Source organism: Streptomyces sp. NPDC014882 (genome assembly GCF_043081325.1).
Taxonomy (GTDB): domain Bacteria; phylum Actinomycetota; class Actinomycetes; order Streptomycetales; family Streptomycetaceae; genus Streptomyces.
In genome coordinates this window covers 1-114874 of record NZ_JBIBWL010000015.1, presented here as the reverse complement: position 1 = coordinate 114874, position 114874 = coordinate 1, and the positions used below count along the sequence as shown (strand labels likewise).

Annotated in this window: 102 protein-coding genes, 3 tRNA genes and 1 riboswitch (1 of these 106 cut by a window edge); of the genes, 56 read left to right on the top strand and 49 right to left on the bottom strand. The window is 72.9% G+C overall.

Annotated elements, in window-relative coordinates; translation table 11 throughout:
• From ACF09K_RS28405 to recQ, 12 genes are all read left to right on the top strand, one after another.
• On the top strand, positions 1 to 617 hold the end of the coding sequence (locus tag ACF09K_RS28405; RefSeq protein ID WP_392247981.1) for an NADH-quinone oxidoreductase subunit D. Its footprint begins 715 nt before the window's first position; 617 of the gene's 1332 nt are visible here — the last part of the coding sequence; its start codon lies beyond the left edge, outside the window; its stop codon occupies positions 615 to 617.
• Positions 614 to 1486 carry an NADH-quinone oxidoreductase subunit NuoE gene (nuoE, locus tag ACF09K_RS28400; protein WP_392247980.1) on the top strand — a complete coding sequence of 291 codons (873 nt, stop codon included), beginning with the start codon at positions 614 to 616 and terminating at the stop codon, positions 1484 to 1486. Before ACF09K_RS28405 ends, nuoE begins: the two co-directional genes overlap by 4 nt.
• Complete coding sequence (gene nuoF, locus ACF09K_RS28395) at positions 1486 to 2832, top strand: NADH-quinone oxidoreductase subunit NuoF (RefSeq protein ID WP_392247979.1); 1347 nt, start codon at positions 1486 to 1488, stop codon at positions 2830 to 2832. The genes nuoE and nuoF overlap by 1 nt, the downstream gene beginning before the upstream one ends.
• Positions 2829 to 5336 (top strand): NADH-quinone oxidoreductase subunit G, encoded by a 2508-nt coding sequence (locus tag ACF09K_RS28390; protein ID WP_392247978.1) that lies wholly within the window; start codon positions 2829 to 2831, stop codon positions 5334 to 5336. The genes nuoF and ACF09K_RS28390 overlap by 4 nt, the downstream gene beginning before the upstream one ends.
• On the top strand, positions 5333 to 6694 hold the full coding sequence (gene nuoH, locus ACF09K_RS28385; RefSeq protein ID WP_392247977.1) for an NADH-quinone oxidoreductase subunit NuoH: 1362 nt from the start codon (positions 5333 to 5335) through the stop codon (positions 6692 to 6694). Before ACF09K_RS28390 ends, nuoH begins: the two co-directional genes overlap by 4 nt.
• Positions 6687 to 7337, top strand: coding sequence for an NADH-quinone oxidoreductase subunit NuoI (nuoI, locus tag ACF09K_RS28380; protein WP_392247976.1), 651 nt, complete (start codon positions 6687 to 6689; stop codon positions 7335 to 7337). The genes nuoH and nuoI overlap by 8 nt, the downstream gene beginning before the upstream one ends.
• On the top strand, positions 7334 to 8176 hold the full coding sequence (locus tag ACF09K_RS28375) for an NADH-quinone oxidoreductase subunit J (RefSeq protein WP_392247975.1): 843 nt from the start codon (positions 7334 to 7336) through the stop codon (positions 8174 to 8176). The genes nuoI and ACF09K_RS28375 overlap by 4 nt, the downstream gene beginning before the upstream one ends.
• Entirely contained in the window at positions 8173 to 8472 is a 300-nt protein-coding gene (gene nuoK / locus ACF09K_RS28370) for an NADH-quinone oxidoreductase subunit NuoK (RefSeq protein ID WP_003974374.1), read from the top strand. Before ACF09K_RS28375 ends, nuoK (ACF09K_RS28370) begins: the two co-directional genes overlap by 4 nt.
• A gap of 15 nt (positions 8473 to 8487) precedes the next feature.
• Positions 8488 to 10476 (top strand): NADH-quinone oxidoreductase subunit L, encoded by a 1989-nt coding sequence (gene nuoL / locus ACF09K_RS28365; RefSeq protein WP_392247974.1) that lies wholly within the window; start codon positions 8488 to 8490, stop codon positions 10474 to 10476.
• Between the two features lie 5 nt (positions 10477 to 10481).
• On the top strand, positions 10482 to 12053 hold the full coding sequence (locus ACF09K_RS28360) for an NADH-quinone oxidoreductase subunit M (RefSeq protein ID WP_392247972.1): 1572 nt from the start codon (positions 10482 to 10484) through the stop codon (positions 12051 to 12053).
• Positions 12050 to 13699 (top strand): NADH-quinone oxidoreductase subunit NuoN, encoded by a 1650-nt coding sequence (gene nuoN / locus ACF09K_RS28355; protein ID WP_392247971.1) that lies wholly within the window; start codon positions 12050 to 12052, stop codon positions 13697 to 13699. Before ACF09K_RS28360 ends, nuoN begins: the two co-directional genes overlap by 4 nt.
• A 280-nt stretch (positions 13700 to 13979) precedes the next feature.
• Positions 13980 to 16034, top strand: a complete 2055-nt coding sequence (gene recQ / locus ACF09K_RS28350) for a DNA helicase RecQ (protein ID WP_392248172.1) — start codon at positions 13980 to 13982, stop codon at positions 16032 to 16034.
• A 133-nt stretch (positions 16035 to 16167) separates the two neighbouring features.
• Here the strand turns inward: recQ and ACF09K_RS28345 are convergent, their stop codons facing one another.
• Both ACF09K_RS28345 and fahA read right to left on the bottom strand, forming a co-directional pair.
• A complete protein-coding gene (locus tag ACF09K_RS28345; RefSeq protein WP_392247969.1) occupies positions 16168 to 17106 on the bottom strand; it encodes a M56 family metallopeptidase in 939 nt (312 codons plus the stop codon).
• A gap of 145 nt (positions 17107 to 17251) precedes the next feature.
• The gene (fahA, locus tag ACF09K_RS28340) at positions 17252 to 18577 is read right to left on the bottom strand and encodes a fumarylacetoacetase (RefSeq protein WP_392248170.1); all 1326 of its coding nucleotides are present in this window, start codon (positions 18575 to 18577) and stop codon (positions 17252 to 17254) included.
• Positions 18578 to 18932: 355 nt separating this feature from the next.
• Here fahA and ACF09K_RS28335 point away from each other — a divergent pair, with 355 nt between their 5' ends.
• From ACF09K_RS28335 to ACF09K_RS28315, 5 genes are all read left to right on the top strand, one after another.
• A complete protein-coding gene (locus tag ACF09K_RS28335) occupies positions 18933 to 20159 on the top strand; it encodes a DegT/DnrJ/EryC1/StrS family aminotransferase (protein ID WP_392247967.1) in 1227 nt (408 codons plus the stop codon).
• 355 nt (positions 20160 to 20514) lie between these two features.
• Positions 20515 to 22914 (top strand): lipopolysaccharide biosynthesis protein, encoded by a 2400-nt coding sequence (locus ACF09K_RS28330; RefSeq protein ID WP_392248168.1) that lies wholly within the window; start codon positions 20515 to 20517, stop codon positions 22912 to 22914.
• A gap of 177 nt (positions 22915 to 23091) precedes the next feature.
• Positions 23092 to 24903, top strand: a complete 1812-nt coding sequence (locus ACF09K_RS28325) for a glycosyltransferase (protein WP_392247965.1) — start codon at positions 23092 to 23094, stop codon at positions 24901 to 24903.
• Positions 24900 to 25325, top strand: coding sequence for a hypothetical protein (locus ACF09K_RS28320; RefSeq protein ID WP_392247963.1), 426 nt, complete (start codon positions 24900 to 24902; stop codon positions 25323 to 25325). Before ACF09K_RS28325 ends, ACF09K_RS28320 begins: the two co-directional genes overlap by 4 nt.
• Positions 25322 to 26596 carry a glycoside hydrolase family 26 protein gene (locus ACF09K_RS28315; protein ID WP_392247961.1) on the top strand — a complete coding sequence of 425 codons (1275 nt, stop codon included), beginning with the start codon at positions 25322 to 25324 and terminating at the stop codon, positions 26594 to 26596. Before ACF09K_RS28320 ends, ACF09K_RS28315 begins: the two co-directional genes overlap by 4 nt.
• Positions 26597 to 26704: 108 nt before the next feature.
• Here the strand turns inward: ACF09K_RS28315 and ACF09K_RS28310 are convergent, their stop codons facing one another.
• The 3 genes from ACF09K_RS28310 to ACF09K_RS28300 form a co-directional block, all read right to left on the bottom strand.
• On the bottom strand, positions 26705 to 27460 hold the full coding sequence (locus tag ACF09K_RS28310) for a polysaccharide deacetylase family protein (RefSeq protein WP_392248166.1): 756 nt from the start codon (positions 27458 to 27460) through the stop codon (positions 26705 to 26707).
• 47 nt (positions 27461 to 27507) lie between these two features.
• Positions 27508 to 28980: a glycosyltransferase gene (locus ACF09K_RS28305; protein ID WP_392247959.1), complete on the bottom strand. Its 1473-nt coding sequence runs from the start codon at positions 28978 to 28980 to the stop codon at positions 27508 to 27510.
• Positions 28981 to 29093: 113 nt separating this feature from the next.
• Positions 29094 to 30167, bottom strand: coding sequence for a GNAT family N-acetyltransferase (locus tag ACF09K_RS28300; RefSeq protein ID WP_392248164.1), 1074 nt, complete (start codon positions 30165 to 30167; stop codon positions 29094 to 29096).
• Between the two features lie 358 nt (positions 30168 to 30525).
• Here ACF09K_RS28300 and ACF09K_RS28295 point away from each other — a divergent pair, with 358 nt between their 5' ends.
• Positions 30526 to 31353 carry an HAD family hydrolase gene (locus tag ACF09K_RS28295; protein WP_392247957.1) on the top strand — a complete coding sequence of 276 codons (828 nt, stop codon included), beginning with the start codon at positions 30526 to 30528 and terminating at the stop codon, positions 31351 to 31353.
• A gap of 75 nt (positions 31354 to 31428) precedes the next feature.
• On the opposite strand, the gene ACF09K_RS28290 is transcribed toward ACF09K_RS28295, so the two are convergent.
• On the bottom strand, positions 31429 to 31911 hold the full coding sequence (locus ACF09K_RS28290) for a transglycosylase SLT domain-containing protein (RefSeq protein ID WP_392247956.1): 483 nt from the start codon (positions 31909 to 31911) through the stop codon (positions 31429 to 31431).
• 5 nt (positions 31912 to 31916) lie between these two features.
• A riboswitch (cyclic di-AMP (ydaO/yuaA leader) is annotated at positions 31917 to 32097 on the bottom strand.
• Positions 32098 to 32908: 811 nt separating this feature from the next.
• Here ACF09K_RS28290 and ACF09K_RS28285 point away from each other — a divergent pair.
• The 4 genes from ACF09K_RS28285 (at position 32909) to ACF09K_RS28270 (ending at position 37686) form a co-directional block, all read left to right on the top strand.
• Entirely contained in the window at positions 32909 to 33919 is a 1011-nt protein-coding gene (locus ACF09K_RS28285) for a polyprenyl synthetase family protein (RefSeq protein ID WP_392247954.1), read from the top strand.
• A gap of 420 nt (positions 33920 to 34339) precedes the next feature.
• Positions 34340 to 35548 (top strand): outer membrane lipoprotein carrier protein LolA, encoded by a 1209-nt coding sequence (locus ACF09K_RS28280; protein ID WP_392247952.1) that lies wholly within the window; start codon positions 34340 to 34342, stop codon positions 35546 to 35548.
• 61 nt (positions 35549 to 35609) lie between these two features.
• Complete coding sequence (locus ACF09K_RS28275) at positions 35610 to 36695, top strand: ABC transporter ATP-binding protein (protein ID WP_392248162.1); 1086 nt, start codon at positions 35610 to 35612, stop codon at positions 36693 to 36695.
• The gene (locus tag ACF09K_RS28270) at positions 36682 to 37686 is read left to right on the top strand and encodes an ABC transporter permease (protein WP_392247950.1); all 1005 of its coding nucleotides are present in this window, start codon (positions 36682 to 36684) and stop codon (positions 37684 to 37686) included. The genes ACF09K_RS28275 and ACF09K_RS28270 overlap by 14 nt, the downstream gene beginning before the upstream one ends.
• 49 nt (positions 37687 to 37735) lie before the next feature.
• Here ACF09K_RS28270 and ACF09K_RS28265 read toward each other — a convergent pair whose 3' ends face one another.
• From ACF09K_RS28265 to ACF09K_RS28255, 3 genes are all read right to left on the bottom strand, one after another.
• On the bottom strand, positions 37736 to 38323 hold the full coding sequence (locus tag ACF09K_RS28265) for a flavodoxin family protein (protein ID WP_392247948.1): 588 nt from the start codon (positions 38321 to 38323) through the stop codon (positions 37736 to 37738).
• 44 nt (positions 38324 to 38367) lie between these two features.
• A complete protein-coding gene (locus ACF09K_RS28260; RefSeq protein ID WP_392248160.1) occupies positions 38368 to 39489 on the bottom strand; it encodes an amidase family protein in 1122 nt (373 codons plus the stop codon).
• Positions 39490 to 39653: 164 nt separating this feature from the next.
• The gene (locus ACF09K_RS28255) at positions 39654 to 40175 is read right to left on the bottom strand and encodes a hypothetical protein (RefSeq protein WP_392247946.1); all 522 of its coding nucleotides are present in this window, start codon (positions 40173 to 40175) and stop codon (positions 39654 to 39656) included.
• Positions 40176 to 40383: 208 nt separating this feature from the next.
• Here ACF09K_RS28255 and ACF09K_RS28250 point away from each other — a divergent pair, with 208 nt between their 5' ends.
• A complete protein-coding gene (locus ACF09K_RS28250; RefSeq protein ID WP_392247944.1) occupies positions 40384 to 41787 on the top strand; it encodes a tetratricopeptide repeat protein in 1404 nt (467 codons plus the stop codon).
• Positions 41788 to 41898: 111 nt separating this feature from the next.
• Here ACF09K_RS28250 and ACF09K_RS28245 read toward each other — a convergent pair whose 3' ends face one another.
• Both ACF09K_RS28245 and ACF09K_RS28240 read right to left on the bottom strand, forming a co-directional pair.
• Positions 41899 to 42852, bottom strand: a complete 954-nt coding sequence (locus tag ACF09K_RS28245) for a M28 family metallopeptidase (RefSeq protein ID WP_392247942.1) — start codon at positions 42850 to 42852, stop codon at positions 41899 to 41901.
• Positions 42853 to 43190: 338 nt separating this feature from the next.
• Positions 43191 to 43667, bottom strand: coding sequence for a VOC family protein (locus tag ACF09K_RS28240; protein ID WP_392247940.1), 477 nt, complete (start codon positions 43665 to 43667; stop codon positions 43191 to 43193).
• A 21-nt stretch (positions 43668 to 43688) separates the two neighbouring features.
• Between ACF09K_RS28240 and ACF09K_RS28235 the strand changes: the two genes are divergently transcribed.
• Positions 43689 to 44429, top strand: a complete 741-nt coding sequence (locus tag ACF09K_RS28235; RefSeq protein ID WP_392247938.1) for a CGNR zinc finger domain-containing protein — start codon at positions 43689 to 43691, stop codon at positions 44427 to 44429.
• Between the two features lie 24 nt (positions 44430 to 44453).
• Here the strand turns inward: ACF09K_RS28235 and rarD are convergent, their stop codons facing one another.
• The 7 genes from rarD to ACF09K_RS28200 all read right to left on the bottom strand — a co-directional run bounded on the left by rarD (position 44454) and on the right by ACF09K_RS28200 (position 53964).
• The gene (rarD, locus tag ACF09K_RS28230) at positions 44454 to 45545 is read right to left on the bottom strand and encodes an EamA family transporter RarD (protein ID WP_392247936.1); all 1092 of its coding nucleotides are present in this window, start codon (positions 45543 to 45545) and stop codon (positions 44454 to 44456) included.
• A gap of 171 nt (positions 45546 to 45716) precedes the next feature.
• Positions 45717 to 46571: an NAD(P)H-binding protein gene (locus tag ACF09K_RS28225; protein ID WP_392247934.1), complete on the bottom strand. Its 855-nt coding sequence runs from the start codon at positions 46569 to 46571 to the stop codon at positions 45717 to 45719.
• A 320-nt stretch (positions 46572 to 46891) separates the two neighbouring features.
• Complete coding sequence (locus ACF09K_RS28220; RefSeq protein WP_392247932.1) at positions 46892 to 47971, bottom strand: 2-oxoacid:ferredoxin oxidoreductase subunit beta; 1080 nt, start codon at positions 47969 to 47971, stop codon at positions 46892 to 46894.
• On the bottom strand, positions 47964 to 49910 hold the full coding sequence (locus tag ACF09K_RS28215) for a 2-oxoacid:acceptor oxidoreductase subunit alpha (protein WP_392247930.1): 1947 nt from the start codon (positions 49908 to 49910) through the stop codon (positions 47964 to 47966). Before ACF09K_RS28215 ends, ACF09K_RS28220 begins: the two co-directional genes overlap by 8 nt.
• A 213-nt stretch (positions 49911 to 50123) precedes the next feature.
• A complete protein-coding gene (locus ACF09K_RS28210; protein ID WP_392248158.1) occupies positions 50124 to 50783 on the bottom strand; it encodes a LuxR C-terminal-related transcriptional regulator in 660 nt (219 codons plus the stop codon).
• 282 nt (positions 50784 to 51065) lie between these two features.
• Positions 51066 to 52496 carry a sensor histidine kinase gene (locus tag ACF09K_RS28205; RefSeq protein WP_392247928.1) on the bottom strand — a complete coding sequence of 477 codons (1431 nt, stop codon included), beginning with the start codon at positions 52494 to 52496 and terminating at the stop codon, positions 51066 to 51068.
• 229 nt (positions 52497 to 52725) lie between these two features.
• Positions 52726 to 53964, bottom strand: a complete 1239-nt coding sequence (locus ACF09K_RS28200) for a sensor histidine kinase (RefSeq protein ID WP_392247926.1) — start codon at positions 53962 to 53964, stop codon at positions 52726 to 52728.
• Positions 53965 to 54176: 212 nt separating this feature from the next.
• Between ACF09K_RS28200 and ACF09K_RS28195 the strand changes: the two genes are divergently transcribed.
• The 12 genes from ACF09K_RS28195 (at position 54177) to ACF09K_RS28140 (ending at position 66008) form a co-directional block, all read left to right on the top strand.
• A complete protein-coding gene (locus tag ACF09K_RS28195; RefSeq protein WP_392248156.1) occupies positions 54177 to 54572 on the top strand; it encodes an NADH-quinone oxidoreductase subunit A in 396 nt (131 codons plus the stop codon).
• On the top strand, positions 54563 to 55276 hold the full coding sequence (locus tag ACF09K_RS28190) for an NADH-quinone oxidoreductase subunit B (RefSeq protein ID WP_392247924.1): 714 nt from the start codon (positions 54563 to 54565) through the stop codon (positions 55274 to 55276). The genes ACF09K_RS28195 and ACF09K_RS28190 overlap by 10 nt, the downstream gene beginning before the upstream one ends.
• Complete coding sequence (locus tag ACF09K_RS28185) at positions 55273 to 56802, top strand: NADH-quinone oxidoreductase subunit C (protein ID WP_392247922.1); 1530 nt, start codon at positions 55273 to 55275, stop codon at positions 56800 to 56802. The genes ACF09K_RS28190 and ACF09K_RS28185 overlap by 4 nt, the downstream gene beginning before the upstream one ends.
• On the top strand, positions 56799 to 57767 hold the full coding sequence (locus ACF09K_RS28180) for an NADH-quinone oxidoreductase subunit H (protein ID WP_392247920.1): 969 nt from the start codon (positions 56799 to 56801) through the stop codon (positions 57765 to 57767). Before ACF09K_RS28185 ends, ACF09K_RS28180 begins: the two co-directional genes overlap by 4 nt.
• A 110-nt stretch (positions 57768 to 57877) precedes the next feature.
• On the top strand, positions 57878 to 58462 hold the full coding sequence (locus ACF09K_RS28175; RefSeq protein WP_392248154.1) for a 4Fe-4S binding protein: 585 nt from the start codon (positions 57878 to 57880) through the stop codon (positions 58460 to 58462).
• Positions 58459 to 59097: an NADH-quinone oxidoreductase subunit J gene (locus tag ACF09K_RS28170; RefSeq protein ID WP_392247918.1), complete on the top strand. Its 639-nt coding sequence runs from the start codon at positions 58459 to 58461 to the stop codon at positions 59095 to 59097. The genes ACF09K_RS28175 and ACF09K_RS28170 overlap by 4 nt, the downstream gene beginning before the upstream one ends.
• On the top strand, positions 59097 to 59489 hold the full coding sequence (nuoK, locus tag ACF09K_RS28165) for an NADH-quinone oxidoreductase subunit NuoK (RefSeq protein WP_392247916.1): 393 nt from the start codon (positions 59097 to 59099) through the stop codon (positions 59487 to 59489). Before ACF09K_RS28170 ends, nuoK (ACF09K_RS28165) begins: the two co-directional genes overlap by 1 nt.
• Positions 59486 to 61480 (top strand): NADH-quinone oxidoreductase subunit L, encoded by a 1995-nt coding sequence (locus ACF09K_RS28160; RefSeq protein ID WP_392247914.1) that lies wholly within the window; start codon positions 59486 to 59488, stop codon positions 61478 to 61480. Before nuoK (ACF09K_RS28165) ends, ACF09K_RS28160 begins: the two co-directional genes overlap by 4 nt.
• A 6-nt stretch (positions 61481 to 61486) precedes the next feature.
• Positions 61487 to 63061, top strand: a complete 1575-nt coding sequence (locus tag ACF09K_RS28155) for a NuoM family protein (protein ID WP_392247912.1) — start codon at positions 61487 to 61489, stop codon at positions 63059 to 63061.
• Complete coding sequence (locus ACF09K_RS28150; RefSeq protein WP_392247910.1) at positions 63058 to 64575, top strand: NADH-quinone oxidoreductase subunit N; 1518 nt, start codon at positions 63058 to 63060, stop codon at positions 64573 to 64575. Before ACF09K_RS28155 ends, ACF09K_RS28150 begins: the two co-directional genes overlap by 4 nt.
• A gap of 183 nt (positions 64576 to 64758) precedes the next feature.
• Positions 64759 to 65619, top strand: a complete 861-nt coding sequence (gene htpX, locus ACF09K_RS28145) for a zinc metalloprotease HtpX (RefSeq protein ID WP_392247908.1) — start codon at positions 64759 to 64761, stop codon at positions 65617 to 65619.
• Positions 65616 to 66008 carry a YccF domain-containing protein gene (locus ACF09K_RS28140; RefSeq protein ID WP_392247906.1) on the top strand — a complete coding sequence of 131 codons (393 nt, stop codon included), beginning with the start codon at positions 65616 to 65618 and terminating at the stop codon, positions 66006 to 66008. The genes htpX and ACF09K_RS28140 overlap by 4 nt, the downstream gene beginning before the upstream one ends.
• Positions 66009 to 66342: 334 nt before the next feature.
• Here the strand turns inward: ACF09K_RS28140 and ACF09K_RS28135 are convergent, their stop codons facing one another.
• Positions 66343 to 67605: an APC family permease gene (locus ACF09K_RS28135; protein WP_392247904.1), complete on the bottom strand. Its 1263-nt coding sequence runs from the start codon at positions 67603 to 67605 to the stop codon at positions 66343 to 66345.
• 166 nt (positions 67606 to 67771) lie between these two features.
• Between ACF09K_RS28135 and ACF09K_RS28130 the strand changes: the two genes are divergently transcribed.
• Positions 67772 to 68038 carry a GlsB/YeaQ/YmgE family stress response membrane protein gene (locus ACF09K_RS28130; RefSeq protein WP_382782497.1) on the top strand — a complete coding sequence of 89 codons (267 nt, stop codon included), beginning with the start codon at positions 67772 to 67774 and terminating at the stop codon, positions 68036 to 68038.
• Between the two features lie 247 nt (positions 68039 to 68285).
• On the opposite strand, the gene ACF09K_RS28125 is transcribed toward ACF09K_RS28130, so the two are convergent.
• A complete protein-coding gene (locus ACF09K_RS28125) occupies positions 68286 to 68774 on the bottom strand; it encodes a YajQ family cyclic di-GMP-binding protein (RefSeq protein ID WP_382782494.1) in 489 nt (162 codons plus the stop codon).
• A gap of 226 nt (positions 68775 to 69000) precedes the next feature.
• Between ACF09K_RS28125 and ACF09K_RS28120 the strand changes: the two genes are divergently transcribed.
• Positions 69001 to 69082 (top strand) — tRNA-Tyr (locus tag ACF09K_RS28120).
• Positions 69083 to 69235: 153 nt separating this feature from the next.
• Here the strand turns inward: ACF09K_RS28120 and ACF09K_RS28115 are convergent.
• From ACF09K_RS28115 to ACF09K_RS28090, 6 genes are all read right to left on the bottom strand, one after another.
• Entirely contained in the window at positions 69236 to 70600 is a 1365-nt protein-coding gene (locus tag ACF09K_RS28115; RefSeq protein ID WP_392247901.1) for a tyrosine-type recombinase/integrase, read from the bottom strand.
• Positions 70597 to 70806, bottom strand: a complete 210-nt coding sequence (locus ACF09K_RS28110) for an AlpA family transcriptional regulator (RefSeq protein ID WP_030671993.1) — start codon at positions 70804 to 70806, stop codon at positions 70597 to 70599. Before ACF09K_RS28110 ends, ACF09K_RS28115 begins: the two co-directional genes overlap by 4 nt.
• A gap of 450 nt (positions 70807 to 71256) precedes the next feature.
• Entirely contained in the window at positions 71257 to 72732 is a 1476-nt protein-coding gene (locus tag ACF09K_RS28105) for an ATP-binding protein (protein WP_392248152.1), read from the bottom strand.
• Positions 72733 to 72734: 2 nt separating this feature from the next.
• Entirely contained in the window at positions 72735 to 73583 is an 849-nt protein-coding gene (locus ACF09K_RS28100; protein ID WP_392247899.1) for a bifunctional DNA primase/polymerase, read from the bottom strand.
• Positions 73580 to 74230 carry a DNA cytosine methyltransferase gene (locus tag ACF09K_RS28095; protein ID WP_392247897.1) on the bottom strand — a complete coding sequence of 217 codons (651 nt, stop codon included), beginning with the start codon at positions 74228 to 74230 and terminating at the stop codon, positions 73580 to 73582. The genes ACF09K_RS28100 and ACF09K_RS28095 overlap by 4 nt, the downstream gene beginning before the upstream one ends.
• Positions 74227 to 74928, bottom strand: coding sequence for an SAM-dependent methyltransferase (locus ACF09K_RS28090; RefSeq protein ID WP_392247895.1), 702 nt, complete (start codon positions 74926 to 74928; stop codon positions 74227 to 74229). Before ACF09K_RS28090 ends, ACF09K_RS28095 begins: the two co-directional genes overlap by 4 nt.
• 106 nt (positions 74929 to 75034) lie before the next feature.
• Here ACF09K_RS28090 and ACF09K_RS28085 point away from each other — a divergent pair, with 106 nt between their 5' ends.
• Positions 75035 to 76021 carry an HNH endonuclease gene (locus ACF09K_RS28085; protein ID WP_392247893.1) on the top strand — a complete coding sequence of 329 codons (987 nt, stop codon included), beginning with the start codon at positions 75035 to 75037 and terminating at the stop codon, positions 76019 to 76021.
• Here ACF09K_RS28085 and ACF09K_RS28080 read toward each other — a convergent pair.
• From ACF09K_RS28080 to ACF09K_RS28020, 13 genes are all read right to left on the bottom strand, one after another.
• On the bottom strand, positions 76018 to 76206 hold the full coding sequence (locus tag ACF09K_RS28080) for a hypothetical protein (protein ID WP_392247891.1): 189 nt from the start codon (positions 76204 to 76206) through the stop codon (positions 76018 to 76020). The genes ACF09K_RS28085 and ACF09K_RS28080 overlap by 4 nt on opposite strands.
• A complete protein-coding gene (locus ACF09K_RS28075; RefSeq protein ID WP_392247889.1) occupies positions 76197 to 76412 on the bottom strand; it encodes a hypothetical protein in 216 nt (71 codons plus the stop codon). Before ACF09K_RS28075 ends, ACF09K_RS28080 begins: the two co-directional genes overlap by 10 nt.
• A gap of 198 nt (positions 76413 to 76610) precedes the next feature.
• Positions 76611 to 78692, bottom strand: a complete 2082-nt coding sequence (locus tag ACF09K_RS28070) for a cell division protein FtsK (protein ID WP_392247887.1) — start codon at positions 78690 to 78692, stop codon at positions 76611 to 76613.
• Between the two features lie 92 nt (positions 78693 to 78784).
• Positions 78785 to 78982, bottom strand: coding sequence for a DUF6257 family protein (locus ACF09K_RS28065; protein ID WP_392247885.1), 198 nt, complete (start codon positions 78980 to 78982; stop codon positions 78785 to 78787).
• A gap of 76 nt (positions 78983 to 79058) precedes the next feature.
• Positions 79059 to 79433 carry a DUF6251 family protein gene (locus ACF09K_RS28060; protein WP_392247883.1) on the bottom strand — a complete coding sequence of 125 codons (375 nt, stop codon included), beginning with the start codon at positions 79431 to 79433 and terminating at the stop codon, positions 79059 to 79061.
• Positions 79417 to 79764: an RRQRL motif-containing zinc-binding protein gene (locus ACF09K_RS28055; protein WP_392247881.1), complete on the bottom strand. Its 348-nt coding sequence runs from the start codon at positions 79762 to 79764 to the stop codon at positions 79417 to 79419. The genes ACF09K_RS28060 and ACF09K_RS28055 overlap by 17 nt, the downstream gene beginning before the upstream one ends.
• On the bottom strand, positions 79761 to 80372 hold the full coding sequence (locus ACF09K_RS28050) for a GGDEF domain-containing protein (protein ID WP_392247879.1): 612 nt from the start codon (positions 80370 to 80372) through the stop codon (positions 79761 to 79763). The genes ACF09K_RS28055 and ACF09K_RS28050 overlap by 4 nt, the downstream gene beginning before the upstream one ends.
• The gene (locus ACF09K_RS28045; protein WP_392247877.1) at positions 80369 to 81481 is read right to left on the bottom strand and encodes a conjugal transfer protein; all 1113 of its coding nucleotides are present in this window, start codon (positions 81479 to 81481) and stop codon (positions 80369 to 80371) included. Before ACF09K_RS28045 ends, ACF09K_RS28050 begins: the two co-directional genes overlap by 4 nt.
• Positions 81478 to 81924, bottom strand: coding sequence for a Pycsar system effector family protein (locus ACF09K_RS28040; RefSeq protein ID WP_392247875.1), 447 nt, complete (start codon positions 81922 to 81924; stop codon positions 81478 to 81480). Before ACF09K_RS28040 ends, ACF09K_RS28045 begins: the two co-directional genes overlap by 4 nt.
• Entirely contained in the window at positions 81921 to 82193 is a 273-nt protein-coding gene (locus ACF09K_RS28035) for a DUF6303 family protein (protein WP_392247873.1), read from the bottom strand. The genes ACF09K_RS28040 and ACF09K_RS28035 overlap by 4 nt, the downstream gene beginning before the upstream one ends.
• Positions 82190 to 82453 (bottom strand): DUF6284 family protein, encoded by a 264-nt coding sequence (locus tag ACF09K_RS28030; protein ID WP_392247871.1) that lies wholly within the window; start codon positions 82451 to 82453, stop codon positions 82190 to 82192. The genes ACF09K_RS28035 and ACF09K_RS28030 overlap by 4 nt, the downstream gene beginning before the upstream one ends.
• A 196-nt stretch (positions 82454 to 82649) precedes the next feature.
• Positions 82650 to 83030 (bottom strand): ATPase, encoded by a 381-nt coding sequence (locus ACF09K_RS28025; RefSeq protein ID WP_392247869.1) that lies wholly within the window; start codon positions 83028 to 83030, stop codon positions 82650 to 82652.
• A gap of 37 nt (positions 83031 to 83067) precedes the next feature.
• Positions 83068 to 83235, bottom strand: a complete 168-nt coding sequence (locus tag ACF09K_RS28020) for a hypothetical protein (protein ID WP_392247867.1) — start codon at positions 83233 to 83235, stop codon at positions 83068 to 83070.
• A 941-nt stretch (positions 83236 to 84176) separates the two neighbouring features.
• Between ACF09K_RS28020 and ACF09K_RS28015 the strand changes: the two genes are divergently transcribed.
• Positions 84177 to 84902, top strand: coding sequence for an XRE family transcriptional regulator (locus ACF09K_RS28015; RefSeq protein WP_392247865.1), 726 nt, complete (start codon positions 84177 to 84179; stop codon positions 84900 to 84902).
• A gap of 2 nt (positions 84903 to 84904) precedes the next feature.
• Positions 84905 to 85378 (top strand): NUDIX domain-containing protein, encoded by a 474-nt coding sequence (locus tag ACF09K_RS28010; RefSeq protein WP_392247863.1) that lies wholly within the window; start codon positions 84905 to 84907, stop codon positions 85376 to 85378.
• Here the strand turns inward: ACF09K_RS28010 and ACF09K_RS28005 are convergent.
• A complete protein-coding gene (locus tag ACF09K_RS28005) occupies positions 85366 to 85932 on the bottom strand; it encodes an HD domain-containing protein (protein WP_392247861.1) in 567 nt (188 codons plus the stop codon). The genes ACF09K_RS28010 and ACF09K_RS28005 overlap by 13 nt on opposite strands.
• A 1-nt stretch (position 85933) precedes the next feature.
• Entirely contained in the window at positions 85934 to 86395 is a 462-nt protein-coding gene (locus tag ACF09K_RS28000; RefSeq protein WP_392247859.1) for a GntR family transcriptional regulator, read from the bottom strand.
• Positions 86396 to 87013: 618 nt separating this feature from the next.
• Between ACF09K_RS28000 and ACF09K_RS27995 the strand changes: the two genes are divergently transcribed.
• Positions 87014 to 90115, top strand: a complete 3102-nt coding sequence (locus ACF09K_RS27995) for an NACHT domain-containing protein (RefSeq protein ID WP_392247857.1) — start codon at positions 87014 to 87016, stop codon at positions 90113 to 90115.
• 432 nt (positions 90116 to 90547) lie between these two features.
• Here the strand turns inward: ACF09K_RS27995 and ACF09K_RS27990 are convergent, their stop codons facing one another.
• Positions 90548 to 90877, bottom strand: a complete 330-nt coding sequence (locus tag ACF09K_RS27990; RefSeq protein ID WP_392247855.1) for a hypothetical protein — start codon at positions 90875 to 90877, stop codon at positions 90548 to 90550.
• A 98-nt stretch (positions 90878 to 90975) separates the two neighbouring features.
• Here ACF09K_RS27990 and ACF09K_RS27985 point away from each other — a divergent pair, with 98 nt between their 5' ends.
• Positions 90976 to 91188 carry a hypothetical protein gene (locus ACF09K_RS27985; RefSeq protein WP_392247853.1) on the top strand — a complete coding sequence of 71 codons (213 nt, stop codon included), beginning with the start codon at positions 90976 to 90978 and terminating at the stop codon, positions 91186 to 91188.
• A gap of 44 nt (positions 91189 to 91232) precedes the next feature.
• Here ACF09K_RS27985 and ACF09K_RS27980 read toward each other — a convergent pair whose 3' ends face one another.
• Entirely contained in the window at positions 91233 to 91889 is a 657-nt protein-coding gene (locus ACF09K_RS27980; protein WP_392247850.1) for an SDR family oxidoreductase, read from the bottom strand.
• Positions 91890 to 92012: 123 nt separating this feature from the next.
• Positions 92013 to 93272 carry an amidohydrolase family protein gene (locus tag ACF09K_RS27975; protein WP_392247848.1) on the bottom strand — a complete coding sequence of 420 codons (1260 nt, stop codon included), beginning with the start codon at positions 93270 to 93272 and terminating at the stop codon, positions 92013 to 92015.
• Positions 93273 to 93520: 248 nt separating this feature from the next.
• Here ACF09K_RS27975 and ACF09K_RS27970 point away from each other — a divergent pair.
• From ACF09K_RS27970 to ACF09K_RS27930, 9 genes are all read left to right on the top strand, one after another.
• A tRNA-Thr gene (locus tag ACF09K_RS27970) sits at positions 93521 to 93593 on the top strand.
• A 46-nt stretch (positions 93594 to 93639) separates the two neighbouring features.
• Positions 93640 to 93712 (top strand) — tRNA-Met (locus ACF09K_RS27965).
• 89 nt (positions 93713 to 93801) lie between these two features.
• Positions 93802 to 93966, top strand: a complete 165-nt coding sequence (gene rpmG, locus ACF09K_RS27960; protein WP_003948671.1) for a 50S ribosomal protein L33 — start codon at positions 93802 to 93804, stop codon at positions 93964 to 93966.
• 111 nt (positions 93967 to 94077) lie between these two features.
• On the top strand, positions 94078 to 94530 hold the full coding sequence (locus tag ACF09K_RS27955) for a MaoC family dehydratase N-terminal domain-containing protein (protein ID WP_392247846.1): 453 nt from the start codon (positions 94078 to 94080) through the stop codon (positions 94528 to 94530).
• A gap of 1 nt (position 94531) precedes the next feature.
• Positions 94532 to 94960, top strand: coding sequence for a MaoC family dehydratase (locus ACF09K_RS27950; protein ID WP_392247844.1), 429 nt, complete (start codon positions 94532 to 94534; stop codon positions 94958 to 94960).
• 252 nt (positions 94961 to 95212) lie between these two features.
• Positions 95213 to 96268, top strand: coding sequence for a UDP-N-acetylmuramate dehydrogenase (locus tag ACF09K_RS27945; protein ID WP_392247842.1), 1056 nt, complete (start codon positions 95213 to 95215; stop codon positions 96266 to 96268).
• Positions 96269 to 96507: 239 nt separating this feature from the next.
• Positions 96508 to 100134, top strand: a complete 3627-nt coding sequence (locus ACF09K_RS27940; protein WP_392247840.1) for a CHAT domain-containing protein — start codon at positions 96508 to 96510, stop codon at positions 100132 to 100134.
• Positions 100121 to 100957, top strand: a complete 837-nt coding sequence (locus tag ACF09K_RS27935; protein ID WP_392247838.1) for a hypothetical protein — start codon at positions 100121 to 100123, stop codon at positions 100955 to 100957. The genes ACF09K_RS27940 and ACF09K_RS27935 overlap by 14 nt, the downstream gene beginning before the upstream one ends.
• Positions 100954 to 101616, top strand: coding sequence for an RES family NAD+ phosphorylase (locus tag ACF09K_RS27930; protein ID WP_392247836.1), 663 nt, complete (start codon positions 100954 to 100956; stop codon positions 101614 to 101616). The genes ACF09K_RS27935 and ACF09K_RS27930 overlap by 4 nt, the downstream gene beginning before the upstream one ends.
• Before the next feature lie 118 nt (positions 101617 to 101734).
• Here the strand turns inward: ACF09K_RS27930 and ACF09K_RS27925 are convergent, their stop codons facing one another.
• From ACF09K_RS27925 to ACF09K_RS27910, 4 genes are read right to left on the bottom strand one after another with little or no spacing between them, the layout of a single operon-like run.
• Positions 101735 to 102367 (bottom strand): FHA domain-containing protein, encoded by a 633-nt coding sequence (locus tag ACF09K_RS27925; RefSeq protein WP_392247834.1) that lies wholly within the window; start codon positions 102365 to 102367, stop codon positions 101735 to 101737.
• A complete protein-coding gene (locus tag ACF09K_RS27920; protein WP_392247832.1) occupies positions 102361 to 104430 on the bottom strand; it encodes an AAA family ATPase in 2070 nt (689 codons plus the stop codon). Before ACF09K_RS27920 ends, ACF09K_RS27925 begins: the two co-directional genes overlap by 7 nt.
• A gap of 35 nt (positions 104431 to 104465) precedes the next feature.
• Entirely contained in the window at positions 104466 to 106181 is a 1716-nt protein-coding gene (locus tag ACF09K_RS27915) for a hypothetical protein (RefSeq protein WP_392247830.1), read from the bottom strand.
• Entirely contained in the window at positions 106178 to 108838 is a 2661-nt protein-coding gene (locus ACF09K_RS27910; protein ID WP_392247828.1) for a serine/threonine protein kinase, read from the bottom strand. The genes ACF09K_RS27915 and ACF09K_RS27910 overlap by 4 nt, the downstream gene beginning before the upstream one ends.
• Positions 108839 to 109161: 323 nt before the next feature.
• Here ACF09K_RS27910 and ACF09K_RS27905 point away from each other — a divergent pair, with 323 nt between their 5' ends.
• Complete coding sequence (locus ACF09K_RS27905) at positions 109162 to 110268, top strand: macro domain-containing protein (protein WP_392247826.1); 1107 nt, start codon at positions 109162 to 109164, stop codon at positions 110266 to 110268.
• 371 nt (positions 110269 to 110639) lie between these two features.
• Here the strand turns inward: ACF09K_RS27905 and ACF09K_RS27900 are convergent, their stop codons facing one another.
• Positions 110640 to 111323, bottom strand: coding sequence for a 4Fe-4S single cluster domain-containing protein (locus ACF09K_RS27900; protein ID WP_392247824.1), 684 nt, complete (start codon positions 111321 to 111323; stop codon positions 110640 to 110642).
• A 380-nt stretch (positions 111324 to 111703) separates the two neighbouring features.
• On the opposite strand from ACF09K_RS27900, the gene ACF09K_RS27895 reads away from it, so the two are divergent.
• The 3 genes from ACF09K_RS27895 (at position 111704) to ACF09K_RS27885 (ending at position 114685) form a co-directional block, all read left to right on the top strand.
• Entirely contained in the window at positions 111704 to 112384 is a 681-nt protein-coding gene (locus ACF09K_RS27895) for a hypothetical protein (protein ID WP_392247822.1), read from the top strand.
• 119 nt (positions 112385 to 112503) lie between these two features.
• Positions 112504 to 113220, top strand: coding sequence for a hypothetical protein (locus tag ACF09K_RS27890; protein ID WP_392247820.1), 717 nt, complete (start codon positions 112504 to 112506; stop codon positions 113218 to 113220).
• Positions 113195 to 114685: a hypothetical protein gene (locus ACF09K_RS27885; protein WP_392247818.1), complete on the top strand. Its 1491-nt coding sequence runs from the start codon at positions 113195 to 113197 to the stop codon at positions 114683 to 114685. Before ACF09K_RS27890 ends, ACF09K_RS27885 begins: the two co-directional genes overlap by 26 nt.
• Positions 114686 to 114874 lie beyond the last annotated feature (189 nt).

Genomic DNA, 114874 nt, shown 5'->3' with positions numbered 1-114874 from the left:
TCGGCTACCTCGACCTGGCCGGCTGCACGGCCCTCGGCGCCACCGGCCCGATCCTGCGCGCCACCGGCCTGCCGCACGACCTGCGCAAGAGCCAGCCCTACTGCGACTACGAGACGTACGACTTCGACGTCCCGACCGCCGACTCCTGCGACGCCTACGGCCGCTTCCTGATCCGCCTGGAGGAGATGCGCCAGTCGCTCAGGATCGTCGAGCAGTGCCTGGACCGGCTCCAGCCCGGCCCGGTCATGGTCCCCGACAAGAAGATCGCCTGGCCCGCCCAGCTCGCCCTGGGCCCGGACGGCCTCGGCAACTCCCTCGACCACATCAAGAAGATCATGGGCACCTCCATGGAGGCCCTGATCCACCACTTCAAGCTGGTCACCGAGGGCTTCCGCGTCCCGCCGGGACAGGCGTACGCGGCCGTCGAGTCGCCCAAGGGCGAACTCGGGGTGCACGCCGTGTCCGACGGCGGCACCCGCCCCTACCGGGTCCACTTCCGCGACCCGTCCTTCACCAATCTCCAGGCCATGGCGGCGATGTGCGAGGGCGGCCAGGTCGCCGACGTGATCGTCGCCGTGGCGTCCATCGACCCCGTGATGGGAGGCGTCGACCGGTGACCACCTCTTCTTCGGAGCGGGGCGTCAGCCTGGGCATGCCCGAGCTGCCCGCGCCCGCCTACCCGGACGACGTCCGCGCCCGGCTGGAGGCCGACGCGCGCGAGATCGTCGCCCGCTACCCCGACTCCCGCTCCGCGCTCCTGCCCCTGCTGCACCTCGTGCAGTCGGAGGAGGGACACGTCACGCGCACCGGGATGCGGTTCTGCGCCGACGTCCTCGGCCTGACCACCGCCGAGGTCACCGCGGTCGCGACCTTCTACACCATGTACCGGCGCCGGCCGAGCGGTGACTACCAGGTGGGCGTGTGCACCAACACCCTCTGCGCGGTGATGGGCGGGGACGCCATCTACGAGGCGCTCCAGGACCACCTCGGCGTCGGCAACGGCGAGACCACCGACGACGGCAAGGTCACCCTGGAGCACATCGAGTGCAACGCGGCCTGCGACTACGCGCCGGTCGTGATGGTCAACTGGGAGTTCTTCGACAACCAGACCGTGCAGAGCGCGAAGCGGCTGGTGGACGACCTGCGCGGCGGCCGTACCGTCTCGCCCACGCGCGGGGCGCCGCTGTGCACCTTCAAGGAGACCGCCCGGATCCTGGCGGGATTCCCCGACGAGCGCGAGGGCGCCGTCGAGGCGAGCGGCGGCGCGGGGCCCGCGTCGCTGGTGGGTCTCCGCCTGGCGAAGGGGGAGACCGCACCCGCGCGCGTGGTCCACCCGCGCGACGGCGGACCGCACGACGCGCCGCAGGACGGGGCCGTGCACGACCCGTCGCCGACGCGGCACCTCAGCTCGCACGACGCGCCGCAGGACACGTCGGCCTCCGACCCCGCCCACCCGGCAGGGCCCACCGCCGAGGAGGGGGAGTGATGACCTTGGCACCCGAACTGAAGGACACCGGCCCCGAGAAGCTGCTGGCACCCGTGCTGTCGGCCTTCTGGGACGAGGACCGGTCCTGGACGCTGGACGTGTACCGACGGCACGAGGGGTACGAGGGACTCCGCAAGGCGCTCGCCATGTCGCCGGACGACCTGATCGCGTACGTCAAGGAATCCGGTCTGCGCGGCCGCGGCGGCGCGGGATTCCCCACGGGAATGAAATGGCAGTTCATCCCCCAGGGGGACGGGAAACCGCACTACCTGGTCGTCAACGCCGACGAGTCGGAGCCCGGCACCTGCAAGGACATCCCGCTCCTCTTCGCGAACCCGCACAGCCTCATCGAGGGCATCGTGATCGCGTGCTACGCCATCAGGTCGTCCCACGCCTTCGTCTACCTGCGGGGCGAGGTCGTCCCCGTGCTGCGGCGGCTGCACGAGGCCGTGCGCGAGGCCTACGCGGCGGGCTACCTCGGCGAGAACATCCTGGGCAGCGGACTCGACCTCGAACTCACCGTGCACGCCGGCGCCGGCGCGTACATCTGCGGTGAGGAGACCGCGCTGCTGGACTCGCTCGAAGGCCGCCGCGGACAACCGCGGCTGCGTCCTCCCTTCCCCGCCGTCGCGGGCCTCTACGCGTGCCCGACCGTGGTGAACAACGTCGAGTCGATCGCGTCGGTCCCCGCGATCCTGCAGAACGGCAAGGAATGGTTCCGGTCGATGGGCAGCGAGAAGTCCCCGGGCTTCACGCTCTACTCGCTCAGCGGCCACGTCGCCAGCCCCGGCCAGTACGAGGCACCCCTCGGCATCACCCTCCGTCAGCTCCTCGAGATGAGCGGCGGCATGCGACCGGGCCACCGCCTCAAGTTCTGGACGCCGGGCGGCTCCTCCACGCCGATGTTCACCGACGAGCACCTCGACGTCCCCCTCGACTACGAAGGAGTGGGCGCCGCGGGTTCCATGCTCGGCACGAAGGCGCTCCAGTGCTTCGACGAGACGACCTGCGTGGTGCGGGCCGTGACCCGCTGGACCGAGTTCTACGCCCACGAGTCCTGCGGCAAGTGCACTCCCTGCCGGGAGGGCACCTACTGGCTGGTGCAGCTGATGCGGGACATCGAGGCCGGCAAGGGCGCCATGTCCGACCTCGACAAGCTCAACGACATCGCCGACAACATCAACGGCAAGTCCTTCTGCGCCCTCGGCGACGGTGCCGCCTCGCCGATCTTCTCCTCGCTCAAGTACTTCCGCGAGGAGTACGAGCAGCACATCACGGGCCGCGGCTGCCCCTTCGACCCGGCCAAGTCGACGGCCTGGGCCGACCGTACGGAGGTGAACGCATGACGGTGACCACCAGCGCTCCCTCCGGGGGCGGAGAGGCGGCTCCCCCGCCGGAGGACCTCGTGACGCTGACCATCGACGGCGCGGAGATCAGCGTGCCCAAGGGCACCCTGGTCATCCGGGCCGCCGAACAGCTCGGCGTCGAGATCCCGCGCTTCTGCGACCACCCGCTCCTCGACCCGGTCGGCGCCTGCCGACAGTGCATCGTCGAGGTCGAGGGCCAGCGCAAGCCGATGGCGTCCTGCACGATCACGTGCACGGACGGGATGGTGGTGAAGACCCAGCTCACCTCCCCGGTGGCCGAGAAGGCGCAGCACGGCGTGATGGAGCTGCTCCTCATCAACCACCCGCTGGACTGCCCGGTCTGCGACAAGGGCGGCGAGTGCCCCCTGCAGAACCAGGCCATGTCGCACGGCAACGCCGAGTCCCGCTTCGAGGGCCGCAAGCGGACCTACGAGAAGCCCGTCCCGATCTCCACGCAGGTGCTGCTCGACCGCGAGCGCTGCGTGCTGTGCGCCCGCTGCACCCGGTTCTCGAAGCAGGTCGCGGGCGACCCGATGATCGAACTGATCGAGCGGGGCGCGCTCCAGCAGGTCGGTACCGGCGAGGGCGACCCCTTCGAGTCGTACTTCTCCGGCAACACCATCCAGATCTGCCCGGTGGGCGCGCTCACCTCGGCGGCCTACCGGTTCCGCTCGCGGCCCTTCGACCTGATCTCCACGCCGTCCGTCTGCGAGCACTGCTCGGGCGGCTGCGCGACGCGCACCGACCACCGGCGCGGCAAGGTCATGCGACGGCTCGCCGCCGACGACCCCGAGGTCAACGAGGAGTGGATCTGCGACAAGGGGCGGTTCGGGTTCCGGTACGCCCAGCAGCGCGACCGGCTCGCCACCCCGCTCGTGCGCAACGCCGAGGGCGACCTCCAGCCGGCCTCCTGGCCGGAGGCGCTGCAGATCGCGGCCCAGGGGCTGCTCGCCTCGCGCGGCCGGACCGGCGTCCTGACCGGCGGCCGGCTGACCGTCGAGGACGCCTACGCGTACAGCAAGTTCGCGCGCGTGGCGCTCGACACCAACGACATCGACTTCCGCGCGCGCGTGCACAGCGGTGAGGAGGCCGACTTCCTGGCGTCCAGGGTGGCGGGCCGCGGCCGTGACCTCGACGGCAGCGGCATCACGTACACGACGCTGGAGAAGGCGCCCGCCGTCCTGCTCGTCGGATTCGAGTCCGAGGAGGAGGCGCCCGGCGTCTTCCTGCGACTGCGCAAGGCCTGGCGCAAGCACGGGCAGAAGGTGTTCTCGCTGGCCACCCACGCCACCCGCGGCCTGGAGAAGGCCGGCGGCACCCTGCTGCCGGCCGCTCCGGGCACCGAGACCGAGTGGCTGGACGCGCTGGCCGGCGGCGTCGGCCTGGAGGACGAGCCGGGGAGCCGGGCCGCCGAGGCGCTGCGCGCCGGCGGCGCGGTGATCGTCGTCGGTGAGCGGCTCGCCGCCGTCGCGGGCGGCCTCACCGCCGTCGTCCGCGCGGCCGCCGCGACCGGGGCGGACCTGGTGTGGATCCCGCGCCGGGCCGGGGAGCGGGGCGCCGTCGAGGCGGGCGCGCTGCCGTCGCTGCTGCCGGGCGGACGCCCGGCCACCGACCCGCGCGCGCGGGAGGAGGTCGCCGCCGCCTGGGGCGTCGCCGAACTCCCGGCGCGCTACGGCCGCGACACCGGGCAGATCATCGAGGCCGCCGCGCGCGGCGAGCTGCAGGCGCTGCTCGTCGCCGGGGTGGAGGTGGCCGACCTGCCCGACCCGGCACGCGCGCGCGAGGCGCTCGCCGAGGCCGGCTTCGTGGTGTCGCTGGAGCTGCGCCCCGGCGAGGTCACCGACCGTGCCGACGTGGTCCTGCCCGTCGCCGCGGTCGCCGAGAAGGCGGGCGCCTTCCTCAACTGGGAGGGCCGGGTGCGCTTCTTCGAGGCCGCGCTCAAGCCCGACCAGATGACGCGCCGTCCGGCACCGACCGACGCGCGCGTGCTGCAGATGCTCGCCGACGCCATGGACGTCCACCTGGGCCTGCCGGACCTGCGCACCACGCGCGCGGAGCTGGACCGGCTCGGCGCCTGGGACGGGCCGCGGGCCACCGCGCCGCTGGACACCGCCGGCGTCCTGCCGCGGCCCGCCGCCGGCGAGGCCGTCCTCGCCGGGCACCGGCTGCTGCTCGACCGGGGCCTCCTCCAGCAGGGCGACGAGGCGCTCGCCGGCACCCGGCACGCCGCCCGCGCGCGCGTGTCCGCCGCCACGGCCGCCGAGGCCGGCGTCGGGGACGGCGACACGCTCGCCGTGACCGGCACCGCCGGAACGGTCGAACTCCCGCTGGAGATCACGGAGATGCCCGACCGGGTGGTGTGGCTCCCGCTGAACTCCACGGGCGGGGGAGTCGCCTCCGACACCGGCGCCCGACCCGGCTCCCTCGTCCGCATCGGCCCGGCGGCGTCCGCCGCCGAGGCCCCCCAGGAGGTGGAGGCATGAGCCCGTACCTCGCCGCTGAAGACCTCTCGATGTTCGGCCACGACCCCTGGTGGCTGGTCGTGATCAAGGCGGTGTTCTGCTTCGCCTTCCTGATGCTGACCGTGCTGTTCTCCATCGTCTGGGAGCGCAAGGTCGTCGCCTGGATGCAGCTGCGCATCGGCCCCAACCGGCACGGCCCCTGGGGCATGCTCCAGTCGCTCGCCGACGGCATCAAGCTGATGCTCAAGGAAGACCTGATCGTCAAGCGCGCCGACAAGGTGGTGTACGTCCTCGCGCCGGTCGTCGCGGCCGTCCCGGCCTTCATGGCGATCGCGGTGATCCCCTTCGGCCCGGCCGGCAACGAGATCTCGATCTTCGGGCAGCGCACCACGATGCAGCTCACCGACCTGCCGATCGCGATGCTCTACATCCTCGCGGTCGCCTCGATCGGCATCTACGGCATCGTCCTCGCCGGCTGGAGCTCCGGATCCACCTACCCGCTCCTGGGCGGCCTGCGCTCCTGCGCGCAGATGATCTCGTACGAGATCGCGATGGGCGCCGCGTTCGCCTCGGTGTTCCTCTACTCCGGGTCGATGTCGACGTCGACCATCGTCGAGCAGCAGCAGGACCGCTGGTACATCCTCCTGCTGCCGGTCTCCTTCATCCTCTACATCGTCACGATGGTCGGCGAGACCAACCGCGCCCCGTTCGACATGCCGGAGTCCGAGGGCGACCTGGTCGGCGGCTTCAACACCGAGTACTCGTCGATCAAGTTCGCGATGTTCATGCTCGCCGAGTACGTGAACATGGTGACGGTCTCGGCCGTGGCGACCACGCTCTTCCTCGGCGGCTGGCGGGCCCCCTGGCCGGTCAGCACCTTCTGGGAGGGCGCGAACCACGGCTGGTGGCCGATGCTCTGGTTCGTCGTCAAGGTCCAGCTGCTGCTGTTCTTCTTCATCTGGCTGCGCGGCACGCTGCCCCGGGTCCGCTACGACCAGCTCATGAAGCTCGGCTGGAAGGTCCTCATCCCGGTCTCGGTGGTCTGGCTGATGCTCGTCGCGACCGTGCGGACCCTGCGCAACGAGAACTACGACTTCGCCGACATCGCCCTCTACGTCGGCGGCGGCGTCCTGGTCCTGCTGCTGCTCTCCTTCATCGCGGACATGTTCCGCGGCGGGGACAAGGAGGAGCCGGCCCCGGCCGAGCCCGCCGCCTTCGACCCGATGGCGGGCGGGTTCCCCGTACCGCCGCTGCCGGGACAGGAGCTGCCACCGGTGCCCAGGCGCCGTCCGCGCCGGGAGCGGGAGCTGATTGTCAGTGGTGGGCCCGATACTCACAGTGACGGACCGCTGGAGGAAAAGGAGGCGTCCGATGGCTGAGGAGCCCAAGGAGGCCGGGCAGCCGAAGCCCGGCTTCCAGAACCCGGTGGCCGGTTTCGGCGTGACCTTCAAGGCCATGTTCAAGAAGCGGCTCACCGAGCAGTACCCCGAGCAGGAGAAGACCACCGCTCCCCGGTTCCACGGACGGCACCAGCTCAACCGCCATCCGGACGGTCTGGAGAAGTGCGTCGGCTGCGAGCTGTGCGCCTGGGCCTGCCCCGCCGACGCCATCTACGTCGAGGGTGCCGACAACACCGAGGAGGAGCGCTACTCCCCGGGCGAGCGGTACGGGCGCGTCTACCAGATCAACTACGCCCGCTGCATCCTGTGCGGCCTGTGCATCGAGGCGTGTCCCACCCGCGCGCTGACGATGACCAACGAGTTCGAACTGGCCGACAGCAGCCGCGCCAACCTGATCTACACCAAGGAGCAGCTGCTGGCCGGCCTGGACGAGGGCATGGTCGACAGCCCGCACGCCATCTACCCCGGCATGGACGAGAAGGACTACTACCTGGGCCTGGTGACGGAGGCCGCGCCCGGCACCGAGCGGCAGGCCGCGCTCTCCCAGGGCGAGGTCCCGCAGGAGGCCGCCGCCACGTCCGGCGAGAACGAGCCCGCCTCCGGGGAGGTGATCGGCCGATGAGCGCACAGCTCGCCGCCTACTCCACCTCCACCGGCGAGGCGGTCCAGTTCTGGGTGCTGGGCACCGTCGCCGTGATCGGCGCCCTGTGCACCGTCTTCATGCGCAGGGCCGTGCACAGCGCGCTCTGCCTCGCCGGAACCATGATCGTCCTGGCGGTGTTCTACCTCGCCAACGGCGCCTACTTCCTGGGCGTCGTGCAGATCGTCGTCTACACCGGCGCGATCATGATGCTGTTCCTGTTCGTGGTGATGCTCGTCGGCGTCACCGCCGCGGACTCCCTGAAGGAGACCATCAAGGGCCAGCGCTGGCTGGCCCTCGTCTGCGGCCTCGGCTTCGGCATCCTGCTGGTCGCCGGCATCGGCAACGCCTCCCTGACGGAGTTCGGCGGCCTCACGGAGGCCAACGCGGGCGGCAACGTGGAGGGCCTCGCGGCCCTGATCTTCACCAAGTACGTCTTCGCCTTCGAGATCACCGGCGCCCTGCTCATCACGGCCGCCGTCGGCGCCATGGTGCTCACCCACCGCGAGCGCACCGAGCGGGCGAAGACCCAGCGCGAGCTGTCCGAACAGCGCGTCCGCGAGGGCGTCCACCTGCCGCCGCTGCCCGCGCCCGGTGTGTACGCGCGGCACAACGCCGTGGACATCGCCGGCCTGCTGCCCGACGGCACCCCGTCGGACCTCACCGTCAGCAAGACGCTGCGGGAGCGCGGCCAGGTCCGGGACGTGTCCGCGGAGGCGCTCAACAGCCTCAAGGCGATCGAGCAGCGCGCCGCGGAGCGTCTGGAACGCACCCCGATCGAGCCGCCGACCTTCAAGCGGGCCGAGGAGGCGTCGAAGTGAACCCCGTCAACTATCTGTACCTCGCCGCCCTGTTGTTCACGATCGGCGCGACGGGCGTCCTGATCAGGCGCAACGCGATCGTCGTGTTCATGTGCATCGAGCTGATGCTCAACGCCTGCAACCTCGCGTTCGTCGCCTTCTCCCGCATGCACGGCAACCTCGACGGCCAGATCATCGCCTTCTTCACGATGGTCGTCGCCGCGGCGGAGGTCGTGGTGGGACTCGCGATCATCGTGTCGCTGTTCCGTTCCCGCCACTCGGCCTCGGTCGACGACGCCAGCCTGATGAAGCTGTAAGGGGTCGGAAGAATCGTGGAGAACCTGATTGCGCTGCTGATCGCGGCGCCCCTGCTCGGAGCGGCCGTCCTCCTGGTCGGCGGCCGGCGGCTCGACGCCGTCGGCCACTGGCTCGGCACACTGCTGGCGGCCGTCTCCTTCGTGATCGGCCTCGTCCTCTTCGCCGACCTGCTCGGCAGGGACGCCGAGGACCGGACGCTCACGCAACACCTGTTCAGCTGGATCCCGGTCGAGGGCTTCCAGGCGGACGCCGCCTTCCGCGTCGACCAGCTGTCGATGACGTTCGTCCTGCTGATCACGGGCGTCGGCTCGCTGATCCACCTGTACTCGATCGGGTACATGGAGCACGACGAGCGCCGCCGCCGCTTCTTCGGCTACCTGAACCTGTTCCTGGCGGCGATGCTCCTCCTCGTCCTCGCCGACAACTACCTGCTGCTGTACGTCGGCTGGGAGGGCGTCGGCCTCGCCTCCTACCTGCTGATCGGCTTCTGGCAGCACAAGCCCAGCGCCGCCACCGCGGCGAAGAAGGCCTTCCTGGTCAACCGCGTCGGTGACGTGGGCCTGTCGATCGCCGTCATGCTGATGTTCACCACCTTCGGCACCTTCGCCTTCGGCCCCCTGCTCGGCACGCCCGAGGAGGCCGGCCTCGCCGGCGGGGCGAGCGAGGGCACGCTCACCGCGATCGCCCTGATGCTGCTGCTCGCGGCCTGCGGCAAGTCCGCCCAGGTGCCGCTGCAGTCCTGGCTCGGGGACGCCATGGAGGGCCCGACGCCCGTCTCGGCCCTCATCCACGCGGCCACGATGGTGACCGCCGGCGTCTACCTGATCGTCCGCTCCGCGGCGATCTTCAACCTGGCGCCCGACGCACAGCTCGTCGTCACGATCGTCGGCGCCGTCACGCTCCTGTTCGGTGCGATCGTCGGTTGCGCGAAGGACGACATCAAGAAGGCCCTGGCCGGCTCGACCATGTCGCAGATCGGCTACATGGTGCTGGCGGCCGGCCTCGGCCCCATCGGCTACGTCTTCGCGATCATGCACCTCGTGACGCACGGCTTCTTCAAGGCCGGCCTGTTCCTCGGCGCCGGTTCGGTCATGCACGGCATGAACGACGAGGTCGACATGCGCAAGTACGGCGGCCTGCGGAAGTACATGCCGGTCACCTTCATCACGTTCGGCCTGGGCTACCTCGCCATCATCGGCTTCCCGGGGCTGTCCGGCTTCTTCTCCAAGGACAAGATCATCGAGGCCGCCTTCGCCAAGGGCGGCACCGAGGGCTGGATCCTCGGCGGCTGCGCGCTGCTGGGCGCGGCCATCACGGCGTACTACATGACGCGCGTGATGCTGATGACGTTCTTCGGCGAGGAGCGCTGGAAGAACCGGCCCACGCGTTCACCCGAGGCGCCGAGCGCCGAGCCCGCCGCCGCGCACGGCGGTGAGGCCGCGTCCGGTCACGCCGCCGCGACGGCGGAGCCGCACCCGCACGAGTCCCCGAGGTCCATGACGGTCCCGATGATCGTGCTGGCCTTCGGATCGGTGTTCGCCGGCGCCTTCTTCAGCATCGGCGACCGCTTCCTGCACTGGCTGGAGCCCGTCACGGGCCACAGCCACGGCGACGCGCCGGTCAGCGCCCTCACGGTCACCCTCGCCACCATGGTGGTGCTGGTGATCGGCGTCGCGGTCGCCTACCTCCAGTACGGCCGCCGCCCCGTCCCGGTCGTCGCCCCGCGCGGCTCCCTGCTCACCCGGGCCGCCCGGCGCGACCTCCTCCAGGACGACTTCAACCACGTCGTCCTGGTCCGCGGCGGCGAACACCTCACCCGGTCCCTGGTGTACGTCGACCACACCCTGGTCGACGGCGTCGTCAACGGCACGGCGGCCTCGGTCGGCGGCCTCTCCGGACGCCTGCGCAAGCTCCAGAACGGCTTCGCGCGGTCGTACGCGGTCTCGATGTTCGGCGGTGCGGCGGTCCTCATCGCCGCCACCCTGCTGATGAGGGCGGTCTGATACCGATGTCCTTTCCCCTGCTGACAGCGACGGCGGCGCTCCCCGCGATCGGGGCGGTCGCCACGGCCGCCGTCCCGGCCGCGCGGCGCAACGCCGCCAAGACGCTGGCGCTGCTGTTCTCCCTCGCCACGCTCGTCCTCGCGATCGTCGTCCTGGTCCGCTTCGACCCGGACGGCGACCGCTACCAGCTCACCGAGTCCCACTCCTGGATCGCCGAGTTCGGCGTCCGGTACGAACTCGGCGTGGACGGCATCGCGGTGGCGCTCATCGCGCTCACGGCGCTGCTGATCCCGTTCATCATCCTCGCGAGCTGGCACGACGCAGACCCGATGGAGACCGGCAGCCGGCGGTGGCGGCCGACGCAGGGCTTCTTCGCCCTGGTCCTCGCCGTCGAGGCGATGGTGATCATCTCCTTCGAGGCCACCGACGTCTTCCTGTTCTACATCTTCTTCGAAGCCATGCTGATCCCGATGTACTTCCTCATCGGCGGCTTCGGGGACCGGGCCCACGAGCACGGCGAGGAGGTGGCGTCCACCCAGCGGTCGTACGCGGCCGTGAAGTTCCTCCTCTACAACCTGGCCGGCGGACTGATCATGCTGGCCGCGGTGATCGGGCTGTACGTGGCCGCCGGGAACTTCTCGCTGACGGAGATCGCCGAGGCCCGGGCCGACGGCTCGCTCGACATGGCGACGAACACCGAACGCTGGCTGTTCCTCGGCTTCTTCTTCGCCTTCGCCGTGAAGGCACCCCTGTGGCCGCTCCACACCTGGCTGCCCAACGCCATGGGGGAGGCCACCACCCCGGTCGCCGTCCTCATCACGGCGGTCGTCGACAAGGTCGGCACCTTCGCGATGCTGCGCTTCTGCCTCCAGCTCTTCCCGGAGGCCAGCAAGTGGGCCACGCCCGTGGTCCTCGTCCTCGCCGTGATCAGCATCATCTACGGCGCGCTGCTCGCCGTCGGGCAGCGGGACATCAAGCGGCTGGTGGCGTACGCGTCGATCTCGCACTTCGGCTTCATCATCCTGGGCATCTTCGCGATGACCAGCCAGGGCCAGTCGGGCGCGACGCTCTACATGGTCAACCACGGCATCTCGACGGCCGCCCTGATGCTGGTCGCCGGCTTCCTCATCTCGCGGCGCGGCTCGCGGCTCATCGCCGACTACGGCGGCGTGCAGAAGGTCGCCCCCGTGCTGGCCGGCACCTTCCTGATCGGCGGCCTCGCGACCCTGTCGCTGCCGGGACTGGCACCGTTCGTGAGCGAGTTCCTGGTCCTGGTGGGGACGTTCTCGCGCTATCCGGTGATCGGCATCGTCGCCACGTTCGGCATCGTCCTCGCCGCGCTCTACACCCTCGTCCTCTACCAGAGGACGATGACCGGTCCCGTCAGGCCCGAGGTCGCCGCGATGCCGGACCTCCGCCCGCGTGAGCTGATGGTCGTCGCCCCGCTGATCGTCCTGCTGATCTTCCTGGGCGTCTACCCGAAGCCCGTCACGGACATCGTCGACCCGGCGGTCAGGCAGACGCTGTCCGACGTACACAAGAAGGACCCCCGGCCCGAGGTGGAGGCGGCCAAGTGAGCACAGCAGCCGTCCACAGTCTGTGGACAACCGCGGCCGACCCGATCTCGAAGATCGACGCGCCGAAGATCGAATACGCACAGCTGTCGCCCACCCTGATCGTCGTGGGCGCGGCCGTCGTCGGGATCCTGGTCGAGGCGTTCGTGCCGCGCCGGTCCCGCTACCACGCCCAACTGTTCCTCTCCGTGCTCGCGTTGATCGCCGCGTTCGCCGCGGTGGTGGCGCTGGCCGCGGACGGATACGGCACCACCAGGGCGCACATCGCGGCGATGGGCGCGATCGCGGTCGACGGACCGGCCCTGTTCCTCCAGGGCACGATCCTGCTGGCCGCCCTGGTGGGACTGTTCACCTTCGCCGAACGGCGGCTCGACCCCGAGGCGCACGGCAGCCGCGTCGACTCCTTCGCCGCCCAGGCCGCCTCCGTGCCGGGCAGCGACAGCGAGAAGGCGGCGGTCAGGGCGGGCTTCACCACCACCGAGGTCTTCCCGCTGCTGCTGTTCGCCGTCGCGGGCATGCTGGTCTTCCCGGCGGCCAACGACCTGCTGACCCTCTTCATCGCCCTGGAGGTCTTCTCGCTGCCGCTGTACCTGCTGTGCGCGCTGGCCCGCCGCAAGCGGCTGCTGTCCCAGGAGGCGGCGGTCAAGTACTTCCTGCTCGGCTCCTTCGCCTCCGCGTTCACCCTGTTCGGCATCGCCCTGCTGTACGGGTACGCCGGCTCGGTGTCGTACGCGACGATCGCGCAGGTCGTCGACGGCACGGTCGCGAACGTCAGCCCGGCCCTCGCCGACACCATGGGCAACGACGTGCTGCTGCTCATCGGCGCCGCGATGATCGTCATGGGGCTGCTGTTCAAGGTGGGCGCCGTGCCGTTCCACATGTGGACGCCGGACGTCTACCAGGGCGCGCCGACCCCCGTCACCGGCTTCATGGCCGCCGCCACCAAGGTGGCCGCCTTCGGCGCGCTGCTGCGGATCCTCTACGTGGTGCTGCCGGGCCTGCGCTGGGACTGGCGGCCGGTCATGTGGGGCGTCGCCGTCGTCACCATGCTGGGCGGCGCGATCGTCGCGATCACCCAGACCGACATCAAGCGGCTGCTGGCGTACTCGTCGATCGCGCACGCCGGGTTCATCCTCGCGGGTGTCATCGCGACCACGCCGGACGGCGTCTCGTCGGTCCTGTTCTACCTGGCCGCGTACTCGTTCGTGACGATCGGCGCGTTCGCCGTGGTGACGCTGGTGCGGGACGCCGGCGGCGAGGCGACGCACCTGTCCAAGTGGGCCGGGCTGGGCCGTCGGTCGCCGCTGGTGGCGGCCGTGTTCGCGGTGTTCCTGCTGGCCTTCGCCGGCATCCCGCTGACCTCCGGGTTCGCGGGCAAGTTCGCCGTGTTCAAGGCGGCGGCGGAGGGCGGTGCGGCGCCGCTCGTCGTGGTCGGTGTGATCTCGTCGGCGATCGCCGCGTTCTTCTACATCCGCGTCATCGTCCTGATGTTCTTCAGCGAGCCGCGGCCCGAGGGCCCCACCGTCGCCGTGCCGTCACCCCTGACGATGACGACGATCGGGGTGGGCGTGGCGGTCACCCTGGTGCTCGGCGTGGCGCCGCAGTACTTCCTGGACCTGGCGAGCCAGGCGGGGGTGTTCGTGCGCTGACCCGCGGAGCGTGTGCGACGGGCCCCGGCTCCCCGCGGAGGGAGCCGGGGCCCGTCCGTGCCGGGGCCCTCGCCCGTGCCGGGGCCGTCCGGACCGGAGCGCGTCCGGTGGGGTTCCGGCCGGTGGGCGTCCGGCGGGGTTCCGGCCGGTCCGTGCGGTCGGGGCACCGGCACCGCGAGGCCGGCGGATCACCGCGGGCCTGTGGACAACTCCGACGGTGTCGGTCCCGCCCCCTATCGTGGACGCAGTGGTCGAGGGACGACGTACGGGGGACGGGACGATGCGAGGAACGGGCGGGATCAGGGAGATGCCAGGAACCACCGAGATGCCGGGCACGGAGAGCGAGGCGCTGGCCACGCTCCACCGGGTCTTCGGGTACGAAGCCTTCCGGGGCGAGCAGGGCGAGGTCATCGAACACGTGGTGGCCGGCGGGGACGCGGTCGTCCTCATGCCGACCGGCGGCGGCAAGTCGCTGTGCTACCAGATCCCCTCCCTGGTCCGGCCGGGCACGGGCGTCGTCGTCTCCCCGCTGATCGCGCTGATGCAGGACCAGGTCGACGCGCTGCGGGCCCTGGGCGTGCGGGCCGGGTTCATGAACTCCACGCAGGACTTCGACGAGCGGCGCACGGTCGAGGCCGAGTTCCTGGCCGGCGAGCTGGACCTGCTCTACCTGGCACCGGAGCGGCTGCGCCTGGACGCCACGCTGAACCTGCTGTCGCGCGGCAAGATCGCCGTCTTCGCCATCGACGAGGCCCACTGCGTCTCCCAGTGGGGGCACGACTTCCGCCCCGACTACCTCACCCTCTCCCTGCTGGGCGAGCGCTGGCCCGACGTCCCGCGGATCGCGCTCACCGCCACGGCCACCGACGCGACGCACCAGGAGATCACGCAGAGGCTGCGCATGCCGGCGGCCCGCCACTTCGTCGCGAGCTTCGACCGGCCCAACATCCAGTACCGGATCGTGCCGAAGGCCGACCCCAGGAAGCAGCTGCTGAGCTTCCTCCGCGAGGAGCACGCGGGCGACGCGGGCATCGTCTACTGCCTGTCGCGCAACTCCGTGGAGAAGACCGCCGAGTTCCTCTCCCGCAACGGCATCGAGGCCGTGCCGTACCACGCCGGCCTGGACGCGGGCACCCGCGCGGCGCACCAGTCGCGGTTCCTGCGGGAGGAAGGCCTGGTCGTGTGCGCGACCATCGCCTTCGGCATGGGCATCGACAAGCCGGACGTGCGGTTCGTCGCCCACGTCGACCTGCCCAAGTCGATCGAGGGCTACTACCAGGAGACGGGCCGCGCGGGCCGGGACGGACTGCCCTCGACGGCCTGGATGGCCTACGGCCTCAACGACGTCATACAGCAGCGCAAGATGATCCAGTCGAGCGAGGGCGACGAGGCGTTCCGGCGCCGGGCCGCCGCCCACCTCGACTCGATGCTGGCACTGTGCGAGACCGTCCGGTGCCGCCGCGGACAGCTCCTGGCCTACTTCGGCCAGGAACCGGACCCGAAGGGCTGCGGCAACTGCGACACCTGCCTCACGCCACCGGAGACCTGGGACGGCACGGTCGCGGCACAGAAGGTGCTGTCGACGGTGGTGCGGTTGCAGCGGGAGCGCGGCCAGAAGTTCGGGGCGGTGCAGATCGTCGACATCCTCATGGGCAGGCGCACGGCCAAGGTGATCCAGTTCGACCACGACCAGCTGTCGGTGTTCGGCATCGGCGAGGAGCTGTCCGAGGCCGAATGGCGCGGTGTCGTACGGCAGTTGCTGGCACAGGGGCTGCTCGCCGTCGAGGGGGACTACGGCACGCTGGTGCTCACGGAATCCAGCGGTGAGGTACTGCGCCGCGAGCGCGAGGTGCCGCTGCGCAAGGAGCCGAAGAAGCCGGTCACGGCGAAGGCGTCGGCGGGTTCCTCCACGGGCAGGGGCAAGGCGAAGGCCGCCGCGGTCGAACTGCCCGAGGCCCTGCTCCCCGCCTTCGAGGCCCTGCGCGCCTGGCGCGCGGAACAGGCCCGCGAGCAGGGCGTGCCGGCGTACGTCATCTTCCACGACGCCACGCTGCGGGAGATCGCCACGGCCTGGCCGACGTCGGTGCGGGAGCTGGGCGGGATCAGCGGGGTCGGCGAGAAGAAGCTGGCGACGTACGGGGAGGGAGTCGTCGGCGTGCTGAGCTCCCTGGGCGAGGCCCCGGGCCCGGCGTCCGACGCCGCCCCGGACCAGGGCTTTGGGAGGGCTTCCGTCGCCGGGTCCGCCGCGGGCGGGGCGCCCTCCGCCGACGGGGCCGACGACCACTGGCCCGAGATGGACGAGGAACCGGAACCCGAGGACGAGGACTGGAGATAGACGACCGGAGACCGTGTGCGGGAGAACGGGGAGCGGGCCGCGTGCCGCGGACCGTGTGGGGGAGAACGGGCACGGGACCGCGGGCCGGGATGCCGGACCGGGATGCCGGGCCGCGGTCGTCCCCGGTCAGGGCTCAGCTCAGTGCGGTCAGTCCCGGGGCGAAGGTGATCAGCAGCGGGAGCAGGGGGACCAGTGCCGCCACGGCCGTCGTCAGGGCCCGGTGCCTGCGCAGCAGCCGCGGGGGCGGCTGGAGGAGACGGTCCACGCGTTCGCCCAGCAGGCGGTGGGAGGACGCGCAGGACAGGACGCCCCGGTGCTGGTTCAGCTCGATCAGCGCGAGGGCCGTCGTGAGGTGACCGCAGCGGCGGGAGGCCGTGTCGTCGGCGGAGAGCTCGACCAGGCGGTGGGTCTGGTCGCAGAAGTGGGCGAACAGCGGGACGCGCGGGAACCCGGTGGCCAGGGCCGTCGACAGGTGCAGCAGCCAGTCGTGGTGGGCGCGGGCGTGACCCCGTTCGTGGGCGAGGACCGCGTCGATCTGGTGGGAGGTGAGGCGGTGCAGGGCACCGGTGGTCACGACCAGCCGGGACGGACTGCCGGGCATCCACCAGGCGTCCGGGTAGTCGTCCTCGAGCACCAGCAGGGGACCCCGGGCGGGAGGCAGTCCCGCGGGCAGGTCGGGCGCGCGCTCCCGCAGGTGGGCGCGGGCCAGACCGCGGCGCCGACGGGCCTCGACCAGCTCGCGGGCGAGCATCGCGGTGGTCCAGGCGGCGCCGCAGGCCAGCAGCAGCGTGAGCACCGTCGCCCACACCGGGGCGGCCGAGAGGTCGTAGGCCTCCGTCACGGCCGGTGGTGCCGGGGCGAAGAGCTGGACGCGGACGGTGTGGAAGACGGCGGCCGCCCCCAGCGCGAGCGCCGTCAGACAGCACAGCAGCACCGTGGCGACCAGGCACTGCCACACCCACAGCGCCACCACCGGCTCCCGCTCGGGCCACTCGGCCCGGGTCAGCGCGCGCGGGACCGGCACGGCGGCCGTCAGGGCGACGACGCTCAACAGGAGCAGGCAGAGGGTCATGGCTGCGGGCTCCGGATCCTGGTCGGGGAGAACGGGTCGGTGGCGACGGGCGGTTCCGCGCTCCGGGACGGTGGGTGCGGCGGGTGCGGCGGGTCCGGGGCGGGAACCGTTCCCGCCGCCAGTATGACGGCGGGAACGGCCGGAGTCAGCCCGTGCGGACCCGCCCGCTCACCTCGCCCAGACCGACCCGCAGCCCGCCCGGACCGGGAGCCCAGGCCGACAGGGTCACCACGTCCCCGTCCTCCAGGTACGCCCGCTTGCCGTCGGGGAGTTCCAGGGGGTCGCGGCCGTTCCAGGTCAGCTCCAGCAGGGAACCGCGCTGGTTCTCGGCCGGGCCGCTCACCGTGCCGGAACCGTAGAGGTCGCCGGTGCGCAGGGAGGCCCCGTTGACCGTCATGTGGGCGAGTTGCTGGGCGGCCGTCCAGTACATGGTGGAGAAGGGGGGCTCGGAGACGACGTGGCCGTTGACGGCGACCGAGATGCGCAGGTCGTACCCGGCGGGCTCGGTGGCGGAGTCGTCGAGGTAGGGCAGCAGGGGGTGGGTGCGTTCGGGGGGTGACAGCCGCGCCTCCTCCAGCGCCTCCAGCGGGGTGATCCACGCCGACACCGAGGTGGCGAAGGACTTCCCGAGGAAGGGGCCGAGGGGGGCGTACTCCCAGCCCTGGATGTCGCGGGCGGACCAGTCGTTGAGGAGGCACAGGCCGAAGACGTGCTCGCGGAAGCCGGTCAGCGGCACCGGGTGTCCCTGCCGCGACGGCGTGCCCACCACGAAGCCGACCTCGGCCTCGATGTCGAGCCGCCGGGTGGGGCCGAAGACGGGGGCCGGGTCGGTGGGCGCCTTGCGCTGGCCCGAGGGGCGGACGACGTCCGTGCCCGAGACCACGACCGTGCCGGCGCGGCCGTGGTAGCCGATCGGCAGGTGCTTCCAGTTCGGCGGGAGGGGGTCCGCGGCGTCCGGGCGGAAGACGGCGCCCGCGTTCCGGGCGTGGTGCTCGGAGGCGTAGAAGTCGACGTAGTCGGCCACCTCGAACGGCAGATGCAGGGTCACCGAGGAGAGGGGGTGCAGGAAGGGGAGCAGCGTCTGCCGGTGGGAGGGGTCCGTGACCCACTCGGTCAGGGCGCCGCGCACCTCGGACCAGACCGTACGGCCCGCCGCCAGCAGCGGGTTGAGGGTCGGCCGGCCGAGCAGGGCGGCGTGCGGGGAGCCGAGGGCCCGGGCCGCCGCACCGGCGTCGAGCACGTGGTCGCCGAGCCGGACGCCGACGGTCCGCTGCCCGGAGCCGGAGCCGGAGCCGGAGCCGGAGCCGGAGCCGGAGCCGGAGCCGGAGTCCGGTCGGGGCTCGGCATGCGGGTCGGAGCCGGGGCTGGAGTCGGAGCCGGCGCCGGAGGCGGGGTCGGACAGGGAGAAGACGCCGTACGGGAGGTTGTGCGGACCGAAGGGGTCGCCCTCGGGGAGGTCGAAGGGGGCCAAGGGGGGCATCGGGTGCTGCCTCACTTTCGTGCTCGCCATCTGTTCGCCAGGTCTGCGCCTGCGTTCGCCATGGCCGGGCCGGTCATGCGCAGGTGCTCCGCGGGTGCTCTGCGGGTGCGCCGAGCCGCGGCACACGTTACGGCCGACCTCGCGGAAGGGACACCGCGGCGACACGGGAGCGCCACCGGGGACCGCGGGCCGGGCGGCCCGGCCGGAGCGCTCCGCGTCCGTCCGGACACGGCAGGTCGTCCACGGCCCGGTCCGCAATCTTGACGGAGCGGTGCGAAAGGGGAGACTCTGGGCGGGTGCCGGAAGGCCTCGGGGAGGAGGCGTTCCCACGGCACATGGGGGGCGGATGGCCACAGGGGAGGCCGGACTCGCGTCGGCGCGGCATGTTCCACGGCCGGAACGGCTGGAAGAGACCATGCGCGGCAGGCTCGGCCGGGAATGCGTGTACGTGCCGTCGTGCCGGTTCGGGCTGTTCGTGGCCCTGCGCCACTGGTGCCCGCCGGGCGGGCGGGTGCTGATGTCGCCGGTGAACGACGACGTGATCTTCTTCGTCGTGCTCGCGGCCGGGCTCAGGCCCGTGCAGGCGCCGTTGAACCCGCTGGACGCGTCGATCGACGTCGACGCGGTACCGGACGACCTGTGGGGGTCGCTGTCCGCGGTGCTGACGACGAACCTGTACGGCAATCCGGACGACACGCCGCGGCTGCGCGCGAAGTGCGACGCGTCGGGCATCCCGCTGTTCGAGGACGGGGCGCACGCCATCGGCAGCGAAGTGGGCGGCCGGCCGGTCGGGGCCTGGGGCGACGCCTCCGTCTTCAGCCTGTCCAAGCACGTCGGCGCCCAGGCGGGCGGTTTCCTGTCCTGTGCCGACCCGGGCCTGCGCGGAACCCTGGAGAGGACCTGCGAGGACCTGCTGCTGCCGGGCCGGCTCACGGCCGAACTGGCCTACGCCGTCCGGCCGTACGCGGAGGCGGCGGTGCGCGGGCTGCGGCTGCGGCGGGCCGCGTGGGCCACGATGCGGCTGCTCGGGCTGACGGAGCGCGAGGGGATCCGGATGCCGTTGCGGCCCGGGGCACTGGCCGGGGCGGTCGGTGCCGCGCCCGACCTCGCCGCGAGCGACCCCTGGATCCGGGTCGACATGCACGACTACCGGTTGCGTTCCGGAAGGCTGCGCCTGGGGCGGATCGGGCGCGGGCTCGACCGCCTCGACGAGGTCCTGGCCGCCTGCCGGGCGGGCACGGAGCACCTGCTGTCCACGCCGTGGGCGCGGCCGGTCCGGCGCGACCCCCAACCCCTCTTCCGGGTCCCCCTGTTCGTCGCCGACCGGGACGCCGCGATCGCGGCCCTCGCGCGGCGGGGCATCGTCGTCGGATACCTCTACGACCCGCCGCTCGACGACTACGCGGGCGCCGGCTTCACCGACCTCTCGCCGGATCCGACGGGGGCCCGGTGGTTCGCCCGGCACGCGCTGCCGGTCGATCCGCTGCGGGCCCGCCGGGTCGTCGACGTACTGGAGGAGTCCGGCGCGCGGCCGGCCGGGGCGCCGGGAGGGCTGGAGCCCGCCCGTGGCTGACACCCGGGCCGGAACACACGCGGCGGCCTCGGCCGGAGCGCGGGCCGGCGCCGAAGATGTGACGTCCGCCGAAGTGATGACCTCCGCCGGAGCAGGGGCGGCCGCCGGGGCCAGAGCGCTCACGGGAGCCGGGGCGTCCGCCGGGGCAGGGGTGGCCGCCGGAACCGGAGCGTCCACGGGAGCCGAAGTGTCCACGGAAGTCGGGGTGTCCGTCGGAGCCGGGGCGTCCGCCGGGGCCGGGGCCGGAACCGGAGCCGGGGCCGGGGGGCGCGCCGGGGCCGGTGCCGAGGCGCGGGCGGGTGGTCCCGGCGGCGGGCGGGGCTCCGACCCGCTGTTCCGGAACGCCTACTTCCTGATGCTCAGCACCGGCGTCTCCGCCGTGCTCGGCCTCGGCTTCTGGCTCGTGGCCGCCCGCTACTACACCGAGGAGGCCGTCGGGCAGGGCTCCGCGGCGATCGCCGCGATGCGTCTGCTGGCCAGCATCACGGCGACGACGATGATCGGCGCGGTCGTCCGCTTCGTCCCGCGCGCGGGACGGGCGACCGGGTCCCTGGTGCGGCGGGCGTACGCGGCGAGTTCGGTGGTGGTCGCCGTCGCCGCCGTCGTCTTCCTGCTCACGCTCGACACGTGGGGGGCGTCGTACGCGCCGCTCGGCACGCCGGTCGCCGGGGCGGCGTTCGTCGTCGCGTGCGTGGCCTGGGCGCTGCTCACCCTCCAGGACGGGGTGCTGACCGGACTGCGCAGGTCCGGATGGGTCCCGGTCGGCAACGCGGTGTTCTCGGTCGGCAAGCTGGTCCTGCTGGCCGTCTTCGCCACCGTACTGCCGGCGCTCGGGATCTTCGTGTCCTGGGCCGCCGCCATCGCCCTGTCGACGGTGCCGCTGGGCTGGCTGATCTTCCGCAGGCTCATCCCGCGCCAGGCCGCGGCCGACCGGGACCTGGAACCCCCCGGGGCCCGTGAGATGGGCCGGTTCCTGGCCGGGGACTCGCTCGGCGCGCTGTTCAGCCTGGCGATGATCAACCTGCTGCCGGTGATGGTCGCCGTCCGCTTCAGCGCGGCGGAGAACGGCTACTTCTACGTGGCGTACACCGTCGGCGGCACGATGGAGTTCATGGCCATCAACATGGCCTCCTCCCTCACCGCCCACGCCGCGCACGACCCGCGCCGGCTCGCCGAAGGCGTCCGCGGGGCGCTGCGCCGGATGACGCTGCTGCTGGTTCCGGTGGTGCTGGTGCTGGTGGTGTTCGCGCCGCAGATCCTGCTGCCGTTCGACGAGGACTACGCCGAACACGGCACCACCGTGCTGCGGTTGCTGGCGGCCGGGGCGCTGCCACGGGTCGTGGTGGAGCTGTACATCGGGGTGCTGCGCGTGCAGGGCCGCACCGGCGTGCTCGCCGCGCTCCAGGGCGCCATGTGCACGCTGGTCCTGGGCAGCGCGGCCGTGCTGTTCACCCCGGCCGGGATCGCGGGCGCGGGCTGGGCGGTGCTGCTGAGCATGTCGCTGATCGCCGTCGTGTCGGTCGTCGGGCTGCGGACGGCGCTCCGCGAGGGCGACCGGCCACCTGCCGACCGTCCCGTCCTGGCTGACGCCTCGCCTGCCGACCGTCCCGTCCCGGCCGCCGTGACCGCGACCGTCACCGCGGCCCCCACTGTGTCCGCGCCCGCACCCGGGACCGCGCCCGCACCCGACGGCACGCCGGCCGCGGGCGGTGCGCGCGGGGCCCGGCTGAACGCCGCCGCCGGATACGGCACGAGCTGGGCGCGCCGGACGGCGTACGAGCGCGGTGCCCGCGACGAGGACACCGTCGCGCTGTTCATAGGCCGCCCCGGATACGAACGGGAGGCCCTCCAGGCGGACACCCTCGCGGTGATCGTCCGCCCGCACCGGGGCGCACCGCCGGCCGGGCGCGGCGGGCGGGCGGGCCGGCCGGCGCCCGGCCCGGGGAGCGACGGCCTCTGGTCCGAGCGCGGGCAGCGCCGACTGCGCGCCGGGCTGTGGGTCCTCCTCGGCGGCGCCGCGGTGTCCTACGCCGTGGCGCTGCGGAACCTGCCGTGGCTCGGCGGCCGGCTCGCGGGCGGTCTCGCCGAGCCGTTGAGCGGGCGCGGGATGCTGGGCCTGCTGCCCGGTCCCGCGCTGCTCGCCGGAGGAGCGCTGCTCCTGCTGTTCGTCGCCGCCGTGACGCTGGGGGTACGGCGCGGGGCGGGGCTGCCGGGCACGGCACTGGGAGCCGTCGTCCTCGCGCTGTACGCCGTGCCCGTGGCCCTCGGGCGGGAACCACGGGCACTGGACGGGGCGTTCTCCACGCGTACGGCGGATTTCTTCGCGCGGACCCTGGGCCTTCCCGGCCCCGACCCGCTGCTGCGCTGGGTGCCGCCGGTCTGTCAGCTGCTCTGCCTCGTGCTGCTGTGGCTGCTGCTCGACCGCTTCGGCCGGCGCTTCGGCGACCGGCCGCTCTTCGGCGGGCCGCTCGGGCGGCTGCCGTGGGAGGCGCGCTGGGGGATCGTCTATCTCGCCGCCGTGGGGGGCTGGGCGGGGAGAGAGGCGCTCGCGCCCGCCGCGCCGCCGACGCTCGGCCTGCTGTTCCTGCTCCTCCTGCTCCTGTCGCTCCGCCGTGCCGAGCCGCCCTCGGAGCCGTTCCCGGAGCCGCCGTCGGAGCCACCGCCGGAAGCCGTACCGGATCCGCACCCGGCACGGGCGGACGACGGCAGCGGCCGAGCCGCCCCGAACACACCCACCGACCCGTCCCGCGACTGATCGGGACCAGAGCCGAACCGCCAGGGGGGAACCGCCGTGCGTCCGCCGACCACTCCACGGGAGAGATCCGAACCGGAGCCCACGACCGCCGCGGACGCGTCGACCGCCGCGGACGTGCCGGCCGCCACGCCTACGCGGACCGCCGCGGACACGCGGGGTCCGGCGGGCGGTGAGCACGTGCCCGAGCCCGTGACCGATCTCTCCGACCTGCCGCCGGGACGCCCCTGGTGGCACGCCGCGCTGCACCCCGCGTCCGTGCTGCTCGTCGCGCTCGCCCTGTGGGGCTGGGCGATGGCCCGCACCGACGTCTCCGACCTCGACGACTTCGGTCTCGTCACCGCCGTGCATCCCGCCTTCTGGGCGGGACTGGCGCTGCTCACCGTCGGCTTCTGGGCCACGCTGCGCGGCCCGCGCCGCCACCCCCTCTGGGCGCCGGCGTACGTCGTGGCCCTGCTGGTGATGGAGCGCGCCACCCAGGCGGTGCTGTACCCGACGCCCCTGTACGCCTGGGCGTGGAAGCACGACGCGGTCGTCGACCACCTGCTGACGGCGGGCCGGCTGGAGAACGCGGACGCGATCGGCGACATGGCCGTCTACGACCAGTGGCCGGGCTTCTTCGCCGCCCAGGCCACGCTGGTGCGGCTGCTGGGCGCGGACTCCGCCGCGCACGTCATGGCGTGGTGGCCGCTGGTGTCCGGCCTGATGCTGCTGCTCCCGCTGCTGCTGCTCTACCGCACCTTCACCGAGGACCGGCGGCTGATCTGGACCGGGGTCTGGGTCTTCTGCGTCGCCAACTGGGTCGGCCAGGACTACTTCTCCCCCCAGTCCGTGGCCTTCGCCCTGCACCTCGGCGTGCTGGCCGTCGTCCTGCGCCGCTACGGCCGCCCCGACCGGTCCGACCGGTCCGACCGGTCCGACCGGTCCGACGCGCGGCAGCGGCAGGCCGTGTGGACGGTGCTGCTCACCCTGCTGATCGTGGCCGTCGTCATCTCGCACCAGCTCACCCCCGGCATGCTGATCGTCTCGCTGGCCGCCCTCTTCCTCACGCGCCGCTACCGCGACAGGATCCCGCTGGTCACGGCCTCCGTGATCTTCCTGGCCTGGTGCCTCACGGCCGCCCTGCCCTTCCTCTCCGCGACGATGCCCGACATGATCCGCTCGATCGGCGACATCGGCGGCAACGTCTCCACCGGCTACGGCGCCACCCCGACCGGCACCGGCGCGGTGGCCGGCTCCTGGGCGGCCCGGCTGCTGTCGGCCTCGGTGCTGCTGCTCGCGGTGGTGGGCGCGCTGCGCCGGCCGGTGCTGCGCCACCGCGCGATGCCGCTGCTGCTGGTCGCGGCGGCCCCCCTGCCGATGCTCGGGGCGAGCAGCTACGGCAGCGAGATGATCTTCCGGGTGCTGATGTTCATGCTGCCCGGCGCGGCCTTCTTCGCCGCGGCGGCCCTGCTGCCGCAGGCGCGCACACCGACGGCGAGGGAGGAGTCCGGCCGGGCCGAGCCCCGCCGCCACCTGTGGCTGCCGCCGCTGGCCCTCCTCGTCGGCACGCTCGCCTTCGTGCCGAGCTACTCCGGCAAGGACCGCATCAGCTACTTCCCGCCGGCCGAGGTGGACCTGGTGCGGCAGGTCGTCGACCGGGCGCCGGACGACTCCCTCGTCGTCGCGGCCGACCGCAACTACCCGCTGGCGTTCGCCGACTACTGGAGGGTGGACCACTACTGGTTCCTCGACGACGACCGCGAACACGTCGACGCGATCGTGCGCGACCCGGTGGCCGCACTGGCCCGCGACATGTCCGCCGTGGAGTCACCGGGCCGGGCCTACCTGCTGTTCACCCGCGGCCAGTTCGCCGACGCCGAGATGAACGGGCTTCTGGAAAAGGGCCAGTTGGACCGCATCCGGCGGTCCGTCGACGCCTCGCCCCTGTTCGAGCGGGTGGCGGGGAACGACGCCGGGGTCGCCTACGTTCTGAAGGAGAGGGACCGATGACACCGCGGGAACTGGCCGTACGGACCCTGCCACCGCTCGGCGGCTGGCTGGCGCTGTCCGCACTCGCGCTGCCCGACGGCTCCGCGCTGCGGGGCGCGGCCATGGTCGTCTTCCTGGCGGCGGGGCCGGGCGCCGCCGTGCTGGGAATCTGCGGCCCCGCGTTGGCCGCGGTGCCCGCCGCGGGGCCGGTGGAGGGCCGGGACCCGGCCTTCGAGCGCCACTCCGACCTGCTCGAACGGCTGATGCTGGCCGTCTTCGTCAGCGTGGCCCTCGTGCTGCTCGCCGGGACGGTGTTCATCGCCACGCACGCCTTCAGCGCGCAGCGCGTCCTGCTGACGCTCACGCTGCTCACCACGGCCGCCGCGTTCTGCCCGCGGCTGCGCGCCTCCCCACCGAGGACTGCGAAGGGTTCTGCTCTGTGAGGCTGCTCCACCCCGACGGCGACGGCCGCCCGTCCCACGGCGACGGCCGCCCGTCCCACGGCGACGGCCGACCGCTCCACGGCGACGGCCGACCGTCCCGCGGCGGGCGCGCTCAGCGGCACCGGCGTCCGCGCGACCCCGGCCCCGCGCCCCGCCCCTTCACACTCCGTTCCGCGGGCCCCCGGCCCCGGCCCCGGACGGGGCCCCGGCCCCGCTTCCTCACCGTCGCCGCCGTCGCCTGCGCCGTCCTGGTCGTCGTCCTCCTGCTGCGCGGCGGCACCGGCCTGGACGGCTCCGGTTCCGAGCCGGGGCCGGGCGGGTCGCGGCCCCCGGCCCTCGGCGGCAGGTGCGCGCCGACCGCGCTGCTCGAACCGCCCTGCGGGGCCTGGTTCGGCGCGTTCGTGCCGCACGGCAAGGACGACCTCGCGGAGAAGGTCCGCGGCTACGAGCGGCGCATCGGCCGCAAGCTCGACATCGTCTACACGTACCACGACATGTCCCTGGTCCAGGGGGACCGCCTGGAAGGGCAGCTGCTCACCCCGGAGGAGCGGCGCGTCGCCGGCGAGGAGCACCTGCTGCTGCTGTCCTGGGAGAGCAAGTGGTGGGGCGGCACGAAGGCGCAGCAGCCCACCTGGAAGCAGATCGCGGACGGTGACCTGGACGCCTCGGTCATCGACGTCCAAGCCGCGCGGATCAGGGAGTTCGGGGAGAAGGTCTTCCTCTCCTTCGACCTCGAGATGGACACCCGCACGCCCGCCAGCGGCACCCCCGAGGACTACGTGCGCGCCTACCGTCACCTCCACGACCGGTTCCGGGAGCTGGGCGTGACCAACGTGGTGTGGACGTGGATCACCACCGGCTACCTCGGGCACGCCGGCCTGATCGAGCGGATGTACCCGGGCGACGACTACGTCGACTGGGTGGCCTACAACCAGTACAACTACTACCGGTGCCACGACACGGGCTGGCTCTCCTTCGCCGAGACCCAGCGGGCCACGCACGAGTGGATCCGCGAGAACATCTCGGACGACAAACCGCTGATGCTCTCCGAGTTCGGTACGGCCGACGACCCGTCCCGGCCGGACCGGCAGGCACAGTGGTACGCGCGGGTGCCGGCGGTCCTGAAGGGCCTGACGGGCGTCAAGGCCGCGCTGCAGTGGAACCACCGCGACCCCGGCCCGCACTGCGACCTCGCGCTGGCCCGCGACGAGACCTGGGCCGGCCTGCGCAAGGCGGTCGCCGACCCCTATCTCAACCAGCCGTTCGGATAGCCCGGACGGCGCACGGACCGGGCGGGGTCGCGCGTGGGGGAGGCGCGGGTGCGGGCACGGGTGGGGGAGGCACGGGTGGGGGAGGCGCGGGTGGGGCCGCGGGTGCGGCTAGCCCGCGAACACGGGCCCGCGCAGCACCGCGCGGGCCCGCCGGTACCAGCGCCACCCCACCGTCCTCGGACCGTCCCGGTACGGCGCGACGCGTGCTCCCCCGCCCGCCAGCCAGCCCTCCACGTCGGCGACGGTGTGGGAGCGCCGCACGATGAGCCGGGCGATGCGGTACGCCTCGTCCCGTTCCGAACTCAGCGCGTGCCGCACGGCGGTGGCCGTCTCGTACCCGGCGGCGGCCGCCATGCGCCGCACCCGCCCGCTGTTGTAACCGTGCGGATAGGCGAGGTGGCGCACGGGATGCCCGAGTGCGTCCTCCAGCACGGCCCGCGAATCGCGCAGTTCGCGGGCGAGGTCACGGGACGGCAGGGTGTCGAGCTGGGCGTGCGTGACGGTGTGGCTGCCGACCTCCGTGCCGGACTGTTCCAGCCCGGCGGCCTGGGCCAGCGTCATCATCGGGGCGGGCGGCAGCAGACTGCGTCCGCCGGGGCTGATCGCGCCGGTGGTGAGGTAGGCGGTGGCGGTCAGGTTCCGCGCGGCCAGTGCCTCGGCGGTCGGTCCGGGCAGGTCGGCGAACCCGTCGTCGAAGGTCAGCAGCACGGGCCGGTCGGGCAGTGGCGCCCGCCCCGCCAGGTGGTCGGCGAACGCGCTCACCGTCACGGGCGTACGGCCGCTGTCGACGACGGCGTCGAGATGCGCCGCGAACTCCTTCGGGGTGACGGTGAACTCCGCTATCCAGGAGGGCGGTTCGTCCATCACGGCGTGGTAGAGGAAGACCGGCACGGCCTCGCCGCCCGCCCCCGTCACCGCGACCTCCCGGTCGTCCCGGTCGCCCCGGCCGTCCCGACTGTCCCGGACAGCACGGAGGCCTGCCCGGCGCGCAGCGCACGCCGGGCGCGCAGATAGCCGACCGGCCCGTACAGCATTCCCTTCCGTTGCAGCCGGGACAGCCGCCGCGGCCACGGATGACCACGGTCGTCGTGCCCGCCCGGCACACCCGGAGCGCCCGGCACACCCGGAGTGCCCGGCGCGCCCGCCGTGCTCCGGGCGTCGGTGTCCCGGGCCGCGGTCAGCGTGCGGGCGTGCGCGAGTCCGCGGGGGAGCCGGGCGAGGAACGCCGGCAGCAGCGCGGGCCGGTTGACCAGGAGCGCGGTGAGGTAGGCGGTGAGGCCGACGCCGTAGCCGTACGCCTGCGTCTCCAGGTCCTGCCAGGTCTCGCGGTGGTGGTGCCAGACCAGGGCCTGCGGGGTGTAGCGCAGGCGGTGTCCCTGGGCGAGCACGCGGACGAAGCCGTAGAGGTCGTCGCCGCCGCGCGCGGGCGTGCCCGCCCCCGTCGCGGGGTCGAAGCCGCCGACCGCGCGCAGCACGCCGGTCCGGAACGCCATGTTGGCGCCGGACCCGAACCGGCCCGCCGTGAACGGGAACAGCGGCTCGTCGGCGGGCGGGTCGGCGGGGTCGTACGTCCGAGGCGCGAAGCCCTTCGCGAAGCCGCCGTGGCTCTCCAGCAGCACCTGGGCGGGGGTGCGCAGCCGGGCCGGCAGGATCAGCCCGGTGGCGCAGCCGAGGCCGGGATCGGCCGCGAAGGGCGCGGTGAGTTCGGTCAGCCAGCGCGGGTCGGCGACCACGTCGTCGTCGGTGAAGGCGACCACGTCGCCGCGCGCGGCCGCGAGGCCGGTGTTGTGGGCGACGGCGAGGCCGGGCACGGGCTCGGTCACGTACCGCACGCGCTCGGCGTACTCGCGTCCGACCAGGTCACGGGTCGCGTCCGTCACCGGGGCGTTGTCGACGACGACGACCTCGAAGTCGGGGTGGTCCTGGACGAGCACCGAGTCGAGCGCGTGGGCGAGCCGGTCGGCGCGCTCACGGGTGGCGATGACGACGGTGGTGAACGGGACGGTGTGCCCAGTGGCGGCCGGAGCCGATGCGGGTGCCGGTGCCGGTGCCGGTGCCGGTGCGGGTGAGGGTGCCGGTCCGCCGTCCGCGTGCCGCCGGGCGAGTTCGGTGAGGACCGCTCTCGGGTCGGCGCCCTCGGGCACCCGCCCGAGCAGCGCGGCGACCGGCCGGCCGGCCCTGCGGACCAGGAGGAACACCGCGCCGTGCGTCACGGGCGGGCTCCCCGGACCGGGCCTCAGCACACCGCCGCCGTCCGGCCCCGGGTCCTGCCCTCGCCCCGGCCCCCGGCCCGGTTCCGGTTCCAGTTCCAGTTCGGCGACCTGCACCGGCTCGACGGCGAGGTACCCGCGGATCTCCTGCCGTACACGTGTCACGTGGGACACGAATCCTCCCCCTCCACTTTCATGGACCGTCGGAACCCGCCGGGACTTGTCGGCACCCGTCGGAGCACGTCACGCACGCCTCACGCACGCCTCGGAGATGCCTCGGAGACGCCTCAGGGCCGGCGCAGCCGTCCGACACCCTTCAGCGCCCGTGCGGCCGTCGCCGCGAGCCGCGGCCGGTTGCGCACGAAGTGGTGCGCCCGGCGCGAGGGCTCCCGGCCGAGCCAGTGGAGCACGGCGCCCACCCCCGGACGCGTCCACGCCCCCTCGTAGACGGGCAGTTCACCCGTCTTCAGGGAGTCCTTGTACTCGGCGGCCCCCCGGCCGAGGTCGAGCAGGCCGATGCCCTCGGCGGCGGCGGCCTCGGCCATCCGCAGGTGCAGCACCAGACCGGGCGAGTACTTCGCGAACTCCGGGTCGTAGGCGGGGAACCAGCAGGCCAGCACGGTCGTCGAGCGCAGCCCGAAGTGCGCGGCGACCGGCCGTCCGCCCGCGTAGAGGACGGACAGGGTGCCGGAGCAGTCCGTGCCGCGCGTCTCCCGGGCGAGCAGGTGCACGAGCCGGGTGATCCACTCCTGCGCGAACCGGTCCCGGCGGCCGGTCCTGCGGTACTGCGCGGACTTCCACGCCATCAGCGTGCGCAGCGCCGCCGGATCCCGCTCGTCGAACACGAACCGCAGGTCACCGACCTGGCGGCCGAGGCGGCGCTCCTTGGCGAGCGTCGTCTTGAGGAACTTCGGCGACTGCGCGCGCAGGACGGACTCGTAGGTGTCGTACCCCTTCTCCACGTCGATGACGTAGGAGGTGTACTCGGCCGCCGCGTGCGGGACGAACAGCTCCTGCTCCGCCTCCAGGTTGTCGAAGGCGAAGCTCGACAGGGAGCAGGCCCGCAGGAGTTCGTCCGCGCTCAGCCGGGGAACCGGGCCGAGGACGGCTCCCTGGGAGTCCGAGACGCCGTGGGCGAGGGCCTGGCCCCGGCCGAACCGGCCCCGCTCGTGGGGCAGGAAGCCGACCGGCTCGCGCCCCTCGTACACCACCGCCACGCGCGTGCGGGGCCGTACGCGGCCCACGGCCTCGGTGAACTCCGGTTCCATGAACGGGTTGCGCGCGGCCGCCGACGCCGCTCGCAGCGCGCGCCACCGCTCCCGTTCCCCCTCGCCGAGATCCTCCGGACTCAGCACACGAATGCGTCCGCCGCTCAACCTGACCCCCCGATCAAGTCCCCCCTGGACTGTCTGGACGGTACCGCTCCAGGTGCCCGGGACGGTAGGTAGCGGACCATGTTGTTGCCAACCGGTGCATAGGCCTTCAACATCCCGGTACCGGCGCGTTGCGGTGGAAAGCCGTCTCCCGCGTGAACGGTGCCGAACGGGACGGAGCCGCACCGGAACGGTACGGACCGGCACCGGAGGACGACGGACCGGGAAGGGTCCGGACCAGGAGGGACCGGTGCCGGAGCAGGCGGGACAGGGGGCCCGGGCGGGAAGGGAGCGGGCGTCGAACTGAAGGTGAGTCGCAGCCCGTTGCGGTCCGTATTCTCTGATCATGGCCGCACCCACCGCACCCGCCGCGCGCTGCGCGTACTCCCTCGTCGCCACCGACCTGGACGGAACGCTGCTGCGCGGCGACGACACCTTCTCCGACCGGTCGCTCGACGCGCTCGCGAGGGTGGCGGCCGCAGGCGCCCGCCACCTGGTGGTGACCGGCCGGCCGGCCCCCCGCGTACGGCCGCTGCTGGATGCCCTGCGCGGACAGCAGGGGCTCGCGGTGTGCGGGCAGGGCGCGCAGCTCTACGACGCCGGAACGGGCCGTCTGCTGTGGTCGGTCACCCTGGACCGGGAGCTGGCCGAGACGGCACTCGGCAAGATCGAGGCCGAGGTGGGCGAGGTGTACGCGGCGGTCGACCAGGACGGCGTCGACGGGCTCACGCTCATCGAACCGGGCTACCTGATGCCGCACCCGACGCTGCCGGCCCTGCGCGTCGGAGCGCGCGACGACCTGTGGCGCGCTCCGATCAGCAAGGTCCTGCTGCGCCACCCCGCCCTGTCCGACGACGAGTTGGCGGCGACGGCCCGTTCGGTGGTCGGCTCGCTGGCCACCGTCACGATGTCCGGGCCGGGCACGGTGGAGCTCCAGCCGTGCGGCGTCACCAAGGCGACCGGACTGGCCCTGGCGGCCGAGCGCCTCGGGCTGCGGCCGCAGGACACGATCGCCTTCGGCGACATGCCCAACGACCTCCCGATGTTCGACTGGGCGGCGCACGGCGTGGCGATGGCCAACGCCCATCCGGAACTCAAGGCGGTGGCGGACGAGGTGACGACGTCGAACGAGGACGACGGCGTGGCCGTCGTCCTCGAGAGACTGTTTCCCTAGTCCGGCGGGGCCCCGTCACCGGGGCCCGTCCTCCCCCGTGTCCCCCGGTGGACCGGCGGGGACACGGGGCGGCCGTCAGTAGGCGCCGAAGACGTTGTCGATCGAGCCGTACCGGTGGGCCGCGTAGTTGCAGGCGGCGGTGATGTTGGCGACCGGGTCGTACGGGTCGAAGGCGGTGCCGGCGACGTGGTACGCGGCGAAGGTCGGGTCGATGACCTGGAGCAGGCCCTTGGACGGGATGCCGGCGGCCGCGTTGGAGTCCCACAGGTTGATGGCGTTCGGGTTGCCGGACGACTCGCGCATGACGTTGCGGTAGATGCCGTCGTAGGTACCCGGAATGCCCTTTTCGGCCATGATCGCGAGGGACTCGCGGATCCAGCCGTCGAGGTTGTTGGTGTACCCGGCCGTCGTGGTGGCGGCCGCGGTGGCCGACGTCGTGGTGGCGGCGGAGGCGCTGGTCGAGCCGATGAGCGGGAGGGCCAGCACGGCGGCACCGGTGGCGGCGACGGCGAGGGTGCGGGCGAGGCGGGTGCGGCGGTGCTGAACGGCAGCAGGCATGACGAAAGGTTCCTCTCCGGCGCCTGCGAGGTGAGCTGTCGGGTTCGGACTGGAAAGTGCCCGGCCGGCCGCCGCGGGGACGCGGTGACACGACTTCACCCCGAGCCGGTCCGGTACGTGCGTGACGTACGGCCCGGCGACTTACCTGGGTCCCCCGCTCCTGCCGTGCGTGAGTGTCGGTCGATGGGTGCCGGGCGGCGGCAGGATTAGGCGTCTGCCCGACAGGCCGGGAACGTATGCGAGAGCACATGTCCGGAACAAGTGGCGGATTCACAGATCACCCCTATTGACCTTGATCAGGGGTGTATGCCTGCTTGATCCTTTGCATTCGCCAAGCGTCAACTCGCCGACGAGCAAAGCGGGATGGGAATTTCCGGAAGAGGGTGGCCATGTGCGCGCGCAGTGAGCCAACTCACCAGCGTCCACAAGAAGGGTGAAACGGACATTGAGCGTCAAGTCCCTTTCAAAGGGGCGTGCGTGGCTGTGCGGGGAGGGGTGCCTCCGGCGAGCCCGGTGGAACACCGTCTCGCCGCCCTTCCGGAGGCGCCGGCGCGGGCTCGTCCGTCGGTGGGGCCGGGAGGGTGACGCGCGAGTCCGGAGAGCGACAGGGGTGAGGGGGCGGGGGGCGGGGGGTGGGGGGCCCGGAGGGCGACGGGAGGGGCCGGGCGGGCGGCGGCTGCGGCCGGGCGGGGCCGCCGGTCCGTTTCGCGGGCCGTGCCGACCGGCCGACCGTGCCGCCCGCCCTGCCGGCCGGCCGTGCCGCCCGACGGCCCCGCCGGCCGACCGTTCGTGCCGGCCGTTCGGCGACACGCCGGGCATGATCCGGTACCGCCCCGCCGCGCGGGGGACGCCTCCCGGGCGAGCGAAGTTCGAGACGGGGGGACGTGGGGCCTGTCGGTGATCGAAACGTGACCGGATACGCTGACTTGAGTGAGGGCAACGACCTATCGACAAACCGCGTAATCGCCAGAAGACACCAGCAGACAGGAGACCCCTCGTGACCGTCGTCGGGCCGTTCGGGCTGAGCGTGCGGGACCAGGCTCTGGAAGCCGATGTCCAGGCCGGATTGGCGGCTGTCGAGGAAGGCTTGCTCGAGGCCACCAAGAGCGAGGTCCCGTTCATCACGGAAGCCGCGCAGCACCTGGTCAGGGCGGGTGGGAAGCGGTTCCGGCCGCTGCTCGTGATGCTCGCCGCGCAGTTCGGCGACCCGTACGCGCCCGGCATCGTGCCCTCCGCCGTGGTGGTGGAGCTGACCCACCTGGCCACGCTGTACCACGACGACGTGATGGACGAGGCCGACGTGCGGCGCGGGGTCCCCAGCGCGAACACCCGCTGGGGGAACTCGGTCGCCGTCCTCACCGGCGACTTCCTGTTCGCCCGTGCCTCGCACATCCTCGCCGACCTCGGGCCCGAGGCGGTGCGGGTGCAGGCGGAGGCCTTCGAGCGGCTCGTCACCGGACAGATCCTGGAGACGGCCGGGCCGGCCGACGACCGGGACCCCGTCGACCACTACCTCGACGTGCTCGGCGGCAAGACCGGGTCGCTGGTCGCGGTGGCGTGCCGGTTCGGCGCGATGATGTCGGGCGCCGACGAGACGGTTGTGCACGTGCTCACCCAGTACGGCGAGCGGCTGGGCGTCGCCTTCCAGCTCGCCGACGACGTGCTCGACATCGCGTCGGACTCGCACGAGTCGGGGAAGACGCCGGGGACGGACCTGCGCGAGGGCATCCCCACGCTGCCGGTGCTGCGGCTGCGCGAGCGGGCCGCCCGGCTGGCCCTGCCCGAGGACATCGCGCTGTGCGAGCTGCTCGACTCCGACCTGAGCGACGACGCCCGGCTCGCCGAGGCGCTGACCGCGCTGCGCGGCCACCCCGCGCTGGAGCAGGCCCGACGGGACACCGTGCGGTACGCCGAGGAGGCCCGGGCGGCGCTGGTGCCGTTGCGGGAGTGCGACGCGAAGGTGGCCCTGATGGAGCTGTGCGACGCGGTGGTCCACCGGGCGGGATGACCCACGGGGCCCACCGGGCGGGATGACCCGCGGTGGCCCACTGGGCGGGATGACCCGTACGGGGCCGGGCCTGCCCGCCTCGCCGGGCCCTCCGCCCCTTACGGCCCTCCGCCCGTGCGACCCACCCCGGTCTCCGCCCCGCCCCGGTCTCCCTCCACCCCGGTCTCCCTCCACCCCGGTCCCCGCCCCGCCCCACCCGGACTCCGACCCTCACCCCACCCTGACGCCCCCGCCCCCGCGTCATACCCCAGGCGTACGCCGACTTGGGTCCCCGGGCTGACGTAAGCGGGTGGCCGATTTGGTCAGATGGGAGCTACGGAAAACACCACTCCTCACCGATTCGGGTGAGAATGGCGGCTCGGGTGGGGACGCCGACCCGCGCGACGACCGGCCGCCGCCGACGACGGAGGTAAGGCACACATGGCACCGTACGCATCCGACGACAGCACGCACGCCGGGGAGGCCGACGATCTGCGGGTCGGGCGGCGCAGGGCGGTGCGGTACATCGTTCCGGTCACCGTGATGGGTGTCGCGGCGGCGACGATCGGGCTGGTCCCGGCGCTCGCCGACTCGGGGGACCCCGACCTGCCGAAGATCACCGCACAGCAGCTCATCGAGAAGATCGCCGCGTCGGACGTACAGCAGCTGTCCGGCACGGTGAAGATCACCACCGATCTCGGCCTGCCCGACCTGGGCGGTCTGGAGAGCGGGCTGCTCTCCGGGGCCACCGGGGACGACGAGGGCGGGTCCTCCGCCGACCCCTCCACCAAGCTCACCGAACTCGCCTCCGGCACGCACACCCTGCGCGTCGCCGCCGACGGCCCGGACCGGCAGAAGCTGTCGCTCCTGGAGAGCGCCGCCGAGTACAGCCTCATCCACAACGGCAAGGACGTGTGGGGGTACGACAGCGCCTCCAACGAGGTCTACCACTCCACCGCGAAGCAGGCGGGGGCGGCCGAGTCCGTCCCGGCCACGCCCAAGGACCTCACCGACGAGGCCCTGAAGGCCGTCGACGACACCACGTCCGTGACCGTGGACGGCACCGTCCAGGTGGCCGGCCGCGACGCCTACAAGCTGCTGGTCGAGCCGAAGCAGTCCGGTTCGACCGTCGGCGCGATCAGTGTGGCCGTGGACGCGAGGACGGGGCTGCCGCTCAAGTTCACGCTGACCCCGGCGAGCGGCGGTGCCGCCGTCGTCGACGCGGGCTTCACCCAGGTCAGCTTCGCCAGGCCGAGTGCCGCCACCTTCGACTTCACCCCGCCCAAGGGGGCCAAGGTGACCGAGGGGGACGGCGCGGACGCCCCGGGTGGGGCACCCGCGCCGTCCAAGGGCGCGAAGGGGGACCTCGCCGGGGGCCTCGCCGGGCTCGACGTCCTCGGCGAGGGCTGGACCTCCGTCGCCACCTTCGACACCGGCGGCGAGGGCGTCCCCTCCGCCGGCGACCTTCCCGACGCGGGCGGTCTCGGCGGGTTCCTGGACTCCTTCGGCGACAAGGTCGACGGCACGTTCGGTTCGGGCACCGTCTTCTCCACCCGCCTGGTCAACGCCCTGGTCACGGACGACGGCAAGCTCTACGTCGGAGCCGTCACCAAGGACGCCCTCGTGAAGGCGGCGAACGCGGGACAGTAAGTACCCTGACGTGAACCGACGATCGGGGGAGCCGATGGACGACGAGCCGGCGGCGCGGGCGCTGCCCCGCACTCCCGCCGCGGACGACGCCCCGGGCGGCGCCGGTGCCGCCGGCGCGTACGGCACCACCGCCACCGACAGCCACACCGCCACCGAGACCGCCACCGCCACCGGCAGTGGCGGCCACGGGGACGGCGGCGGCGGTGACGGCGGGGACGGCACCGTCATCCGCACGCGCGCCCTCACCAAGCGCTACCGCGGTGGACAGCTCGCCGTGGACGGCCTCGACCTGGCCGTCCCGGCGGGCAGCGTCTTCGGCTTCCTCGGTCCGAACGGCTCCGGCAAGACCACCACCATCCGCATGCTGATGGGCCTGATCGCGCCCACCTCCGGCACGGTGCGGGTGCTGGGGCACCCCGTGCCCCGCGCGTCCCGCGCCGTGCTGCCGCACGTCGGCGCCCTCATCGAGGGCCCCGCCCTGTACGGCTTCCTCTCCGGCCGCGACAACCTCCTGCGCTACGACACCGCCGATCCGACCGCCGACCCCCGCACCCGGCGCGCCCGCGTGGCGGGGGCGCTGGACCGGGTGGGTCTGACGACCGCCGCCGGCAAGAAGGCGAAGGCGTACTCGCTCGGCATGAAGCAGCGGCTGGGCCTGGCCGCCGCCCTTCTCCAGCCCCGGCGGCTGCTGGTCCTGGACGAGCCGACCAACGGGCTCGACCCGCAGGGCATGCGCGAGATCCGCGTCCTCGTGCGGGAGCTGGCGGCGGACGGCACCACCGTCTTCCTCTCCTCCCACCTCCTCGACGAGATCGAGCAGGTCTGCACGCACGCGGCCGTCATGGCCCGCGGGCGCCTCCTCACCCAGGGGCCGGTGTCCGACCTGGCGGCCCGGGCGCGCGGCCGGCTCGTCGTGACCACCGCGGACACGGCGGACGCGGCCCGGGTGCTGAAGGAACAGGGTGTGGCGGACGTCGTCGTCACCGAGGACCGGGTGACGGGCGAGCCCGCCGACCGCGACCTCGCCGGTCTGAACGCGGCGCTGGTGACGGCAGGCGTCCGGGTACGCGGCTTCGGCGTGGAACGGGCCTCACTGGAGGACGCGTTCGTCGCACTCACGGGGGAGGGTTTCGATGTCGCGGGCTGAGCGGGCCGGGCAACCCGAGCGGGCCGGACGGGCCGGTCGGGCCGAGCTTTCCGAAGCGGAGACCGCACCGGAGGCCGCACCGGTGGTGGCACCGGAAGCGCCGCCGCGAGCCGCACCGCGGGCCGGGGAGGGCGTCCGGCGGGTGAGCCCCTTGTGGAGCCTCGGACTCCTCCGCAGCGAGCTGACCGTCACCCTGCGCCGCTGGCGCACCCTGGCCCTGCTCGGCGTGCTGGCCGCCGTACCGGTGCTCGTCGGGATCGCCGTGAAGATCGAGACCGGGGACGGACCGGCCGGCGGTCAGCGGGGCGGCGGCGGTGAGGGGCCGGCCTTCATGGCGCAGATCACCAACAACGGCCTGTTCCTGGTGTTCACGGCGCTGGCCGCCACGCTCCCGTTCTTCCTGCCCATGGCCGTCGGCGTCGTCGCGGGGGACGCGGTCGCCGGCGAGGCGAACTCCGGCACCCTGCGCTACCTCCTCGTCGCCCCCGCCGGCCGCACCCGCCTGCTGCTGGCCAAGTACGCGACCGCGGTGACCTTCTGCCTGCTGGCCACCCTGGTCGTCGCGGTGTCGGCGCTGGCGGTCGGCGCCCTGCTGTTCCCGCTCGGCGACCTCACGACCATCTCCGGTACCCGCATCTCCTTCGCCGACGGCCTGGGCCGGGCCCTGCTGATCGTCCTGGCCGTCACCGCCTCGCTGCTCGGCGTGGCCGCGCTCGGGGTGTTCGTCTCCACGCTCACCGACAGCGGCATCGCGGCCATGGCGACGACCGTGGGCCTGCTCACCACCGTGCAGATCCTCGACCAGATCCCGCAGCTGCACGTGATCCAGCCGTACCTCTTCTCCCACTACTGGCTGTCCTTCGCCGACCTCGTGCGCGACCCGGTCCACTGGGAGGAACTCCGCAAGAACCTCGGCCTCCAGGCGGTCTACGTCGCCGTGTTCGGGTCGGCGGCCTGGGCACGGTTCACGACGAAGGACGTGACGGCGTGACGCCCGCGCCCGCCGCCCGCCCCCGTGACGGGCGGCGGACGCGAGGGCGTCAGACGGTCTCGAACGTGTAGCGGGCGAGCGGCGCGGGCCGCTCGAAGAAGGTCTTCGCGCGGGTCAGCGCCTGCGCGTCCTCCAGTACGTCACCCGGTTTGCTGCCGTTCCCCAGCAGCACCCCGCCGAACCGCATCCGCAGGTACGCGGCCGAGTTCCGCAGCGCGCCGACCAGCGGATCCGCCACCGCCCCCTCCTCCCCGGCGAGCACCGTGACACCCCACAGGGTGCGTCCGGCGAGGGTCTCCCGGAAGTCGACGCCGGGGGTGCGCAGCCAGCCGGCCCAGTGGTCCAGGTAGCGCTTGGCCTGGCCGGACAGCGTGTACCAGTACAGCGGCGAGACGATCACGATGTCCGTCGCCGCGAGCGTGGCGTCGAGCAGCAGGGCCGCGGCGCCCTCGGTGGGACGGACGCGGTCGGTGTCGCGGCGCCGGTCCTCGAAGTCGGGCAGCGGATGCTCGACGAGGCTGATCCACTCCTGCTCCACGTCGGCGGGCAGCTGCTCGGCGGCCGCACGGGCCAGCCGCTCCGTGTTGCCCTCGGGACGGCTGCTGCCCAGCACGAACAGGAAACGGCGGGTGCTCATGGATCCCCCAGAAAGAAGGCGTGCGGCCCATACGCGCACCTGCATTATATGTATGTGCAATCACTGGTGCCAGGGGGCGCCGGGAACCCCGTGAGCGCCTCCGCGGCCGCCGCCAGGGCCAGCAGCACGTCCTCCCGCCCGTGTGCCGCCACCGCCTGGAGGCCCACCGGGCAGCCGTCCGCGCCGACTCCCGCCGGAATGCTGATCGCCGGATGCCCGCTCAGGTTGAACGCCCACGTCAGCGCCGTCGAGTAACGGTCGCCGGGGCCGTCGTGGCCGTGCGCCGGATCAGGGGTCGTCGGGGTCAGCAACAGGTCCGCCCGCCCGAAGAGGGCTGCCAGCCGAAGGTCGTTGACGCCCCGTGGACCCTCCGGTCCGCGTGTCGCCGGTGCGGCGTCCGGCCCGCGCAACGCCAGCCAGGCCGGTGCGGGATCCTCCAGCCGCACCGGCGCCCCCGACCGCGGCAGCCGTACGACGCCGGCGTCGGCGAGGCGGTCCACGGCGGCCCGGGCGAGGGCCAGGGGCTCCGGGCGGGGATCGGCGAACCCGAGACCGGGGGAGAAGACGGCGGTGAACGGCCCGGTCCGCCGCCCCGGCCCCGCTCCGGACAGCACCGCCCAGTACGCCGCCGCGTCCGCCGCGCACCGGGCCAGGACGCCCGGCGCCGCCAGCCCCGTGCGGTCGGAGGACGGGAAGCGGCCGTTCGTGACCTTCAGGCCGAGGACGCCGCACCAGGCGGCCGGAATGCGCACCGATCCCGCGCCGTCGGTGCCGGTCGCCAGCGGCACCAGGCCGGCCGCGACCGCCGCCGCCGAACCGGCCGAGGAGCCGCCCGGCGTGCGGTCGGCCCGCCAGGGGTTGACGGTGCGGCCGCGGGCCCCGAGGCCCCAGGTCTGCCAGGGGGTTCCGGGCCCGGGCACGGCCGTCGCGCCCACCGGTACGCAACCGGCGGCCACCAGCGGCCCCGCCGCCCGCAGCCCGTGCCGCCCCTTGACCCCGATCGGCACCCCCGCGAGCGGCAGCCGCTCACCGGCGGCGACCCGCGCGTCCACCTCGGCCGCCCGCTCCGCCGCCGCGTCCTCCCACACCTCGGCGAACGCCCCCAGCGCACGGTCCGCCCGCGCGATCCGCTCCAGGGCCCCGCGCACCACGTCGACGGCCCGCAGCCGTCCCTCCCGTACGGCGACCGCGACCCCGACGGCCGAGGAGGCGACCGGGGGGACGGCCGGGGAGGTGACCGGAGAGGCGACCGGGGAGAGGGGTGCTGCCGCGGGTGGTGACACGGGTGGTGACGCGGGCGAGGGCTCCCGCGACCCGGACGGAGCCGCGCTCAGCGCGTCCGCCGGGCTGCCGTGCCCGTGAGGCGGATCAGGGGTTCCGTCTCGCGGGGCGGGGGACCGGACAGGTCACCCAGGCGCCAGTCCTGGACCCACGGCACCCGGTACACGTCGATCGCCGACTCGATCAGCCGTACCCGCTGCGCCAGCGGGCGCGGCAGCCGGCCGGGCGCGTCCGCGACCAGCACGACCGCGTCCAGGTCGAGGCCCGCCGGGGCCTGCCCGCGCCGGAAGACCTCCAGGACCCGCAGCACCGACTCCAGCCCGGCCGCGTGGGTCCGGCCCGCGAGCAGCACGGACGGCGGGTCGTGCGGACCGGGCCAGTCGCGTCCGCAGTCGTGGCCGCCGTAGACCGCGGCGAGCGTGGAGGCACCGGCCCCGCCGTGCGTGCCGAGCCAGGAGAAGCGACGGGGTCCGGCCGCCGCCGCGTGCGGCCACGGAGCCGGCTCCGGTGCGGGCACCGGACCGCGGGTCCAGATCTCCGGTCCCGGCAGCCGCCCGTCCGTCGTCCGCATGCCCGCCCCCTCGTCGTCGTCACCGCCCGCCCGCGCGGCCGGACCACCCGCCGGATCCCCGTGGCCGCGAGTCCTTGGAACGAGGCTGTGACGCCGCGGTGACGTGCGGACGGGCGCGGCCGGAGAGACTCAACAGTACGTGTACGCCTGGGTGCACGGGTGATGAGCGCAACGTACGTGCACGGCGACGTGTCAGGGTGAGGAACCGATGTCTCGACTCAGCCGCGAGAAGAAGCGGGCACAGCAGTACGACGGGCGGCCGGCCCTCACGGCGGCGCCGCTCGACGTGCGCGTCTCGGGGGGCGGGCCCGCGAGCATCGGCGGCGTGCCCGTCGCCGCCGCCGACGGGCAGGAACTCCAGCAGGCCGTCCTCGGCCACCTCCACCGCATCGCCCTCGCCACCGGGCACCCGGTGCTCGCCACGGTCCACGACGAGCGCATCGGCTACGTCGTCCCGCTGCGCGTCGAGCCGGACGGTTCCAGCCATTTCGCGGGCGATCCCCTGCGGGTGGTCCCGCCGGCGGAACCGGACGACCGGTCCTCGGACCGGCCCACCGAGGTGCTCGCCCCGCAGGCACCGCCCGCCCCGTCGGCACCGCCGGCACCGCCGGCCGAGGGGCGGGCGTCCGCCGGACCGGACCGGCCCACGCACTTCCTGCGCCGCGAACCGGCGGAGCCGCGGGACGCGGTCCCGGGCACGGCAGCCGCCCCGACGGGCGTCTTCGGCCCCCCGCCGGTGATGGACCGCGCCCCGGAGGGCACCCGCCCCGGTCCCGCTCCGGAGCCCGCCCAGGCCTTCCAGCCGTCCCCGGCCGCTGCTCCGGTGCCGTCCTCGACCGCCGCTCCGGTGCCGCCCCCGGCCGCCGCCCCGCTGCCGCTCCCGGTCACCGCCCCGCTGCCGCTCCCGGTCACCGCCCCGCTGCCGCTGCCGCTGCCGCTCCCGCTCCCCGAGGAAGCGCCGCGCCCGGCCGCCGGCCCCGTGCCGCTCCTCGACCCCGAAGCGACCCGGGGGTTCGAGCCCGATCCCGAGCCCAGGCCGACCCCCGCCCGTGGCTTCGACGCCGTGGCGGAGGCCGTGCTCGGGGACGACCCGCGCTCGCTCCCCGGCGCCGACGGGGCGCCCGCCCTGCTCGGCGAGCCGATGGCGCGGATCAACGAGGCCGTGCGGGCGGGACGCACGGACACGGCCGCGGCGCTCGCGGAGCGGACCGTGGCCGAGGCCTCGGCCACGCTGGGACCGGAGCACCCCGAGGTGCTCCGGCTGCGCGAACTCGCCGCGTACATCGCCTATCTGGCCGGCGACCCGGTCCGTTCCTTCCACCTCTCGCTCGACCTGGCCGGCATCCACCGCCGCAACCGGGACGCGGAGGCCGCGTACGGCAACGTGCAGAGCGCGGCGACGGCCTGGCGGGCCGTGCGCGACCCCTTCCAGGGCCTGAACCTGGGCACCGAACTCCTCGGCCTGTGGAACGAGTTGGTCACCGAGGACGGTCCGGCCGCCGACGACGCCGAGGAGTGGGAGTCGGCCCGGTCCCGGATGACCCGCCTGGCCCGGCGCGCCCGCGACTCGGGCACGGGCCCACAGGGCCGGGGGGCGGGCCGGCAGGGCTGAGCGACGAGCCCGCGGGGGCGAGCGGCGAGTCGGCGGGGACGAGGAAGCAGCCGGCAGGGCTGAGCGACGAGCCCGCGGGGCCGGGGCATCCGGGCCCCGCGGGGCACCCGTCTACTGCGACAGCGTCCACACCGCGTACGCGAGCGCGTCCGCGTTGCGGTTGAGCGCCGTGTCGTTGACGTTGGCGGTGGTGTCGCAGGAGGAGTGGTAGCAGCGGTCGAAGGCCTGTCCGGCCGTACCGCCCCACTTGGTCACCTGCGCCGCCGTCTTGGTGCGGCTCGCTCCGGTGAACAGACCGCCGACCGGGACGCCCGCGCTCTTGAAGGGCGCGTGGTCGGAGCGGCCGTCGCCCTCGGTCTCGATCTCCGTGGCGACGCCGATGCCCGCGAAGTAGTCCTTGAAGGTCTTCTCGATGGCCGGGTCGTCGTCGTAGACGAAGTAGCCGGGGTTCGGCGAGCCGATCATGTCGAAGTTGAGGTAGCCGCTGATACGGGCGCGGTTCGCCGAGGACAGGTTGTTGACGTAGTACTTGGAGCCGACCAGACCGAGTTCCTCCGCGCCCCACCAGGCGAATCTCAGGTGCTTGGTGGGCTGGTAGCCGGTGCGGGCGACGGCGAGGGCGGCCTCCAGGACGGCGGCGGAACCGGTCCCGTTGTCGTTGATGCCGGCCCCGGAGGAGACGCTGTCGAGGTGCGCGCCGGCCATGACGACCTGGTTGGCGTCGCCGCCCGGCCAGTCGGCGACCAGGTTGTAGCCGACCCGGCTGGACGCGGTGAACTGCTGGATCGTGGTGGTGAATCCGGCGGCGTCCAGCTTGGCCTTCACGTAGTCGAGGGAGGCCCGGTACCCGGTGCGGCCGTGGGCGCGGTTGCCGCCGTTGGCGGTGGCGATCGACTGGAGCTGGGTCAGGTGTGCCTTGACGTTCGCCACCGGGATGTCGGGCGCGGCGGCGATCGCGACGGGCTCGGGGGCGGGTGCCGCGCCGGCTATGGATCCGGTGGCGAGCAGCGAGGCGGCCGCGACGACGGCGGTCGCCGTCGCCCGCCCGGAAACGGAGAGCTTCATGGTGGGGGGCTCCGAGTTCCAGAGGGGCTCCCCGAGGGATGGCCACAGGGAACCCCCGGTGAATGGGGTGCCTGGATGGTGAAGCTGTGGCCAACTTTCCGTCAAGAGCGCTATCTGGACAGCGAGTTCGCATAGCGGAGCCCCCGTCATCGGCCACCGCGAGCCCCCGGATCCGGCCTGCCCCCGCCTCGCCCCGCCTCACCCCATCTCGCCCCGGCCCGTCCGACCCGACCCGACCCGACCCGATCAGGTCACGTCACGTCACGTCAGGCCAGGCCAGGTCAGGTCAGGTCGCGTCATGTCACGTCGCGTCAGATCAGGTCGGCCCCCGGCCCGGCTCACTGCACGCAGAACTCGTTCCCCTCCGGGTCCGCCATCACCACCCACGTCCCGGACGGCTCCTTCACCTCCCGCAGCACACTCGCCCCGAGCGCGGTCAGCCGCTCGACCTCGCCCTCCCGCCGCTCGGCGCCGGGGTGCAGGTCGAGGTGGAGCCGGTTCTTGACGGTCTTCTCCTCCGGCACCCGCTGGAACAGCAGCCGCCGCCCCAGCCCGGTGCCGGTGTCCGCGTCGAAGGGGTCCGCGGGATGCCGTACGGCGATCAGGTCCCGGAAGGCCGGGCGGCCGTGGTGCTCCACCGTCGCCGCGCCGGGCAGCGCGCCGAGCCCCAGCAGGCGCTCGACGAGCGCGCTGTTGTCCTCGACCGCGTAGTGCAGCGCGGCGGCCCAGAAGTCCGCCTGGGCGTGCGGGTCGAGGGAGTCGACGACGAGCTTCCAGTGGACGGGCGCGGGTTCCGTTGCGGGTGTCTCGCTCATGTAACCAGTTATATTGGTTACATGAGTGCGCGGGCAACGGAAACGCCGGGACGTCCGGAAACGCCGGGCGGTCCCGGATCGCCGGCCGGCCGTCTCCCCGGCCTGACCCTGGTCTCGCACGACGGCAGGCCCTACCGCTTCGACCCGGGCGCCCTCTGCCTGGAACTGCTGGTCACCGGCGGTCCCGGCGCCTTCGCCCGCTACGAGGTGCTGCACGAACCCGCCGACCTCGCCGCCTGGGCCGACCGCAGCCGCCTGCCCGAAGGGCTGGAACTCACCGTTTCGGACGCGGAACTGAGCCGGGTGCGCGCCGTGCGCGACGCCCTCTTCCTCCTCACGGCCGACCGGGCCCACGGCCGCCCGCAGCGGCCCGAGCACCTGGACGCCCTCAACGCGGCCGCGGCCGAGGCCCCGCTCGTCCCCCGCCTCACCCCGCACGGCACCCGCGCCTGGGCCCCCGGCGCCACCGGCACCCAGCTGCTCTCGACCGTCGCCCGCGACGCGGTCGACCTCTTCGCCGGCCCGTACGCGCACCGCGTCCGCGAGTGCGGCGCGCACGACTGCCGGCTCCTCTTCGTCGACACCTCCCGCCCCGGCCGCCGCCGCTGGTGCGCGATGGAACACTGCGGCAACCGCGAGAAGGTACGGGCACACCGGGCCCGCGGACGGCTCGACCAGGGCCTGTCCGACGGATCACGCGGAAAAGAAGACGGCGGAGACGCCGGCGACCGCCGTCCCGCGGTGACCGCCGACCCGCGGTGACCGGAGTCCCGCGGTGACCGCCGACTACGGCTTGGCGACCGGGGAGGACTCCGGTGCTTCGGCCGCCGGCGGCGCGCCGCCGTCCTCCCGTACGGCACCGGCGACGGCGACAGTACCGACACCGGCGACGGCGCCGGCCGTCACGGCGGCCTCGCCCGTCGCGGCGGCGCCGGGCATCCCGGCCTCGGCGACCATCAACCGGGACGCCCGCAGCGCCCGGGCCGTCCGGCGCGAGGTGCGCCACGCGTCCCCGGTGAGCAGCACCAGCGCCAGCCACACCAGCGCGAAGCCGGCCCAGCGCTCGGGCGGCATGGCCTCGCCGAAGTACACGACGCCGAGCAGGAACTGGAAGACCGGCGCCATGTACTGCAACAGGCCCAGCGTGGACAGCGGCACCCGGATCGCCGCCGCGCCGAAGCAGACCAGCGGGAGCGCGGTGACGATGCCGGTGGAGGCGAGGAGCGCGGAGTGCCCGGCGCCCTCGCCGGTGAAGGTGGAACCGCCGTGCGCCGACAGCCACAGCAGGTAGCCGAGCGCCGGCAGGAACTGGATCGCGGTCTCGGCGGCCAGCGACTCGACCCCGCCGAGGTCGACCTTCTTCTTCACCAGCCCGTAGGTGGCGAAGGAGAAGGCGAGGCAGAGCGAGATCCACGGCGGGTGGCCGTATCCCACGGTCAGCACGAGGACGGCGGCCAGGCCGACCCCGACCGCCACCCACTGCACGGGCCGCAGCCGCTCCTTCAGGAGCAGGACGCCCATCGCGATGGTGACCAGCGGGTTGATGAAGTAGCCGAGGGAGGCCTCGACGACGTGGCCGCTGTTCACGGCCCAGATGTAGACGCCCCAGTTCACGGTGATGACGGCGGCGGCCACGGTGACGAGCGCGAGCCGGCGCGGCTGCCGCAGCAGCTCGCCGGCCCACTTCCAGCGCCGTACGACGATCAGCGCGACGGCGACGAAGGCGAGGGACCACACCATGCGGTGGGCGAGGATCTCACCCGCGCCGGCGGGCTTGAGCAGCGGCCAGAAGAGAGGGACGAGCCCCCACATCCCGTAGGCGGCGAAACCGTTCAGCAGGCCTGTCCGGCCCTCACCAGCCTTGGACTTCCCGGCCACGGGCCCTCCTTCTGACGATCTCACCGCCTCGTGACAGGCGCGCGTGGTCGAAGGTAACGCCGGACACCCCCGTCTGTCATGTCCGTATCGCCATACGGTCGTGACAGACGGGGGTGTCCGGCGGGTCGGTCCGGTGGGCCGGGTCGGGCCGACGGGACGCTCCCGTGGGTGTCAGTCCTGGAGTGCGGCGGCGATCGCCTCGGAGAGCGGGGTGGTCGGGCGGCCCGTCAGCCGGGACAGGTCGCCGGTGGTGACGACCAGCTCGCCCTTCTCGATGGACGCGTCCACGCCGGCCAGGATCGCGGCGAACGGCCCGGGCAGCCCGGCGCCGGTCAGGATGCCGACCAGGGCCTCGGTGGACACGGCGTTGTAGGCGATCTCCCGGCCGGTCCGCCGGCTCAGCTCGGCCGCGTACTCGGCGAAGCTCCACGCCTCGTCGCCGCCCAGCTCGTACGTCGTGTTCTCGTGCCCCTCGCCGGTCAGTACGGCGACCGCGGCGGCGGCGTAGTCGGCGCGGGAGGCGGAGGAGACGCGGCCCTCACCGGCGGCGGCGACGACGGCGTCGTGCGCCAGCACCGGGGCGAGGTTCTCGGTGTAGTTCTCGTGGTACCAGCCGTTGCGCAGCAGGCTGTAGGGGAGGCCGGAGGCCAGCAGGGCCTTCTCGGTGGCGCGGTGGTCGTCGGCCAGCGCGGCGCTCAGGCTGCCGGGCGCGCTCGTGTACGCCAGCAGCGCGACGCCCGCCGCCGCGGCGGCGTCGATGACGACCTGGTGCTGGGCCGGGCGGCCCTTGTCGAACTCGTTGCCCGAGATCAGCAGGACCTTGTCGCCGGCGGCGAACAGGCCGTCGAAGGTCCGGGGGGCGTTGTAGTCGGCGACCGCGAGCCTCACGCCGCGCGCGGCGAGGTCGGCGGCCCTGGCCTCGTCGCGCACGACGGCCGTGATCTCCGCGGCGGGGACCTTCTCCAGCAACTGCTCCACGACGTGACGGCCGAGGTGTCCGGTGGCTCCGGTGACGACGATGCTCATGATGCAGAACTCCTTGGGGGGTGCGATCTGCAACTAACCCTAAGGCGTGCGCTAACTCATGGAAAGTGCCCACTTTGAAGTAAGGTACTGGTGTTCAGGTGCGTTCAGGGAAACGCGGATGTCCGGGGACGCACGAAGGCCCGGAACCGTCACGGTTCCGGGCCTTCGTGCGATGCATGTGACGCGCATGACGCGCATGACGCGCATGACGCGCATGACGCGCATGACGCGCATGACGCGCATGACGCGCATGACGCGCATGACGCGTGCGGCGCCTGTGACGCGTGCGATGTGCCGCCGTCACCCAGCCGCTCGGTCGCTCAGCCGACGACCGTCCAGGTGTCCCCGCCCGCCAGCAGCGCGGCCAGGTCCCCCTTGCCGTGCCGGTCGACGGCCGTGTCGAGCTGGTCGGACATCAGGGTGTCGTACACCGGCCGCTCGACGGAGCGCAGGACGCCGATCGGCGTGTGGTGCAGGGTGTCCGGGTCGGCCAGCCGGGACAGCGCGAACGCCGTGGTCGGGGACGCGGAGTGCGCGTCGTGGACCAGCACCTCGGACTCGTTCTCCGCGGTCACCGTCACCACCTTCAGATCGCCGGTCGCGCGGTCCCGCACGACGCCCCGGGACCGGTCGGCGCCGAACCGGATCGGCCGGCCGTGCTCCAGCCGGATCACGGCCTCCTCGGCCGACTCCCGGTCCTTCAGCGCGTCGAAGGCGCCGTCGTTGAAGATGTTGCAGTTCTGGTAGATCTCCACCAGCGCCGTGCCCGGATGGGCGGCGGCCCGGCGCAGCACCTCCGTCAGGTGCTTGCGGTCGGAGTCGATCGTGCGCGCCACGAACGACGCCTCCGCGCCGAGCGCCAGCGACACCGGGTTGAACGGTGCGTCCAGCGACCCCATCGGCGTCGACTTGGTGATCTTGCCGACCTCGGAGGTGGGCGAGTACTGCCCCTTGGTCAGCCCGTAGATCCGGTTGTTGAACAGCAGGATCTTGAGGTTCACATTGCGCCGCAGGGCGTGGATGAGGTGGTTGCCGCCGATGGACAGGGCGTCCCCGTCCCCGGTCACCACCCACACGCTCAGGTCGCGCCGGCTGGTGGCGAGCCCGGTCGCGATCGCCGGGGCCCGCCCGTGGATCGAGTGCATCCCGTAGGTGCTCAGGTAGTACGGGAAGCGCGAGGAGCAGCCGATGCCCGAGACGAAGACGATGTTCTCCCTGGCCAGCCCCAGCTCCGGCATGAAGCCCTGGACGGCGGCCAGGATCGCGTAGTCACCGCAGCCGGGGCACCAGCGGACCTCCTGGTCGGACTTGAAGTCCTTCATGGACTGGCGGCCCTCGGCCTTGGGGACGAGGGAGAGCGCCTCGATCGTGCCCGTGCCTTCCGTGGACGTCTCAGCCATCGATGGCCTCCTTGAGCGCCGAGGCGAGCTGCTCCGCCTTGAACGGCATGCCGTTGACCTGGTTGTAGGAGTGCGCGTCGACCAGATATCTCGCCCGGATCAGGGTGGCGAGCTGGCCCAGGTTCATCTCCGGGATCACGACCTTGTCGTACGCCTCCAGCACCGCGCCCAGGTTCTTCGGGAACGGGTTCAGATGCCGCAGGTGGGCCTGCGCGATCGGCTCCCCGGCCGCCCGCAGCCGCCGTACCGCCGCGGTGATCGGCCCGTAGGTGGAACCCCAGCCCAGGACCAGGGTCCTCGCCCCGTCCGGGTCGTCGACCTCGACGTCCGGCACGTCGACGCCGTCGATCTTGGCCTGCCGGAGGCGGACCATGAAGTCGTGGTTGGCGGGGTCGTAGGAGATGTTGCCGGTGCCGTCCTGCTTCTCGATCCCGCCGATCCGGTGCTCCAGCCCCGGCGTGCCCGGCACCGCCCACGGCCGGGCGAGGGTCCGCGGATCGCGCTTGTACGGCCAGAAGACCTCGGAGCCGTCCTCCAGGGTGTGATTGGGACCCTGCGCGAACTGCACCGCCAGGTCCGGCAGCTCCTCCAGCTCGGGGATCCGCCACGGCTCGGAGCCGTTCGCGAGGTAGCCGTCGGACAGCAGCATCACCGGCGTGCGGTACGTCAGCGCGATCCGGGCCGCCTCCAGGGCGGCGTCGAAGCAGTCGGCCGGCGTGCGGGGCGCGACCACCGGGAGCGGGGCCTCGCCGTTGCGCCCGAACATGGCCTGCAGCAGGTCCGCCTGCTCGGTCTTGGTCGGCAGACCGGTCGACGGCCCGCCCCGCTGGATGTCGACGACCAGCAGCGGCAGCTCCAGCGACACGGCGAGCCCGATGGTCTCCGACTTCAGCGCCACCCCGGGACCGGAGGTCGTGGTCACCGCCAGCGACCCGCCGAAGGCGGCCCCGAGCGCCGCGCCGATGCCCGCGATCTCGTCCTCGGCCTGGAAGGTGCGCACGCCGAAGTTCTTGTGCCGGCTCAGCTCGTGCAGGATGTCCGAGGCCGGCGTGATCGGGTACGAGCCGAGGAACAGCGGGAGGTCGGCCTGCCGCGAGGCCGCGATCAGCCCGTACGCCAGCGCCAGGTTCCCGGAGATGTTCCGGTAGGTGCCGACGGGGAACGCCTTCGCCGCCGGGGCGACCTCGTAGCTGACCGCGAAGTCCTCGGTCGTCTCGCCGAAGTTCCAGCCCGCGCGGAACGCCGCGATGTTGGCGGCCGCGATGTCCGGCTTCTTCGCGAACTTCGCCCTCAGGAACTTCTCGGTCCCCTCGGTCGGCCGGTGGTACATCCACGACAGGAGGCCGAGCGCGAACATGTTCTTGCTGCGCTCGGCCTCCTTGCGGGTGAGGTCGAAATCCTTGAGCGCCTCGACGGTCAGCGTGGTCAACGGGACCGGGTGGATCTGGTAACCGTCGAGGGACCCGTCCTCCAGCGGCGAGGCCGCGTACCCCACCTTCTGCATCGCCCGTTTGCTGAACTCGTCCGTGTTGACGATGATCTCCGCACCGCGCGGCACATCGCCGATGTTCGCCTTCAGGGCCGCCGGATTCATCGCGACCAGCACGTTCGGCGCGTCACCCGGCGTGAGGATGTCGTGGTCCGCGAAGTGCAGCTGGAACGAGGACACGCCGGGAAGGGTGCCGGCGGGCGCCCGGATCTCGGCGGGGAAGTTCGGCAGCGTCGACAGGTCGTTGCCGAACGACGCCGTCTCCGAGGTGAAACGGTCCCCGGTGAGCTGCATGCCGTCACCGGAGTCCCCCGCGAACCTGATGATCACCCGGTCGAGACGGCGCACGTCCTTCGTCCCGCCCGGTTTGCGCTGCTCTCCCACGACGGCTGCGTCCGTTCCGTCGCTGCCGTCGGCCTGTTCCGCTGGGCTGCTGACCTGACTGGTCACTGAGCTGGACCTCCCTCGAGGCGGCTGTCCGGAGGAGCGGTCTTCCCACAGACCCTCCCTGGATCAACCCTACGTCTGTAAGGGTCGCCTTCCCCGGCCATTCGCACGACGGTCACCGCCCCGAGCCGGCCCGGCGCCCTGACGCGCCATGATTTCCGACCGCCCGGAATGTGCGAGAAGGCGCGACGAAGGAAAAACGCTCTTTCGCCGTCCTCAGGAGTTGAGATAGGTGAGGACCGCCAGAACGCGTCGGTGATCCCCGTCGCTCGGGGACAGCCCGAGCTTCAGGAAGATGTTGCTGACGTGCTTCTCCACCGCGCCGTCGCTCACCACCAGCTGCCGGGCGATCGCCGAGTTCGTCCGCCCCTCGGCCATCAGGCCCAGCACCTCCCGCTCCCGCGGGGTCAGCCCGGCCAGGACGTCCTGCTTGCGGCTGCGTCCGAGCAGCTGCGCGACCACCTCGGGGTCCAGGGCCGTACCCCCCTCGGCCACCCGCACCACCGCGTCCACGAACTCCCGCACCTCGGCCACCCGGTCCTTGAGCAGGTAACCCACCCCGCGGGTGGAACCGGCCAGCAGTTCGGTGGCGTACCGCTCCTCCACGTACTGCGACAGCACCAGCACCCCGAGCCCCGGATACGACTTGCGCAGCAGTACGGCGGCCCGCACCCCCTCGTCGGTGTGCGTCGGCGGCATCCGCACGTCGGCCACGACCACGTCGGGCAACGCCCCCTCCGCGTCCAGTTCGGTGACCGTCTTCACCAGCGCCTCGGCATCCCCGACCCCGGCGACCACGTCATGCCCCCGGTCCGTCAGCAACCGCGTCAGCCCCTCCCGCAGCAGCACCGAATCCTCGGCGATGACCACCCGCACCCTGACCTCCACGCTCTCCGGCCCCCCAGCCAAGCCCGTCCGTCCACGGAACAGCCCCAGCATCCCAGCAAACACCCCGCGCCGGGGCCGTCCGGCGACGACGAAGGGAAAACTTCGACGGGAGACGACCCCGGCCCTGCCGGGATTCCCGGCCGGATCCCTGGCCGGATCCCTGGCCGGATCCCCCGTCGGCGTCCAGGGACGGAGCTTCTGGTGGGGTGGAAGGGGGGGAAGGGGCGGAGCCCCTGAGGACGGGAGGGGCAGGGGCGGCGGGGGAAGCCCCTACTCCCCACCCCGCCAGGGCAGCTCCGCCGTCACCCGCGTGGGTCCGCCGGTCGGGGAGTCCACCACCAGGATCCCGTCCACCGCGTCGAGCCGTCCCGCCAGCCCCGCCAGCCCCGACCCGCCGGAGGCATCCGCACCGCCCACCCCGTCATCGCTCACCTGCACCAGCAGCCGGTCCTCCGCCCGCCACACGTCCACGGACGCCGACCTCGCCCCGCTGTGCTTGCTGACGTTCTGCAGCAGCTCGGACACCGTGAAGTACGCGATCCCCTCGATCGCCGCGGCCGGCCGCGCCGGCAGGTCCACCTCCACCCGCACCGGCACCGTGCACCGCGAGGCCACCGACGACAGCGCCGCGTCCAGCCCCCGGTCGGTCAGCACGGCCGGATGGATCCCCCGCGCCAGGTCCCGCAGCTCCTGCAACGCCGTCTTCACCTCACCGTGCGCCTCGTCCACCATCCGCGCCGCCTCCCGCGGATCCTCCCGCAGCTTCTCCTTCGCGAGGCCCAGATCCATCGCCAACGCCACCAGCCGCGCCTGCGCGCCGTCGTGCAGATCCCGCTCGATCCGCCGCAGATCGGCGGCTGCCGTGTCGACGACCACCCCCCGGTCGGACTCCAGCTCCACCACCCGCGACGCCAGCCGCGACGGCCCGAGCAACCCGTGCACCATCACCCGGTCCACCGTCGTCAGCGCCCGCACGATCCACGGCGTGGCCAGCGTGAACAACAGCCCCACCAACGCCGTCACGGTGATCTCGAACGGGTTGTCCAGGTACACCCGGTGCCCCTCGTCGCCGTACAGCTGGAGCCCGTCCTGGCCGCCGTACAGCGGGAAGAGCCAGAACCACAGCGGATACGTCAGCGTCGCCCAGCCGTACACCCAGAACACGACCGCGACGCAGAAGGAGAACACCGCCCACGGCAGGTGCAGCACCGCGTACAGGACGTGCCGCCAGGCCGCGCCGCTCCTGAGCACCGCCCCCATCCACGCCAGCGTCCCCGGGCCCCGCGGCCGCAACGGCTCCGGCTCGGCCACGTCCAGCCCGAGCAGCCCCCGCGCCCGCGCCCGTTCCACCGACCCGAGGCCGCGGCACGCCGCCAGCCCCGCCGCCAGCACCGGGACCCCGAGGAACGTCACCAGCAGACCCGCCCCCACCGACAGCATCGTGACCGCGAAGGCGAACAGCACGATGCTGACCGGCAGGCTCAGCAGCACGTAGGCGAACTCCCGCCAGGCACGCGCCTCGACCGGCGCCCGCAGCGCGGCCGGCAGCCGGTGCCGCCGGCGCCCACCGGCCCCGGGCGTCCCCCCGTACCGCGAGCGGTCCCCGCGGGCCCCGTGGGCCTCGTGCTCCCCGTGGGCCAGGTAGTTTCCGTACTCCCCGTACTCCCCGTACTCCCCGTACTCCCCGTACTGCGTGGCCATCGGCGTCGTCCGTTCTGCTCGTCTCGTCCGCAGGTGTCGCCCCCTGCCTCCACCCTCCCCGGCGGCGGCCTCCCGGACCATGGAGTCTGTCGGCATCTCGGGAGGGGGGTTTTCCCCACCCCGGACCCAGGGGCCGGCAGGGCCGCGCGGCAGCGCCGTGCAGCGCCGTGCAGCGCCGCGGGGCCCTGCCCGGCCACGCGGCGCTGCACGGCGGGGTCGCCTGCTCCGCCTACTCCGCCTGCTCCGTCCGGTCCCGCCAGGGCAGCTCCGCCGTCACCGTCGTGGGCCCCCCGACCGGGGAGTCCACGATGAACAGCCCGTCCACGGCGCCCAGCCGGTCCGCCAGCCCCCGCATCCCCGACCCGCCGTCGATCCGCGCACCGCCCCGGCCGTCGTCGGACACCTGGATGAGCAGCCGGTCCTCCACCCGCCACACGTCCACGGACGCCGACCTCGCCCCGCTGTGCTTGCTGACGTTCTGCAGCAGCTCAGAGACGGTGAAGTAGGCGATGCCCTCGATGGCCGGCGCCGGCCGCGCCGGCAGCTCGGCCGTCACCTGCACCGGCACCGTGCACCGCGAGGCCACCGACGACAGCGCCGCGTCCAGCCCCCGGTCGGTCAGCACGGCCGGATGGATCCCCCGCGCCAGGTCCCGCAGCTCCTGGAGGGCGAGCTTCACCTCGCCGTGCGCCTCCTCGACCATCACCGACGCCGCGTCCGGGTCCTCCAGCAGCTTCTCCTTGGCCAGGCCGAGCCCCATCGCCAGATTGACCAGCCGCGCCTGCGCGCCGTCGTGCAGATCCCGCTCGATCCGCCGCAGATCGGCCGCGGCGGTGTCCACCACGACCCCCCGGTCGGACTCCAGTTCGGCGATCCGCCGCTCCAGCTCGTCCGAGGGGCACAGCAGCGCCCGCACCATCGCCCGGTCCGCGAGGGTCAGCCCCCGCGCGAGGAAGGGCAGCACCGGCCACAGCACGAACAACGACACCAGCGTCACCGTGAAGGTGAGGATCCCCCACGGCAGCCGGACGAAGTCGTACAGCACCGTCCGCCAGGCCACCGGGTCCTTCAGGACCAGCCACATGCCCTGGAAGACGTTGCCCGCCCGGCGCAGCGGCAGCGGGCTCGGCTCGTCGACCCGCACCGCGAGCAGCATCCGCGCCCGGCCCCGCTCGAACCGGCCCATCAGCCGCGCCCCCAGCAGACCGAGCGTGAGCAGCGGCAGCCCGACCACCGTGAGCGTCAGCGCGGCGCCGGTGAACAGCACCGTCATGACGTAGACGAAGCCGACGAGCGCCAGGGGCAGGTTCGTCAGGAGGTGCGCGATCTCCTTCCACGTCTGCGGGTCGTAGGCGAACCGGACGCGCGGCAACGGCTCGTCGCGCCCCGTCGCACCCGGGCCGACGGCGGGCGGGACGGGCACGGCGCGCGGACGCGCGGCCGTGGGAGCGGCTTTGGATACGGTCATGTGCGTCAGCGTGCCGCGTGACGCGTCCTCGCGCCATGGAGTTCGCCGCCGGGAACCCCTGGGGAAAACCCCACCCCCCTCGCCCCGGCTGTGACGGCCCGCTTACCGTGTCTTTACGAGGCCCTAGACTCCCGTGCGTACAGATCGTCGAACAGGCCGAGGTCGGGTCGGGGAGCGAGGGACGGACCGTGCCGCAGTCGTCGCAAGCAGCGCTGAGGGAACCGACGGTCGCCGTGGCGTCGGACTACTTCGACTCCTACGCGGTCGTCGGACTCCTCGCCGTCATCGGCGTGCTCTTCGTCGCGGTCGCGTTCGGCGCGGGCCGCCTGCTGCGCCCCGTGGTCCCCACCCCCGAGAAACTCCTGACGTACGAGTGCGGCGTCGACCCCGTCGGCGAGGGCTGGGCCCACACCCAGGTCCGCTACTACGTCTACGCCTTCCTCTACGTCATCTTCGCCGTCGACTCGATCTTCCTGTTCCCCTGGGCGACGGTCTTCGCCGCCCCCGGCTACGGCGCGGCCACGCTCGTGGAGATGTTCGTCTTCCTCGGCTTCCTGGCCGTGGGCCTGCTGTACGCCTACAAGAAGGGCGTCCTGACATGGACGTGAACCCGCCCACCCCCGAGCCGGCGGCGACTCCCGAGCCGGTGCTGCTCCCCGAGCCGGTGACGATCCCCGAGCCGGTGACGATCCCCCCGGCCGAGCGGAGCCAGGAGCGGGGGAGGCTCGGCGCCCTCGCCCGTCTCGCCCCGGAGCCGATGAAGGTCGTCCTGAACTGGGGCCGCCGCTACTCGCTCTGGGTCTTCAACTTCGGCCTCGCCTGCTGCGCGATCGAGTTCATCGCCGCGTCCATGGCCCGCCACGACTTCATCCGCCTGGGCGTCATCCCCTTCGCGCCGGGCCCGCGCCAGGCCGACCTGATGGTCGTCTCCGGCACGGTCACGGACAAGATGGCCCCGGCCGTCAAGCGCCTCTACGAGCAGATGCCCGAGCCGAAGTACGTCATCTCCTTCGGCGCGTGCAGCAACTGCGGCGGACCGTACTGGGACTCGTACTCCGTCACCAAGGGCGTCGACCAGATCATCCCCGTCGACGTGTACGTCCCCGGCTGTCCGCCGCGCCCCGAGGCGCTGCTCCAGGGCATCCTCAAGCTCCAGGAGAAGATCGCCCGCGAGTCGCTGGGGGAGCGCTACGCCGCCGTCGCCGACCGTCCCTCTACGGCGGCCCTCCAGAGCGGGCTCGTCCGGCCGCCGGCCGCGGGCGGAGACGCGAACGGAGACGCGAACGGAGACACGGAGGGGGGCGCCCGATGACCACCGTCGGCTGGCTCCCCGCCCCCGCCGGGGAACTCTTCGGCCCGGACGCCACCGCCGAGGAGTCGTACGAGGTCCTGACCGTCGACGTACCGCCGCAGTCCTGGACCGCGGCACTGCTGGCGGCCCGCGACCGGCTGTCCTGCACCTACTTCGACTGGCTCAGCGCGGTCGACGAACCCGGCACCGGCTTCCGCGTCTCGGCCCACGTCGTCGCCCTGGCGCCGGTCCGCCGGCTGCTGCTGCGCACGACGGTCCCGCACGAGGCCCCGAGGCTCGCCTCCGCCGTGGACGTCTACGCGGGTGCGGCCTGGCACGAACGCGAGACCCACGAGATGTTCGGCGTCGTCTTCGACGACCATCCGGCCCTGGACCACCTCCTCCTCCCCGAGAACTTCGAGGGCCACCCCCTCCGCAAGGACTTCGTCCTCGCCGCCCGCGTCGCCAAGGCCTGGCCCGGCGCGAAGGAACCCGGCGAGTCCGAGCACGGCGGCCCCAAGCGCCGCCAGATGCTCCCTCCGGGAGTCCCCGACCCCAACGAATGGGGCCCTTTGAAGGGACAGCTCCCCCCGGCCCCGAGCCGCCCCGCCCGAACCCCCCGGGCTCCCGGCGACCGCCCGGCCCGCCCGGCAGGCGACCGCCCGGTCCGGCGAGCGCGAACGGCCTCCGAGGGCTCCGCCGGCCAGACGGCCGGCCGGCCGGAGAAGCAGCCGGAGAACCAGCCGACGGGGCGGGAAGCGGGCCGAGCGGCGGGCGAAACGGCGAGCCCGGCGGCAGACCGCCCCACCGCGGCGGCCACGGAGGCGCCTCCCACCGCTTCCGCGACGACACCGCCCGCGACTTCCGCGGAGACACCGCCCGCCGCACCCGCACGCCCCGCACGACGAGCGCGGACGGCCGCCGAGGGCTCGGTGAGCCAGTCGTCCGACCGGACCTCGCCCCAGCCCCGGCCCACCGCCGGGCCGCGCACCCCGTCGGCGGCCGGAACCGAGGGCGCCTCGGCTCCGACCACTCCCCGGAGCGCCTCCGGCACCGGTCCCCGCCGCGCCCGGAGCGCGAGCGGGGGGTCAGCCTCCCAACGGACAGAGGGTGTGCCTCCGGGGGAGACGTCTCCGGGCGAAGATCCCGCGTCTCCGGAGACACGGGAGACACGGGAGGCACCGGAGCCCCCTGCGGTTCCGCGCGACACGGCGCCGTCGGCCGCGTCGGCCGAGTCCGAGGGGCCCGCCGGCCGTCGGTCGGCCACCGGTGGCGGAGCGTCCCGCCGCGCGCAGGCCCCCCGCAGCGCCGACGCACCCTGGCACCACGCCCGCCCGGCGTTCGACGATCCGCAACGGGACCCGAGACACCCCGAGCCCGACCCGGATCACCCGGATCACCCGGATCGCTCGGACACCCCGGACGCCGCACCCGCCCCCGCCCCGGGGAACGGCCGCCCCGAGACCGACCCGTCCGACAACGACACCCCGGACGACGACACACCCGACAACGACACCCCCGCGAACCCCCGAGGAGGCCCGCAGTGAACGACGCTCTCGACGTCGCCCTGCGACTCCTGATCGTCTTCGTCGTCTTCCTCACCTTCCCCCTGATCGTCGGTCAGGCCGAGCACAAGGTGATGGCCCACATGCAGGGCCGTCTCGGCCCGATGTACGCCGGCGGCTTCCACGGCTGGGCCCAGCTCATCGCGGACGGTGTGAAGTTCGCGCAGAAGGAGGACATCGTCCCCGCGGGCGCGGACCGCCGTATCTTCCAGCTGGCCCCCGCCGTGGCCCTGCTCCCGTACCTCCTGGTCCTCCTCGCCATCCCCGTCGGTCCCGGCGAGAGCGCCGTCGGCGAGGCCGTCGACGCCGGCGTCTTCTTCGTCCTGGCCGTCATGGGCGTCGGCGTCCTCGGCTCGCTCATGGCCGGCTGGGCCAGCGCCAACAAGTTCTCCCTCCTCGGCGGCCTGCGCACCGCCGCCCAGCTCCTCGCCTACGAACTTCCGATGCTGCTCACCGCCGCCTCCGTCGCCATGGCGGCGGGCACGGTGTCCCTCCCCGGAATCGTCGACGCCTTCGAGTGGTGGTGGCTGCCCTGGCAGATCGTCGGCGCGCTCGTCTTCTTCGTCGCCGGCCTCGCCGAACTCCAGCGCCCCCCGTTCGACATGCCCGTCGCCGACTCGGAGATCATCTTCGGCGCCTACACCGAGTACACCGGCCTCCGCTTCGCCCTGTTCCTCCTCGCCGAGTACGCCGGAATCGTCGTCCTGTGCGGTCTGACCACCGTCCTCTTCCTGGGCGGCTGGCACGGACCCTGGGGCGCCGACGGCCTGGGCTGGGTCTGGACCCTGCTGAAGTCCGCCGTCCTCGCCTTCGTCGTGATCTGGCTGCGCGTCACCTATCCCCGCCTGCGCGAGGACCAGCTCCAGAAACTGTCCTGGACCCTCCTCGTCCCCCTCTCCCTCGCCCAGATCGCCCTCACCGGCGTCGTCAAGGTGGTGATCTCCTGATGTCCCGCCCGTCACCCGACCACCGCCACCCGACGACGCCCGCCGCGCGGCCCCGTCTGTCGATCCCCGGCTCCGGCCTCGCCAAGGGCCTGGCCGTCACCCTCCGCACGATGACGCGGAAGACCGTCACCGAGCAGTACCCGGACACCCAGCCCGACCTCCCGCCCCGCACCCGCGGTGTGATCGGCCTGTTCGAGGAGAACTGCACGGTCTGCATGCTGTGCGCCCGCGAGTGCCCGGACTGGTGCATCTACATCGACTCCCACAAGGAGACGGTCCCGGCGGCGACGCCCGGCGGCCGCGAACGCAGCCGCAACGTCCTCGACCGCTTCGCCATCGACTTCTCCCTGTGCATGTACTGCGGCATCTGCATCGAAGTCTGTCCCTTCGACGCGCTGTTCTGGTCCCCGGAGTTCGAGTACGCCGAGACCGACATCCGCGAACTCACCCACGAACGGGACAAGCTCCGCGAGTGGATGTGGACCGTGCCGGCCCCGCCCGCCCTCGACCCCGGTGCGGAGGAGCCGAAGGAGATCGCCGCCGCCCGCAAGACGGCCGAGAAGCTGGCTGCCGCTCGGACCACCCCGGAGACGGGGACCGCACCGGCGCCACCGACCACCCCGGCGACGCGGGACACCCGGGCCGGCCGGGCCGTTCCGCCCGGACCGGACAACCCTCAGGGAGGCGAGGCGTGACCCTCGCTCAGGCACCCCACGGCTTCCTCTCCCCGACCGGGGTGGAGATCGCCTTCGTCCTCGTCGGCCTGGTGACCTTCGGCGCCGCCCTCGTCACCGTCACCACCAAGCAGCTGGTGCACGCCGCCCTCTGGCTGGTCGTGGCCCTCGGCGGCCTCGCCGTCGAATACCTCCTGCTCACCGCGGAGTTCATCGCCTGGGTGCAGGTGCTGATCTACGTGGGCTCCGTCGTCGTCCTCCTCCTCTTCGGTCTGATGCTCACCAGAGCGCCCATCGGCCGCTCCCCGGACGCGGACTCCGGCAACCGCTGGGCCGCCCTCACGGTCGCCGTCGCCGCCGCGGCCGCCCTCGTCTGGGTCGTCGTCGACGCCTTCCGCGCCACCTGGATCGACCTCGACGGCCCGGCCGCCGGCTCCACCCAGGCCACCGGCGCGAGCCTCTTCCAGAACTGGGTGCTCCCCTTCGAGGCCCTCTCCGTCCTGCTCCTCGCGGCCCTGGTCGGCGCGATCGTCCTGTCCCGCAAGGCGAAGGCGGAGTCGAGCTCTCCCCCTCTGAACTCCCGAGCCACCGGCAAGAGTTCCCCGTCCGTCCCGGATGCCCGGAAAAACCCGGCCGAGCAGGAAGGCACCCGCTGATGCACCTCGCCTGTCCCGCCGTCCTCTCCGCCCTCCTCTTCTGCACCGGCCTGTACGGCGTCCTCGCCCGCCGCAACGCGATCCTGGTCCTGATGTCGGTCGAGCTGATGCTCAACGCCGTCAACCTGAACCTCGTCGCCTTCGACGTCTGGCTCAGCCGGACCGCCGAGGAGACCCTGCACTCCGGTCAGGCCCTGACCCTGTTCACCATCGCCATCGCCGCCGCCGAGATCGGCATCGGCCTGGCGATCGTCCTCGCCGTCCACCGCAACCGCGGCACCGCGGACATCGACAAGCTCCGCGACACCGCCGAGGGCCACGAGAGCGCCGAGAGCGATGAGCCCGCCGACGGCACCGCCCCCACGGCCGAGAAGGCTGAGGCCACCGCGTGACCACGACCACCCTCGCCGTCCTCGTCCCCCTCCTGCCGTTCCTCGGCGCCGTCGCCGGCCTGCTCCTCGGCCGCACCGCCCCCGGCTTCGTGCGCCCGCTCGCCGTCCTGCCGGCCCTCGCCTCCCTCGTACTGGCCGCGACCGTCGCGGTGCGCCAGGGCGGGGACGCGGCCGTCGACGCCGCCACCGAGCTGACGCCCACCGGCTCCGTCCCGATCGAACTCGCCCTGCACGTCGACGGCTTCGCCGCCCTCGTCGCCGTCCTGGTCGGCCTCGTCGCCACCTGCGTGCAGATCTACTCGACCGGCTACCTGCGCGACGACCCGCGCTACCCCTCCTACGCCGCCCTCGTCTCCCTGTTCACCTCCGCGATGTTCCTCGTCGTCTACTCGGGCGACCTGATCGTGCTGCTGGTCGGCTGGGAAGTGATGGGCATCTGCTCCTACTTCCTGGTCGGCCACTACTGGGAGACCCCGGAGGCCCGCGCCGCCTCCATCAAGGCCTTCCTCGTCACCAAGCTCGGCGACGTCCCCTTCCTCATCGGTCTGCTCGCCCTCGCCACCGACGCCGGCTCCTTCCGGATCACCGAGGTCCTCGCCACGGTCGCCCACGGCGGACTCGGCCACCCGACGCTCATCGCCCTGCTGCTCCTGGCCGGTGTGGCCGGCAAGTCGGCGCAGTTCCCGCTGCACACCTGGCTCCCGGACGCGATGGCCGGTCCGACACCCGTCTCCGCGCTCATCCACGCCGCGACCATGGTCGCGGCCGGCGTCTACTTCGTCGCCCGTCTCCTCCCGGTGTTCGAGGCATCCCGGGCCGCGATGGTCGTCCTCGCCGTCATGGCCGCCGTCACCATGGCCGGCTCGGGTCTCGCCGCGCTCGCCCAGGACGACATCAAGCGGGTCCTCGCCTACTCGACGATCGGCCAACTCGGCTACATGACCGGCGCCCTCGCCGTCGGCGACCGCGGTGCCGCCGTCTTCCACCTCCTCTCCCACGGCGCCTTCAAGGCCCTGCTGTTCCTCGCGGCCGGCGTGGTCATCCACGCCGCCGGCACCAACTCGCTGGCCGCCATGTCCCGCACGACCGGCCTGCGCGACCGCGTCCCGGACGCCTTCTGGACGATGACCGTGGCCCTCCTCGCGCTCGCCGCGATCCCGCCCTTCAGCGGCTTCTTCTCCAAGGAGACCGTCCTCGGCGCCGCCGAGCACGTCTCCACCGGCCACACCGAGCACGCCCCCGCCGCGGCCGGCTGGATCGTCCTCGTCGCCGGCCTGCTCACCGCCGTCCTCACCGCCGCCTACGCGACCCGGCTGTGGCTGCTGGCCTTCCGCGGCCACGGGGCCGAGGCACCCGACCACGGCCGCCAGCCGCTGACGATGACCGTGGTGCTGTGGGTCCTCGCCGTCCCGTCCCTCGCCCTCGGCGGGTTCGCCTACCGCTCGCTGCCCGACTGGTTCGACGGCCGTGATCTCGCCCCGACCCTCACCACCTCCGTCCTCGGCACCGGCCTGGCCCTCGTCGGCGGCCTGGCCGTCTACAGCGCCTGGCGGCACACCACCGCGCTCGCGGCCCGCTTCCCGCTCGGCGCCGTCGCCGCCCACCCCGAGGGCGACGCCGGACTCGTCGAGGCCGAGGCCATCGCGACCCACGCACCCGCCTACGGGAACCTGGCCTCCGCGCCCGACCCGGCAGACCCCGGACGGCTCCTGCTCGGCCCCCTGCACCGCCACGCGGCCACCGGCTTCCACCTGGACGCCTTTTACACCACCGTGTTCGTCCGCCCGGTGCAGGCCGCGGCAAGCCTCGTCCGGTTCCTCGACCGCGAGGTCGTCGACACCTACGTGCGCGGCGCGGGCACCCTGCCCCGCTGGCTCGGCGCCGCCGTACGGCGCGCCCAGACCGGCAACGTCCAGACCTATGTGAGCGCGCTGCTCGCCGGCACCGTCGTCCTGGTGGTCGCCGCCGTCCTCGTCGCCACGGGAGCGTGAGCAGGCGTGATCGATATCAGTGAGTCCCTGATGCAGTTCCTTCTGGCATTGATCGTGGCCGGGCCGCTCCTCGGCGCTGCCGCCGCCCTCCTGCCCGCCCCGCCCGGGCTGAAGGGGAAGTCGCCCGAGCAGGCCGTCCTGCGGCACGGCGTCACCGTGACCGGCGCGATCCTCGTCGCCGCGACCGTCCTCGCGCTCGGCTTCGACCACGACCAGCCGTCGAAGATGCAGGCCACGACCGACATCAGCTGGATCCCCGCACTCGACGTGCGCATCCACCTCGGCATCGACGGCATCTCCCTCCCCCTCCTGGTCCTGACCGCGCTGCTGACCTTCCTGTGCGCGCTCTACTCGTACTTCAACCCGCCCGCGGGCCCGAGCCCGAAGGCCTTCGTCGCGCTCCTGCTCGTCCTCGAGGCCGGCACCCTCGCCACCTTCGCCGTCCTCGACCTGCTGCTGTTCTTCCTCGCCTTCGAGACGGTCCTGATCCCGATGTACTTCCTCATCGCCCGCTGGGGCGGCGCGGGCCGGACCCGGGCGGCCTGGAAGTTCATCCTGTACACGCTGCTCGGATCCGTGGTCATGCTGCTCGGCCTGCTCCTGATCGGAATCAGGGCGGGCACCTTCGACATGGTGGCACTCGCCACTGACAACGGCCGGTCCCTGACCACGTCCGTGCAGGTCATCGCCGTTCTGGCGATCGGGATCGGGCTCGCGGTGAAGACCCCGATGTGGCCCCTGCACAGCTGGCTGCCGGACGCCCACACCGCCGCCCCGACCGTCGGCTCGGTCCTGCTCGCCGGCGTCCTGCTCAAGATGGGAACGTACGGTTTCGTCCGGATCGTCCTCCCGGTCGCGCCCGACGGCTTCCACACCTTCGCGCCCTACCTCGCCGCCCTCGCCGTCGCCGGCATCATCTACGGCTCCCTGGCCTGCCTCGCCCTCGCCAAAGAGGGCGCCAAGGGCGACCTCAAACGCCTGATCGCCTACTCCTCCGTCGGCCACATGGGCTTCGTCCTGCTCGGCATCGCCTCCACGACCCCGACCGGCGTCAACGGCGCCCTCTTCGCCAACATCGCCCACGGCCTCATCACCGGCCTGCTGTTCTTCCTGGTCGGCGCCCTGAAGGACCGCACCGGCACCACCGACCTGGACACCCTCGCGCAGGAGACCGGCGCCGCCCTCTACGGCAAGGCACCCCGCCTCGGCGGCCTCCTCGCCTTCGCCGCGGTCGCCTCCCTCGGCCTGCCCGGCCTCGCCGGGTTCTGGGGCGAGATGCTGGCCCTGTTCGGCGCCTTCGACCCCGCCGACGACCTCAGCCGTCCCGCCTTCCTCGCCTTCACCGCGATCGCCGCCTTCGGGACGCTCCTGACCGCGGCCTACCTCCTCGTCGTGGTCCGCCGCGTCTGCATGGGAGCCGCCCCGCAGGACGCCCCGCGCCTCACCGACGTCCGCACCTACGAGTTCGCGGCCTGGACACCGCTCGTCGTCCTCACCGTCGTCGCCGGCCTCTGGCCCAAGGCGCTCCTCGGCCTGACCGACCCGGCCGTGCAGCAGCTCCTCGCAGGAGGCAACCGATGAGCCACCTCACCGCCGCCCCCTCGCTCGTCCAGTCCGTCGACTGGCTCGCCATCGCCCCGCCCACCCTCACGGCGGTCGTCGCACTCGCCGTCCTCGTCGCCGACCTGTTCGTGCCCGACCGCCGCAAGCCGCTCCTGGGCTGGCTCTCCGTCGCGGGACTCGCCGCCGCCACCGCCCTCCTGCTGCCGCTCCTGGACAGCGACCGCTCCACCTTCTGCCTGACCGGCGACACACGCGCGTGCAGCTACACGGCCGACCACTTCACCCTCGTCATCCAGTTCCTGGTGCTGGGCGGAGCGCTGCTGGCCGCCCTCCTGTCGGTCACCGCCCTCAAGGACGAGCGCGGACGGCTCCCCGAGGGCGAGTTCTGGTTCCTGCTCCTGTCCTCCGCCGCCGGCGCGGCCCTCCTGCCCGCCTCCCGCGACCTCGCCACCCTCGTCGTCGCCCTCGAGGTCGCCTCCCTGCCCGCCTTCGCCCTCGTCGGCATCCGGCACGGCGACCGCCGCTCCTCCGAAGCGGCCCTGAAGTTCTTCCTGTCGTCCGTCACCGCGACCGCCGTCAGCCTCCTCGGCATCAGCTTCGTCTACGCCACCACCGGCACCCTGTACCTCACCCAGGTGGCCGACCGCATCCAGGGCGTCGACGGGCAACTGCACACCCTCGCCCGGACCGGCGTCGTCCTCACCCTCGTCGGCTTCGCCTTCAAGACGGCCGCCGTCCCCTTCCACTTCTGGGTCCCCGACACCTACGTCGGCGCGCCCCTCCCCATCGCCGCCTACCTGTCGGTCGTCGGCAAGGCGGTGGGCTTCTCCGGCCTCATCCTCGTCACGGTCGTCGCCTTCCCGTCGTACGCCGACGTCTGGGGCCCCGCGCTGGCCGCACTGGCCGCCCTCACCATGACCGTCGGCAACGTCGGCGCACTCCGCCAGCAGGCCACGCGCGCGTACAGCGCCGTACGCCTGCTCGCCTGGTCCTCCGTCGGGCAGGCCGGCTACCTCCTCGTCCCGATCGCCGCCGCCGCGTACTCCGACGACCCCGAGCACGCCGTCGGCTCCACCGTCGCCTACGCCCTCATGTACGCCGCCGTGAACCTGGGCGCCTTCGCCGTCGCGGCCCTGGTCGGCCGCACCCACGCCGCGAACCGCGTCACGGACTACCAGGGCCTGTACGCCAGGAACCCGCTCTCCGCGCTCGTCCTGGCCTTCTTCCTGCTCTGCCTCGCCGGACTGCCGCCCGGCATCATCGGACTCTTCGCGAAGGTCACCGTCTTCTCGGCCGCCGTCGACGCCGGCCTCGGCTGGCTCGCCGTCGTCATGGCGGCCAACGTCGTGATCGCCCTGTACTACTACCTCCGGTGGACGGCGCTCCTCTTCCGCGCCCCCGAGGGCGAGACCGGCAGGCATCCCGTCCCCGCGCCCCTCACCGTCGCGATCGCCCTCACCGCGGTCCTCGGGGTCGCCCTCTCCGGCGCCCCGCAACTGGCACTGCGCTTCGCCGACACCGCCCTCTTCTGAACCGTCACCCGGACGGCCCACGCCCGCCGCCGGGAGCACAGGGGAACCCGGGGCCGCCGTCTGGCGTTGTCCAAAACGGGAGGTTCCACTGGACGTGGCACCACGACACCAGCGGAACCGCAGATCAGAAGGCAAGATCCGCAAGCGAAGGGTTCCCCTGCCGCACGACTTGGAGGGCGTACCGTGCACCGCCGGCACAACGGGCTCAGGACCGCAGTACTCCTCGGGGGACTGTCCGCACTCATCATCGTCATCGGCAGCTTCTTCGGCCGCACGGGGCTCGTCGTCGCGGTCCTCATCGCGCTCGGCACCAACGCGTACGCGTACTGGAACAGCGACAAGCTGGCCCTGCGCGCCATGCGCGCCCGCCCCGTGAGCGAGTTCGAGGCCCCCGGCCTGTACCGCATGGTCCGCGAGCTCTCCACCCAGGCCCGCCAGCCCATGCCCCGCCTGTACATCTCCCCGACCGAGGCACCCAACGCCTTCGCCACCGGCCGCAACCCGCGCAACGCCGCCGTGTGTTGCACGGAGGGCATCCTGCGCCTCCTCGACGAGCGCGAACTGCGCGGCGTCATCGGCCACGAGCTGAGCCACGTCTACAACCGCGACATCCTCATCTCCTCGGTGGCCGGCGCCCTCGCCTCGGTCATCATGTTCCTGGTCAACTTCGCCTGGCTGATCCCCGTGGGACGGTCCAACGACGACGACGGCCCCGGCATCCTCGGCATGCTGCTGATCATGATCCTCGGCCCGCTCGCCGCCGGCCTCATCCAGATGGCCATCAGCCGCTCCCGCGAGTACGAGGCCGACGCCTCCGGCGCCCAGCTCACCGGCGACCCCCTGGCCCTCGCCGGTGCCCTGCGCAAGCTCGAACTGGGCACCAGACAGCTCCCGCTGCCGCCGGAACCCCGCCTCGAGACCGCGAGCCACATGATGATCGCGAACCCGTTCCGCCCGGGCCAGGGCCTGTCCAAGATGTTTTCGACGCATCCGCCGATGGCGGAGCGCATCGCCCGTCTCGAGAAGATGGCAGGACACCAGTGAAGACCATCCTGAACGTCATATGGCTCATCCTCAGCGGCTTCTGGCTGTTCCTCGGGTACGTGTTCGCGGGCCTGCTGCTGTGCGTCACCGTCATCGGCATCCCGTTCGGCGTCGCGGCCTTCCGCATCGGCGTCTACGCCCTCTGGCCCTTCGGGTACACGACGGTCGAGCGCCGTGACGCGGGAGCCCCGTCCTGTATCGGGAACGTCCTCTGGCTGGTGCTCGCCGGCTGGTGGCTGGCCCTCACCCACATCGTCACCGGCATCGCCCTGTGCCTCACGATCATCGGCATCCCGTTCGGCATCGCCAACTTCAAGCTGATCCCGGTCTCGCTGTTCCCGCTGGGCCGCGAGATCGTGCCCACGGACCAGCCGTTCGCCGCACGCTGACCGCCGTCCGCCGACCACGGCGGTCGGAGCGGAGTCGTCCACAGCCCGCCGGTTTTCCACAGGCCGCCCCGGACGCCGGCGGCAGCCCGCACCATGAACACATGACGGAGAACGAGCGGACGAAGACCCCGCCGACAGGATCCCGGGCCCACCCCCGACCGCACCGGGCGTCCCGCATACCGGGGCCACCCGGGCCACCCGGGCACGGACACACCGGGCAGCGGGCGTGAGGGTGCCGGCTCCACGGGGCCGCGCCCGCTGACGTACGGCGTCACGGGCACTCTCGCCCACAGCCCCGCCGGCACCCCGCCGACCGGCGCTCCGGACCGCTCTCCTACTCCTGGCCTCTCCCCGCACCCACCCGTGCCCGCACCGCGTACGCGACCACACCCACCACCAGCACACCCGCCCCCGCGACCACCGAGGTCCCCGGCAGCGCGAACGCCAGGACCAGGCAGCCGAGGAGGCCCACCGCCGGCACCGCCCGCCTCACCGGGGCAGGATCCAGGGTCCACGCCGACGCGTTGGCCACCGCGTAGTACGCCAGCACACCGAAGGAGGAGAAACCGATCGCGCCGCGCACGTCCACCGTGGCGGCGAGGACCGCGACCACCGCGCCCACGGCCAGCTCGGCCCGGTGCGGCACCCGGAAGCGCGGATGCACGGCCGACAGCGCGCCGGGCAGATGCCGGTCCCGGGCCATGGCCAGCGTGGTCCGGGAGACACCCAGGATCAGGGCCAGCAGCGAACCCAGGGCTGCCACGGCGGCCCCCACCCGGACCACCGGCACCAGCCCCGGCACACCAGCGGCACGCACCGCGTCCGCCAGCGGCGCGGCAGCCCGCCCGAGATCCTCCGACCCCAGCACCGAAAGGACGGCGACCGCCACGCACACGTACACGGCCAGCGCGATGCCGAGCGCGAGCGGGATCGCACGGGGGATCGTCCGCGCCGGATCCCGCACCTCCTCACCGAGGGTCGCGATGCGCGCGTACCCGGCGAAGGCGAAGAACAGCAGGCCGGCGGCCTCCAGAACCCCGCCGAGCCCTCCGGAGGCCCCGATGTCCAGCCGCCCGGCGTCGGACTGCCCGGAGCCCAGACACACGACGACCACGGAAGCGAGGACCGCCAGGACCACCGCCACGATCAGCCGCGTCAGCCAGGCCGACTTGTGGACCCCGCCGTAGTTCACCGCGGTCAGCACCACCACGGCCGCGACCGCCACCGCGTGCGCCTGCTCCGGCCAGACGTACGCCCCGACCGTCAGCGCCATCGCCGCGCAGGAGGCCGTCTTGCCGACCACGAAGGACCAGCCCGCGAGATATCCCCAGAACGGGCCGAGCCGTTCGCGCCCGTACACGTAGGTGCCGCCCGAGGCCGGGTACAAGGCGGCCAGACGGGCCGACGACATGGCATTGCAGTAGGCGATCACGGCGGCGAGCGCGAGTCCGAGCAGCAGCCCGGAACCGGCGGCACGGGCGGCGGGCGCGAGAGCGGCGAAGATGCCGGCGCCGACCATCGAACCGAGCCCGATGACCACGGCGTCCCCGACGCCCAGGGTGCGCCGCAGCTCGGCGGCCGATCCGGACTGTGTCATGGTGCGCACCCTACTGAGCCGGGGAACCACCGGGCGCCGCCAGGGCGTCGTCCCCGGCGACACCGCGCGAACGGGCCGTGACCGGCGTGCGGACGCACGGCCCGACGGGAGCGAGAACACAGCTCCGGGAGGGTGCGGGCACAACGCGGAAGGGCAGGGTCAGGACATGAGCATCATCAGCTGGATCATTCTGGGGCTGTTGGCCGGGGTCATCGCCAAGGTACTGCTGCCGGGCCGGGACCCGGGCGGCTTCATCGGCACCACCGTCATCGGCGTGGCGGGCGCGTTCACCGGCGGTTGGATATCGGCCCGCTGGCTGGACCACCCCATCACCAAGGACTTCTACGACGGCGCCACCTGGGCGGCGGCGATCGGCGGCTCGCTGGTGCTCCTGATCGCCTACCGCATCCTGTTCGGCAACTCGCGGGACTGACCGCGACCCCGTCGTTCCGGCATCGGTGCCGGCTCTCCGGCCCACCCGCCGTACCCGTCGCCCGTCCGCGCCCGCCGTACCCGTAGCCCGTCCGCGCCCGCCGTACCCGTCGCCCGTCCCCGCCCGCCGCCCGTCCGTCCACCGGGACGGACGGGCGGAGCGACCGCTGCCGTGGCGCCCGCCCTTCCGTCCCGCTGCCGGGGCCGCCAGAACTGCCAGGGCGGCCAGGCCCCGGGGAGGTCAGGACCTACCGGTAGTTCACGAACTGCAGTGCGAAGTCGAAGTCCTGACCCTTCAACAGGGAGATGACGGCCTGCAGGTCGTCACGGCTCTTGGAGCTGACGCGCAGTTCGTCGCCCTGGACCTGGGCCTTGACGCCCTTGGGGCCCTCGTCGCGGATGAGCTTGGCGACCTTCTTCGCGTTGTCCTGGGAGATGCCCTCCTTGATCTCCGCGAAGAGCTTGTACTCCTTGCCGGAGAGCTGGGGCTCGCCCGCCTCCAGCGCCTTCAGCGAGATCCCGCGCTTGATCAGCTTCGACTGGAAGACGTCGAGGACGGCGTTCACCCGGTCCTCGGAGTTCGCCTCCATGAGGATCTTTTCTCCGGACCACGAGATCGAGGCGCCGACGCCCTTGAAGTCGTAGCGCTGGGAGATCTCCTTGGCGGCCTGGTTGAGGGCGTTGTCGACCTCCTGCCGCTCGACCTTCGAGACGATGTCGAAACTGGAGTCGGCCATGTCCTGTGGCTCCTTGATATCGGGGTGCGTATCGGATGCGTGTCGGCGTGTGTGGGGCTGCCGTCGAGCCCGGCGTGGGACGCGGGCCGCATCCGGACAAGCCTAGCCACCCGGCCCGGCCGTGGCGGTGAGGAATCCGGGTGGCGAAGCACCCCTCCCCATCAGGTATCGTTTACGTCGTTGCCGGAGAGCACCGCGGAAAAGCGGTTCGAACGGCGGCAAACCCGGCGGTGTGCCCGAGCGGCCAAAGGGAGCAGACTGTAAATCTGCCGGCTCAGCCTTCCCAGGTTCGAATCCTGGCGCCGCCACATGGGAACAAGAGGCCCGTGACCTGCGATATCAACAGGTCACGGGCCTCTTGTCATGTGCCACCCCGAGGGCCAGGGTGTCTCACCCTGTCTCGCGTTCGAACGCCCCGTCTCGGATTCTGCGGACGGAGCGCGGACGGGATTTCCGCCGCTTCAGACGCTCCGTTGCAACCGGGCGGAGATCTTGGCGTTGGCCGCGTCGTCACCGTCCTTCAGGAACTTGGCATACACGCGAAAGAGGACAGCCACACTGTGGCCCGCCCGCTCAGCCACGAGCTGTGGTTCCACGCCCGAGCTGAGCCAGGTGGACACTGCGGCGTGACGAAGGTCATAAGGCCGCTTCGCCAGCCCTGAGTGGAACTCGGCCGGTGTGAGCGCGCGCGACCGCGCTTCAGCCCACACCTCCCCGTATCCGGTGTCCTGCACGAGTCCACCCCGCAGCGTCTGGAAGACGCGGCCGTCCGGCGCGGTGCCGTATGCGGTGAGGTGCCATCGCAGCAGCGCGACCAATTCCGGCGGGATCGGCACGGGCCGCACTGCCTTCCGGGGGCGGTGCTTCAGGCCCCGCTTCTCGTGTGCCTCACCGCTGTCCGTCCACGCGGCGCCGGACCGAGGGCGGGTTTCATGCAGCCGGAGCACGCCCCACCCGCGCCGGGGCAGGTCGCAGTCCATGACCCGCAGGCCGATCACTTCCGCCGGCCGCGCGGCGGCGTAGTACATGCACCCGAAGAACGCAGCGAGCCGGCGCCCCCGTTTGCTCTGGTCGCGCACGGCGGTCAGCAGCTTGGCGGCTTGCACCGGATTCGGGACGCACGCCGGGTCCACTTCCTCCGTGACCTGCTCGGGTGCTTTCCACTTGACGCGGTCCAAGGGGTTGTCCGTCAGCAACTCGGCGTCGACCGCGTACTCAAGGGAGTTGTAGAAGATCGCACGCTTGCGGCTGATCGTCCCCGGGGCCGCCGTCCTCCCGTCCAACCTTTTAGACAGGGCCCTGAGCGCGGCTTTCACCAGAAGCCGGTCCGTGAGGGCCGACGTGGGCAGCGACTTCCGCTGGAACCAGGCGAGTACTTGCGCCACCTCGGCCGACGGCTCCTCCTCCCACCGGTTCTTGTTGAACGCCCACCCGTACAGAGCGCTCCGTACGGTCCGTGCGTCGGGCATGCCCTTGGTGTCCTTCACGAACGCCGGTGTCACGGTCGCCATGGCTTCGGCCAACGTCCGCCGGGTGTTGCCGGGGGAGTCGTCCCACTTCATCGCGATGTAGTTGCGCGCGTGGTCGTACCAGGAGATGTCTCGGTTCTGCTCGACCATGGACTTCGGGAGGCCGCTCTCCACGTCGAACGGCTCACCCTTCCGGGCCGCCGTCATGAGTTCCGAACGGCGGCTGTCGGCCAGGCCCTGGGTGAGGAACGACTCCGCGTGTTCGCGGGTGCCGACCATCCAACGCAGTTGGTACGGCTTCCGGTAGCTGCGCTTTCGGATGGCCCAGAACTTGACGGCGTAGCTCCACTCGGTCACGCGGCCTCCAACTCGTCCTTGAAGGCGTCCAGGACGCTGCGGCGTACGCAGATGCGGCCGGACGGCGTGCGGCGAGCCTCGGGAGTAAGGCCACGGTCCCGCCAGCGGTACCAAGTCGGGCGGCTGATGCCGAGTTCTTCCAGCACTTCTGGCAGTGGGATCAATTCGTCTTTCGGAGTGCGGCGGCGCCGGGTGGGCGTGGTCATGCTGAGTCTCCATACCTGTGCGGCTGGGTCGGCTGTGCTGTCCGAAGCGGGGATTTCTGCGTCATCGCGTCACGTGCGTCAATCAGGCGTCTGACCTGCGGGTTCTGGTGACGCAGCGGGCCGGGCCCTGCGTCACCGATGACACGGGCGCCCGTCACGGGGTGACGCTGATGACGCGGGATGACGCAGGATTCGCCGTCTGCGTCACCCGTCGTTGTCGCAGGTGAGCGGCCGTCTGTGGGGCCTGTGGTGACGCAGTGACGCAGATCGTCCCTACTTAGGAAAAAGAAGGGGGGTGGTGTCTGTGGGTCTTTACGTCCGCTCAGTGCTTGAAGAACGAGCCGCTTCGCGGCGCGACCTGTGCAGGGCGGCTGTCGCCGCCGAACAGCAAGAGGAGCACCCCCGGGCGAGGCGTGCTCCTCTTGCTTGTCCGCCGACCAGGGCGTGCGGTCAGAACGCGGTCTGCTGCGCGGGGGGCGGGGGCGGGGCCTGGCGGGTGATCTCGATGTAGCGGGCGGCGCTGGTGCGGCCCCAGTCGACCAGGACGCCCCGCGCGGCGAGGGTGGGCTGGATGCGCCGCAGCCGGTCGGAGAGCACCTTGCCGGTGGTGGGCCAGCCCTTGGGCAGGGGGCGGCATTCCTCGCCGCTGTAGAGGGTGCTGAGGGCGTGCAGCCACTCCGCAGACGTCATCCGCACGTCCTCGCCCGGCTCCAGTTCCTCGGCGCGCTTGAGGACCGTCTGCGCCAGCAGGTCACCTTCGATCACGTCGTCGTTCAGATCGTCCAGGCTGGCCCGGTACGCCTCCAGCGTCCCGAAGCCGGTGGCCGCGTCGAGCTGCGCGCACAGGTGCGCGAAGTCGGCCATCCGCAGATCGGTCGGGGTCTCGGCCCGCACTGCGCGGACCTTCACAGTCAGGTCGAGCAGGGAGCCGAGGACGACGGGCAGGATCTCGGCGTACTCCGCCCACAGCTCCGCTTCGGTGCGCCGCACTCGGGGGCGTTCCAGGCGCAGGGTGAGGAGCCGTTCGGCGAGGTCGGGGCGGATGACGCCGACGTCGATGCCGGTCAGCAGCATCGGGCGGCGGTAGCGGGAGCGGACGACGTCGCCGTCGGTGAACAGCGCGCGCTTGATGCTCTCGGCCCCGGTGATGATGCAGCACATGAGGTCGGACAGGTCCGGGGGCAGGTGGGAGAGGTTGTCCAGGGCGGTGATCCATCCGGCCGCGACCGCTGTGATCATGTTCTCCTCGTCCTTGGGTGCCCTGCGCAGGTCGCCGGTCATGCCCTCGATGATCCGCACGAGCATCCGCCCGCCGGTCGACTTGCCGGCGCCCTGCGGGCCAGTCAGGAACGGGGCCGGGACGGGCACGGACGGCTCCAGGCAGCCGATGAGCCATGCGATGGCCAGGGCCTCGGTCCTGGCGTCGGCGAAGTTGCACAGCCGCATGAGCAGGTCGATGCCCTTGCCGTTGGTGTCCTTGGCGGGCAGGGGGAGTTCCCCGGTGAGCTGGGTGCGCCGCCAGCACACCTCTTCGGGGTCGGGGAGGCGGATGTCCCAGCCGGTGGGGTGGATGCGGACGGACCGGCCGTCGTCGCGGCCGAGGTCGAGCCAGGTGGCTCCGTCGAATCCGGGGGCCACGCGGATGTGGGTGGGCTGTACCTGCTCGGTGAGGGCGAGTGCCTCGATCAAGTCCAACGCCTCCTTGAGGGCGGTTCCGTTGAAGACGCCGACCCCGTCGCGGAAGAGGCCGACCATGAGTTCCTGGCGGTGGCTCCCGGTCGTGCCCTGGGAGCGGATCGGGCGGGCCACGGGGTGGCCGGTGCGCTGCGCGTACACGGTCCCGTCCACGGTGCGGAAGTACCGGAAGTGGGACTGCGCGTAGTCGGTGATGACCTGCCGGGCGGGGTTCTTCTCGTCGTCGGACACGGTCACAGTCCCAACGTGGTCAGGGCGTTGGTCCACGCGTCCGTGCAGTGCCGGGGGGTCTCGCCCCTGGCCTGCGCGGCGGTGAACAGCCGGTTGACGTGGGTGTCGGTGAGGCAGCCGCACCGGCCGTGCGTGGACAGCACAGCGAGGAAGGTCCGGTAGACGGTGGCGTGCACTGCCTCACGGGCCTCGGTGATGTGCTGCTCTGCCATGGCGATGCCACGTTCCAGGTAGGCGGGCGTGCGGTGCGGGCACTTCCCGCCCGCGGTGCCGGTGGGCACGACGGCCGCATGCGGTGCCGGCAGGGCCGGGGAGGGCTCCTTGATGGTCAGCGCACGCACGGCGTCCGGCAGGTTGGCCATGTGGCCGGTGCCGGGGCCGAGGTAGCGGGCGTAGGACATGGTCGACTTGATGTCCACGCCGGGGCGCACTGCATTCATGGAGCGCATGGCGCCCCGGTAGATCCAGTGCTGGCCGCGCGTCGTGGGCACGGTGCGGGTGGCGGGCAGGGCGGTGCGGGCCCACGCGATGGCGTCGGCGTCGTCCAGGTCGACCACGGTCAGACCGGCGCCGCCGGGGTGGTAGCCGACGCACACCGCCCGTCGCCATGCGGCCGCCCATGCAGGCGAGACGATGACGGCCGGGTCGGCGGTGGCGGCGGCCCAGGCGTGGCAGACGCCGGGGCAGCGGCACGGGCCCGGGGTCTTCATGTTCGGCCGGCCGCCGCACGCGTTGTCCGCGCACGCCGGGCAGTTGCCGAATGGGACTTTGCCCCGGCGCAGGGGCAGCACCGGCACGCCGGACGCGGCAAGGCTCAGCGCGGTGTGCAGGGCGTACGGAGTGGTGGTCATGCTGCTGTCCTCCCTTCCAGGGTGAGGAACTGGGCTGCGATCCACTGGGTGTAAGCGGGGGGCACGGCCTTGCGGGCCTCCAGGCTGGTCATCCAGGTGCAGCCCATGGCGTCGGCATAGGCGCGCTCGCCCTTGTGCGCGAACGCGAGCAGGCCCTTGCGGTGCCAGCACGGTGCGACCAGGTCCCCGCCGCCTCCCCAGGAGGTCTCGAAGGCTCGGTGGCGGCGGATGTTGAGGCCGAACTGGGTGCCGCACAGCAGGTAGTCCGGGCGCAGCAGCCCGGCCGTGGCGGTCTCGGGGACGTTCTCGATGACCCACGGCCGCCCCGTCGCCTGCATCACCTGACGGCCCGGCCCGATGAGGTCGGGGTGGGTTTCGGGGTTGCCGCGCCACCGGGTCACGGTGGCGTAGCGCTCGCACGGCCAGGACCCGTGGACCAGGTCGAAGGTGTGCCCGTGCTCGGCGGTGTAGGCGAGGCCGTCGGCCTGGACGAAGGGGAAGGGGTAGTTCGGCTGGGGGCGGTTGTCGACGCCGACGACGTCGAACCCGGCCAGGTAGTAACCCATCGACAGGCCGCCGGCGCCGCAGCACACGTCCAGCACCCGCAGCCCGTTGGGCCGCCGCAGCGGCAGCACGCACGCGCTCACGCGGCCACCCCCACACGGTCCGCGGCGAGCAAGGCGAGGGCGGCCCGGCCGATGTGCTCGGTGTAGGCCGGGGGGATGCACTCGCGGATGCCGTCGCGGTTCATCCACGGCACGCCCAGCACGCGGCGGGCGAGGGGGACGCCGGAGAAGTTGCCGACGAACTGCCCGTAGTGCCCCGGCGGGACCGGGCGGCCCATCTTGGCCTGCGGGACCAGGTGCGCGGGGTGGGCGGGCTGCGTGAGGGTGAAGCCGCCGCCGGTCTCAAAGAACCGGTGCCGGTAGTTGGCCAGGCCGAACATCTGCCCGCACAGCATCACGGGAGCGCGCAGTTTGGGCACTGCACCGCGCACGTTCTCCATCACCCACGGCCGCCCGGCCGCCTGCAGCGCCGCGCGGGTCGGGGCGATCAGGTCGGGGTGGGTGTTGCCCTGGATGCGCTGGCATTCGGTGTCGTGCTGGCACGGCGGTGAGCCATGGATGAAGTCGAACTCCGCGCCATGTTGCAGGACAAAGGCGATGGCGTCGGCCTGGACGAACCGGTACGGGTAGCGGGGCTGCGGGTCCTTGTCGACGCCGGTCACGTCGAAACCGGCGTCGGCGTAGCCCTTGGCGGCGCCGCCTTGGCAGCAGAACAGGTCGAGCAACCGCGGCTTGGGCCGGACCCTTGTGCGGGTCCGGATGTCGGTGGTGTGGGGCATGCTGGTTGTCTCCAGTTCTGTTTGGTGGAGCTGGGGTTGAGGGGCAGCCGCGGTCTTTGGCGAGATGGGCGGCTGCCCCGGCTTGCTGGGGACATGAGGGGGCGCAGTGACGACGGCATGGCTGGTGCTGGCTGTGGGCGACGACCGTCAGCACGGTGGGAACGACGGGTACGACGACGACCCGTCGCAGCACTACAGCTGGGATGACACCGTCCCTAACCACGGCCGTATCGCCGTGGGGGATGTGATCGCCCTGTGGGACAAGAAGCATCTGCTCGGTGTTGGGGTGATCTCCGAGATCGAGACCGGGCGCGAGACCAAGACGCTGTACTTCTGTCCCGAGTGCAAGAGGGCGGACTTCAAGCGGCGCAAGCGGTTGACGCCGGCATGCCGCTGCAACCAGTGCGGCGCCCTATTCGACGTACCGGGCAGCAAGACCCGGGAAGTGGTCACCTACCGTTCCCGGCACGGCGAGGCATGGATGGACGGCCGCGGCCTGCTCACCGGACGTGAACTGCGGGCGCTGTGCGACTCACCCGACTCCCAGCTGAGCATGCGGCCCGCCCGCTGGGAGAAGCTGCGCGACGCCATCATTGACGTCGCAGGCATCCGCCTTGACGACCTGGACCTAGACGACGAGGGCGCCGCGGGCACGCGGCGGCCGATCGCGGGCGGGCACCGGATGAAGAACGTCCGTACCCGCGTGGGGCAGGCGCCCTTCCGCAAGCAGCTGCTCATGGACTACGGCCAGGTGTGCGCGTTCACCGGACCGGCGCCGGCCGGGGCGCTCCAGGCAGCTCACCTCTACAGCTACGCGGACGAAGAAGAACATCACGACTGGGGCGGCCTGCTGTTGCGCAACGACGTTCACAGCCTCTTCGACCGCGGGCAGATCACCGTCAACCCCGACACCGGACGTATCGAGGTCGACGACGAACTCCTCGGCTACCCGGCCTACGCCGAGCTGCACGGTAAGGTGCCGCGGGTCAGCCTGCGGCCCGAGCATGAGGTGTGGCTGGCCGCGCACTGGCGCACCCACCGTTCCGCTGTCGTGTCCGTGCCTGCCAGCCGTCGTGCGGGAGCTGCGTCCTAGAGGTCCGGGATGGCGCTCACGACGGCCGCGGCCATCTCGTTGATGGGTCCGGCCGCGCCGGTGGAGGCGAGGAAGAACCCGAACATGACGGCGGCGAACGCGGCGCCGGGGCTGAGGCTGCGCTGGCGCAGGAGGAAGAACAGGACCAGTCCGAAAAGGAAGACGAGGGAGACGGTCACGGCCATGTGGGGAACTCCCGGTCGGTGTAGTGGGGGCGGCGGGTGCCGGCGCGGTGGATGTCGCGGCCGGTGTTGAGCAGGCGGCGGCCGATGCGGAGCCGGTAGCGCTGCCCGCGGCAGCGGCGGCACAGCTTGACCGTGCGGCGGGCCTGGCGGATGCCGGTGCCCGAGCACGTGCGGCACGGCGCGAACGGCCGGACGGCACATAGCATTGCGTAACCGGCGAGGACGAGCAGGACGGCGAGGCTAGCGAGAGCCACGGGGGCTCACATCCCTTCTCAGGGCGGGTTTCGGGGCTTTGCGCAGGTGGACCGCTAGACGCTAGTGCGCTGATCAGCGGCGGTCGGGGGCGCTAGTGGGGGTGCTAGACCTAGCGGGCGGGGCTGCTAGGTCTAGCAGCGCTGCTCGGGTCAGGCGGCGGCTCGATCGGCGTTACGGCGAGTGATGGCGGCGGTGATGTCGGCGCGCTTGATGCCGCGCCGGTTGGCTCCCTCGCCGTCGTCGGTGGTGCCCCACACCTGCCCCGGCTTGACGCCCCAGGGCTTGAGCGCGGCGGTGACGTTCTCGCCCTGCCATCCGGCGTAGGTGTCGGGGTGGGCGGCGGTCAGGCGGGCGGCGATGCGCTCGCACCACACGGCCTTCTCGTCATCGGCGATGACGTCCAGGACGTCGGCGAGGATGTCCGAGCCGGTGCCGGTCTGCTCGGGGCCCTTGCCGATGGCGTGGCCGGTGACGTTGCCGTATGCCTCGCGGGCGGCGCGGGCGCGGGCGACGATGCGTTCGGCGGCGACCGCGTCCACGAACGCGGAGGCGACGATGCGGGGGTCGTCTCCCTCGCCGGCCATCCAGCAGATCCCGCGGTCGGAGCGGGAGAACATGGTGGCCCGGTAGCCCGACTTGTACATGGATGTGCCCAGCACCATGTCGTTGGCGGGCTGGCCCATGACCTTCAGGCAGAACCGCAGGACGGCGTTCGCAGAGATGCCGGTGGGCAGGGATTTGGCGTCGGGGCGCTGGGTGCCGAACATGGCCACGATCCCCAGCGCGGGGCCGCGCTTGACCAGGTCGGTGCAGATCGCCTCGATCTCCTTGCCGTGCTCCTCGTGCTCGAAGGGGACCTGGCACTCGTCGAACCCGACCACGATCGGATGCAAGCCCAGGCTCTTGTCTGCGGCGAGTTCCGGGGTGACCTTCGACTCCGGGCAGCGCGAGCGCGGCAGCGACTTGATGACCTTCGCCCGGCGGCGCAGCTCCTCCTTCAGCTCCCGCAGCGCTGCGAGGACGTAGGCGATGTCGTCGTCTTCTTCGCCGGCGCGGTAGCGGTGGCAGACCGGTTCCAGGGCGCCGAAGTCGCCGGTGCCCTTGAAGTCGAACGCGAGGACCCACGCGCGGGGGTCAAGGGCGGCGATCAGCAGGAACAGCCGCATCAGGAACGTTTTGCCCATGCGGGGGATGGACCCGACGACGACGGAGGCGAACATGAGGGTCACGGCCACGTCGCGCATGCGCTGGTCGTTGCCGAACACCACCGGCCGGAACAGGTCGACCGTGCCCGACTTGGCCAGCGGCCACGCCGGTTTCGTGGTCTCGTTCATCGGCTTGTCGCCCACCCACAGCACTAGGCGGCCTTCGTGCTGCTCGGGGTCGGGGGCGGGCCACACGCAGCCGGTCTTGCGGCGCAGACCGGAGGCGAGCGGCTTGCGGGCCTCCATGATGTCCTCGGGGGTGACGCCGTAGGGCAGGTCCAGGTCGGCGCGGTAGCCGGGGCCGTCGCGGACGATCTCCGAGACGAACCGCAGCCCGTTCATGTCACCGCCCTTCTTGATCGCGGCGGTGATCTTCGCGTTCCCGATGGAGTCCAGGCCGCGCAGCACGATCGACCCGGTGAGCTTCTGGATCTCGGTCTTCAGCACCGCCGGGCCGACCACGGGGGCGTCGGGCTGCTGTCCGCCCAGGCCGAGCAGCAGCACCCCGCCGGCCGCGAACGCGTACAGGTAGGCGGGCGCCAGCACGTACAGCCACAGAGCGAAGCCGAGCCCGAACGCGGCCGCGACCAGGGTGACCAGGCCGCGCAGCCGGATACGGCCGGCCCGCAGCCGGGCCAGGCGCATGTACTCCTCCACGTCCTCGGTGCGCACCGCGAACTCCCGCAAGGGTGCGGCCTCGCGGTCCCACACCCACCGGTTCGTGGAGGCGACGAACCGGCAGGCCCCGCGCGGGGACATCAGGGCCAGGCGGCCGGCGTACACGGGGATGCGGACCCCGTGGTAGAGCGCGGCGTAGCCGACGTTCGCGCCGGCGTGGCGGGCGGTGGCGAGGAAGTCACGCCGGCTGGTCAGCCACCCGGCCAGAACCGGCTTGCGCTTGGTGATGCTCACCTTCGGGTCCGGCAACGCCGGATTGTCCACCGGCACCGGGGCCGCCGGCGCGTCCTCGTCGGGGACGGTGTCGGGCACGGGGCGCAGCTGCGGGCCCGTCGTGTTGTCCGTCATGCTGGGGACTCCCTGCTACTCACACAGTGGGTGATGGGGTGGCCCGGGGGCGGCCAGTTTCCTTGGCCGGGACGACCGCCCCCGGGGCGTTGCTACTTGCCGCTCTGCTCGCGCTCGGCGCGCTTGCGGGCCTTCTCCTCGATCCGCTCGACCTTGCGCTGAAGGTCCCGCTGGTCGACCCGGCCGCCGCCCTGGCGGGTGTCGGCCAGACCGCGCTTGGCCATCCGGGCGACGTACCAGGCGATCTGCGCCTTCTCCCCGGTGTTCAGGCGCAGGTTGTTGCTGCTCACGGTGTCTCCGTTCCGGGCCGGACTGTCCGGCTCCCCACGGACCCGGGACACGAGATCCCGGGACCGCGGGGAACCGTCAGCGGCGGCGGGCGCGGCGGACCGTGGCGGCGGCGCGCTTGCCGTCCTCGCCGCCCACCGAGCGCACGACGGTGACGACACCCCACGCGCACACCGCCGCGATCAGAGCGAGCAGCGCGAGGTTCGCGGCCATCGCGGTCAGCACGCCGACCAGCAGCGGGCCGAAGTACACGCCGGCCGCCACCGCACCGGCCCCGACACCGGAGCCCAGCGCGATCCGCTGAACGGTGCGGTCCGGCGGCGCCTGGTGCACGTGCTGGTGGACGATCTGCGGCCCGCTGTAGGGCTGCGGCGCGGCGGGCAGGTGGTCGGTGTAGGCGTAGGTGCCGTCCGGGAGCCGGACGACCTTGGGCACGTCAGGCAGCGATTCCATGCCGACTTCCTTCGGGATAGGCGCACGGCACACAGGTGCCGAGCGAAGCGGGGATGACGTAGCCGGCGTCCCGGCAGCACTCAGGGCAGCGCCGGCGGGCGGCGTTCGCCTTGTCCAGCGCCGCGCGCCGCGCGGGGGTCATGGGCCGGACCGGCTTGGCGAGGTCGATGCGGTAGAGGTAGGCGACCAGCGGGCCCCGGCGGCGGCGCGGCCGTTCGAGCTGCGCGGCCACCGGCTGACCACCGGGCCGCAAGCCCCGTGAGCGGAGTTGGCGGCGGGTGGCGTAGCCGTCCGGGGCCAGGCGCCACCGGTAGACCGGAAGCGTGCTCATGCCGCGCCGCGCCGTCCGGGACGGCGGCCGGCGACCGAGCCGAGCAGCCGCCCCAGCCGGGCCCGCCGGGGCCCGGAGCGGCCGGACCGCTTCGCCGCGTACATCGCTTCATCAGCGCGGCGCAGCAGAGCGGACAGATCCTCGCCCGGGTGGTCGGCGGCGCGCACCCAGCCGAGAGACACGGTGGTGTGCACCTCGGGTGCGGTGTCGACCGGCCGTGCGAGGACGCGGGCGAGGACGTCCAGTCGTTCGGCGGCGGTGCCGTCGCGGTCGATGAGCACGGCGGCGAACTCGTCCCCGCCCAGCCGCCCGACGACACCACCGTGCGTGCCGTGGGCGAGTCGGGCGGCGACCGTGGCCAGCAGCAGGTCACCGGCGGCGTGGCCGTGGGTGTCGTTGATCTGCTTGAAGTGGTCGACGTCGGCCAGTACGACCACGGCGCTCGGGTCGCGCAGCAGGCGGCGGGCCCGTCGGGTGAACGTCTCGCGGGTCCACAGTCCGGTGAGCGGGTCACGGCGGGCGGTGGTCAGCCGCGTGTGCAGCCACCAGGCGTGTGCCGCCCACCCCAGGGCGGGCGCGGCCGGTAAGAGTGCGGCGAGGGTGCTCACGGCGTCACCGCCGTGGCGGCGCGTTCGGCGAGCAGGGCGTCACGCAGCTTGCGGGCGTTCGCCGGGGAGGTGCGCAGGGCCCGGCGGATACCCTCGCCGGTCACCTCGGCGTCCGTCCATCCGGCCGTCGCCTTGCGCGCTTCCGCCATGAGTTGATCGGGAGTGCGGCGGGTGCGGGGCGACTTGGCGGCGACCGGGACACGGCCCGTCGCCCGACGCGGCGGGGTCGATGCGGCCGGGACCGAACGGGCGGCCGCGGGGGCGATCGGGACCGGCTTCACCGCCGGGACGACGGCGGGCATCGGCTTCATGCCGCCGCCCGACTTGCCCAGGTCGACCGGCGCCGGATCGGGCACCGCCAGCCGCGTCAGCACGACCGTGGGCGTGCTCGATCCGGGCAGGTCAGAGGTAGACCGTTCTCGACTGCTTCCAGCCGATTCCTCCGCATTCGCGCCCCGTGCGGGGTCGAGTGCGATGCCGCCGAACATGGCGGCGAGGGCGGCGTCCGCGCCGGCGGTGACGCGGGTGCGCTGGACGTCCAGCAGCCTCGATCCGAGGGCGACGTCCCCGACTCCGACCTTGCGGGCCAGCCGCCACGACTTGCGCTCCGACCACTTCTTGACCCGGTCGCTCGGGTGGTTGGCGGCCCGTGCCTGGTGGTAGGCGAGGGCCTGCACCAGGTCGGCGGTGCGCCGCTCGTGTTCCGCGTCGCGGCCGTCGGTGTGCACGACGATCCGCCGGGCCAGGAACGCCATGCCTTCGGCGGAGACGGACATGCCCATGGGGGTGAGGGCGTAGATGACGGTGCGGCCCGGGTCGGTGGCGGCCGTCGCTCCCATGACGGCGGCGGCGGCTGGCAGGGCCCACAGCCCGGCGCGCACGATGCGCGGGGAGGACTGGCCCAGCATGGTCAGCCCGAGCAGGACCAGGGCGAGGACGGCGGTGGCGCCCTCGCCGGCGGCGAGCGCACCGAGCGCGGTGCCCTTGCCGTAGGCGTGGCCGATGTTGCTGTACGTACCGATCCCGCCGAACACCCCGGTGGCGAGCATCGGCACGAACGCGGCGGCCAGGACGCCGATCTGTACGCGGGTGAGCTTGGCGCCGGTCATCGGGCACCCCCGGCGGTGAGCAGGGCGGCGAGGATGAGCAGGGCGCCGCCGGTCATGGTGAGGTCGACCGCGCGGCGCAGGCCCGTGAACTTGGCGACAGCGAGCCGGGACAGCCCGGCGACGTCGGCCGCGAGGTCGGAGGTGACGGCGGTGGTGATCTGGTCGGCGGTGAGGGTGGCCCACAGCGGGAAGCCGTGCCGGCCGGACAGGTTCGGACGCACCGACCGGAGCAGCAGACCGGCCGCACCGACCAGCAGCATCAGACCGGCACCACCGACGATGACGGCGGGCCAGTTCAGGGGAAGGTCGCGGGCGACGGACCAGGTTCCGGCGAGGACCGCGCCGACGAACGCCAGCAGCAACGCCGTCTTGCTGTCCGTCCGCGCGATCTCCGCCTTCACCTCCGCGTGCGCGGCGGCGAGGCCGCGCTCCGTGGCGCTCATGCCGCACCGTCCTTCGGCTCGACGTCCACGGACGCCAGCAGCTCCACGCGGTCCATGGGACCGGTGCGCAGCTCCTGCCACGTCCACTCGGCGCCGTCGGCGAGGACGTAGCCGAGCTGTGCCAGCGCATCGGCCCGTTCCTGCACCGTGGGGACCGGACCGGTCCGCCCGAAGGAGTGCTCGGGCCACTCCAGGCTCTTCAGGTCGGTGACCACATACAGCTCCCACTCGCCGAGGAAGCTGTTGGACAGTCGCGCGCCGTGCGTCATGCCGCACCCCCGGTCCGGTCGGCCGTGCGGTTGACCAGCGCGACGCGGGCGGCGAGCGCGCGGCGGCGGGCCCGGCGGATGCGCTGGGTGTCGAGCTTCGTCGGGGTGCGGTCCAGCGTGATGATCTGCGCGTCCAGCAGCTCGACGTCGGCGAGGATGACGGGCATCTCGGCGTCAATGGCGGCCAGCTCCGCGTCCGTCGGCTCCATGAAATCGGCGAACGCGGTAACAGCGTCCTTAACAGTGACGATGTGTTCCATTGGGTCGTGATCTCCCTTGCAGGTGGAACGGCCCGAACGCGGTCCCCGGGATGCCCCCCGGGGACCGCTTGCCGTTGAAGGTGAAGGCCGCACGTAAGTGGTGCGGCGGGCCGCCTAACAGCGGCCAGTGCCCCGGGCCGGATTCGATCCGGCGCCCCTCACGGCTCGATGCCGGGGCCGACGTGCGAGGTGCTGGTCAGCGCTGGACGACCGGGCGGTGCAGGTCCCGGTGCGCGACCGTGACCCGGTGGCCATCCCTGCGGAGCCGCTCGGCCAGGGCCAGGGCGAACGTCGGGGCGCGGTGCCGGCCCCCCGCGCACCCATCGGCGACGGTCACCGTGCCGGCGCTCGGGCCCGAGGCGAACGCGGTGACCGCCGTGGCGGTGGCCTCCACCAGGGCGGTGATGCCGGGGGTGCTCAGCACTGCGGCGCGTACCGGGGCGTCCTCGGCGGTCATATACCGCAGCTCGGGCGACACGTGCGGGTCGCGGAAGTGGTGACGCAGGTCGATGGTCAGGTGAGCGGTGGGCGGGGCGTCGTGCAGGTAGCCGAACGAGACGATCTCGACAGTGCTCATGCGAACTCCCAACGAACTGGCCGATGATGCCGGCAGGTCAGCTCTCCCGGCGCTCCAGCTCCCGGGCGATGTCGTTCTGCGTGTTGATCGCGCTGAGCGCGTTGTGGCCCCCGTTGCGCTCGCGGGTGATCAGGTCGTACTCGCGCTGCAAGTCGTCGCTGGTGCGGGTCTGCATGTCGGACGAGGCAGGGCGTGTGCGGAACATGTCGGTCTCCCTTTGGGGTGAGTGGCCCGCTGGTCAGCGGGAGCGCCCCGGCCTGCTTTTGAGGCGTAGGCCCGGGATCGGCCGGGCCGGGGCTGCGGCTTAGCCGCTAACCGGCCGCACGAGCGGCGCCACCGGGCAGACCGGGGCGCCCCTCGTGCGGACAGGCTGTGAGGACTCGGTGGGCAGGGCCGCATCGCGTCGGTCCGACACGGCGGCGCCCTAGGTATGTCGTCGGTTCACACCGAACTCCCGCAGGTCGCAGGGACACGGCTTCACCGGTACGCCGTTGCCACGGAGCACCGGTCCCGAGCCGGGAAAGTCGGGCGCGTCATCATCACTGCTCTGACGCCAGCAGGACGGCCCACACCGGGCGGCACCCCAAGTCAGGGGGTGTTCTCCGGAGCCGGTGGGCTTGGCATTGCCGCCGACGACATCACCCGGTCGTCGCGGGGGCGGTCTCACTCTTGCCGCCACGTGCGTTGGAGCCTCGCTGTCCTTCCCCACACCCGGGACCGGGTGGCGCTTGCCAGGCGCGTAGGGGGAGAGCGCCGTCATCACGGCGGTTTGCCCCCGGACCCTCGCCCTAGGCACCTACCGTGACCGCCGCTCTTGCGTCGGCTCCGCACGATCACTGTTCAGTTCTCAACTAACGGCCGCTTCCTTCGTACTCACCCCCAGCGAGAGCGGGGCTTTCCTCCGTGCGATGCAGTACCTGTTTTACAGGTATTGCATAGGGGTCCGTCAAGTACAGCGACGCAATCTCTTCGTCTCGCGCCGGGACGTCTTGACGTATCTTCAGAATCGCTGCAGGTCAGGGGAGTTGGTCACTCCACTCATGGACAGCTCTGGGACTTCTAGCTACGGTCAAGAAGTCCCTAGACGTCCCACCGGGGGTGCAGATGTCGAACGAGCGCTTACGAACCGCTCTCCTCGCCCGTGGCATGACCGTGCAGAGCCTCGCTGAGGCGATCGAGGTGAGCCCCAAGACGGTCGAACGCTGGATTACCCAGGGCAAGGTGCCGTACCTGCGTCACCAGTACGCGACGGCAGCGGCCCTCAAGGTCGACGTGACCATGCTGTGGGAGGACGGGCGGACCGTCGGCAGTGCGGCGGACCTCACCAAAGCCGAGATAGCGACGGTCTACCCGCATCGCCACACGGTGCCTACTGGCCTCTGGCGAGAGCTGTACGGACGTGCTGAGCGAAACCTAGACGTCCTCGTGTACTCGGGTCTCTTCCTGTCTGAGGACCCGCTCTTCCATGACCTCGTGAGGGCGAAGGTGGAAGCGGGGGCGCGGGTGCGCATCCTGCTGGGGGACCCGGAGTGTGCGGCTGTCCGGCAACGCGGCATTGACGAGGGACACCACATCATGGACGGCAAGATCCGCAATGCCCTCGTGCTGTACCGGCCCCTCATGCGGAGTCACCCGGACGTCGGTTTCCGGCTGCACGATTCGACGCTGTACAACTCGATCTACCGGGCCGATGACGAGATGCTCGTCAACCCCCACGTCTACGGCATCGGCGCCTACATGGCGCCCGTACTGCACCTGCGGCGACTCCCCGGCGGAAGTCTCTTCGACACGTACGCGAATAGCATCGATCACACATGGGAGAACGCGCGTCCGGTCACTGACCAGGACGTCAAGAGCATCACGGGAGCCTGACCATGGGACGTATCGACTACCTGCACGACCCGGACGCACCGCCGGCCAACTCGGTCGTGCCGTCCGTCGTTGCTTTCGTCCAGAACGACGCAGGGCAGGTGTTGATGATCCAGCGTTCTGACAACGGCAGGTGGGCACTGCCCGGCGGTGGTCACGACGTGGGGGAGTCCATCAGTGACACGGTGGTCCGTGAGGTCTGGGAAGAGACCGGCATCAGGGCGGAAGTGATCGACGTGTCCGGCCTCTACACAGACCCCGGGCACGTCATGCAGTACGACGATGGCGAAGTCCGTCAGCAGTTCAGCATTTGCTTCCGGGCCCGGCCGGTCAGCGGCGACCTCCGTACGAGCAACGAAACGACTCAGGTCCGATGGGTTGCCCCGGCGGACCTGGCGACGCTGGACGTGCACCCCACGATGCGGCTCCGGATTGAGCACGCTATGGACCGGACGCGCACGGCGCCTTACATCGGCTGACGCTTGGCGGCGGCGACCCGTTCGAGGACGCGGCAGGTGCACGCGAGGATCTCGGGTTCGGCACGCCGGATGAACTTGCCGATCAGGCTGTCCGGCCCGTAGCGCCCGGTGATTTCGTTGATCCGGTCCACGGGGTTGGTCGGGGTGCCGTCCGGGGTGGTGTTCATGTCGCAGTAGCAGAGCGCATCGTTCAAGTGCTCGCTCTCACGGGGGAACTCGCCGTCAAGCTCAGCCCGCAAGCCGCGCGCATCCGCCTCAAGCCACGAGCACGAGTGATGGGCGACCAGGTTGACGACCTGCTCGTCGGCGGTAGCCACGTCCCGGAGATACCGCGCGCCGTCCAGGGGGTGGAAGCCTGTCTTGGCAAGGTCCGGCGCGTAGCCGATGTCATGCAGGACCGCCGCAGCCTCCAACAGGTCCGCGTCCTGGTCGAGGATGAGCGCGATGGTGCGCGCCCTCTCAGCGACCCCGAGGCAGTGTTTCCAGCGTCGCGGCAGCGGCTCAGCGAGCAACGACTCAGCCAGGGGGTAGGCCCACTCCGTCAACGTCGACAAGCTACGAACGCCCCTCTCGTGCCGGCACGGCGCGGACCGTCCGCACCCTGCCCTGACCTCCACCCGCCAGCACGCCGGCGGCTTCCAGCTTCTCCAGCGCTTTGGCCACGGTCGGACGTGACACCCCGAACCGTTCGGCCAGCACGGAAGCGCTCGGGAACGCTTCCCCTACTTCGAGTCCGTCAGTCGCGATGACCTCTGCGATTCGCTGATCAAGCGGGCGCCGGTCGACTGGCGCCCCCGCGCGTACGACTCGCCACCGCTCGCCCCGCACCGGTTCGGCCACGCCTTCCTGACGCAGCACGCCGAACGCACGCAGGGCGACCCCGCGCGAGACCTTGTGATCGCGCATGAGTTCAGCCAGCGACGGAAGCTCTGTCATGGTCGAGTCCTCTTCGATCTGCCTCTTCACTGAGTCGGCAATCTTCAAGAAGGTCCCCCGAGGGTTGGCCTGCTGCGACACTCGCTCTCCCTCTCCGCCGGGCAGTCGACACCACCGGTAAGCCTCCCACGACTGCCCGGCCGTCGCGGAGGGGTCGCGCACAGCGATGCGCACGGGCGGTCTCGCTACCAGAGCGAGACGCGGACGGCGTCAATCAAGAACCCCTCTGTGGCTGAGCAGCAGGTCACAGGGTGTGCGGAAAAGCGAGGATGTGAGGCGCCGACCCGCAGCATGCCGCGCCGTCGCGGGACGTCCCAGCGGGGTGCTCTCGTGGCTGCCCTTGCGGCCGTAGCTGTGGTGGTTGGGGTACTCGTCCATTTCTTCCCCTCGCTCGCTCTACCTTTTGGTGCTGCCCTCGCTGTCGTAGCGGCGGGCCCGCCGCTGGCTCAGTGGCTGTCCGGGCGCTAGGTGCCTCGGGAGGGTCCTTATTCTTCCTCAGGCGGCGAAAGCTGCAGCTCAGGCGCCTTGAGTCCGGCTCGCTGTAAGGCTGCTACGTCAAGAGCGCCCCTGCCTTGTCAAAACGTAGGGAGGGTGGCCGCGATAGCAAGGGCCAGTGAAAGTGTCCTTTTCCGTCAGAGAACGCCCCTTTGCCGTTATCTGCTGTCACAATGCCTGTGTCACGTGAAGGAGGGGGTATCAATGCTCGCGGAGACGGCAGCGTTACGGCTGGGTACGGCTGTGGCAACCGCGGCGGGGCGGTTGTGGCTGGGAGGCAAGCAGCGGGAGCAGGAGCGTTTGCTGCCGATGGAAGACCTTGTCCGGGTGAGGGTCCCCGGCATGAGGCTCCAGCGTGAGGTGAGGCAGCAGTTCGAGCAGATAACGAACGCGGTATTCGATCGGCTGGAACCGTTCTTGAAGCACGCCTTCCAGCGTCTGGAGGACGGCGGCCGCCAGGCTGTGATCGACGCGGTGTCTGACACGCTCACGCGGGCGGATCTCTCAGACGAGGCCCTCCTTGACGCAAATGCACAGCCAACAGAGCTGCTCCGCCAAATCACCGGTTCCGTGACCGTGCCGGTCGGTTTGAACGAGGCAGAAACGCACTTGTACGAGGTGCTCTTCGCTGAATGCGTTGACTACTACGTCCGCATCGTGCGGAGTCTTCCGGTCTTTGAGGAGCGGGTAGCGGGGGAATTGCTGGCGCGTACGGCAACACTGGGCACTGAGGTGGCACGCCTGCTGGAACGCCTTCCGGACCGTTCACTGCTCGCGCCGGAAGGCGCCGACCACGACATGGCGTTTCGCCGCATGTACCTGGAATTGGTCAGCAGGGACCTCGACGAAGTGGAGCTCTTCCGTCGTACGTCCGGCCAGGCGACCGCCCCTCGTGTCCGGCTGTCGGTTGCGTACGTCAGCCTGCGGGCGACGGCGGACGACGGGCAACTCCGGCGTGCTGCCCGTTCGCTGCCGCTTCTTCGTCCTGACATGAGCTTGTGGGAAGAAGCGGCCGGAGAGAGCTCCGGCATGCGGGTCGAAGCTGCATTGAGCGGTGCTTCTCGGGTCCTGCTGCGGGGAGAAGCTGGCTCAGGCAAGACGACTTTGTTGCGATGGCTGGCTGTCACGGCAGCGCGCGGAGCTTTCTCGGGCGAGCTGGGCGACTGGAATGGACTCGTCCCCATCTTTATCAAGTTGCGTGAATACAGTGGACGTACGCCACCTACTCCAGAAGCGATGCTGGACGGCGTTGCCGGGCCAATTACTGGGATCATGCCAAGGGGGTGGGTGGAGCGTCAGCTTGATGGCGGTAAGGCATTGCTCCTGCTTGACGGTGTGGACGAGTTGCTTGACCGGGAACGCCGAGCGGTACGGGATTGGCTGCGCAGACTGCTGGGGCAGTACAGCGGTATACGTGTGGTCGTCACCTCCCGCCCGGCGGCGGCCGGTGCTGACTGGCTACGACGTGAGGACTTTAAGGCCCTCCACTTGGACCGAATGGCTCCTCCAGACCTGGCGGCATTTGTACGGCAGTGGCACCAAGCAGTACGAGATCTGGGCGATGAACTTCCCTGCGCAGTGGAGGAACTTCCACAGTATGAGCAGTCACTGCTCACCAGTCTTAAAGACCGCGCGCACCTCCAATCGCTGGCAAGTACGCCATTGCTAGCCGCCATGCTCTGCGCAATGCACTTGAACCGGGGGCGTCAACTGCCGCGTGACCGCATGGAGCTGTATCGCAATGCCCTCCACACCTTGGTCCATGACCGGGATGCGGACAGGAATGTGCCGAGTGCGATGGACGGCAAACTTAGCCTGGGCGACAAACTCGTCATACTCAGGGACCTCGCATGGCGGTTGTCGGACAACAATCGCAGTGAGATCGAACTGGAGAGGGCCGCTGGCTATGTCAGGGTCAAACTGATGGCGATGCGCCACTTGGACGTCCTGGACGGTGAGCAGGTACTGGAGCAGCTACGTCACCGTTCTGGTGTTCTTCGGTCGCCCGCAGAAGGGCGCATGGATTTCGTGCACCGCACCTTTCAGGAGTACCTGGCCGCCAATGAGGCCGCGGAGGAGGACCGCATTGGCAACCTAGTTGGCCGAGCGCACCTGGACCTGTGGCGAGAGACCATCATCATGGCGGCCGGCCACGCAAACACCCGCCAGCGTGAAGAGTTACTCGGCGGCATCCTCGACCGTGCCATGGAGGAGCCTCGCCACGCGCGTACGCTGCGACTGCTAGCGGCAGCCTGCCAGGAGACGTTGCCTTCTGTGTCCGGCGGGATCGCGAGTCGGTTGGACGAGGCCGTGACCATGCTGCTTCCGGCAAGCCGCAGGACGGATCCTCCCGCACTGGCGGCGGTGGGGCCCAGCCTGCTGCGCTGGTTGCCACGGTCCTTGGGGCAACTGACAGAGAAATCTGCCATACAGACGGTACGGACTGTGGCCCTGATTGGAGGTGAGGATGCTCTGGAACTGTTGAAGGGATATGTCGAGGACCGGCGCGAGGGTGTTATAGATGCGCTCATTCATGCATGGAGCTATTTTGATGCAAATGCGTATGCTGACACGATTCTTTCTCGGTTGCCGCTGGCCGGACGTGATGTCTTGCTCACTCATTCCGGACAGTTGGCCAGCCTAGATCGATTGCATTCGATGACGCGCCTCTATATGGATCATCCAATTGGGGGCCTGGAATTCCTCTCCAGGGTATCGCCGCTGAAAGCGCTCTGGTTAACCCTACTGCAGGGAGGTGATCTCTCTTGCCTCAAGGGTCATTTGGGATTGCGGGAACTCATGCTATTTGGCGACGGGCCCATTACGGGGGAGTCGGTTATCGCAGACCTCAAAGAGCTAGTTGCTGTGGCTATGCCTCTTACTGAGGGATTCGACCTTGACGTCCTTTGTTCGATTCCTAAACTTCGAGCCCTTAGCTTGTCCCGCATTGGGTCGGCGATTGACCTGAGTCCCATTGCCGGCCTTACGGGCTTGCGAGACTTGCATTTGGTCGGGGTCGAGGAGGGCACTGTTCTAGGTTTGCGAGAGATCGCAGCGATAGGTAACCTCCAAACCCTTTCTCTCTTCTGGTATGACGTGCATGCCTGGCTCACAGAATTCAGTGAGGCTTTGCCGTCGGTGAAGCAATTGAACCTTTACACCTGCGTCGTGCCTACAGATCCTCTGGTATTCAAAAAACTAGAAGGGCTCACGGAAGTGACGTTCTTTGAATGCTGGGGCGTTGGCGGTGAGTTGATCGCCCATCTGGCAATTCCGGGGGTGCGCACCCGTGTTATCCACGAATAATCGCGAGACCTTCCAGCGGGTCGAGGACTGCGACCGGTCTGAGCAGCCGCATGGGACGTGCGAGTACTCAGACCCCAACGAAGCGGTCGACCGCCGCTCTGGGTGTTGGGGGTGAGCCCGCGGAACGGGTGGGGCGCAGCGCTGCCCGAAACGTAGGGTTCCGGCAGTCCATCGAAGGCGCTTGCGGACGAGGTGTGGACGACTGGAGGGCAGTTCGGTGCAGACATCTGTGTCTGCGCAGGTCGACGGCACTCGCGAAGGGTGTCCCTGGAAGGACTGTAAATCTGCCGGCTCAGCCTTCCCAGGTTCGAATCCTGGCGCCGCCACGCTGAGTGAGACCCCCTCCGAACTGCGGAAACGCAGGGCGGAGGGGGTCTGCTTCGTTTCCGGCCGTTTCCTCCGGTCGGGACGGACGGCGGGGTGGCGCTCGGCTCATCGGCCGCCGGACGGCGGCCCCGGTTCCGATCCCGCGGCCGGTCCCGGCGCCTCTTCCCGTTCCCGGGCCTTCGCGGCTTTCCGCACGTCCGCCTCGACGTCGTTACGGGGTCTGTTCTCGTCCCTGGCGTACTCCGTGAGCGCGGCCTGGGTGTCGCGGGCGAGGTCGCGCCAGGCGCGCCAAGCGGTCTCGTAGGTGTCGGTCTGGGCCTGGGACCAGGGGGCCGCCGTGGGCGCGCCGTAGGTGTCCCGCAGATGCAGGACCCTCGTGTGCGCCTCGTCGGCCGCACGCTGTTTCGCCACGAGTTCCTCGAAGGTATGTGCCATATGTAGCGATGCTAGGGAGAGGACGGCCGTCGCGCGCGGCGAACGGGGCGCGCGGCGCCGCGCGGTACCCGCGTGGCGCACTGGGGCAGACTGGGCGCATGTCCAGCCGTCGCAGAACCTGCCCCGAGTGCCGTCGGGAGATCGCCGTCGTCGCCGGCCGCTTCGCCCGGCACGACCCGCCCGGGGCGCGTGAGAACGGCCGGCTGACGTCCTGCCCCGGCTCGCGCGGCGTGGCGCAACTGGGTGCCGTCCAGCCCTCGTTGGACGGCTACGTGGTGTCCGACATACCCGGCCAGCTGCCCTTGTTCTGAACGCGTGTTCCGAACGCGCCCTCCGAACGCCCCCGGCGGTGCCCTCAGTTGCCCGCGACCGACCTCACCGCCACCGGTACCGGCGTCGAACCGGAGACCAGCTCCAGGGTCAGGCCGGCCGTCGCCGGGGTGTCCAGCAGTTCCGCGAGGACGGCGGCCACGTCGTCGCGCGGGACGGACCCGCGGCCGGTCTGCGCCTCCAGCCGGACGAGTCCCTCGCCCGGGTCGTCCGTGAGCGAACCCGGGCGCAGGATCGTCCAGTCGAGACCGTCCAGCCCCTGGACGTACGCGTCGGCCTCGCCCTTGGCGCGCAGGTAGACGTCGAAGACCTCGTCGCCCCTGCGGCCGGCATCGGCGCCGTAGGAGGACACGACGAGGAAGCGGCGTACGCCCGCGCGCACCGCCGCGTCCGCGAACAGGACCGCCGCGCCCTTGTCGACGCTCTCCTTGCGGGACGTTCCGCTGCCCGGGCCGGCGCCCGCGGCGAACACCGCGGCGTCCGCGCCCCGCAGGACGTCCGCGACCTCCTGCTCCGACGCCGACTCCAGGTCCAGCACGACCGGTTCGGCGCCGACGGCCCGCAGGTCGTCACCCTGCTCGGCCTTGCGGACGATGCCCGCGACCTCGACTCCGCGTGCGGCGAGCAGACGCTCCAGCCGCAGCGCGATCTGACCATGACCTCCGGCGATGACAATGCGCATGCCTTCGACCGTACGCCCGCCCGGGCCGTACGGCGCGTCACCGGTGCCGGACACCGCGCCCCGCACCCGCCGCATCCGGCGGCCCCGGCAACACCGGCGGCCCCGGCAACACCGGATCCCGGCCTACGGCGACGTGCTCCGCCCCTGCCGCGGCAGCCCCGGTCCCTCCGCCGCCGAGTCGCAGTACTCGCGCACCGCGCTGGTGCGGGCCACCACCCGTCCCCGGTGGATCACGATCCTGCTGTACGACAGCGACAGCGCGTCCGCCAGGCGGTCGCCGCGGACGGCCAGCAGATCGGCGGGGAAGCCCGCCTCCACCCGCACCTCGGGCAGCCCCAGGGCCGCCCGCGCGCACCCGCTGACGGCGTCGTACGCCTCCTCGGGGCGCAGGCCGTGGCGGGAGGCCAGGAGGTACGCCGCCTCCAGCGGGTCGCCCCGGCCGACCGGGTTGGAGACGTCCCGCAGGCTGCCGCTGCCCGCCGCGACCCGGACGCCGGCGGCGCGCAGCAGCCGCACCGGAGGCGTGCCGCGGCGGTCGGTGGCGCCGCAGCCGCCCTGGGGCAGGCACACCACCGTCACGCCCGCCGCGGCGAGCCGGTCGGCGGTGCGGGCCGCGGACTCGGCGGGGAGGCGGGTGAGGGCGGCGCACGGGCCGATGGTGACGCCGGGGCGCAGTCCGCCGGCCATCGCGGCCAGCCGGGCCAGACGGGCCGGGTCGGCGGCGTCGGTGTGCAGGTCGACGGGGCAGCCGTGTTCGGAGGCGACCTCCAGGACGGCCTCCACGTAGCCGGTCGGGTCGGGATCGAGGTCCGGGCAGCCGCCCACCACCGAGGCGCCCATCTTCAGGGCGTCCCGCAGCATCGCGAGCCCGTCCGCGCCCGCCGCCCCGGTCAGCAGCCGGGGCATCGCCACCGTCGTCACCTCGGCCAGCCCGCGCAGCGAGCGCCGGGCCCGCAGGACGGCCGCCAGCGAACCGAGCCCCTGGACGTCGCCGACGCGCACGTGCGCGCGGGACGCCGTCGCCCCGTGCCCGAGCTGCAGCAGGGCGGCCTCGGTGGCCCGGCGCTGGACGTCCTCGGGGGCGTACGAGACGGGGCCGTCGGTGTCCGCGGAGAGCGCGGTGTCGGCGTGGGCGTGGGGCTCCACGGGGGCGGGCAGGAGGAGGTAACCGCCGAGGTCCACGCGGGTGCCGGGGGCCGGAGCGGGGCCGGCCGTCAGGCTGCCGACGGTGCCGACCGCCTCGATGCGTCCGCGGCCCAGCCGTACGTCCACGGTCCGGCCGTCCGTGAGGCGGGCACCGCACAGCAGGAGGGCGCCGGGGTCCGGCTGCCCGTCCGGGGAGGCCGGCGTCCCGGACGGGGGGTGCGGCTGGCTGTCGGGCATCGCGCTCCAGGGGCTCGGCAGAGAGTGGGGGCTCGCTGCCCGGGGCTCGGGCAAGATCACGCAGAGTGAGTCGAGCCTAGGGCGGCCGTCCGGCGCCGTCGGGGAGGAGCGCAATAGTCGTACCGGTGTGGTCCGGTGGGCCGGAGGGGCTCAGGAGCCGTGTGCCGCCTGGGCGGAACGGGGGCCGGCGGGGCCGGGGAAACGGATTTGGGCGAACGGCTGCGGACCGTGTAATGTCTTCATCGCTCGCCCCAATAGCTCAGTCGGTAGAGCGTCTCCATGGTAAGGAGAAGGTCTACGGTTCGATTCCGTATTGGGGCTCTGGTGGGTGAGGTTCCCGTCGTGAGGCGGGACCTGATCCCATCAAAGCGGTGTAGCTCAGTCGGTAGAGCAAGCGGCTCATAATCGCTGTGTCACCGGTTCAAGTCCGGTCACCGCTACTGACAGTAGCCGATTGTGGGGTCGGTCCTTCGATCGGCTACTCTTTCTTGCGTATATATGTCCCATCCGTTCGTCAAGGAGCACTCACGTGGCTGCCACCGACGTCCGCCCGAAGATCACGCTGGCCTGCGTGGAGTGCAAGGAGCGGAACTACATCACCAAGAAGAACCGGCGTAACAACCCGGACCGACTGGAGATGAAGAAGCACTGCCCGCGTTGCAACGCGCACACCGCGCACCGCGAAACGCGATAATTCAGGCTCGTACGCGAGGCCGTCCCCGAGTGATCGGGGGCGGCCTCGCGTCGTTGAGCGACCAGTACCGGTCAGTAGAGCGACGCAGAGCAAGCAGGAGGTGCCGAGCCGATGGCGCTCGACCAGTCCTTCGTGGGGCGGACCTACCCGCCCACCGATTCCTACGAGGTCGGCCGGGAGAAGATCCGCGAGTTCGCGGAGGCCGTGGGGGACACCCACCCGGCCCACGTCGACCCGGAGGCCGCCAAGGCGCTCGGGTATCCCGACGTGATCGCCCCGCCGACCTTCGTGTTCTCCATCACCTTCAAGGCCGCGGGCCAGGTCGTCCGGGACCCGCAGCTCGGTCTCGACTACAGCCGGGTGGTGCACGGCGACCAGAAGTTCGCCTACCGGCGCCCGGTGCGGGCCGGTGACCGGCTGACCGTGACCTCCACCATCGAGGCGATCAAGTCCATGGCGGGCAACGACATCGTCGACGTCCGGGGCGAGGTCCACGACGAGGCCGGCGAGCACGTCGTGACCGCCTGGACCAAGCTCGTCGCCCGCGCGGCGGAGGAGGGCTGACATGACCGCGAAGATCTCCTACGACGACGTCGAGGTCGGCACCGAGCTGCCCGCGCAGTCGTTCGGCGTGACCCGGGCCACCCTCGTCCAGTACGCGGGTGCCTCCGGGGACTTCAACCCGATCCACTGGAACGAGAAGTTCGCCAAGGAGGTGGGCCTGCCGGACGTCATCGCGCACGGCATGTTCACCATGGCCGAGGCCATCCGGGTCGTCACCGACTGGACCGGCGACCCGGGCGCCGTCGTCGAGTACGGCGTCCGCTTCACCCGGCCCGTCGTCGTCCCGAACGACGAGCAGGGCGCGACCATCGAGGTCGGCGGCAGGATCGGCGCCAAGCTCGACGACCGCACGGTCCGCGTGGACCTGACCGTGACCAGCGGCGGGCAGAAGGTGCTGGGGATGTCCCGGGCGGTCGTACGACTGGCCTGAGCCCGGTCCGCATCCGGCCCGGGGCCGATCCGGGTCCGGTCCGGAGCCGGTCCGCATCCGGCCCGGCCCGGGCCCGGCCGCGGCGAGGCCCGTCCGGGGCCGGAGACGTTCTCACCGGTACCGGCCCCGATACCGATACCGGCACCGGCACCGGCACCGGTGGGGTGAGGGGCGTCCTCCCCCGTGGGATGCCCCTCACCCGTGGTGAGTGCGCGGCCGGGGCCGTCGGTGCCGTCTCGTAGGCTTGGGCGCGTGCTGGAACTCCACGACGCCCCGCTCGCCCCGCTGACCACCTTCCGGCTGGGCGGCCCCGCCACCCGGCTGGTGACCGCGACGACCGACGCCGAGGTGATCGCCGCCGTGCGCGAGGCCGACGCCGACGGCACGCCGCTGCTCGTCATCGGCGGCGGCTCCAACCTCGTCATCGGCGACAAGGGCTTCGCGGGCACCGCCCTGCGCATCGCCACCCGCGGCTTCGACCTCGCCGGTACGACGCTGGAGCTGGCCGCCGGCGAGGTGTGGAGCGACGCCGTCGCCCGCACCGTCGAGGCCGGACTGGCCGGCGTCGAGTGCCTGGCCGGCATCCCCGGCTCGGCCGGCGCGACCCCGATCCAGAACGTGGGGGCGTACGGCCAGGAGGTGTCCGCCACGATCTCCGAGGTGATCGCCTACGACCGCCGCACCGGCGAGACGGTCACCCTCGGCAACGAGGAGTGCGCCTTCTCCTACCGGCACAGCCGTTTCAAGGCCGACCCCGAGCGCCATGTCGTCCTGCGCGTCCGCTTCGCCCTGGAGGACGCCGGCGGACTGTCCGCGCCGCTCAGGTACGCCGAGACGGCACGCGCCCTGGGGGTGGCGCCCGGCGACCGGGTGCCGCTGGAGCAGGCCCGCGAGACCGTGCTGAAGCTGCGCGCGGGCAAGGGGATGGTCCTGGACCCCGAGGACCACGACACCTGGTCCGCCGGGTCCTTCTTCACCAACCCGATCCTCACCGACGCCGACTTCGCGGCGTTCCACGCGCGCGTGCGGGAACGACTCGGCGAGGACGCCGTACCGCCCGCCTACCCGGCGGGGGAGGGACGCACCAAGACCTCCGCGGCCTGGCTGATCGACAAGGCCGGCTTCACCAAGGGCTACGGCAGCGGGCCCGCCCGCATCTCCACCAAGCACACCCTCGCCCTCACCAACCGCGGCGAGGCCACCACGGAGGACCTGCTGGCGCTGGCCCGGGAGGTCGTGGCCGGAGTGCGCGAGGCGTTCGGCGTCACGCTGGTGAACGAGCCGGTGATGGTCGGGACCGGACTGTAGGAGCCCGCCGCGGGTACGGCACCGGTGGACAGGGGGCGACCGCGGGCCAGGGCCTCCCCCGATCCGTAGCCCCGGCGGCCGCGGGCGCCCCCCTGCCTCGATGGTGGCCCTCCCGTCGCCTCCCGACTCCCCCGCAGCACGGTTGTTTCCCGGTCGGGGCGGCTGAAATACGGCCGAAACCCCGCGAGGGCCCCGCGGTGCCGCCACTATGTGGGCGAAGGGGAACCGGGGAGGCGCGCGTGACGGTGAGCGGGACGCAGGGGACGGCCGGGGAGGGCCGGGCCGGAGAGGACCGGATCGGGGAGGGCCGGGCCGGGGAGACACAGGCCGGGGAGGACCAGGAGGCCCGGACGCGGGAGTTGTTCCGGCGGGCGACCGCGGTCAGCCAGGAGTGGGCCCGCGCCGGAGAGGGCGGCGCCCTGCCGGACGGTGCCGCGACCGAGCGGATGCTGCGCGAACTCGAGGACGCCGAGCGGGAGCGGCACGGCGCCGCGCGGCGGGCGTTACGGATGGCGCGCGGCACCCTGCTCGCCGTCCGCCACCTCGCCGGCAGGCCGCCCGCCGGCACGTACGGCGGGTCCGCCGACCCGGCGGGCGACCGGGCCGAGGCCCTGGTCCTGCTGCGGGAGGCCCGCGAGCCGGAACCCGTCACCGAGCGGGAGACGCAGTCCCGGACGGCCGTCACCAAACTCCTGATCCGGCTGCTGGTGCCGCACCTGCCGGACCTCGCCTTCCGGGGCCGGCAGGACATGATCGACGTCCTGACGGTCGGCGCCACCTTCATGGCACCCGACAACGGTGTGCTGCGCGAGGAGCTCGCCGAGGTCGGCGCCCTGCTGGCGGAACTCGCCGAGACCGCCGACCCGGCCGACCGCCCCGACCTCGAACACTGGACGAGGCTCCTGGGGATGCTGCAGACCGCCCGCGACCGGGACTCGCTGCTCGAACTGGGGAAGTACGCCACCTCGACCGGCGCGATGGCGCCGCAGCTCCGGACGTTCATGGGCGCCGCGCTGGAGATGCTCAAGGACCTGCCCGACGTCGCGCCCACCCCCCTGGGCGGCTCGCAGGAGGAGATCCGCGAGCAGGTGGAACTCGCGGCGGACGACATGCTGCCGCTGCTGGAGCTGTTCGCGCCCGGCATCCTGCGCCCGGAGGAAGCGGAGCAGGCGGTCGACGCCCTGCCGCGCGATTCCTGGCAGGAACAGGTCATCGCCGGCCTCGCCCGCTTCGGCATCGCGATGCGCTCGGGCGACCCGGAGGGCCTGGTGGAGGCGGCCGAGCCGCTGCTGCGGGCCGGACAGGACAAGGGCGTCCCCGCCGGCGTGGCGGCCGTCCTCCAGGCGGCACTGCTGTCCGGTGCCTCCCTCAACGGCGGCAACATCGCGGACGCCAGGGCCGCGCAGCGCCTGCTCACCGAGAACATCGACCTGGCGGCGCTCGCCGGCGGCATGGCCCCGGGCACGCTGGGCCGGGACTTCCTGGAGACCGGCCGCGCCCTCCTGGAGTACCAGCGGGTCTGCGACGCGTCCGAGGACGACCTCGACGCCTTCGCCGACATCGACGAACGTCTGCTGGCCATGCGCCAGGAGCTGGCCGCGGACAGCGGCTCGGCGAGCGTCGTCCTCTTCGTCCTCGGCTTCCTGCAACTGCGCCGGACCATGGCCATCGGCCGGGCCGGCGGAGCGGTGGCCCCGCCGCTGCGGCGGGCGCTGATGTACCTGCGCGAATCGAAGGAACACCCCGGCACGCCGATCGCGCTGCGGGGGGTCCTGGCGCCCGTCACGGCCCTGTGCAAGGCGCTGGAGCAGTACATCGAGCCCTCCGACGCCAGCCTGCTGGACGACGTGGAGGAGCTGCGGGCCGCGCTCGGCGGCCCCCGCGTCGCCGCCGACCAGGACATCCGCTCACGCCTCGGCATGGCCCTCGTCCTCGACATCGAGTACGACCGGCGCGGCGATCCGGCCGCCCTCGCGGCGGCGCTGCGCGAACTGGAGACGGCCCGCGCCGAGATCGGCGACCACACCGGGAGCGGCACCGCGCAGGACGTGTACCGCAAGCTGGCCGACGCCTACCGGCGCCGCGGCGGCCCCGGCGACACCGAACGCGCGCTGGAGGCGACCGAGCGGCTGCTGGAGAGGGTCGCCGAGGACGTGCTGCTCCAGATCGGCGCCGAGCACGGTCTGGAGGCCGCCCGCGCGGCGGCCGACCGGGGGGTCACCGCCGCCGTCCGGGCGGCGGAGAACGGCGACGCCGCCACCGCGCTGCGCGTCCTCGAGGCGGGCCGCGCGCTCGTCCTGCGCGCGGTCGCGGCCTCGGCGAGCGTGCCGGAACAACTGGAGGCGCACGGCGAGAAGGACCTCGCCGCCCAGTGGCGCGAGGCCGCCCGCGCGGGGTCGGACGCCGGCGGGGACGCCGCCCGCGCGGACCCCGGCACCCTCATCCCCAGCACCCTGCGGCGCCGGGCCCTGCGGGCGCTGCGCGCCGCCGGGATCGCGGCCGCGCCCGGATGGCAGGAGGTGTCCGACGCGGCGGAGGCCGCCGGGGTCGACGCCGTGGTGCACCTGCTCGTCGGACAGGGCGACGGACCCGGCCGGGCGCTGGTGGTACGGCCCGGCCTGGCGCCGCTCGCGCTGGAGCTGCCCGGACTCGGGGCGGCCGGACGCGAGCCCCTGGACCGGTATCTGGACGCGGCACGCGACCGTTCCGCCTTCACCGCACCCGACGCACCGCCCCCGGTGTCCGGCCGGGCGGCGGCGGAGGAGGCGCAGGCGGTCTGGGAGGCGGCCCTGGAGGACCTGTGCGACTGGGCCGGGCCGGCCGTCATGGGGCCGGTCCTGGAGGTGGTCCGGCCCGGCCGCCCGGCCCGCCCCGGCGATCCCGTGCGGGTGGTGCTGCTGCCCGCCGGGAACCTCGGCGTCGTGCCCTGGCACGCCGCCCGGCTCGGTGCGGGGACGCGGACGGGAACCAGGGAGCCAACGGGAACGGAAGAGCGGACGGGAACCGGGGAGCGGACGGGAACGGGTGCGGGGGAGCGGCCCGTGTACGCCGTGGACCACGCCGTCCTCAGCTACGCCGCGTCCGGGGCGGAGTTCGTGCGGTCCGCCGCCCGGCCCCGGCTGCCCCTGGACGGGGCGCCGGTCCTCGTCGCCGACCCGACCGGCACGCTGGCGTACGTGGAACACGAGGTCGAGACGCTGCGCGCCGCCTTCTACCCGACGGCCCGCTGTTTCGGCTTCCTCAGCGGCAACGGCTTCGACGTCGACGGCACCCCCGACGAGCTGCTGCCGCTGCTGCCCGGCGGTACCGCCGAACGGCCCGCCACCCTCGTCGAGTTCGGCGTCCACGGGATCGCCGGGGACCTGCCCACCGTGTCGAGGCTGCTGCTGCACCGGCCGCGCGGCGCCGCCGAGGACGCGGGCCTGCTCACCGTACGGCGGCTGCTCGGGGCGCCCGCCGCGGACGGGGGCGGCGGCGCCGGGCCGCTGGTGGTGCTCAGCGCCTGCGAGACCGACCTCAGCACCCGGGACCACGACGAGACGCTCACGCTCACCACCGCGTTCGTCGCACGCGGGGCCGCCGACGTCATCGGTTCCAAGTGGGCCGTCGCCGACGTCAGTTCGGCCGTCCTCATGTACGCCCTGCACCACTTCCTCGCCGACGGCGCGGACCCCGCGCAGGCGTTGCGGCGGGCCCAGCTGTGGGCGCTGGACGCCGACTGGGCCGCGCTGCCCGGCCTGCCCGGGCCACTGGCCGTCCGGGTCAAGGGCAAGCCGCCCCTGCCCACGGGCGCCTGGGCCCCCTTCATCCACCAGGGCAACCCCGGACCGGTCCGACCCGAAGGGAACACCGTTGGACGCGAATGAACTGCTGGCCCTTCTCGTCAGACACCGACGAGAGCTCCGGCAATGGCTGGACGAGGACCAGTACCGGCACTTCCTGGCCATGACGGAACGGCTGCGCGAGGTCGGCGACGACCCCGAGCGGGCCCGCATGGCCGTGATGGCGATCGTCCGCTCCCTGTGGCCCGTCCCGGACGAGGCGGGCGTGCTGGCCGAGCTGCTGCACGCCAACCACCGCTCGATCGCCACGGAGACGATCGTGCCGACGCCGGAGGCGGTGCTCGCGGCCCTGGAGGAGCTGTACGCGGCACCGGCGGCGGGGGAGGCGGACCGCCCCGACGCGACGGGCGCGGACCGCGCCACCCGGATCGGCCCCGCCCACCCCGTCGCGGACGGCCCCGCCCACCCCGTCGCGGACGGCTTCGCCCATCCCGGTCCGGTCGAACCCGCTCACCCGGACCCGGCCGGCCCCGATCCGGCCGACCCGGTCGCCGCCGTCCTCGCCGCCGCGCGGCGGCGGTTGCTCGCCGTGCCGTGCCGGGCCGCCGCGCCCGCCGGGAGCACGGCCGCGGGGGAGGGCCCCGCCGACGTCATCGTGCTGGCCGATCCGCAGGACGGGCCGCGCAGCCCCGACTTCCAGTTCGACCCGGACACCGGGCGGCCCCGGGAGATCGTCGTACGGATCAACCGCATCCTGCTCGCCGACCGCGACCCCTGGGGCGCCGCCGACTGGTGGCTGGGCCGGAACTCCTGGCTGGGCGGGCCACCGGCCTCGCTGCTCGGCCGGGTGCCGGACGACCGGCTGGCGGACGCCGCCCTGGCTCTCGTCGAGGAGGACGGCCGATGACGCGGCAGCTCCCCCCGGAGATCACCATGGTCCCCCGGGTCACGACGCTCCCCGCCGGCACCGCGCTCTGGCGCTGCCACCGCAGCCGCTACCCGGCGACCGGCTTCAAGTCGGTCGAGGCGCACACCCTGTTCGGCGGCAGCCGCTTCGACTGCACGGCCGACGACCCCTACCCCTACCTGTACGCCACCCGTGAACCCGCCACCGCGCTGGCCGAGGTCCTGCTGCGGTCCATGGACTTCGACCCGGTGGCCGGCGCCCGGCTGGTGCCGTGGGCGCAGGCCAGCCGGTACACGCTCGCCCAGGTCGTCACCGCCACCGAGCTGACGCTCGTGTCGCTGCGCACCGAGGAGGACCTGGCGGCCGTCTGCCAGACGGGCTGGCTGCTCGACTCCGAGCCCGACGACTACCCGCGCACCCGGTACTGGGCCCAGGAGCTGCGGCGCCAGGCCAAGGAGGCCCACGGCCTGCTCTGGCAGTCCCGGCGGCACCGCCCGCGCGAGGCGCTGGTGCTGTTCGGGGACCGCTGCGACGGTGCGCCCCTGCACGGCGAGCCGCTGGTCTCCCACGACCTCGCCACGCTCGCCGGGGTGGACGCGGCGAACCGGCTGCTGGCCCCGCTGCGCGCGGTGATCGTCCCGCCGGAGCCCGCGGACTGACGGCGTCCGCCGCGCCGGCCCCCTCCCACGGCGGCCGGCGCGGAGCCGCAGGCGCGAGGCCGCCGGAACGAGGCCGCCGGACCGGACCGCTAGGCCGGACCGCCGGAACGAGGCCGCCCTACGCGGGTGGTTCCTCCACCACCAGCACCGTGAACGCGCAGTACGTGCCGAGCCGCACCGTGTCCCCGTCCGCCACGGGGACCCGGTCGCCCGGCGGCACGCGCTCGCCGTTGACGAAGGTGCCGTTCACGGTGCCGGCCGGGTGTTCGGTCAGCCAGAGGCCGCCGTCCGGGGCCATCTCGATGCTCGCGTGGCGGCGCGAGACCCCCCGCTCGCCGTCGAGGGCGGCGGCCACGGCGGGCGCCGCCCAGGACGGGTGGCGGCCCAGGTTCAGCGGACCGCAGCCGCCGTGCCGCAGCTGGACCGGCGGCCGGGTGCTGATCAGCCGCAGGTGGCGCACCGACTCCTGGCACTCGGGGCAGGCGGACGCACCGGAGGGGACGTCCGCCGCGCAGGACCAGCAGGGGTGGGTCCGGGGCGCGGCGGAGACCTGCGGGCCGGCCGGCCACGGAGGCGGTTCGTCCCCTTCCTCCCCGCCCTCGTCGTACTCCCCGCTCCAGTCGTATTCGCCGTATTCGCCGTCCTCGCCGTCCTCGTCGTCCTCGTCGTCGTACTCGTCGTCGAGGAACACGTCCTCCGCGAGGGACTTGTCGACGTACCGCGGAGGCCGTGCTCCCCCGTCCGTCACCACGGCGGCCGCCGGTCCGGGGTCCGTTCGCCCGGTACGGCGTCGATGTCCACGCGGACGCCGCCGTCCGGCTGGACGGCCACCCGCGAGACGGTGACGACCGTGCCGGGCGTCAGTTCCACGCCGAGGTCGAACATCGCGCGGGCCAGCGGGTTGATGAGGTGGGTCTCCAGCTTCATGCCGATGCCCCGGCCGCCGTTGTGCCGGTCGCGCGTGCACGCGTCGGCGAGGACCTTCTCGGCCTCGGGGAGGACCCTCAGGGACAGGCCGCCCTGGCGCCGCATGTGCTCGACGATGTTGCGCAGCTGCCCCTCGAAGATGAGGTGAGCGGTGGGCTCGTCGATGTACTGGAAGACGACGATGTTCCCGCCGAGCCGGTTCAGCAGTTCGGGCCGCTTCAGGGTGTGCTCGAAGTGGTGGCGGACGTTGCCGAGGATCTCCTCCTCGAACGCGGCCCGCTCCGCCGGTGTCCCGGGCAGCCGGTCCCGCCCGGCCGGGGCGGACAGCGGCCGCCCGTCCGCGCCCGCGGGGCCGTGCACGCCCAGGTTGGACGTGAAGATGAGGACGCACTCGCTGAAGTACGTCGTCACGCCCTGGCCGTCGGTGAGCCGGCCGTCCTCCAGGACCTGGAGGAACTTGTCCAGGACGCCCTTGTCGGCCTTGTCGATCTCGTCGAACAGCACCACGCGGAACGGGTCCTCGCGGACCGCGCGGGTCAGCTCGCCGCCCGCCTCGTAGCCGACGTACCCGGGCGGGGCGCCCACCAGGCGGTCGGCCGAGTGCGGGGCGGAGAACTCGCTCATGTCGAAGCGCAGGCAGGCGTCCTCCGAGCCGAACAGCGTCGTCGCCACCGCCCGCGCCAGCTCCGTCTTGCCGGTACCGGTCGGCCCGGCGAAGAACAGCACGCCGCGCGGCCGGTGCACGGACGTCGAGGCGGCCTGCGCGCCGGAGAGCCCGAGCGCCGCCCTCTTGAGCACGTCGAGGGTCTGCGTGACCGCCTTCTCCTGGCCGCGCACCCGCTCGCCGATGAGGGTCTCGCCGTCCCGGATGCTGTCGGCGACCGCGCCGCCGGTCCACGGATTGCGGCTGACGCCCAGTTCGTAGAGGCGGACCGCCTGGTCCATCTCGGCGAACGACAGCCGGCGGGCCCGGGCCAGCCGCATGCTCTCCCGCATGGCGCGCAGCGTGAGCCCGCCGGCGGCCCGCGCGAACCGCACGACGTCCTCGTCCGTCGGCTCCTCCCGCTCGGCCCCCTTCAGCAGCGGGCCCACGTCGAGCCCGGTGGCGGTCTCGGGGACGCCGGCCTGCCCGGCGAGCAGTTCCGCCATACGGCGACGCTGGCCCAGGTCCGGCATCGGCACCCCGATGCTGCGCACCCGTACGCTGCTGGTCACCAGCCAGGACGGCAGGTCCCGTTCGCCGTCGGCGAGCCAGAGGACCGGGTTGAACAGGGCGCGGCCGGTCCTGGCCCGGGGGAAGGGCCGGGCCTCCTCGGCGATCTTCAGGCAGCGCAGGAAGAACGTCCGTTCCTCGTCGCTGAGCTGGTTGGCCTGGGTGGGGATGCGGGAGGCGAAGTCGACGAGCAGCGCCGCGTGCACCGGTTTCTGGTAGTCGTCGTAGCGCGGGTTGTCCTTCGGGGGGCCGGGCCGCTCACCGACCCAGCCGCGGGCGAAGGACTCGAAGACCCGCGCGGCCCGGCTGCCGTCCTCCTCGTCCGAACGGCCCGGCACACGACGGGTGTTGCGCTGGAGGAGGGTGTTCATGTCGAGGCCGTCCTCGCTGCGGGCGACGGTGAACCCGGCCACCTGGTCGTAGCGCAGCAGGCACTTGTAGCCGGCCCGCCGCAGGCCCTCCCACAGGAGGTCCTCGAGGCACAGCGCGCGGTTGCGGCGGGTGCCGTCCTCCCGCACGTCGGCGACCAGGTGGTCGTCGCGGACGTTGCCGTGCAGGACGTACTGGGAGTGGACGCTGAGCGTGGTGAACAGCTCGGCGGCGAAGGGCGGCTGGACGGTCCGGGTGACGGTCGCCTTGGTCAGGGGCGGCGACTGGAGGGGAAAGCTGGTCAAGGGTCCTCCGGGGAAGGCGGCGACGCGGGCGCCGGTCAGTGGTCGTGGTGGCGTTGCAGGGGCCGGCGCGGGGCCTGCCGCCGGGCGGGCTTGCGGCGGGAGCCGGTCAGGCCGGGCGCCGGTTCGCCCGTGCGGACCTGGCTCCGCGACCAGGTGAACTCCGCGCGGACGCCCTCCTCCTCGGTGAGCCGGCCCAGTTCCTCGACGTATCCGGAGCTCTCGGCACACCGCTCCTCGTCCCAGGCCGCCCAGCGGGCCACCGCGTCCGGGTCGGCCTCCTCCTGAGGGGTCAGCGGCCGGCGCATGGTGAAGACGCGGGCCTGGCCCGTCGAGGTGAGGCGGACCCGCAGCCAGTACCGGCCGCCCCAGGCCGCCGGCGCGAAGTCCCAGTGCTCGGAGTCCGTCCGGGCGTGCACCGAGCCCTCGCCCCACCGTTCGGTCGCCCGGCGCAGCGCCGCCACCAGGTACGCCCGCTGGAGGGCGGCCGAGCGGGTCACCAGGGCCTGCCGGACGGTGCGTTCGTCCACCCCCGAGGGCGCGACACCGTTCCGCAGGGCACGTTCGAGCACCTCGACGGCCTCCGACGGGTCCGGCAGCCGGTCCACCCCCTCGGGCGCCGGGGCCCGCAGCGCGCCGAGGCGCAGGGCCGCGTCCCGGCGGGCCCGCTCGGCGGCCAGCGCCCGCTCCGACTCCTTGCGGGCGATCAGCGCGGCCTCGTCGAGGTAGCGCCGTACCGCGGTGGGCCGCCGCCCCACCGCCCGGCGGGCCTCCCGCAGGCAGTCGTCGATCAGGTCACGGCCGCCGGAGGTGAACGCCAGCGGCAGCCCGGCCAGCAGTTCGGCGCCCTCGCGCAGGACGTCGTCCTCGGTGGGCGAGGCCGGTGAGGCGGGCGTGGGGGACGTGGTGGGCGCGACGGCGCCGGGAGCAGCGGTGTTCCCGGTGGCCCCGTCGGCCGCGGTGTGCCGCCCGGCCGTCGCCTCGGGCCCGGGGCCGCCCTCCGCGTAACGGATCAGGGCCTGGCGGCGCCGCTCGCGCAGCCGGTCGTACCAGGCGGCGTGCTCCGGGTCCCGCGCGTGGTCGAAGGGCAGCCGGGCGGTCGCCCGGGACGCCCGCTGGGCCTCCGCGCGGCGCAGCGCGCGTTCGGTCTCGGCCAGCCGTTTCCACAGCACGTCGAGGGGGACGCCGACGGGCTGCACCGGGGCGGGCAGCGGCGGGTCGCCGGGCCCCGACGGGTCCAGGCCCAGGACGGTGATCCGCGCGTTGAGCCCGGCCGCGGCCTCCGCCGCGCGCCGCCAGCACTCGCCGGCCGTCTCCAGCGACGCCTGGCGCCTGGAGAGGGCCTCCTGCTCGGCGGCGACCTTGTTGTTGAACGCCGCCAGGGCCACCGTGCCGCGCAGCGCCAGCCGCGTGACGAGCAGCGCCCCGCTGAGGTCGGCCAGGCCGAGGAGGGCGGGCACGACCATGTCGTGGAGCTGGTCCGCGACGGCGTCGCCGAGATGCCCGACGGCGTCGCCGAGGTGCGCGGCGGCGTCACCGGCATGGTCGGAGACGGCCCCGGTGAGCTGCCCGGCCGCCGTGTCCGTCACGTCCGTCACGTCCGTCACGTCCGTCACGTCCGTCACGTCCGTCACGTCCGTCACGTCCGGGACGCCGGTGTCCAGGGACAGGGCCGCCGGGTCGGGCGGGTAGCCGTACGCCGAGACGTCCGGCATCACGGTCAGCAGATCGGTGCCGGCGAACGCGCTGCTCACGCCACTCCTCCAGAGGGGGAACCAGAACCAGGAACAGAAGGGGCACCGGCGGGGGAGCCGGTACGGGAGTCGGGCGGGGCGCCGGGTCCGGCGGGAGCGCCGGGTCCGGGCGGCGGGCCCGGTTCGGGGGGTGTCCCGGCCCCGGAGGGCACCCCGGGCCCCGGCGAGCGCAGGGGCCGCCTGGCCCCCGGCACCGTCCCGCCGGCACCACCCGTCCCGCCGGCACCACCCGCACCGCTTCTCGCACCGCCCGCCCCCGTGAGCGGTCGGCCGGCCCCGCGGGCCGTCGCGAGCCGGGCGTTCCAGGCCCGCACCCGCAGCACCGACGAGACCAGCAGGGCCAGCACGGTCACCGCGGGCCAGATCCACACCGCGAGCAGGAACGTGCCGAGCACCGTCCCCGCCACGGCGGCCAGGGCGAGCGCCGCCCACAGCCGGCCCCGCCACCCCCGGCGCGTGATGCGGCGGGTCACCGGCAGGGACCGGCGGGTGAGCAGGCCCATCACCGAGTGGTCGGGGTGGTAGCGCGGGCCGATGTACCAGGCCGTCCAGCACTCCACGGCCAGCAGCGCCGCCAGTGAGGGGACGCTCAGCAGCCAGGCCGTCAGCACGGTCGGCTGCGGCGCGCGCCCGGTGACGTCGGCCAGGCCGACCACGAAGGCGTGCGGGAAGAACAGCAGGAGGGCGCCGCCCGCGGCCCGGCCCAGCACCACCGGCAGCTCCAGCCGCCGCTGCACCAGCCGGAAGTGCCGCGAGGCGGCGTCCGTCGCCGCGAGCTGCCGGTCGCGCTCCCGTTCCCGCCGGATCGCCCGCGCCTGCTCCAGGGCCAGCGGATGCAGGCGCAGCGCGAGCAGCAGCGGCACCGGTTCGCGGGCGTCCTCGGCCAGCCGGACGAACCAGGGCACGTGGGCGGGCAGGCCGCGCACCGCCCGCTCCAGCTCGGCGCGCAGCCCGCGGGTGACCGGGGCCGGGGCGGCGGCCAGGTGCAGGAGTTCGGCGGTCAGGGCCGCTCCGGTGCCGGTCGCGGCGCGCAGGCCGTCGCGGTCGTCGCCGAGCTCGGGTATCCCGGACAGCCGGGCCACGGCCGCGTCCCACTGGTCGTGGTGGTCCTGCCAGCGCCGGTCGACGTGGGCCAGTTCCTCGCCGCCGCGCCGCGCGGCCAGCCGGCCGAGCAGCCGGTGCCGGTGCAGCTCGCCCATCACGTCCACGCACTGCCGGTCACCGGCCGCCGCGCGTCGCGCGAAGTCCGGCAGGTCGCCGACGTCGAGCGGGATGCCCCGGTAGCCGGGTTCCTGCTGCGGGGCCATCCAGCCGATCAGGTCGATCAGCGTGCCCGCGTCCGGCCTGCGCCGCAGCAGTTCCCGCAGCACCTCGTCGAGGGCCTCGGCGCGGACGGGGTCCCGCTCGGGGCGGAACGCGCCGAGCCAGCGGCCGAGCCGCTCCCGCTCCCTGCCGCGGGCCAGCCGGCGCACCATGGCGGGCCAGTCGGCGTCGAACTCCTCGCCCAGCGCCGCCGGATCGGTGAACGTGCGGCCCGCGTGCTCGAAGCGCGGCACGTCCGGGGCGGGCCCGGCCCCGGCGGCCGGCCGTCCCGCGGTGCCGTCCGCGGTGCCGTCGGTCGTGCCGTCCGCCGTGCCGTCCGCCGTGCTTCCGGCCGTGCGCGGGACGGGCCCCAGCCGGGACACCGCCCCGGGACTGCCTCCGGCCAGCCACTCGGCGACCTGCGCCGAACCCCAGCGGTCCTCCGGGTGGTGGGCCAGCAGACCCTGGCACAGCAACCGGACCCGCCCGTCGGCGATGCCGCCGAGGTCGAGCGCGCCCGCCTGCACCGCGTCCATCACCGAGGCCGTCTCGTGGTGCCTCTCGACCGGGTGCCGGCCGCGGGCGGCCTCGGCGACCAGGACGCCCAGCGACCACCAGTCGTCGGCCGCGCGCACGATCGGCCTGCGCAGCAGCGCCTGCGGCGAGGCGTAGCGCGGGGTGGCGGCCCAGGCGCCGGACGCCTCGCGCGGGGAACGGGCGACGAGCGAGATGCCGAAGTCGATCAGCACGAGGTCCTCGGTGGGCCGGGCGTAGTCGCCGAGGACCAGGTTGGACGGTTTCACGTCCCGGTGCACCACGCCGGCCGCGTGCAGCGCGGTCAGCGCGCCGTGCAGCCGGCCGACCAGCCCGCGGATCTCCTCGGACGACAGTTTCCCGCGGCCGCGCAGGAAGGTGGCGAAGTCGGTGCTCCCGTGCGAGGGCAGCACGTGGAAGGGCGCCCCGTCGGCCGTCCCCCGTTCCAGGACGTACGACAGCCCGTCGTGCAGCGGCTCCGACAGCAGGGCGGTCACCTCGCCGTCGGGGGCCGCGTCGGGGTGGAACCACTTCAGCACCCGCTCGGTGTCCGGGCCGGTGGCCTCCTGGTCGAGCACCCGGAACACGGCCGCGCGCAACTCGGCGGAGCGGCCCTCCTCCCCGGCCCGGTGCACGGTCTGCTCACCGCGCCTCGGCAGGCGCTCGCGCGCCACGAAACGCGCGGCCAGCGCGGCCGGCAGCGTGTCCGGATCACCTCGCGGGTCGGACACGGGCAGGCCGCCGGGCGCCGGTTCCGGCTCGTAGATCGTCGGCGGGACGAGGTCCTCGCCGGGGTCACCGGGATCAGCAGGAAACGTCATGGAATTCACCTGCGGACGGAAAGGACCGGGCGGTCCGGGTGCGGACGGGCGGAACAGAGGGAACGGCGGTCACGGCGAGGAAGGCGGGCGCGGTGAGAGGGGAAGGCGAAGGACGTCCGGTGCGGGCGTGACGAAAAAGAATTCGGATGGATATGCGATTTCCTCTCCGGTCGTGGGGTCCGGAGAATTCCCCGGTGCGGCGGCGGCGCCCCGCGGGACACGGCGGTCCCCTGCGGGAAAGGAAAAGCGGCGGCCGTACCGGCCCCGCCCGCCCTCGCCGAACACCCGGCGGTCGCGGCACCGGCGCCGATATGTTGACCGGCATGAACCCTGATGGTCTGCCGGACCGTGCCGACCTCGAACGGGAACTGCGGAACCTGCGCCGCGGCGGCCTGCCCGCGCTGCAGTCGCTGGTGCCCCGGGGGCTGCGCGCGGTCACTCTGCACGCCGGATACGCCGAGGGCGAGGACGACCTGGCCGACGGGGCGGAACGGCTCGTCCGCGCCGCCGCCGAACGGCTCGGCACCGACGACCTCATCGGCCGCGCCGCCCAGTGCACCTTCGGCCTGCTGCCCGGCCACCGGGGCGACCCGGCCGCGGACCGGCGCCGGGCGGCGGCCCAGGTGTACGGGGTGAGCGACGAGCGCTACCGGCACAGCCAGGAGCGCCGGGTCGTCGAGCAGCTCGCCGGGGCCATCCTCGCCGAGGCCCGCGAACCGGCCGTCCGCGCACCCCGGCCCGCCGCGTCCGGACCCCGCCCCGCCGTCCGCCCGGCCGGGGCGCCCCCCGCGCCGGCGCCGTACACCGGACTGCCGGGACGGGCCGGGAGCCGGCCGGTCACCGTGCACGTCTCGCCCATCGAACTGCTGCGGGACGTCGACGTCGTCGTCTCCTCGGAGAACGTCCACCTGGAGATGTCCAAGTCGTTCCGGCCCACCGTCTCGGGGGCGCTGCGCCGGGCGGCGGTCGTCGACCGCGGCCCCGAGGGGCCGGCGACCGACGTCCTGGCCGAGGAACTCGCCGCCTGGGTGCGCGCCCGCCCCGGTGTGCTGCCCCTGCGGCCCGGCACCGTCGTGCCCACCGGGCCCGGCGCCCTCGCCGAACGCGGGGTGCGCCGCGTCTACCACGCGGCCCTCGCGATACCCGACGGCCTCGGCTACCGCGTCGACCCGCAGGACATCGCCACCGCGGTCGCGGCCTGCTTCGCCCGGGCCCGGCAGGAACGCGCCGCCGGCCTGCGGTCGATCTGCTTCCCCCTGCTGGGCGCGGGCCGCGGCGGCCTGGACCGCCGCACCAGCGCGGAGTGGCTGCGCTGGTCCATCGAGGACGCCCTCACCGCCGACCCCCACTGGTCCGTGCACATCGCGACCCGCTATCCCGAGGCGGCGAGCCTCTTCGACGCGAAGGTCCCGCAGGCGCCAGGGGCGTAGGGAGGATCGCGAGAACCCCTCCGCCCGAGGGGACGCCCCCGGAGGGCGTGCCCTCGGAGGGCGTGCCCCCGGCCCGGCGACGTCCGGCACGCACTTCCCCGGAAGGGCTGCCCCCGGAGGGCGTGCCCCCGGCCCGGCGACGCCCGGCACGCACTTCCCCGGAAGGGCTGCCCCCGGCCGCGTCGTCGGGGGCGCCCCGGTACGGCCGGTGCCGGCGCGGCCCCCCGCCGTGCGCTCGCACGCACCGGACGCCGCCGGACCCGCCCCTCGGGCGGACGACACCGCTTTCGCGGCACGCCCCGGCGGCCGCGGCGCGCCCCCGGGACGGCGACCGGTGCCGCCGAAGGGCGCGCCGCCCGCCGCCCGCCCCCTCACCCCCGCCAACTCGGCCCCCTCAGCCGTACGCCCGACGCCGCCAGCTCCAGCTCCAGCCGGCGCAGTTCGCCGCGGGCCGGAACGCCGTACAGGCGGGTCTCCGCGCCGTCGGCGCGCAGCGCCACCCGGGGGCCGGGGGCGTACGCGCGGGTGAGGTGCGGGCCGTAGCGGGCGGTGCCCAGGCGGGTGCGGGGGACCAGACGCTGGTTGGCCGAGCCGCGCCAGACCAGGTCGGTCGGCTCGGCGACCCGGAATCGCCCCGTCACCACCGCGTCCGCGCCCGCCAGCGCCGACCACACCCGCGCCGGCACCTCGCCCGGTTCGTGACCGGTGTAGACCAGCAGGTCCGCACGCGGCCCGTCGCCGCGGCGGCGCAGCCGGTCGGCGCCCCTCAGCAGCGCGGCCAGCGCGGCCGGCTGGGCCAGCGGTTCCCCGCCGCTGACCGTCAGGCCCTGCGCGCCCCGGTCCAGCGCGGCCCGCCACAGCCGCAGCAGTTCGCCCACGGTGACCGTCCGCCCGCCCGCCGGGTCCCAGGTGTGCCGGGACATGCAGCCGGGACAGGCGAGGGCGCACCCCTGGAACCACAGGGCCAGCCGACGGCCGGGACCGAGCGTCTCGACGGGGAAGTACCCGTCGGCGATCCGCACCTCGCGCGCCGCGTCGGCGTCGTACTCGGCCATGCGCCCCCCCTTGCGCCCCTGTGCTCCCTGAATGCATCCGGCGTACACCGGCATGCATACGAAGATCTCTTCGATTTCGCGGATCTCCACGGCCCGCGGCGGAAGCGAAGACTATTCCGGGTCCCGCCCGTCCCACCGGTGTTTTCGGAAGTTTTCCAGGAACGCCGGCACCACTCCGGTCGCCCTCCGGTCGATCTCCGGTCGATTCCCGGATGACCGGAAATCCGGTGTCGGAAATCCCTCCCTCCGGCGTTCGGTTTTCCCCTAGGCTGCGCGAAATCCCGGATTCCGGCGGAGCCTTCGCTCCGGCCAGGGCACCGTCGCCGTGCCCGCACGCGGCCCCAGGGGGCGGTCCGGGTGTCATCGACGAGGGGGATCCCATGAGCGAGGTGAAGTCCGTCCCGGCGGACTACGGCCGCAGCCGCCTCACCGCGCGCACCCGCTGGCGGGCCACCCGCCGCGGCAGGCGGGACGGACGGGCCGGCGTCGGCCCCGAGCAGTACGCCCGCCAGCTCGAACGCGGACTGCGGATGGCACTGGAGGACCTGCGGTCCCGGTTCGTCACCCGGCACGCGGCCCACATCGACCGCGTCCACGCGGAGTCCGCGCGGATCGTGACGGAGTACGACCACCGGCGCGAGGACGTGCCCGCGGCCCTGGCCCGCTTCGGCGGCTGGGTGTCGCAGTGGCGCACGGAGGTGACGGCCTGCCAGCAGCGCGGCCTGGCCCTCGCGGCCTGCGCCGACCAGGAACTCGCCCACTACGAAGCCGCCCACACGCGGGCCCGGGCCCGCGCCCGCCGCCGCGCCGAGCGCCGCGCCGCACGACCGGCCCGCGCGCGCGGCGGTCGCCCGGCCGAGCCGCCCGGCGTGCCCGTGCCGCCCGGCCCACCCGAGTGGGACACGGCCGGCACGGCCCTGGCGGCACCCGACGAGACATGGACGGGAGCACCGGACTGGATGCTCGACGACGCCCTGGTCCGCAGGGCCCTGCACATCCTGGAGCAGAGGATCGGGCCGGCGGCCGCGGCGGCCGGCCGGGGAGAACGGGGGACCCGATGAACACCGCACGGCACGCCGCAGGTCCTGCGGCACGGCAGGCCACAGGCCACGCCGCACACCGCACCACAGGCCGCACCACCCACCGCACCGCCCGCCGCGCCGCCGTGCACACCGCACGGATGACCGCCGCACTGGGCGCCACGGCCCTGCTGCTGACGGGGTGCGGAGCGCTCGACGGACCCGACCGGCTCTCCGCCGACTGCGCGGTCGTCGTCGACGGCTCCGGCTCCGGCGCCGACAGCGAGAGCGGCTTCCGCGCCAAGGAGAAGCTGAAGGCGACCGTCCCCGGCTTCCTGGCCGACCAGAAATGCCGTTACGTCTCCTACGCGCCCATCACCGCGGCCTCCACCGCCTCCTCCTGCCAGGTGCCGAGGATGGACCTCGACCCGGACGGCGACCAGCGCTCCGACCGCGAGAGCCTGTGGAAACAGACCCGCGTCCTCGCCGAGGCGGGCGCCGAGAAGATGCTGGACTGCGCACGGCGGCGCCAGCCCGGCTCGGACGTCCTCGGCGGGCTCGAACGCGCCGCCAAGGTGCCCCGCGACGGCGACGGCACCTACCACGTCCTGGTGATCAGCGACTTCGACCAGTCCGACCCCGACTTCCGGCTCTCCAAGTTCGAGCTGGAGACACCCGCCCAGCGGGACGAGGCCGTCGCCGCCCTGGTCGCCGTCCGCGGACTGCCCGAGCTGCCCGACACCACCGTCCACCGCGTCGGCTTCGCCATGCGCGGCGGCAGGACCACCCCCGAACGCGTCGAGCAGATGGACCGGTTCTGGCAGCAGGTCCTGGAGAAGGAGGTGAAGGTCGGTGTCGACGACGGATACGGGGCCTGAGGAGCCCCGCAGGCTCAGGTACGGCCTGCCCTTCCGGCGCGGCGAGGGCCGCGCCCCCGGCCTCGGCCGCACCGGCGGCGGCACCGCCCCGCGCGGGCCCGTCCCGCCGACCGAGACCAGGGAGGCCAGGCAGCTCCTGGCCCGGGCCGAGTCCGCCGGCCGCCGCGCCGCCGGCGACGGCACCCTCAACCCGTACGTCCTCGGCTCCGTCCACCGCCTGCCCTACTTCGGCCGGCTGACCGGACTGCGCGGCCACGCCCGGGACCGGACCGTGGCCCGTCACCACGCGTACGAGGAACGCGAGCTGCGGGACTCGGCACGCCTGTACGCCGACACCGCGGCCCGCGAGGAGGACGCCCGGCGGGCCCGCGACGCCCAGGCGGAGGAGACGCGCCGCCGGCTCGCGGCCACCGCCCGGCTGGACCGGGCGGCCGCCCGGATGGCCGCCCGCGAGGACAGCCGCGACCGCCTGCTGCCCCGCTGGGCGGGAGGCGCCGCCTCCGGCCCGGACCGCGACCCCGCCCGGGACCCGGCCGCGGACCCCGCCCCGCCGTACGCCTCGCCGTACGCCTCCGACCCGGACGACGACTTCGAGCCCGAGCCCGAGCCCGCACCCGTTCCCGTGCCGCCGGCGGCGCACTGGGAGGGCCTGACCGAGACCGCGGCCATGGCCCGCCGGCCCCGGCTGGCCCTCGCCGCCCTGCTGGTGCTCGTCGAACTCCCGGTGTACGTGACGCTGTTCCTGGCGATCCACGACGGGACGCCGGAGGGCAGGCTGAGCGCCTACCTGCTGTCGGCCGCCGTCGGCGTCGTCATGACGGCCGGTCCCTTCCAGGCCGGACGGCAGTGGCGCCGGCGCGGGGCCACCGCCTCGCTGTGGGTGGTGCTGCCGGTGGCGGCGGCGCTGGCGTCGGTGTGGGCCTGGGCCGCCTGGTACCTGGGCGACCTGCGGGCGCGGATCGTGTTCCGGGAGGCCCCCGACGCGGGCATGGAGGACCTCGCCCGCCAGATGGGCGTCGACCTGCCCCCGGCACCCACCGTGCTGGAGCAGCTCCACCTGGACCAGCACACGGTCGGTGTCACCTTCATCTCGCTGCTGCTGCTCTCCGGCGGGATCGCCTTCCTGCTGGCCCTGTCCGAGGAGCACCCCTTCGTCGCCGCCTACCGCCACCACCACCGCAACCTGCGGAAGGCCGAGACGGCGCTCTCGCGGGCCGTGGCCGCGGCGGCGGGAGCCCGGCGGCAGCAGGAGACGCAGGCGGAGCGGGCCAGGGAACGCGGTGAGGCGCTGGCCGCCGAACTGGCCGCGGTGGACGCCGTGTTCGAGGCGGCCGCGCACGCCTATCTCGACGGGGTGCAGGCGGCCTCGCACGATCCGGCGGTCACCGAGGGCGCGATGCGGCTGTCGGCCCGCTACCCGCTGCTGCCGGAACCCGTCCCCACGCGGGCGCGGGCCGGCCTCTGAGCCGACCCGCGGGCGCCGGGCCCGCCGGGCGTGGGTACGGGCGTGGGCGTGGTCAGGGGGCCACGCCCACGCCCCGCCGCCCCGGCCGCGGAGCCCCGCCCCCCCGGCCGCGGGGGGGGGGGGGGCGGGGCGCCGGGCCCCCCCCCCCCCCCCCCCCCCCCCCCCCCCCCCCCCCCCCCCCCCCCCCCC

Coding starts and splice junctions, on each gene's coding strand:
- ACF09K_RS28200 (WP_392247926.1), bottom strand. CDS start 53,964: ATGACCGTATCCAAAGCCGCTCCCACGGCCGCGCGTCCGCGCGCCGTG.
- ACF09K_RS27930 (WP_392247836.1), top strand. CDS start 100,954: ATGACGCGGCAGCTCCCCCCGGAGATCACCATGGTCCCCCGGGTCACG.
- ACF09K_RS27900 (WP_392247824.1), bottom strand. CDS start 111,323: ATGGCCGAGTACGACGCCGACGCGGCGCGCGAGGTGCGGATCGCCGAC.
- ACF09K_RS28320 (WP_392247963.1), top strand. CDS start 24,900: ATGACACCGCGGGAACTGGCCGTACGGACCCTGCCACCGCTCGGCGGC.
- ACF09K_RS28240 (WP_392247940.1), bottom strand. CDS start 43,667: ATGAGCGAGACACCCGCAACGGAACCCGCGCCCGTCCACTGGAAGCTC.
- ACF09K_RS28225 (WP_392247934.1), bottom strand. CDS start 46,571: ATGAGCATCGTCGTCACCGGAGCCACCGGACACCTCGGCCGTCACGTC.
- ACF09K_RS28030 (WP_392247871.1), bottom strand. CDS start 82,453: ATGGAACACATCGTCACTGTTAAGGACGCTGTTACCGCGTTCGCCGAT.
- ACF09K_RS28125 (WP_382782494.1), bottom strand. CDS start 68,774: ATGGCCGACTCCAGTTTCGACATCGTCTCGAAGGTCGAGCGGCAGGAG.
- ACF09K_RS28130 (WP_382782497.1), top strand. CDS start 67,772: ATGAGCATCATCAGCTGGATCATTCTGGGGCTGTTGGCCGGGGTCATC.
- ACF09K_RS28205 (WP_392247928.1), bottom strand. CDS start 52,496: ATGGCCACGCAGTACGGGGAGTACGGGGAGTACGGGGAGTACGGGGAG.
- ACF09K_RS28295 (WP_392247957.1), top strand. CDS start 30,526: ATGGCCGCACCCACCGCACCCGCCGCGCGCTGCGCGTACTCCCTCGTC.
- ACF09K_RS28290 (WP_392247956.1), bottom strand. CDS start 31,911: ATGCCTGCTGCCGTTCAGCACCGCCGCACCCGCCTCGCCCGCACCCTC.
- ACF09K_RS27975 (WP_392247848.1), bottom strand. CDS start 93,272: ATGCCCGACAGCCAGCCGCACCCCCCGTCCGGGACGCCGGCCTCCCCG.
- ACF09K_RS28190 (WP_392247924.1), top strand. CDS start 54,563: ATGGACGTGAACCCGCCCACCCCCGAGCCGGCGGCGACTCCCGAGCCG.
- ACF09K_RS28150 (WP_392247910.1), top strand. CDS start 63,058: ATGAGCCACCTCACCGCCGCCCCCTCGCTCGTCCAGTCCGTCGACTGG.
- ACF09K_RS27895 (WP_392247822.1), top strand. CDS start 111,704: ATGAGCGAGGTGAAGTCCGTCCCGGCGGACTACGGCCGCAGCCGCCTC.
- ACF09K_RS28100 (WP_392247899.1), bottom strand. CDS start 73,583: ATGACCACCACTCCGTACGCCCTGCACACCGCGCTGAGCCTTGCCGCG.
- ACF09K_RS28080 (WP_392247891.1), bottom strand. CDS start 76,206: ATGGCCGTGACCGTCTCCCTCGTCTTCCTTTTCGGACTGGTCCTGTTC.
- ACF09K_RS27950 (WP_392247844.1), top strand. CDS start 94,532: ATGACCGCGAAGATCTCCTACGACGACGTCGAGGTCGGCACCGAGCTG.
- ACF09K_RS28010 (WP_392247863.1), top strand. CDS start 84,905: ATGGGACGTATCGACTACCTGCACGACCCGGACGCACCGCCGGCCAAC.
- ACF09K_RS28360 (WP_392247972.1), top strand. CDS start 10,482: ATGTCCTTTCCCCTGCTGACAGCGACGGCGGCGCTCCCCGCGATCGGG.
- ACF09K_RS27980 (WP_392247850.1), bottom strand. CDS start 91,889: ATGCGCATTGTCATCGCCGGAGGTCATGGTCAGATCGCGCTGCGGCTG.
- ACF09K_RS28070 (WP_392247887.1), bottom strand. CDS start 78,692: ATGACGGACAACACGACGGGCCCGCAGCTGCGCCCCGTGCCCGACACC.
- ACF09K_RS27905 (WP_392247826.1), top strand. CDS start 109,162: ATGAACCCTGATGGTCTGCCGGACCGTGCCGACCTCGAACGGGAACTG.
- ACF09K_RS28055 (WP_392247881.1), bottom strand. CDS start 79,764: ATGAGCACGCTTCCGGTCTACCGGTGGCGCCTGGCCCCGGACGGCTAC.
- ACF09K_RS28075 (WP_392247889.1), bottom strand. CDS start 76,412: ATGCTATGTGCCGTCCGGCCGTTCGCGCCGTGCCGCACGTGCTCGGGC.
- ACF09K_RS28035 (WP_392247873.1), bottom strand. CDS start 82,193: ATGACGCACGGCGCGCGACTGTCCAACAGCTTCCTCGGCGAGTGGGAG.
- ACF09K_RS28375 (WP_392247975.1), top strand. CDS start 7,334: ATGAGCGCACAGCTCGCCGCCTACTCCACCTCCACCGGCGAGGCGGTC.
- ACF09K_RS28110 (WP_030671993.1), bottom strand. CDS start 70,806: ATGACCACGCCCACCCGGCGCCGCCGCACTCCGAAAGACGAATTGATC.
- nuoF (WP_392247979.1), top strand. CDS start 1,486: ATGACCTTGGCACCCGAACTGAAGGACACCGGCCCCGAGAAGCTGCTG.
- ACF09K_RS28330 (WP_392248168.1), top strand. CDS start 20,515: ATGCTCAGCACCGGCGTCTCCGCCGTGCTCGGCCTCGGCTTCTGGCTC.
- ACF09K_RS28265 (WP_392247948.1), bottom strand. CDS start 38,323: ATGAGCACCCGCCGTTTCCTGTTCGTGCTGGGCAGCAGCCGTCCCGAG.
- ACF09K_RS28060 (WP_392247883.1), bottom strand. CDS start 79,433: ATGGAATCGCTGCCTGACGTGCCCAAGGTCGTCCGGCTCCCGGACGGC.
- ACF09K_RS28310 (WP_392248166.1), bottom strand. CDS start 27,460: ATGGACGAACCGCCCTCCTGGATAGCGGAGTTCACCGTCACCCCGAAG.
- ACF09K_RS28040 (WP_392247875.1), bottom strand. CDS start 81,924: ATGAGCGCCACGGAGCGCGGCCTCGCCGCCGCGCACGCGGAGGTGAAG.
- ACF09K_RS27985 (WP_392247853.1), top strand. CDS start 90,976: ATGTCCAGCCGTCGCAGAACCTGCCCCGAGTGCCGTCGGGAGATCGCC.
- ACF09K_RS28250 (WP_392247944.1), top strand. CDS start 40,384: ATGTCTCGACTCAGCCGCGAGAAGAAGCGGGCACAGCAGTACGACGGG.
- ACF09K_RS28345 (WP_392247969.1), bottom strand. CDS start 17,106: ATGACCCTCTGCCTGCTCCTGTTGAGCGTCGTCGCCCTGACGGCCGCC.
- ACF09K_RS28220 (WP_392247932.1), bottom strand. CDS start 47,971: ATGGCTGAGACGTCCACGGAAGGCACGGGCACGATCGAGGCGCTCTCC.
- ACF09K_RS28015 (WP_392247865.1), top strand. CDS start 84,177: ATGACCGTGCAGAGCCTCGCTGAGGCGATCGAGGTGAGCCCCAAGACG.
- ACF09K_RS28335 (WP_392247967.1), top strand. CDS start 18,933: ATGGCCACAGGGGAGGCCGGACTCGCGTCGGCGCGGCATGTTCCACGG.
- ACF09K_RS28235 (WP_392247938.1), top strand. CDS start 43,689: ATGAGTGCGCGGGCAACGGAAACGCCGGGACGTCCGGAAACGCCGGGC.
- ACF09K_RS28270 (WP_392247950.1), top strand. CDS start 36,682: ATGTCGCGGGCTGAGCGGGCCGGGCAACCCGAGCGGGCCGGACGGGCC.
- ACF09K_RS27890 (WP_392247820.1), top strand. CDS start 112,504: ATGACCGCCGCACTGGGCGCCACGGCCCTGCTGCTGACGGGGTGCGGA.
- ACF09K_RS28045 (WP_392247877.1), bottom strand. CDS start 81,481: ATGACCGGCGCCAAGCTCACCCGCGTACAGATCGGCGTCCTGGCCGCC.
- ACF09K_RS28020 (WP_392247867.1), bottom strand. CDS start 83,235: ATGTTCCGCACACGCCCTGCCTCGTCCGACATGCAGACCCGCACCAGC.
- ACF09K_RS28255 (WP_392247946.1), bottom strand. CDS start 40,175: ATGCGGACGACGGACGGGCGGCTGCCGGGACCGGAGATCTGGACCCGC.
- ACF09K_RS27990 (WP_392247855.1), bottom strand. CDS start 90,877: ATGGCACATACCTTCGAGGAACTCGTGGCGAAACAGCGTGCGGCCGAC.
- ACF09K_RS27910 (WP_392247828.1), bottom strand. CDS start 108,838: ATGACGTTTCCTGCTGATCCCGGTGACCCCGGCGAGGACCTCGTCCCG.
- ACF09K_RS28245 (WP_392247942.1), bottom strand. CDS start 42,852: ATGAAGCTCTCCGTTTCCGGGCGGGCGACGGCGACCGCCGTCGTCGCG.
- ACF09K_RS27995 (WP_392247857.1), top strand. CDS start 87,014: ATGCTCGCGGAGACGGCAGCGTTACGGCTGGGTACGGCTGTGGCAACC.
- ACF09K_RS27955 (WP_392247846.1), top strand. CDS start 94,078: ATGGCGCTCGACCAGTCCTTCGTGGGGCGGACCTACCCGCCCACCGAT.
- ACF09K_RS28175 (WP_392248154.1), top strand. CDS start 57,878: ATGACGCGGAAGACCGTCACCGAGCAGTACCCGGACACCCAGCCCGAC.
- ACF09K_RS28390 (WP_392247978.1), top strand. CDS start 2,829: ATGACGGTGACCACCAGCGCTCCCTCCGGGGGCGGAGAGGCGGCTCCC.
- nuoK (WP_392247916.1), top strand. CDS start 59,097: ATGCACCTCGCCTGTCCCGCCGTCCTCTCCGCCCTCCTCTTCTGCACC.
- ACF09K_RS28185 (WP_392247922.1), top strand. CDS start 55,273: ATGACCACCGTCGGCTGGCTCCCCGCCCCCGCCGGGGAACTCTTCGGC.
- recQ (WP_392248172.1), top strand. CDS start 13,980: ATGCGAGGAACGGGCGGGATCAGGGAGATGCCAGGAACCACCGAGATG.
- nuoI (WP_392247976.1), top strand. CDS start 6,687: ATGGCTGAGGAGCCCAAGGAGGCCGGGCAGCCGAAGCCCGGCTTCCAG.
- ACF09K_RS28135 (WP_392247904.1), bottom strand. CDS start 67,605: ATGACACAGTCCGGATCGGCCGCCGAGCTGCGGCGCACCCTGGGCGTC.
- ACF09K_RS28280 (WP_392247952.1), top strand. CDS start 34,340: ATGGCACCGTACGCATCCGACGACAGCACGCACGCCGGGGAGGCCGAC.
- ACF09K_RS28025 (WP_392247869.1), bottom strand. CDS start 83,030: ATGAGCACTGTCGAGATCGTCTCGTTCGGCTACCTGCACGACGCCCCG.
- ACF09K_RS28090 (WP_392247895.1), bottom strand. CDS start 74,928: ATGCCCCACACCACCGACATCCGGACCCGCACAAGGGTCCGGCCCAAG.
- nuoH (WP_392247977.1), top strand. CDS start 5,333: ATGAGCCCGTACCTCGCCGCTGAAGACCTCTCGATGTTCGGCCACGAC.